Below are 113,681 nucleotides of genomic sequence, written 5' to 3'. Positions count from 1 at the left end.
GATGCTTCGGCCTTTCGTCTGTTCACCAGCGGCAAAGTCAATGGCGATGCCGATATGGTGTTCTACGGTCAGCCGGATAACGATGACCGCACCATCAGCCTGAAAAGCGAAGGGCACAACTCTGCCTTTTCTGTCGATCTCACCCGCCTGCGTCCTGACGTGCAGAAAGTGGCCTTTACCGTTACCTGTGACGGCGGCCGCAACGTGTCGGGTTTGCAACGTCTGGCGATTCAGGTGGAGCAGAGCGGTGAAGTGTTGCTGAATGGCAGCGTGGAGCTGGTAGGACGTCAGGAAGCAGCGTTGATCCTCGGCGAACTTTACCGCCGCAATAATGAGTGGAAATTCCGCTTTATTGCGCAGGGTTTCAACGGCGGCTTAAAGCCGCTGGCGGAACATTTCGGTGTGGATGTGGCTGAACCCGCGCCTGCCCCAACGCCTGCGCCTGCACCGCAGGCGGCACCGGCTCCAGCACCGACACCCGCGCCGGCAAAAATCAATCTGAGCAAAGTGTCTCTTACCAAAGAGAAGCCAGCTATCAGCCTGACCAAGCGCGATAACTTCGGTGAGATCCGCATCAATCTGAACTGGCACCGTGAAACCAGCAGCGGTGGCGGCGGGTTGCGCGGATTGTTCGGCGGCAACAAAGGCGTGGATCTCGATCTCGGCGCCTTCGTTGAGCTGCAAGACGGCTCGCGCGGTGTGATCCAGGCGCTGGGCGGCAATTTTGGCGCCATGCATGCCAAACCTTTCGTACACTTGCAGGGCGACGATCGCACCGGCGAAGTGACCGACGGCGAATGGCTGCACATCAACGGTCGCGAATGGAGTCAGATTCGCGAGGTATTAATTTTCGCCTTCATCTATCAAGGTGCGGCGAGCTGGGACAAAACGGATGGCGTAGTCACGCTGCACATTCCAGACCAGCCTCCGATTGAAACGCGTATGACTGAAGGGGAGAACCGCCGCAACATGTGTGCGATTGCTCGCCTGGTCAATGAGAACGGCAGTATCCGCGTCGAGCGTATCAATCAGTTCTTTAACGGGCATTCCGATATGGACAAAGCTTTCGGTTGGGGATTCAACTGGCGAGCTGGCTCCAAATAATAACAGACAGAGGATTCACTATGAGCTTTTTCAACAAGGTCAAAGGGGCATTTAATTCCGGCCGCGATGAATTAACCAAACAGGTTAGCCGCTTTAAGAACAAGAAATTTATGCAAGGCACCGTCGCGGTGTGCGCACGCATTGCGGTGGCAGACGGCGGCGTGAGCGCGGAAGAGAAGCAGAAGATGATCGGTTTTCTGCGCGCCTCCGAAGAGTTGAAAGTCTTTGATACCAATGAAGTGATTGAGTTCTTCAACAAACTGGTGAGCAGCTTTGATTTCGATCTGGAAATCGGCAAGGGCGAAACCATGAAGTACATCATGGCGTTGAAAGATCAGCCGGAAGCCGCACAGTTGGCGATCCGCGTAGGTATTGCTGTCGGTAAGAGTGATGGTGATTTTGATGCTGACGAGCAGAAAGCGGTGCGCGAAATCGCCGTCGCTTTGGGCTTTGATCCAGCAATATTTGGTCTGTAATTTTTATCTTTTAAGGGTTCATCATGGTGTCTACGCACATTGGCTTCCCAACTGAAACAGTCGCGGTTTTCATCGCGCTGTCGGTGGGCGCTATTTTTATCGACCTGTTCATGCACCGCGGCGACAAGCCGATTTCGCTGAAAAGCGCGGCGCTGTGGTCAGTGTTCTGGGTGGCGGTGGCGATGGGTTTCGCCGGCTTCCTCTATATCCATCACGGCGCTGAAGTTGCCAGCCTGTTCGTGACCGGTTATGCGCTGGAGAAAGTACTCTCCGTCGATAACCTGTTCGTGATGATGGCGATCTTCTCGTGGTTTGCCGTTCCGGACCGCTATCGTCACCGCGTGCTTTACTGGGGCATCATCGGTGCCATCGTTTTCCGTGGCATCTTCGTGGCGATCGGTACCGGCTTGCTGAGCCTTGGTCCGTATGTCGAAATCGTGTTTGCGCTGATCGTCGCGTGGACGGCGGTAATGATGCTGAAAAGCGGCGATGACAGCGACGAGATCGAAGATTACTCGCAGCACCTTGCTTATCGCATGGTGAAGCGCTTCTTCCCAATCTGGCCAAAAATGCGTGGTAACGCCTTCCTGCTGAATCAGAAGGAAGTTGATGAAGAGCTGCAGAAGCCAGAAAACAAAGACGTAGCGATTGGTCGCGGCAAGAAAGCGGCACTGTATGCCACGCCGTTGATGCTGTGTGTGGCGGTGGTTGAACTCTCTGACGTGATGTTCGCCTTTGACTCCGTGCCGGCGATTATCGCAGTAAGCCGTGAACCGCTGATCGTTTATAGCGCCATGATGTTCGCCATCCTCGGCTTGCGTACACTGTACTTCGTACTTGAAGCATTGAAGCAGTATCTGGTTCACCTCGAGAAAGCCGTCATCGTGCTGCTGTTCTTCATCGCGGTGAAACTGGGTCTGAATGCTACCGATCATATCTGGCATCACGGCTACAGCATCTCTGCTAGCGCCAGCTTGTTTGTGGTACTCGGCGTGTTAGCGGTCGGTATCGTACTCAGCGTGATGTTCCCCGGTAAGCCCGAGGAAAAAGAAGAGAGCTGATCTTCTGCCAGCAATGAGTCTGAAAAATCATTAACCAAGAGGTAATTACAATGAGCGTTTCTCTTTCTAAAGGCGGTAACGTTTCGCTGAGCAAAGCGGCACCAACCATGAAAAACGTCCTCGTTGGCCTTGGCTGGGATGCACGTTCCACCGATGGTCAGGACTTTGACCTTGATGCGTCAGCGTTCTTGCTGTCCGCCAGCGGCAAAGTCCGCGGCGATGCTGACTTTATTTTCTACAACAATCTGGTCTCTTCCGACGGTTCCGTTTCTCACACCGGTGACAACCGTACTGGTGCAGGCGATGGCGATGATGAATCGCTGAAAATCAAACTGGATTTGATCCCGGCTGACGTCGACAAGATTGTGTTTGTGGTCACCATCCACGATGCGCAGACCCGTCGTCAGAGCTTTGGCCAGGTTTCCGGCGCGTTTATCCGCCTGGTGAACGATGACGATCGCAGTGAAGTGGCGCGTTACGATTTGACCGAAGATGCCTCAACTGAAACCGCGATGCTGTTTGGTGAGCTGTACCGTAACGGCGCCGAGTGGAAATTCCGCGCGGTAGGCCAGGGTTATGCCGGCGGCCTCGCTTCGGTATGTGCTCAGTACGGTATCAACGCGTCTTAATTATCACGGGCAGCTTCGCGCTGCCCGCATCATCCAATTAAAAGCAGGAGCTTTAAAATGGCAGTTTCTCTGGTAAAAGGCGGTAACGTTTCCCTGACTAAAGAAGCACCCACCATGAATGTTGCCATGGCGGGTCTGGGTTGGGATGCACGTGTAACAGATGGTCAGGATTTCGACCTCGACGCGTCAGTATTTATGGTCGGTGACGACGGTAAAGTGCTGAGCGATGCCAGCTTCATCTTCTTCAACAACAAGCAGAGCGCTTGTGGTTCCGTTGAGCATCAGGGCGATAACCGCACCGGTGCCGGCGATGGCGATGACGAGCAGGTTAAAATTACCCTGTCTAAAGTACCGGCTGAGGTGAAGAAGCTGGTCTTCGCGGTGACCATTTATGATGCCGAAGCGCGTAAGCAGAACTTCGGCATGGTGAGCAACAGCTTCATGCGTATCTTCAATAATGACAGCGGTGCTGAAATCGCCCGTTTCGACCTGTCTGAAGATGCGTCTACCGAAACCGCGATGGTGTTCGGTGAGCTGTATCGCAATGGTGCCGAGTGGAAATTCAAAGCCGTTGGTCAGGGCTTCGCAGGCGGCCTGTCAGCGCTGGCTTCCCAGCACGGCGTGAGCGTCTGATTCAAAGCATTTTATCAAAGCCCCGGCTGGTCCGGGGCTTTTTATTATCCAAAGGACGCATCCTTAACAGGAGGTTAAAACTATGATGTTACAACCGGGCCAGAACCTGCCGCTGAACACCACCGAACTGACGTTGCGCCTGCACTATGCTGCTTCATCCACGTTGCGCGGCGATGTGGATACCAGTGTTTTCCTGCTCGATGCCGCTGGCAAAGTGAGTGGCGATGCCGATTTCATCTTCTTCAATCAGCCCACAACCGCCAATCGCAGTGTGGTCATGCAGAGCACGCCGCAAGGCTGCACCATTAATCTGGATCTGATGAAGATTGCCGCCAGCGTCAGTAAAATCGCCGTCGCCTTAGTGATTGACGGCGACGAGGCGATCAATGCGCTCAACAGCCTGAGCTTAACCGCTGAAGATATTGCCCAATTCAGCCCGGAAACGCACGGGCGCGGGGAGAAGGCGCTGATTCTGGCCGAAGTTTATCGTCACAATGGCGGCTGGAAGCTGCGCGCTCTGGGGCAGGGATTCAACGGCGGGCTCGAACCACTGGCGCGTCATTATGGCGTGGATATCGCCCAGCCCGATCCTCAGCCAGCCGCGCCAACGGTGGTGAGCCTGGAGAAAAAGCTGCAACAGAAAGCGCCACGATTAGTGAGCCTGGCGAAAAACGCCAGCGTTAGCCTGAGCAAATACCAGCTACAAACGGTGAAAGCGAAGGTGGCATTTGTACTGGACGCCTCGGGTTCGATGAAAGGGCAGTTTAGTAAGGGCAACGTGCAGGCCGTATTAGATCGCATTGCGGTGCTGGCGGCGCAGTTTGATGATGACGGTTCGATGGATGTCTGGGGCTTCGGTCAGCAGCACGCGAAATATCCCGATGTAACCCTGGATAATCTTGATGGCTACATCGCCACCATCCAGCGTGGCGGCAAGACATCGGCGTGGGAGATTTTACCAGGACTGGGCGGCACTAATAATGAACCGCCGGTCATGGAAGAGCTGATTGATACCTTTAGGCACAGCGATCTGCCAGTGTACGTGGTTTTCATTACCGACGGCGGCATCAGCAAAACCCGCGCCATCAAAGAGGCGATTCGCCGCTCGGCTAACTATCCCATCTTCTGGAAATTTGTCGGCCTCGGCGGCAGTAATTATGGCATTTTGCAGGATTTGGATAACTTCAACGATCGCCGCATCGACAACACCCATTTCTTCGCCATCGACAACTTTGCCAGCCTGGCGGAAGACCGGTTATACGATTTGCTGCTGGAGGAGTTTAAGCCGTGGCTGGATGCAGCAAAGGCTGACCGGATTTATTGATCAGCCCGAATTGTGCGCCTAAGGATCCAGACGCAGCATGCGCAGTTTTTCCATTGGCACGCGGCGTTTTTTCCACGTTGGATGGAAATGACGCCAGTGTGGATCCTGCGCGGCGGCCAGTAACTCAAAATCACCTCGCGTATCGCCCCAGGCGCGCAGGTGATAGTTATGCAGCGGGCCGTAAACGCTTTCCAGTCGCTTGACCTTTTGCCCGCAGCGGCAGTTATGGCCGGTAATTTTACCAGTAAGAATGCCGTCAACGACTTCTAATTGGGTACCGATCAGATTGATGCCCAGACGCTCGGCGAACGGTTCTAATACCATCGCCGGCGAGGCGGAACAGATGGTCACTTCGGCGCTGGAGTTCACTTCGGCGGCAACCGCTAACAGCCCGGCTGGGCGCATTAGCTTATTCCAGTTTGCCGCGCAGAAAAGTTGCGCCTGCTGACGGATCCATTGCTCCTCAACGCCGGTTAAAAAGGTGTGAATCAACACTTCTTTTAACTCATCACGCGTTAGCTTTTTCCGCATGCAGCGCAGCGTTGGGAATGCCAGTTTTGCAATTTTGCGAGCGAACGCGCGTTTGCCAAAGCTGAAACGAAGAAAGGGGATGAAGCTGTCGTGAATGGTCAGCGTGCCGTCAAAATCGAAGACTGACAGAACCTGATTTTCACGCGCTAAGGAGGATTCCATGGACATGTTGTTCTCTTTTGTCGCAAGCCGTAATCAATGCCACGATGATAGCAAATGGCTGGCCGATATTCTCATGCGTGAATGCGGCTACCGATAAACGGTAGCCGTTTGAAACGCTTACTCGCGGATTTTGCCCTCCTCCTCGCGGGTTTTACCCTCTTCGATAAACTCTTCGTCAATCTCTTCGGAGTTCTCACGATTATCGCGACCGGAGAGCAGATTCCAGCAGGCAATAAACAGCGCGGCGATCAGTGGACCAATCACAAAGCCGTTGATGCCGTACACTTCCATGCCGCCCAGCGTGGAGATCAGGATCAGATAGTCCGGCATTTTGGTGTCTTTACCGACCAGCAGCGGACGCAGAATATTATCCACCAGGCCAACCACCACCACGAAGAAGCCAATCAGGAACAGCGCTTTCCAGATGGCGCTGGTGGCGAAGAAGAAGATGGTTGCCGGTACCCAGACAATGGCGGAACCGACCGCCGGAATCAGTGACAGGAATGCCATCAAGGTGCCCCACAGCAAGCTGCCATCAATGCCGGTGATCCAGAAGGCGATGCCGCCCAGCACACCTTGTACCACCGCAACCACCACCGTGCCTTTGACCGTGGCACGCGATACCGCTGCGAACTTCATCAGCAAATGATGTTTCACGTAGGTTGAAAGCGGCAGCGCTTCCAGAATTAAATTCACCAGCCAGGCGCCATCTTTCAACAGGAAGAACAGCAGATAGAGCATCACGCCAAAGCCAACGGTAAAGGTGAACGTCCCTTTACCGATCAGGAACACGCTGCCCGCCATGTACTGGCCGCCTTTCAGCGCAAAGCCAGAGAGCTTCTGCTGAATCTCCTGCGCGTTGTTCAGGTTGTTATCGGCGAGATAGTTGCGTGCCCAGGAAGGCAGATGCTGCAGCAGATCGGCAAACACCGCAGGGAACTGCGCGGAGTTGTTCTGCAGCTTGGTGTAGACGGTGTTAACTTCAACCACCATTGAAGAGGTGATCAGCGCCAGCGGCGTGAACACCATCAGGCAGATAATCAGTAACGTAGCGAACGAAGCCAGACCGTTGCGATCGCCCATTTTACGGCGCAGCAGCGACTTCAGTGGATGGAAGATCACCGCCAGAATCGCGGCCCAGAAAATGGCAGAAAAATAGGGTGTCAGCACATCAAAAAAGGCGAAGGTGACGATCGCCAAAATAACGATAAAGAAGCCTAAATTAAGTCCTTTAATACGCATTACATAGTCTCGTCAGTAGATAGGGCGAATGAACTATAGAACGCTTAACGGGGAAAGTAATGTTTTTAGGATCGATGGTTCGCTCAAGCTCGTGAAGAGAGCAGACACAGGATGTCCCGATTTGTCCGCCTGATGTCTGTTCACTGGCTGGCGCGGCAGCACTATTACGGTGATGATGGTGGCTGAAACTCACCGGAGGAAATCATGCTGGAACTACGTCCTAACTGCGAATGCTGCGATAAAGATCTGCCGCCGGAGTCGCTTGAGGCGCGCATCTGTTCATTTGAATGCACGTTCTGTGTGGCGTGCGCGGAAGGTATCCTGGCGCAGCGCTGCCCGAATTGCAGCGGTGAACTGGTGCGTCGACCGATTCGTCCTGCTGCAGCGTTAGCACGTCATCCGGCGTCCTCAACGCGCCATTTATCTTCTTCATGAGATAGTGAGCGTGCAAACGAATATTCTGCTCATGTAAACGTTTACCCTAAATAGTTTATCAGGCTGCCTCGTGATATTTAAACGTTACGCAAGCAGGGTAATTTTGAGCACGATAGTAATCACCGCTGTGTATTAATGTTGGTGATAAACAATCCGGGCCTAATAAGGAGCAGTAATTGTTAAATACTCATCAGGTTGCGCGTGTGGCGTGCTGGAATTAAAAGGCTTAAGACGTTAATGGTGTTGTTTTTAAAGGGATATTTACCATTTCTGATAGCGTGGATTAGCTGCTTGAAAGCCTTGTTAATGTGTCTTTGCTGAATCTGGTCAGAGCACAGACCTTATTTATCCTGAAACAACGTTCCTAAAATAATATTTGTTTCTGACATTTAATTTTGCGTATTTTTCTGAAAAATAGCCCTTTTCAAAAGAAGTTTTCAATTTTAAATGGTATTGTTTGCTGGCAATGCTAGTGATGTGGCGTTGTGTGCTTCAGTTTTACCCTCACTTTTGCAGGGTTTACCCCTTTATGCAATTTATGGAAATTGAATTATCCTCCCGATCCTTGCGATCGGGTTTTTCTTTATATTTCCCGCTCTCGCCGCAATAAACGCTGATGCGTCTCTTCGATCCTGTTAATGTCAGAAAGTACACAATCGTTAAGAAAGTGATAAGTTGACGTAATTTCCTGTAAGTATGCGGTTTTTAAGAGTTTTGGAAATGCTTTTCTGTCTCCAGTTAATCAATAGTAATGCTTAACGGCACAGCAACCGCCGTTATCATTGGAGGCAACACCATGAAAAAAACAACATTAACTCTTATTGCGTCATTTATTGCATGCAGCACACTGTTTTCTAGCGTCTCGTGGGCAGACGGCCCAGGTGACCAGCGCTGGCAGCCGCACGGCAGCGACCAGCATCAGGACCACGGACGTGGCCCGGATCGTGGCGGCGACCGCGGACCGGATCGCGGCAATCATCATGACCGTGGCCACGATCGCGGCCCCGGCCCGGATCGTCATGACCGTTATGCTGACCATCGTATGCCGGAAGGGCATCGTGACGGCGACCGCTTCGCCTGGGGCGGACATGACTTCCGTCGCGGCTATCCGGCACCGCCGGAGTTTCGTGGTCCGCATTATCGCGTAGATGACTGGCGTGACCGTGGTCTGTATGAACCACCGCGCGGTGAGCATTGGGCTTACATCGACGGTAATTACGTGCTGGTGGCCGCAGCAACCGGCATCATCACCGCGATTCTGCTCAACGGCGCGTTTAACTAATCCCCCCGCGGATGGCTGCGGCCATCCGTGTTTCTCTGCGCTTTATCCGCTCACCAGGTTATTCTCTCTACGACCCGTTTTTCCTTTCGATACGTTAAGGAGTGATGATGACCGTGGTAAAAATGGTGGCGGTGGATAAAGACGGCACCTTTCTCGACGACAAGAAACAGTACAATCGCGCGCGTTTTAACGCCTGCTATCAGGAAATGAAGCAGCGCGGCATCAAGTTTGTGGTAGCCAGCGGCAACCAGTATTACCAACTCAAATCCTTCTTCCCTGAGATCGCCCACGAAATTGCCTTCGTGGCGGAGAACGGCGCGTGGATTATCGATTGTGATGAAGAGTTATTCTGCGGCGAGTTTTCTCGTCCGGATATTGATGCGGTGCTGGATACGTTACACAACGGTAACTATCCCGAACTGCGTTACATCCTGTGCGGACGCGACAGCGCGTACTACTTCGAAGGCCTTGATGAAAAGTGGCTGGTGAAAATGCGTCACTATTGCCACCGCCTGAAGGCGATTCGCAGCCTCGATGACGTGGCGGGCGATAAGCTGTTCAAGTTTGCGCTGAATCTGTCTGATGATTACGTGGAACCGCTGATGGCGGACATTGAGCGTCTGCATCAGGGGGCGGCTGCCGCCACGTCCAGCGGTCATGGATCGGTGGATTTGATCGTGCCGGGCAACCATAAAGGTCACGGCCTCGATCTGTTGGGCAAACGCTGGGGCATCGAACGCAGTGAAATTCTGGTGTTTGGCGACGGCGGTAACGATCTCGAAATGCTGCAGCAGTCGGGCTTCAGCTTTGCCATGGCGAACGCACCGCAGAAGGTCAAAGATGCGGCCCGCTTTGAAGCGCCGGGTAATAACGACGAGGGCGTTTTACAGGTGATTGAGCAGATGCTGGCCGGCAAACCGCCGTTTGTCATCTGATCGTCATTTATAGCTGAATTTATTCTTTGCTTTGCCGATATTCGATTGTGACGGAACGCACAATTCGCCGCTGAGCGGCACTTCTTATCTCAATCGTTAATGCAGTCGGTTAGAAAGGATAAATTATGTTGCCAACCCGTTTGGCTGCCCGCATGACGCTGGGTGGCCTGCTATTACTGTGCGTCACCACCGCAGTCGTATTTTCCGTTCTGTTGTTGCGCGGTCAGCCGCGCGTCATCGAAGCCAGCCATACGCTGATTGAGCAGGCCGGTAGCAATCTGGTCAGCCAATTAAATCAGCAGCTGGTGCGCATTGAAGGCGAGGCCGTCAGCATGGCGCGCCTTGCTGAAGTGTTGCCGCACGATGCCACGCTGTGGCAGCAAAGCTTCCCACAAATCATCAACAGCAGCGGCAATAAAACCATTGCCGGCGGCGGCGTGTGGCCGGAACCCGATGCGTTTAGCGCCGGAGTGCAGCGTCGTAGCTTCTTCTGGGCGCGTCAGGGTGATGGCGCGCTGGCCTATTCCGATGACTACAACCTGCCTGCGGGCAACGGCTATCAACAGGAAAGCTGGTACAGCGCGGTGCGTAACGGACCGCGCGATCGTTGCGGTTGGTCGGAGGTGTATCAGGATCCGGTCTCCGGTGTGAAAATGGTCACCTGCAGCGTGCCGTATGCGGCGGGCGATCGGTTTGCCGGTGTCGCAACGCTGGATGTGCAGCTGGATAATCTTGCGGGCTTTATGCAGCAGAAAGGGCAGGTGACGGGCGGTTACGCCTTTGCCCTCGATAGCGCGGGCAATCTGCTCTATTACCCAGGCCAGGATATGAAATCGCTCACCACCTTGAGCAGCCTGGCGGAAAAATCCAGCTGGCTGGCGCCGCTGGCCGCCCGTATCGCCCAGCTGAAGGGCGATGGCGATGTATTACAACTGTCGGATTTTGCAGACGGCTACTTGCACAACAGCGCGCAGGTGACGCTGTTCCGCATGCCCGGCACCGGTTGGGTGATTGGTCTGGTAACGCCGGAAAGTGCCGTCAGCGGCCTGGCGCGTACCATGATGCGCGACATCTTCACTTTCCTGATTCCGGCGATGATCGTGCTGCTGCTGTTAACCTGGGCGTTTACCCAACGCATTGGCCAACGTCTGAAGGCCACGCACGCGGCGCTGGATGAGATTGCCAATGGCGATGGCGATTTAACCCGCCGTCTGACTAAAAGTGGGCGCGATGAGCTGGCGGATATTGCCGGTGCGTTCAACAGCTTTGTCGATAAGATCGCTGGCGTGATTACCCGCGTGCAGGGCAGCGGCGAAACGGTGGCGGCCAACGCATCGGGATTAGCGCACAGCAACACCGCGCTGTCGGAGAAAATCGCTGAGCAGGCTGCGGCGCTTGAGCAGAGTGCGGCGGCGATGGAGCAGCTTAACGCCACCGTGCAGCAAAACGCTGAAAATACCCGACTGGCCGATGCTGCCGCCGAACAGACCGCGCAGATTGCCCGCAGCAGCAGCGAAGTGATGGGCGAAGTGGTGAGCACCATGGGCGCTATTCAATCCTCGTCGCGCCGCGTGGCGGAGATTCTGACGGTGATTGACAGCATCGCGTTTCAAACCAACATCCTTGCCCTGAATGCGGCGGTGGAAGCGGCACGCGCCGGTGAGCAAGGGCGTGGTTTTGCGGTGGTGGCATCTGAAGTGCGCGCCTTAGCCCAGCGCAGCGCCACGGCGGCGCAGGAGATCAAAGCGCTGATTGCCGATTCCGACAGCAACGTGCTGGCCGGCAGTAAACTGGTGGAAGGCGCGGGGCAGCAGCTTTCGCAACTGGTTTCCGACGTGCATAAAGTGAAGCAGGTAGTCAGCGAGATGCGCGTGGCCGGTGATGAGCAGAGCAAAGGTATTGCGGAAGTGACGCTGGCCGTATCACAGATGGAGCGCGGTATTCAGCAAAACCTGATGCTGGTGACGCAAACCGCCGAAAATACCCAGGCGCTGCGTGATGAAGCGGCGCAGCTGGCGCAAGAGATGGCGATGTTTAAAGTGGCTGAGCAGTAAAAAATCGGGCAGCGTCGGCTGCCCGTTATCATTTAGACGATGCGCCAGGCGGCGGCAATCATCTCGGTTAACGTCGGTGCATCGTAGCTGACCCAGCCGTTTTTGCTGTTGGCGCGCGACACAATCCAGTCAACGTCGGTGGCTGACAGCGTTGGGCCCTCTAACCAGAACGGCACGATCGCCTGCTGCTGGATCCAGGCTTTCAACGCCAGCGCGGGCGGCGCGGGATCGTCCGGCAGCAGCTGTTGGCCGAACTGCGCCATCAAACGTTGCTGTTCAGCATGCTCGGTTTCTGCCAGCACCTCGAGGAACGGGAACAGTAAACGTCCGCACACTTCGCCGTGATGGAACGGCTTGATCGCCCCCAACTCACCGGCAATGCCGTGGATCACGCCCAATCCGGCGCTGCTCAGACACACGCCACCCAACCATGACGCCATCATCATCGCTTCGCGCGCGGCATCTCCACGCTCGTCGTCACGGTTCAAATCTGGCCAGGCCTGGAAGAACAGTCGCAGCCCATTAAGCGCAGTTTGCTGGGTGAACAAATTGCCTTTGCGCGACAGATAGGCTTCGAAAAGATGGGTGAAGGCATCGATGGCGCAGGTTGCCAGCACGCTGTCGGGCGCGCCTTTTAGCAGATCAGGATCGAGAATTGCGACCTGTGGCACAAACACCGGATGGCGCAGCGACGCTTTGACCTGAATATGCTGCTGATCGGTCACCACTGCGTTCTGCGTGGCTTCGCTGCCGGTGCCGGCCGTGGTGGGAATGGCGATCAGCGGCAAGGTCACCGCTTGCACTGGCGTATCACCGACTTTCTCCAGATAGCGCGCGGTATTCAGAGGGTGCTGCATCATCGCGCTAAAGGCTTTAGCCGCATCCAGCACGCTGCCGCCGCCAATCGCCACCACGCGATCAACATGGCCGCGCCAGCGTCGCACCCAGCCATCAATCTCATCTGGCGAGGCTTCATGGCTGACAATCTCGTAACCGATGATGTGATCGTTGAGCGCGGCACCTAAGCGCGTCCAGGCCGGACCATTCAGGAATGAGCGGCCGCAAAACAGCAGCGTCGGCTGGGTATTGGCCGCCAGCAGCGGAATCAGTTGGTCAATGCTGCCGCGCCCAAACAGGGTTTGTTGATTACTGTACAACTCGATCAGATTCTCACTCACCTGCACGTCCTTCTTGTTTGGCTCAAAGACCTAAGTGTAACCAAAAGCCGTGACACTCCCGCTGCAAACATTCTGATAACCCGCTGGCAAAAAGTTGATCACCTTCGCAAAACAGAAATTCCGCTGCGACGCCAGGTGCTTTGTACGCAATGTTACCCTTAACATGATACCCGTAACATTGCTCAGCAGGATGTTTACTGTGGTGCACGTTGTTGATTCTCATGTCCTCTGGGATAACCAAAATAAACCGCTGCCGGTAGCTTACCGTGCGCAAAAGTGGAGAAAAATTATGCCATTACTCTATGTGGCGATTGGCGTAGCGTTACTGCTGTTGCTGATGATTCGTTTCAAACTGAACGGATTTATTGCGCTGATTCTGGTGGCGCTGGCCGTTGGCATAATGCAGGGCATGCCGGTCAACAAAGTTATCGTTTCGATTAAAACCGGCGTCGGCGGCACATTGGGCAGCCTCGCGCTGATCATGGGCTTCGGCGCAATGCTGGGTAAACTGCTGGCGGATTGCGGCGGGGCGCAGCGAATCGCCACCACGTTAATCGCTAAATTTGGTGAGAAGCATATTCAGTGGGCGCTGGTGCTGACCGGCTTCACCGTCGGCTTTGCGCTGTTCTACGAAGTGGGCTTTGTGCTGATGCTGCCGTTGGTGTTCAGCATCGCCGCCTCCGCGCGCGTGCCGCTGCTCTACGTGGGTGTGCCGATGGCGGCCGCGCTCTCGGTCACACACGGTTTCCTGCCACCGCATCCGGGCCCAACTGCGATCGCCACGCTGTTCAACGCCGATATGGGGAAAACGCTGCTGTACGGAACGCTGCTGGGGATTCCAACCGTTATTCTTGCCGGTCCGGTTTATGCGCGCTTCCTGAAAGGCATTGATAAGCCGATCCCGGAAGGCTTGTGGAACCCGAAAACCTTTACCGAAGCGGAGATGCCTGGCTTTGGCGTCAGCGTCTGGACGGCATTGGTGCCGGTGGTGCTGATGGCGTTGCGCGCGGTGGCGGAGATGCTGCTGCCGAAAGGTCACGTGTTGTTGCCGTATGCCGAGTTCTTTGGTGACCCCATTATGGCAACCTTGATTGCCGTGCTGATCGCCATCTTCACCTTTGGTCTCAACCGTGGCCGCAGCATGGATGACGTGATGGGCACCATCACCGATTCGATCAAGATCATCGCCATGATGCTGTTAGTGATTGGTGGTGGCGGGGCGTTCAAACAGGTGCTGGTGGACAGCGGCGTCGATAAATATATCGCCAGCATGATGCATGAAACCAATCTGTCGCCGATCTTCATGGCGTGGTCGATTGCTGCGGTGCTGCGTATTGCCCTGGGTTCCGCAACCGTGGCGGCGATTACGGCAGGCGGGATTGTCGCACCGTTGATCATCACCAGCGGCGCCAGTCCGGAACTGATGGTGATTGCGGTTGGCTCCGGCAGCGTGATTTTCTCTCACGTTAACGATCCGGGCTTCTGGCTGTTTAAGGAGTATTTCAACCTGACCATCGGCGAAACTTTCCGCTCATGGTCGGCGCTGGAAACCATTATTTCGGTGTGCGGTTTGCTGGGTTGCTTACTGCTCGCCAACGTCATCTAAGTATCAAGGCTGAGGCACTGCGCCTCAGCCGCTTGCGGTTTAATGCGTTAAGGCGCGGAATGCCGCGAGTTCCTCTTGCGGCATTCCCGCTTGTAACGCCGCGTCACAGATTTGCTCCCAGCTGTTGCTGTCGAGAGGAATGCCATCGCGTTCACGTGCCACGCGGTTTTGCTCCTCCCACTCGCCGGGCACCTGAATCGGTGCTTCGCCACTTTGCGGCGACTGTTTCACCCAATCCAGGAATGATTCCGCCTCTTCCTGCATCGCAGGCGCATCAAACGCATCCGGATTCACGATGATGGTGGTCATGCAGTTGAAAATGGCATCGTGGCTGGTGACCAGCGTCTCATCATGCGTGGTGCGTCCGCCGGACAGCGCGCCGCCGAGAATTTCACACATGGTTGCCAGCGCATAGCCTTTGTGCAGACCAAACGGCATCAGTGAACCATACGGCGCCTGATGCATCACGCCCGGTTCGGTGGTCGGCTGGCCTTGATGATCAATCAGATAACCTGGCGCGACCTGCTGCTCTTTATTCCACGCCACTCGCGTTTTACCAAAGGCGATGCCGCTGGTGGCGAAATCGAGCAGCAGCGGTTTGGCATTGCGGCGCGGGAAAATGGCGCAGAAAGGATTGGTGCCAAAACGACGATCGCTACCGTTAAACGGCGCGACCATCGGATCGCCCATCACGTTAACAAAATGGAACGAGACAAAACCGGCGGCCGCACACTGTTCTGCCCAATGGCCGATGCGACCAATGTGGTGCGAATGGTGTAAACCAACCGCCGCAATACCTAACCTGGCTGCGCGCTCAATACCGAGTTGCATCGCCTCAAAGGCCGCCACCTGACCAAAACCGTTGTGCCCGTGTAGCGTCAGCACCGCGCCGGCGTCTTTTGCAATGCTGGCATGTTGGTTGAGTTGCAAAAAGCCCTGTGCCAGCGATTTCATGTAGCTCGGAATCATGCCAACGCCGTGTGAATCGTGACCCGCCAGATTCGCGGCCACCAAATGGTCGGCGACCAGGCGCGCTTCTTCGGCGCTGCTGCCAGCATGTAACCAAATGGCTTGAACAAACTGATGAAGGCGAGAAGGGGGAATAAGATGCAGAGTACTCATACGGTCAATCTCCTTATCATGAACAATCATGCATCCTGTGCCGAAACCAGTAATAACCGCAAGTCAATGATAAGAAGTAAAGGGCCACAACGTGTGGCCCAAAAACTCAGTGCGGCTGTTCAAAGCCTGCTTTGACCATCTGATCGCGCAGCGCGCGGGTAATTTCACGGTTTCCGCCAGTGATCGGATAAATGACATTGTTGACGACATCGTCAAGATAGTGCTCTTCAAATTCCTGCAGGGTGAGTTGCGTGCCACCTTCATCATTAATCGCAATACTGCCGCTGATGTGGTTGCCGTAATCCTTTGCCTTAAGGCTATAACGCCCCATGCTGGTATTAATCGTGCTCATAAGAATCTCCTTGTTACGTCGGCATTGATAACAATCGAGGCCTCTTCAGGCGCTGTAAGTTTAGACTGCGGACAGGCGCTGAGTGCGGAATCAAGGAGAGGGAAAATCGCAGGCTGCGACCCGCCTCGCAGAATTAAATCGGCATTAAGCGAAACGATAGCCAAGGGTTGTGACCACTCTCGCAGCGCCCAGCGAAAGCAGAATGATCATCTATACTGGTTAGCAGACACGTTATTTTTCATACTTGAAGGAGCGAACAATGAAAATAATTCTGTGGGTCATCGCCATCATCTTCATCGTTGGGTTACTGACACTAACAGGCGTCTTTAAACTGATTTTCTGACAACAACAGGCACCTGCGGGTGCCTGAATTTTTTATTCAGCATAGGATTTTTCGCTGTCATTAAAAGACGCAATCGGCAGGATGAGATCGCCCAGCGTCAACGGTTTCTGACACTGTGCGCAGCAGGCGCCATGATGATTTATTGCATCGACCTGTTTGCAGTCCGTTAAGGTGTAAAAAAATTTAGTGCAACCGCAGCGGCTACAACGAATAGTCATGTCAGTTTTTTCCCCATCTCCGTCCTGGAGTATCGAGATTTATCTTATTCGTCGGGCGAGTTCAATTGATAAATTTTGTTAATTTATTCCATGCGTGAATAGTTGACACTAAGTCACTGAAAGCTATCTTATTGCTTGCCGTCATCATCACAACATGATTGCACTTTGTGTACATCCCTCAGTAATGCCTTTCCGTTTATCCGGCGTTTCAATTTCACATTCCGCATGAGGTAAAATTCGCCGTCAACCGAGAATTAGCCTGGAGATATTAAGCATGTTTTTTAATATCCTTTTGGCGATTACTTAGGAATGCGTCGTACAAGAATCTGAAAACTTTGCCTCAGGGTAGTGCATTTTTTCAGCACGAATTAACAGGAAATTACGTTGTGAATCGGCACTTTTCTGCAGTTTTGTTAGGCTGCCTTTTGACCTCATCGGTCTCATTTTCGGCATCAGCGGTAACAACTTCACAAGCCATCAAATCAGGCTGGAACACCTTTAGCAATAACGTGTCGCAAACCTGGTCGCAACCGCAGAATTATGATTTTTATCTGCCGGCGATTACCTGGCACAATCGTTGGACTTACGACGATGAACACATCGATAAATACAACGAGCGCCCGTGGGGCGCAGGTGCGGGCGTTTCGCGCTGGGATGAGAAAGGTAACTGGCACGGTTTGTACCTGATGGCGTTCAAGGACTCCTTCAACAAATGGGAGCCGATTGGCGGTTACGGTTGGGAAGCGACCTGGCGACCGCTTAGCGATCAGAACTTTCATTTGGGCGCCGGATACACGGCGGGTGTAACGGCGCGGGATAACTGGCGCTACATCCCGGTTCCGCTGATATTGCCTTTGGCATCAATTGGATATGGTCCAGCCACTTTCCAAATGACTTATATTCCCGGCACTTACAATAATGGCAACGTTTACTTTGCTTGGCTGAGATTTGAGTTTTAAGCGCTGGCGGCACGCATAAAGTGTGATCGGCATGCAAAAAATCAATATTTATCACTTTTTCATCAAATCGCACTGGACAAATGTCACCGCAATTGCTGTACTAGACGTCGACACAGTTTAGTGTCCTTTTTTCATGTAAAGGTAATATAGATGTCTAAGATCAAAGGTAACGTAAAGTGGTTTAATGAGTCGAAAGGCTTCGGTTTCATTACTCCAGAAGATGGCAGCAAAGATGTATTCGTACACTTCTCTGCAATCAACAGCAACGGTTTCAAAACTCTGGCTGAAGGTCAACGCGTTGAGTTCGAAATCACTGACGGCGCTAAAGGCCCATCAGCTGCTAACGTTATCGCACTGTAATTAACAGTTCGAATTCTGAAAACCCGCCTTCTGGCGGGTTTTTTTTATTCATTTTAGGCTCGCCACCAAATAATCATCCAGCTCGCTAAGGCAAGCATGCTGATGCTCAGCGCCATTAACTCATCGAAAGTGCGTGGAATAAGGTTTTTCATTTCGCCTGCCTCAGAAAGAGATTTCCCTCAGCATGCCAATGCCAGATTAAGCCAGCCTTAAGCCGTTATGACATTCTCGTGACAAGGCAGATTCTGCGGCACATCTCACAGATAACTTCCGTAACATAGCCACAACAATGCTTACTTGCAGATTTTTGTCCGACAACGCTATATAACTGCTCAGGGAAAATGAGGAGGCAGGATGAACATACGTCAGGCACAGGCAAAAGACAGCTTTGCATTGAGCGCGTTGCTAACCGAATTAGGTTATAGCGCGACGGAAGGATTTATCGATACGCGTTTGACTCAGCTTATTCATCATCCCGATGAAATGTTGTTGGTCGCGGAACACTGCAATCAGGTGCTGGGCTTCCTCTCGTTGCACTTTATTCCGCAGCTGGCATTGGCCGGCGATTTTGCCCGCATCAGCTACTTCTGTATTGCCGAAGGCGAGCGCAGCAAAGGCAGCGGGCAGCAGTTATTGAACCACGCCGAACAGCTGGCGCGGTCACGCGGTTGCGACCGTATGGAAGTGCACTGCCATTCATCGCGCCTCAAAGCCAACCAGTTCTATGCGCGTGAAGGCTATGTGGAATCACCGCGCTATCACATTAAAGCTCTGGGTTAAGATTGAGCTCGCGTCCGCTGGCTATCACGATGGCATCGGCGATGCTGTCGAGTTGTGCAACAGGCAGCAGCGCGGCGCTGACGCGAATGAACTGCCGGCTGCTAATGCTACAGCGTTCCCCGGGCAGCACGGCGATACCGCGCGCGGCTAGCGTGATCATCGCGTACTGCTCCGATTCCACCGGAATCCACACGCTCAATCCATCACGCTCTTCCAGCACCAGACCGCGTTTCGCCAGCGCGGCCAGTAACTGCTGGCGACGCTGCGCATAGGTGGCTTTGGCCTGCTGAATACGCTGCTGAGTCTCTTCATCATTGAGCATCCACGCCACGGCATCCTGCAAAATACGGCTGGTCCAGCTCACGCCAAAGTTGCGCCACGCTTGCAGGCGCTTCACCATTTCTGCGGTGCCTGATAACACTGCCAGCCGCAAATCCGGCCCATAAGCTTTAGAAAACGAGTGCACATGCAGCACGCGTTCGGGATAGTGGAAGCCGAGGCTAAACACTGGGTAGCGCGACAGATCGCCAATGCCGTCATCTTCGACAATGATGGTGCTGCTGTTTGCCAGCACGCGCGCCAGCTCTGCACTGCGACGCTGGCTCACGCTGTTTCCGGTGGCGGAATGGGTGCGCGGTTGATAGATAAACATCGCCGGAGATTTCTGCATCAGCGTGGTCAGCGCCGAGGGAATGGGACCTTGCTCATCGCAGGGCAGCGGCAGAATTTCAGCACCCATGTTGTCTAAAATATCCAGTAATCGCGTGGCAGTAGGATCTTCGATTACCACACGATCGCCCGGTGACAGCAATGTCTGCACGATCAGGTTCATGGCATCGAAGCCGCCATCGGTTGCCAACCAGGCTTCGGCGGGATAGGGCCAACGTGGCGTTACGGCATCCTGCAATTGCGGTGAAATCGCCTCACGCTGATAACTATTCAGTTGCGGCGACGCAATGCCCGCCAGCATCGCCCGACGCAGATCCGGCAATAACGTTGGATCCGGTGAGGCCATCGCCAGTGACGCCTGAATATTCTCGCCGTAATTGCCGATCTTCTCGAAGCGAATCGGACGCGGCATCACGCTGTTACCGCTCACCCACACGCCGCTGCGACCTTTACCCGCCAGCACTTTCTGCTTCTTCAGTTGCGCCCAGGCAGCGGAAACGGTTGCCGGGCTCACGCCCAATCGCTCAGCCAACTCGCGTACCGCCGGCATCTGCATGCCCACCGCAATCTGCCCATCGCGAATTAGCGTGGATGCCGCATGCGTGATGCCTTTCACCGAAGCATCCGTGATCTGCTGGCTGAGCCACTCCAAATCCACACTTTGCGTCATAAGAAAATCCTTTGTTCAGTAACAAATAATAGATTGTTCAGATTAGTATTCGCGATTTAGACTCAAATTCAAGCACTATTTGCTGCATAAATAATCACAGCCGCAGGGCTGGCAGAACAGACGGGGAAGGCAAAACTATGGTAACCATCAGACTGGCGGTACGTGACTGGGATTACTTCACACCGCTGGCACTTGGCGATATCAAGCCGGAAGGTTTCACGCTGGAGATCGATCGCGTTGGCACGCTGGTGGATAACCTCGCCACCAGCGATAAATACGATGCCGGTGAAGTGTCGTTTAGCCGCTTTGCTCAGGCCCGGGCAAAAGGTGACACTTCACTGTTGGGCCTGCCACACTTTCTGATGCGCGGTTTCCGTCAGCGCTGCATCATTACGCGCAGCGACAGCCCGATTACCTCGCCAGCGCAGCTGAAAGGTAAAAAAATCGGCGTCACCGGCTGGCAGGATTCAGGCAACACCTGGACGCGCACCGTGCTGCGTGAAGCGGGCGTGGAGATTGATGATGCGTACTGGTTTGCCGGGCGTTTGACTGAGGATCACCCGATTGTTGATCGTCTGGCCGGTTTTGGTCGTCCGGGGCGTATTGAACCGGCGCCAGGTGAGCGTCCACTGATCGCGTTGCTGAAAGCGGGCGAGCTGGATGCTGTGTTTACCCCTTTTATGCCGGAAGGTTTTTTCCTCGCCGATTCGGGTTTGCGTCAGCTGCAGGTGGATTTTGCCGCTGCCGAGCGCGACTACTTTAATCGCGTCGGTTATGTGCCGGGCATTCACTTACTGGCACTGAAGCCCGCCTTAGCGGAGGCGCATCCGTGGCTGCCTCAGGCGCTGAGCGACATCATCGATCGTTCGTACCAGATGTGGATGAAGAAGCGCGAGAAATACGCCGACACCACGCCGTGGCTGCTGGACGATTTGCGGCGCACCGCGCAGGAATTACCGGCCAACTGGAATCAGAACGGATTTTCCGTTAACAAAAAGATGATTGCCGACTTTGCGAATGAGCTGTTCCAGCAAGGCCTAACCCAAACATTGCTGACGCCGGAAGCGATTTTCCCGGCTGCGGCGCAAGGAGAATAACCATGAAAGTAGCAATGGGACAATTTGCCGTCAGCCGCGAATGGCAGGAAAACACCGATATCTGCATCGGATTGATGAACCAGGCATTGGCAGGCGGTGCTGATCTGCTGGTGCTGCCGGAAGGCGTGCTGGCGCGTGATATCGCCGATCCTGATCTGGTATTGAAAGCGGCGCAGCCACTTGATGGTCCTTTCGTCACGCAGCTGCTGGCGGTTAGCCAAGGCAACAATCTGACCACCATGATGAGCGTGCACGTGCCGACAGAAGGGCAGAAGGCGCTCAATGTGCTGATCGCCATTCGCAACGGCGAAATCATCGCCGAGTACGTGAAACTGCACCTTTACGATGCCTTCGCCATGCAGGAGTCGCAGCGCGTAAATCCGGGGCGCGAAATTCCGCCGCTGGTTGACGTGGCGGGCATGAAAGTCGGGTTGATGACCTGCTACGACGTGCGCTTTCCGGAGCTGGCGCGTCGCTTAGTGCTTGACGGCGCGGATGTGCTGGTGCTGCCGGCAGCGTGGGTGAAAGGCCCGCTGAAAGAGATGCACTGGGAATTGCTGACCACCGCGCGTGCGCTGGAAAACACCTGCTACATGGTGGCGGTGGGCGAATGCGGGCCACGCAATATCGGCAACAGCCTGGTAATCGATCCGTTGGGCGTGGCGATTGCCAAAGCGCCGGAATCGGCCGCGCTGGTGTTTGCCGATCTCGATCCACAGCGCATCGCCTACGCACGCAGCGTACTGCCGGTGCTGGAAAATCGCTGTTTTGCGCGTCCCGAACTTAAACCACTTTGATCGCTGGGGAATCTGACTGATGAAAATTCTTGCTACCGCCATCGCGCTGTCATTGGGCCTCACGGCCTGTTTCGCTCAGGCCGCCGACGTGATTCCTGCGCAAAAAGTGGATCAGGCGCTGCACGATCGTCTGCCAGCAGAGATCAAAAGCAGCGGTAAAATGATCTCGGTGAACAACGGATCTTTTCCTCCGTATGAGATCGTTAACGGTCCGCACTCAATGGACGGCGCTTCCGCCGATCTCACCGAAGCGCTGGCACAATTGCTGGGCGTGAAGATTGAACATGCCACCGTCAGCGGTTTATCGGGCGTGCTCACCGGCATTAATTCCGGCCGCTACCAGATGGCGATTGGCCCGATTGGCGATTATCCGGATCGTCAGCAGAAGGTTGATTTTATCGACTTCGTGCAGGAGTTCGTGGTGTTTGGCGTGCAGAAAGGCAATCCCTCGAAGATTAACGGTCTGGAAGATACCTGCGGTAAACGCATTGCGGTAATGGCGGCCGGTTCAGCAGAGCAGGTGATTCGCAAGCAGTCCGATGCCTGTGTCGCGGCGGGTAAACCGGCGGTGGTGGTGCAATCCTTCACCGACCAGCCATCGTCGATTTTAGCCGTGCGTTCAAAACGTTCCGATGCTTTTTTCTCCTCGCAGGCGCCGCTGACATACTTCATCGAACAGGCCAATGGTCAGCTGGAGCTGTCAGGCAAAGGCAAGAAAAACGGCTTTGGCGACATTTTCCAGGGCACCGTGGTACCCAAGGGTTCTGAACTCGGCAACGTGGTGCTGGATGCGTACAAAGAGCTGTTCAGTAATGGCACTTACGCGGCCATCATGAAGAAGTGGAAATTAGACGGCAACGTGTTGCAGCAACCGGGACGTAACCTGGCGCAAGGGGCAGCAAAATGAGTCCGGTCACCAACAATTCGCGAGCCAGGGATAAGGCCGACGTGCAGCAGCGCGATGTGGCTTTTGCCCGCAGTGCGCCCACTTATGGGCGCTGGATCTCATGGATTTTGGTGCTGGTTATTGCCGCGAACTTCCTCTGGCTGGTGGCGACCAACCCCAATTTCGAGTGGAACGTGGTGCTGCAGTGGTTCACCGAAGGTTCGGTGATGAAAGGCCTGCAGGTCACGCTCGGCTTGACGGTGGTGTCGATGATTCTCGGCACGCTGCTCGGGCTGCTGTTGGGCGTGTGGCGTCTCTCGGAAAACAAATTGCTGAGCGGCTTATCGTCCCTCTACATCTGGTTTTTCCGGGGTACGCCGCTGCTGGTACAGCTGATCTTTTGGTACAACCTGTCGACGCTGTTTCCCACCATCGCAATCACTCTTCCGTGGACGGATATCACTTTTGCCAGCTGGAACACCAACGATCTGATCACGCCACTGACCGCAGCCATTGCCGGACTGGCGCTCAATGAAGCGGCTTATATGGCCGAGATCATTCGCGCCGGCCTGCTGTCAGTGGATAACGGTCAGGTCGAAACCACCCAGGCGTTTGGCATGAGCCGCAGTCGTGCGCTGCGCCGCGTGATCATTCCACAGGCGATGCGTTCAATTATTCCGCCTACCGGCAACCAGTTGATCAGCATGATCAAAGCGACCTCGCTGGTAAGTGTGATCGCTATGGGCGATCTGTTGTACTCGGTGCAGGCCGTTTATAACCGCACCTTTGAAATTATCCCGATGCTGATGGTCGCAGTGATCTGGTATCTGCTTATCACCTCGATTCTTAACGTTGGCCAGTCCGCCATCGAGCGTTACTACGCCCGTGGCACCACCCGCACGGTGGTGAATAAACGTCGCGTTGCTGCTAACGAAGCCGCGCCTGCCGTCGCGCACCGTCTGAAGGAGGATGTATGAGTGAAGTTCAGCCACTGGTGCGTGCGCGTAATGTGCAGAAGAGTTATGGCGATAATGAAGTGCTGAAAGGCATCGATCTCGATGTGTTTCCCGGTGAAGTGGTGGTGATTCTCGGGCCATCAGGTTCGGGTAAATCCACCTTTTTACGCTGCATTAACCATCTGGAAGACATGAATGCCGGTTCGATTGTGGTCGGTGACGATCAGATCGGTTATGAACTGAAGCGCGGTATTCTGCATCGTCTGTCGGCGCGTAAAATTGCTCATCAGCGCCAGAAAATCGGCATGGTGTTTCAGCAGTTCAACCTCTATCCGCACATGACGGTGCTGCAAAACATCATTGAAGCGCCAATAGGCGTGCACAAGTTTGCACGGCAGGATGCACTCAAGCATGCGCGTGAACTGCTGGCGACCGTGGGATTGAGTGACAAAGCCGACGCCTGGCCGCGTCATCTATCCGGTGGTCAGCAGCAGCGCGTGGCGATTGCACGTGCGCTGGCGATTAAACCGGCGCTGATGCTGTTCGATGAACCCACTTCGGCACTCGATCCGGAGTTAGTCGGTGAAGTGCTGGCCACCATGCGCACCTTAGCCGATCAAGGGCTGACCATGATTGTCGTGACCCATGAAATTGGTTTCGCGCGTGAGGCGGCCGATCGCGTGGTGTTTATGGATGGCGGCGTGGTAGTGGAGCAGGGCAGTCCGGAGCAGGTGATTGGTAACCCGCAACATCCGCGCACGCAGGCATTTCTCAGCCGCTTTATCTGAGCAGGCGGTCTCACTCTGTTACAGATTGCAGTTGAGGCCGTTTATAAACTGCGCGTTAATAGTCAGGTCCGTTTTTCACATTGGTTGAAAGGTAAATTATGGAAGGTATCAGTATTGCCAAACTGCTGATCATCGGTGCGCTCATCGTACTGCTTTTTGGCACCAATAAGTTACGTTCACTGGGTGGCGATCTGGGTTCCGCAATCAAAGGCTTCAAAAAAGCCATGAAAGATGATGAATCCGGCGCATCCAAAAGCAGCGCTGAAGAAGTGCCTGCTGAACGTGTCAGCCACAAAGAGTAATCTCTGCGCCGAACGTCAATAAGTGTAAATATTTATTACGTTGATAAAAAACCAGACTGTCGCCAGCCTGGTTTTTGTTTTTTGCGTCTTAGTGCCAATTGGCGTAAATGATTTCCTGCTCATCCACATCAAATATTGTTGAGCCATATAAGCCATCAAAGTCGCTCAACCCATCCTGGGTATGCCAGCCCTGCAACATATCATCAGTTAAAATTAAGGGTATCAGCGATAGTCTTTCTTCTTCCTCGGCTGTAATAACATCAATGAGTGCTATTTCAATTTTGTCTGATTCACTCTCATCAATTGGCATAATGATTTCACCTATTTTAGGCTTAGTCAAAAACGGATAATCAACTTTGCCACCCATTACGCCTTGCGGATTAATGGGGACTGCACTAAAAACATGCTGAGCGACAGAAATATCGGTGGGCAGTTCAAACTGCCAGCGGCCTTGGCTATCAATTTCAGAGCTGCCGACCCACACATCATCAAGATAAAAGTATAACGTCGTACCAACTGGCGCATCACCGCTGAAAGACCCTTCATCCTCATTCAGATCATCAATAATGACCTCATTTTCAGCGATAACCTTTGACTGTACCTGTACTAAAAGTTGAGGTTTGGCACTCTCGCGTTCAGGTAGCGTGGCAATTTCCACACTCTCGTGGTGCATGCCGATAGCCGGTTGCCACAGTTGTGGCAGAGGAGCATTGAATTTCGCTTCCAGCAAATCAAAATTCCATTCAGGTTCAGGCTCTTCATTAATCACAGGGAGTACATTCTCCTGAGAAGTTTGAAAAGCAATATCTTCAGCATAAGGCATGATGTGTCGCACCACTTCGGGCATCACAGCGACAGTTTCATGACCCTTTAGTGGCAACTCTAAATGAATTTCATCGTATCGATGCTCAATACTGATAGCGGTAGCGATAAATGCATTGGCACATGAGGCGTGAGATGAAGTATAGGGATTGGTGTTATCTATGGGCGTGGTGCGCGCTTTAAGCGCATCCAAACTCTCACCGGATGCACTGTTAAGCCGCACATCGGGTATTTGACCTGACAAATCGGGTTCCCGGAGAAAATCGAGCCCCTTTAAGTGAGAGGATGTTTGCATTATCTGACCTTCAAAAATAAACACTGAGAAAAGAGAAATAGGCTCTTATGGCCTCAGCGATTAAAGCGACAGATTTGAGACAGGGATTAAGACTTTTAAGGAGATATTTGCGATTGCGCCCTGGTAAGAGCGCAATCGCGAAGCATATTACTTAACTTCCAGACCTTTGGCCTGCATATCGGCGTGATAAGAAGAGCGCACAAACGGGCCGCAGGCGGCATGGGTGAAGCCCATCGCCATTGCTTCTTCTTTCATTTCGTCAAACTCGGCCGGGCTAACGTAGCGCTGCACCGGCAAGTGGTGACGGCTCGGCTGCAAATACTGTCCCAGCGTCAGCATGGTGACGCCGTGGCGACGCAGATCGCGCATCACTTCAATGATTTCAGCATTGGTTTCGCCCAGACCGACCATCAAACCCGATTTAGTCGGGATATCCGGATGCGCTTCTTTGAAACGCTCCAGCAATTTCAGTGACCAATCGTAGTTGGCGCCAGGACGGACCTGACGGTAAACGCGCGGCACGTTTTCCAGATTGTGGTTAAACACATCCGGTGGCGTCGCGGTGAGGATTTCCAGCGCGCGATCCATACGACCACGGAAGTCCGGTACCAATGTTTCAATTTTGATAATTGGGCTTTTTTCGCGAATCGCGCTGATGCAGTCAGCAAAGTGCTGGGCACCGCCGTCGCGCAGGTCATCACGGTCCACTGAAGTGATGACCACATAACGCAGCGCCATATCGGCGATGGTTTGTGCCAGTTTCAGCGGTTCGTTAGCGTCAGGCATATTCGGACGGCCGTGCGCCACGTCGCAGAATGGGCAGCGACGGGTACAGATCGCGCCGAGGATCATAAAGGTCGCGGTACCGTGGTTGAAACACTCTGCGAGGTTAGGGCAGGAGGCTTCTTCACACACCGAGTGCAGACCGTTTTTACGCATCGCGGCCTTGATGCCCTGAATGCGGCTGGAGTCCGCAGGCAGTTTGATCTTCATCCATTCCGGCTTACGCAGAATTTCTTCACGCTCAACCATCACGGTTTTCACCGGGATCAGCGCCATTTTGTCGGCATCGCGATACTTGACGCCACGTTCCATCTGAATTGGTTTACTCATAAATCTGCAGGTTCCGGTCGGGATTGCGATTTGAAAGCTTCCTCACTCAAACTGAGAACCAGGCTTTCAACTTTTTTTGAAAATATGGCAAAAATTATATCATCTCGTCTGCCCATAAGCAGCCGATTCGCCGGTGCAAAAGTTACAATTTTGTAAATAGGCACGTACAGTCAAGGTCAGACCGCGGCATCACTTTGCCATTCCAGTTGGGTAAATCCGGTTAAACGGGCGAAATGCTGCACCAGACGCGGCTGCACATCTGCCGGTGTGACGCCCGGCTGCAGCTGGCTAAGCTGCGTCATTTGCATCCCGGCATATCCGCACGGATTGATGCGCAGGAACGGCGCTAAATCCATCGCCACATTCAGTGCCAGGCCGTGAAACGAGCAGCCTTTACGAATACGCAGCCCCAGCGAACAAATCTTGTCATCGCCAACGTACACGCCCGGCGCATCCGGTCGCGCCCGCGCGCTGATGTCATAGTCGGCCAGCGTGGCGATCACCGTTTCTTCTAACGCCGTCACTAACTCGCGCACGCCCATCTTGCGACGTTTCACGTCAATCAGCACATACATCACCTGTTGGCCGGGGCCGTGATAGGTTACCTGGCCGCCGCGATCGCTTTGTACCACCGGAATATCGCCCGGCATCAGCAGATGTTCAGCTTTCCCTGCCTGACCCTGGGTAAACACCGGATGATGTTCCACCAGCCAGATTTCATCGGCAGTGCTGCTGTCGCGTTGATCGGTAAAGTGATGCATGGCATCGGAGATGGGTTGCCAATCGCGCTGGCCGAGTTGACGAACAAGAAGCGTATTAGCTGACAAAGCAGAGATCCGGTAAAGAGTGGAAGGCAGAGTATAACGCTGGCAAAGCGGACTTTGCCAGCGCCAGAATTACAGCACCATGCGCACGATTTCGATGTTGCCTAGCTCTTCATACAGGGTTTCAACCTGCTCAATGTGGGTGGCGATGATGGTAATGGAAACAGAGTGATAGTTGCCTTTGCTGCTTGGCTTAACGTCCGGTTTGTAATCGCCTGGCGCGTGGCGCTGCACCACTTCAACCACTTGATCAACCAGCTCCGGTTGCGCCAAACCCATCACTTTGTAAGTGAAAGGCGTAGGGAATTCGAGCAGTTCATTCAATTTGGTTTTCATACATTGACTCCGGTGCTTAAAAAACAGGCTCCCGCCGAGGCGGGAGCAAAGATAGTAACTTAATTGGGGGCAAATTGGCGTTTTTTCAAGCGCGCCTTAGCCGAACCAGTGGTGGAACATCAGTTTGATGTAATCGATGATGCGGCCGAAGAAACCACCTTCTTTCACTTCATTCAGCACCACCAGCGGACGCTGTTCCACAGTTTTGCCGTCGAGCTGGAAGTTGATGCTGCCCACTACCTGATTTTTCTGCAGCGGCGCATGCAGTTCAGTGTTGTTCAGCACATAGCTGGCTTTGAGATCTTTCATGCGGCCACGCGGAATGGTCAGATAGGCATCTTTCTCCACGCCCAGCTGGACACGATCGCTGTCACCGAACCACACAGGCTCAGAGGCAAACTCTTTGCCCGCTTTCAGCGGTGCGACGGTTTCAAAGAAGCGGAAGCCCCACGTCAGCAACTTCTTGCTCTCGGTTTCTCGGCCTTTAAAGGTACGACCGCCCATCACCGCAGAGATCAAACGCATCTGGCCTTCCGTTGCCGAGGCGACCAGGTTGTAACCCGCTGCGTCTGTGTGGCCGGTTTTGATGCCATCGACGTTCAGGCTGGTATCCCACAGCAAACCGTTACGGTTGGTCTGCTTGATATTATTAAAGGTGAAATCTTTTTCACGGTAAACCGCGTACTCATCGGGTACGTCACGGATCAGCGCCTGGCCGATCAACGCCATATCGCGCGGCGAGCTGTATTGGCCTTCGGCATCCAAACCGTGCACGGTCTGGAAGTGGGTGTTTTTCAGACCCAGCGCGCCAACGTAGTTGTTCATCAGGTTGACGAATGCGTCCTGGCTGCCAGCAACGTAATCCGCCATCGCTACACAAGCGTCGTTACCTGATTGCAGCACGATACCGCGCGTCAGCTGAGAAACCGGCACACGATCGCCAGGCTTGAGGAACATCAGTGATGAACCTTTGAATACCGGATTACCGGTTGCCCAGGCATCTTTACCCACGGTCACGATGTCATCGTTATGGATTTTTCCCGCTTTGACCGCCTGACCAATCACGTAGCTGGTCATCATTTTGGTCAGGCTTGCCGGATCGCGGCGTGCATCCGCGTTCTTTTCGGCCAGCACTTTGCCGGAGTTATAGTCGATCAGCACATAAGCTTCAGCATCAATGTCCGGTACACCCGGAATCATAGTCTTAAGATTAACATCGTCCGCAAATGCGGCATGGCTGAGAGAAAGGGCGACCAGTGATCCCACTGTCAGGCGTTTCAGAAAACGAGAAGGTTTCAGCGTATTCATGTTCAGGACTACAACATCCGTGGGTTTAGAGTGAAAAAAGTGCCTAACTATAGCAAACGCCCGATCGGGCGACATCTTGCTTTGCAAATCAGTTTCAGCAGGAAATGTCACTGTCCGTTACATCGATGGACGGGCAGTGGTAATAAATGAGCTCATTTGCGCTTCAGTGTTCAGACGTTGCTGCAAGGCAGCGGCTTCGGCACGGCTTTTATAGCCACCTAACTGAATGCGATAGACGTTGCCATTGGCTTCAACCGCGCCCGGCACGCCAAAGCGTTTACCCAGACTTTCGGCCAGCTGACGTGCACGCGCCGGATCGTTAATCGCGCCGACCTGAACCACATAACCGCTGCCGGCATGGGCATTCTGGCTGGTAGCTGGTGCGGCAGCAGCGCCTGGCGCGGAAGACGTTGCTGGGGCTGGCGCGGCAACCGGCTCGTTCCCTTCCAGCACGCCCGTGGCTAACGGCTGTGGCGCGCCGAGAAAACCGCTGCTCTGGACGGGCGCACCCATGCTGTCACTGCTTTGCAAGGTGCTGTTATCGACAGCGCGCACATCCTGCGGTGCAGGCGCTGGCGCAGCATTGGCGCTGCCGCCCATCATCACCATGCCGCCGCCGAGATCGGGACGCGCAGGCAGGGCGTAACTCTGTTTGGCGACGGTGGTACCGATGGTGCCGGGACCGGAAACGGAACCATCCGGCGCCACTTTAATGTAATCAACACGCACGCGAGTATTGTTAGAGATATTCAGGCGATCGCCCGCCGCACGCGACAAGTCGATAATGCGGCCTGGCGTGTAAGGGCCACGATCGTTGACGCGTACCACAATTTGGCGGCCGTTGGCGAGGTTAGTGACACGCACATAGCTCGGCAGCGGCAGCGTTGGATGCGCGGCGGTCATGCCTTCCGGATCGTAAGATTCACCGATAGCGGTGCGATTCCCCTGCGCTTCGTCACCGTACCAGGTGGCTAAACCCACTTCGCTGTAGTTCGAGGGATCTTTGATCACGCGGTAGTTTTTACCGTTGACGCTGTAATCCTGGCTGGTGGAAGGATTGATCGGTTCATAGCGTGGTTCCACGCCAGGAATTTCCACTACCGGGCCGTTATAGGCCGGTTGCGGTGGCGCAGTATTATTCTGCGGTTCCGGTGTGGAACAGGCAGCCAGTACCAATGATGCCAGTGCAACCCCAAGCCAGTCCTTACGCATGTGCAGCCTCTTAAACGCTTTTAGATAACATTTTTCGATGAGTATGGATCGACATCACGATGCCAAATCCAGCCATTAACACAATCAATGCCGATCCGCCGTAGCTCACCAGCGGCAGCGGTACGCCAACCACCGGTAAGATACCACTTACCATGCCAATGTTAACGAAAACATAAACGAATAAAATCAGCATCAAACCGCCCGCCATCACGCGACCAAAGGTGGTTTGCGCGCGCGCCGCGATAATCAGTCCGCGCATGATCAGCAGCAAATAGAGTACCAGCAGTAATAACACGCCAACCAGACCGAGTTCTTCCGCTAAAACGGCAAAAATAAAGTCGGTATGGCGTTCAGGCAGGAATTCCAGCTGCGATTGGGTGCCGTGCAGCCAGCCCTTGCCGCGCAGGCCACCGGAGCCGATAGCAATCTTCGACTGAATGATGTGATAACCGGCGCCGAGCGGATCGCTTTCCGGGTCCAGCAGCATCATCACGCGGGCGCGCTGGTAGTCATGCATCAGGAAGAACCACAAAATCGGGATAAAGGCGGCGACCAGCAATACCGCGATACCAATCAGCTTCCAGCTCATGCCGGATAAGAACAGTACAAACAGGCCGGAAGCGGCGATCAGAATCGAGGTGCCGAGATCGGGTTGTGCCGCCACCAGCAGCGTCGGCATGAAAATCAGAATCAACGCGATGCCGGTGTTTTTCAGCGTCGGCGGGCAGACATCGCGGTTAATAAAGCGCGCCACCATCAGCGGCACGGCAATCTTGGCAATCTCCGAGGGCTGAAAACGCACAAAACCAAGATCGAGCCAGCGCTGTGCGCCTTTACTGATGTGACCAAATGCGTCCACCGCTATCAGCAATATCACGCAGACAATATAGAGATAGGGCGCCCAGCTTTCATAGACGCGCGGCGGCACCTGCGCCAGCACCAGCATAACGATGATGCCCATGGCAATTTGCCCGAACTTACGCTCGGTCATGCCTGGATCCTGTCCGCTGGCGCTCCAGATGACGATGGCGCTGTAGGTCAGCAAGCTGAGAATGATCAGCATAAACAGGGGGTCGATATGGATGCGCGTCCAGATCGATCTTTTCTGCGGACTATCGTTCATGGACATTGTCATTCACCTTCGTAGCCGGGCGGTGTCGGTGCGGCTTCTGGCAGCACGGTATTGTTGTCGCCTAACATAATGTGGTCGAGAATCTGGCGCATAACGGTGCCGACAGCCGGGCCTGCGCCGCCGTTTTCCAGAATCATGGTGACGGCCACGCGCGGTTTATCGTAAGGCGCATAGGCAGTCATTAATTTATGGTCACGCAGACGTTCGGCAATCTTGTGCGCGTTATAGACTTCATTTTCTTTCAGTCCGTAAACCTGCGCGGTACCGGATTTGGCAGCGATTTTGTAGGGCGCATCGGCAAAGCTCTTGTGCGCGGTACCGTTAGCGCGGTTGGCTACGCCATACATGCCGTCTTTGGCAATTTCCCAGTAACCTGAATGAATATCGCCAATCGGCGCATCCGGAACCTGGCGATAGGGCACCATGACCTGGCCTTCACGCGTGGCGCGCAGTAAGTGCGGCACTTTGATCACACCGTCATTAATCAGGATCATCATCGCTTTGTTCATCTGAATGGGCGTCGCGGTCCAGTAACCCTGGCCGATACCCACCGGAATTGTATCACCTTGATACCACGGCTTCTTAAAGCGCTTCAGCTTCCATTCGCGCGTGGGCATGTTGCCCGCGCTCTCCTGCGGCAGATCAATGCCGGTGCGATGGCCGTAACCAAACTTGGTCATCCACTCTGACAGGCGATCGATGCCCATATCGTAGGCAACCTGATAGAAGAAGGTATCCGCCGATTCTTCCAGCGATTTAGTGACGTTCAGGCGACCGTGGCCCCATTTTTTCCAGTCACGATAGCGCTTTTCCGAGCCGGGCAGTTGCCACCAACCGGGATCGAACAGGCTGGTATTGCGGTTGATCACGCCTGCGCTCAGCGCCGACACGGCAACGTAAGGTTTCACCGTTGACGCTGGGGGATAGGAGGCCTGCAGCGCACGGTTATACAGCGGACGGTTTTCGTCGCTTAACAGCGCTTTATAATCTTTGCTCGAGATACCGTCGACAAACAGGTTCGGGTCGTAGCTGGGGGTAGAAACCAGTGCAAGAATTTCGCCGGTGCGTGGATCGCTCACCACCACTGCCGCGCGGCTGCCGGTCAACAAGGTTTCGATGTACTGCTGCAGTTTGAGGTCAACCGTCAGGTAGATATCGCGTCCGGCCTGCGGAGATTGCTCGTGCAGCTGTCGAATGACGCGGCCACGGTTGTTAACTTCAACCTCTTCATAACCGGTTTTACCGTGCAGCACATCTTCGTAATAGTTTTCGATGCCGAGCTTGCCGATATCATGCGTAGCCGCATAGTTCGGCCATTTGCCTTCCTGATCGAGGCGCGTAACGTCGCGATCGTTGATTTTGGAGACGTAGCCCACTACGTGCGTCAGCGTCTGGCCGTACGGATAGTAGCGGCGCTGATAGCCTTTTACTTCCACGCCAGGAAAACGGTATTGATTAACGGCGAAACGCGCCACCTGCACTTCGTTTAAACCGATTTTGACCGGAATCGAGGTAAAGCGGCGCGAGCGTTTGCGCTCTTTGTCAAACGCATCGAGATCGTCGTCGGTCAGATCCAGTACCGGACGCAGATCCTGCAAGGTCTGCTTCAGGTTTTCGACCTTTTCCGGCATCAGTTCGGCCTGATAAATCGTGCGGTTTACTGCCAGCGGGACGCCGGTGCGATCGAAAATAATGCCGCGGCTCGGTGCCACCGGCACCAGCTTAATGCGGTTTTCATTTGAACGGGTGCTGTAGTCGTCAAAGCGCAGAATTTGCAGGTGGTACATGTTGACCACCAGAATGCTGGAGAGCAGCAGAATGCCAACAAAAGCCACCAATGCTCGGCGGACAAAAAGTTTCTGTTCGGCAGTGTAATCGCGAAAGGCGTTGCTCTGTAATTTCATCCGCTACATTTATTGTCTGGGGTTGTCAGGCGTTTATTCACGATGATAAGGATGATTCGTGGTGATGCTCCACGCACGATACAGGCTTTCCGCTACCAGCACACGCACCAGCGGATGTGGCAACGTGAGCGCTGACAGTGACCAGCTTTGTTCAGCAGCGGCTTTGCACGCGGGCGCCAGTCCTTCCGGACCGCCGATTAACAGGCTGACATCGCGGCCATCCAGTTTCCAGCGTTCAAGCTGCTGCGCCAGCTGTGGGGTTTCCCACGGCTGTCCGGGAATATCCAGCGTGACAATACGATTGCCTTTACCCACGGCGGCCAGCATCGCTTCACCTTCTTTTTCCAGAATGCGTTTGATGTCAGCGTTCTTGCCGCGTTTGCCGGCAGTTACTTCGATCAGTTCAAACGGCATATCTTTCGGGAAGCGGCGCAGATACTCCATGAAACCGGTCTGAACCCAGTCGGGCATTTTGGTGCCGACGGCCACAAGCTGCAGTTTCACGTCTTAGCTCCAGAGTTTTTCCAGCTCGTACAGCTGGCGGCTCTCTGCTTCCATCACGTGCACAATCACGTCACCCAGGTCAACGACCACCCAATCGGAGGCGGTTTTACTGTCTACACCCAGCGGCTTAAGGCCCGCAGTGCGCGATTCCTGCACCACATGATCGGCGATAGAAGCGACGTGACGTGTTGAAGTGCCGGTGCAAATGATCATGCAATCGGTGATGCTGGATTTGCCCTGAACATCAATAGCAATGATGTCCTGGCCTTTGAGATCATCAATCTTATCAATAACGAACTCTTGGAGTGCTTTACCTTGCAAAAGGTTCCCCTTAAAAACAGGTGATTACGGGCGGGCTAACGATGCGAGAAAGGTAGCCGAAAATGAAGCGGCGCAGTATAGCATGCTGCCTTTAGCTGCGATATAAGCCAACGCTATCGATGTAGCCGATCACTGCATCTGGCAGTAAATCCGCGCAGGAGATGCCTGCATGGCGGCGCTGACGGATTTCGGTGGCGGAAATGTCGAACAGCGGCGTATCCGCCAGCCAGATGTGTCCCGCCGGTGCGTGATGGAGTTGCTGCACATCATCGGCGAGATGCTTATCAAGCCACTGCTGCATCTCTGGCGTCTCCATCTGCGTGGCGTAACCTGGACGCTTACACACCAGCAAATGACACAGCGACAATAGATCCTGCCAGCGATGCCATTTGGCTAACGTTAGCAGAGAATCCTGACCAATGATAAACCCGAGGGGCTGTTCTGGGCCGCGTTCCGCACGCAGTGCTTCCAGCGTGGCAACTGTCCAGGACGGCGTTGCACGCGCCAGTTCGCGCGTATCGATATCAAACAGCGGGCGATCGGCAATAGCACAGCGCAGCATCTCAACGCGCTGTTGCGCACTGGCTTCCGGCTGCGGGCGATGCGGCGGCACGTTGTTCGGCAGCAGCGTGACCTTTTTTAATCCCACTTGCTGTGCCAGCGCTTCTACCGGGCGCAAATGGCCGTAGTGAATCGGATCGAAGGTGCCGCCAAACAGAGCGTAGAGTTTAGACATCAGTAAAGCTCAATGGGAAATCGCGGTGACACAGCAGCAGCGACAGTGTTTCCAGCTGCGGCCACAGGTTTTGTCCGTAATCTTGCTTCATGCTGAGTTCCAGCTTTGCCAGCAAATGCACCGCGCGCTGTAAACGCTGAGCATCAAGGCGCTGCAAGGCTTCAGTAAACAGCGCGCGACGGTTTTGCCAGATACGTTGCTGATCCATCAGCGTGCGCAGCGCTTGTTTCGCCTGATTCCGCTGCAGGTGCAGCAGCGTGAGTAAATCGCGTTGCAGCGTGCGCAGCAGAATCACCGCTTCGCTGTCCTCTTTCTCCAGCTGATGCAGGATGTGCAGGGCGCGTTTACTTTTCCCTGCCAGCAATGCATCCACCCAATGGAACGGTGTAAAGTGCGCAGCATCGTTGACGGCGGCTTCCACGCGCGGCAGCGTTAATTTGCCATCTGGCCACAGCAGCGATAAGCGTTCCAGCGCCTGCGACAGCGCCAGCAGATTCCCTTCGTAGCAGTAGCAAAGAAGCTGGATCGCCGCATCATCTACGCTGAGTTTCATCGCTTTGGCGCGACTCGCCACCCAGCGCGGCAGCTGTGCCTGTTCAGGCGTCTGGCACGGAACCATTACCGCCTGCGTACTCAGCGCTTTGAACCAGGCGCTGTTCTCCTGCGCTTTGGTCAGTTTCGCCAGGCGTAGCACCAGCAAAATATCGCTGTGCAGCAGCGTGGAGAGTTTCACTAACTGCTCGGCGATAGCGGCATTGGGGCCGTTTTCGGGTAGTTGCAGCGTCAGGGTTTGGCGTTGGGTAAACAAGCTGAGCGATTGGCAGCTAACGAAGATCGCATCCCAGTCGGTTTGCGCATCAATGGTGACGCTGAAGTGCTCTTCAAATCCCTGTGCGCTGGCGGTAGCACGGATTGCATCCGCGCTTTCCTGAATCAGCAGAGGTTCATTACCGGTGAGAAAATAACAGGCGCGCAGCCCCTCTCGAAGCTGCGCGCTCAGTTGTTCAGGATAAATCCTGATCATTGCAGACTGGTAGCTGACGAAGAGGACACTTCCGGTGAGTTCTGTCCCGGTGCAATCGTCTCAGGCTGCGGCAAAGTATCTTTGTTGCTTTCCTGCGCGGCATGCACGGTCAGCAGTTTACGTACTAACTGCTCGGACGCGCGCTGACGCATCTCCTGCACGATCATATCTTGCTCGGCATCCTTCGCCAGTGCGGCGTTCGGGTTGTCGAAGAAAGAACGATACACGGTGGTGCTGATCGGGTAGATACCTTTACCCGGCAGCAGAACCTGTGCGGTGACCGTCATCACCAGCGAGTATTCCGCGGTGGTACCGCTGATAAACACCGATGCGGTATCACGTCCCTGGCCTTCAGCACCCAGACGCAGCGTTGGGTATTTGGCGCTGGCCGCTTTGCTGTCTTCAATGATGGTGACATTGTTGATGCGCAGCTGCTGGCGCACGGCACGTGCCAGTGGGCCATAGGGATCGCCGCTCTGGACGATAAGGGTTTTCATCTCACTCGGCACCGAGGTGGTGCCGCGCGGGTGGAAACCACAGCCTGCGGTAATCACTACCGCAAGCAGGACAAACAGCCTGATAATCAGTTGTCGCACAGTTCCTCCTGAACTTAACCTACGACCAGGTTAAGCAGTTTGCCAGGGACATAAATCACTTTACGAATGGTGACGCCATCCAGATATTTCGCCACCAAATGCTCCTGCGCAGCACGCGCCTGCACCTGCTCCTGCGTGGCATCCGGCGCAACGGTAATCTTGCCGCGCACTTTGCCATTCACCTGCACCACCACCAGCAGCGAATCTTCCACCATGGCCGCTTCATCGGCTACCGGCCAGCTGGCTTCGTCGATGCTGCCTTCGCCGCCCAGCGCTTGCCACAATACATAGCTGGCGTGCGGGGTGAATGGATAGAGCAGACGCGTCACCGCGACCAGCGCTTCCTGCAGCAGCGCGCGATCTTGCTCGCTCTCCTGCGGGGCACGGATCAGTTTGTTCATCAGCTCCATAATGGCAGCGATAGCGGTGTTGAACGTCTGACGACGACCCACATCATCGGCCACTTTGGCGATGGTTTTGTGCAGATCGCGACGCAGCGCTTTCTGGTCGTCATTCAGGTTATTGACGTCCAGCGCCACGGTCGCGCCTTTCGCAATGTGCTCGTAAGCCAGTTTCCATACGCGCTTCAGGAAACGGTTAGCACCTTCAACGCCCGATTCCTGCCACTCCAGCGTCATCTCTGCTGGCGAAGCAAACATCATGAACAGACGAACGGTATCTGCACCGTAACGCTCAACCATCAGCTGGGGATCGATGCCGTTGTTTTTCGACTTCGACATTTTGCTCATGCCGGCGTAAATCACTTCACGACCTTCGTTGTCGATGGCTTTGATAATGCGGCCTTTCTCGTCGCGTTCTACGGTCACGTCAACCGGAGAAACCCAGTTACGCTCGCCATTCACGCCGAGGTAGTAGAACGCATCAGCCAGCACCATGCCCTGACACAGCAGGCGTTTGGCCGGCTCATCAGAGTTCACCAGGCCAGCATCACGCAGCAGCTTGTGATAGAAGCGGAAATACATCAGGTGCATGATGGCGTGTTCGATACCGCCAACATACTGATCGACCGGTAGCCAGTAGTTCGCCGCCGCCGGATCCAGCATGCCTTCATGATAGTTGGCGCAGGTATAACGCGCGTAATACCAGGATGACTCCATAAAGGTGTCAAAGGTGTCGGTTTCACGCAGCGCAGGCTGGCCATTAACGGTGGTTTTGGCCCACTCAGGATCGGCTTTGATTGGGCTGGTGATACCATCCATCACCACGTCTTCTGGCAGGATGACCGGCAACTGATCTTCTGGCGTTGGCATCACGGTGCCATCTTCCAACGTCACCATTGGAATTGGCGCGCCCCAGTAACGTTGACGGGAAACGCCCCAGTCGCGCAGACGGTAATTGACTTTACGCACGCCCACGCCTTTGGCAGCCAGCGCATCGGCGATGGCGTTAAAGCCCGCCTGATGATCCAGACCGTTGTATTCACCCGAGTTGAACAGCGCGCCTTTTTCGGTCATCGCGGCAGCACTCAGGTCCGGTTCAGAACCGTCGAGATTCAGGATCACCGGCTTGATGTTCAGGTTGTACTTGGTAGCGAACTCCCAGTCACGCTGATCGTGGCCTGGAACAGCCATTACCGCGCCGGTGCCGTATTCCATCAGCACGAAGTTAGCGACCCATACCGGAATCTCTTCACCGGTCAGCGGATGGATAGCGAACAGGCCGGTGGCCACGCCTTTCTTCTCCATCGTTGCCATGTCGGCTTCGGCGACTTTGGTGGTACGGCATTCGTCGATAAATTCAGCCAGCGCAGGATTAGTGGCAGCGGCTTGCTGCGCCAGTGGGTGACCTGCGGCAACCGCCACATAGGTTGCACCCATAAAGGTATCTGGACGGGTGGTGTAAACGGTCAGCTTCTCGGCGCTGTTGGCAACGTCAAAGGTGATTTCCACGCCTTCAGAGCGGCCAATCCAGTTGCGCTGCATGGTTTTGACCTGCTCCGGCCAATCTTCCAGCTTATCGAGATCGTTGAGCAGCTCCTCCGCATAAGCGGTGATTTTGACGAACCACTGTGGGATCTCTTTGCGCTCAACTTTGGTATCACAGCGCCAGCAGCAGCCGTCGATAACCTGTTCGTTGGCCAGCACGGTCTGATCGTTCGGGCACCAGTTCACCGCCGAGGTCTTTTTATAGACCATGTCTTTTTCATACAGCTTAGTGAAGAACCACTGTTCCCAGCGATAGTATTCTGGCTGGCAGGTCGCCAGTTCGCGGCTCCAGTCATAGCCAAAGCCCAGTAATTTCAACTGGTTCTTCATGTAAGCGATGTTGTCGTACGTCCACGGCGCCGGCGCGGTGTTGTTTTTCACCGCAGCACCTTCGGCTGGCAGACCAAACGCATCCCAGCCAATTGGCTGCAAAACGTTTTTGCCGAGCATACGCTGGTAACGCGCAATCACATCGCCAATGGTGTAATTACGTACGTGCCCCATGTGCAGGCGGCCAGAAGGATAGGGCAGCATCGAAAGGCAATAATATTTCTCTTTGCCTTCCTGCTCGGTCACTTTAAAGGTTTCGTTTTCGTCCCAGTGTTGTTGGACGCGGGATTCTATCTCTTCCGGGCGGTATTGCTCTTGCATGGCTGCCTGTGGTCCTTTGTGAAAATCGCTAAGCATACTTTTAGATCCGCATAGCATACCCATAAGGCTGCGCCTCAACAACTTTTCACGCCCTCGCCGGCCGGATTTCTGCCGAATGCGCCGCCGCTTTCACCCTTTTGTGATTTCTTAGGTTGCTGCCGATGCAATTGTGACAAAACCGCTAAACTTAACAGCAGTATCCGCAGCGGAAAGGAGAATAAAATGAATAACGTGGCGCAGGAATACCGTGCAACGATTGAAGCATTATCCCAACGATTGGATCATGGCGAGCGCGATGTTGATGCGCTGGTGGCCGAGGCGCGGCAAAGTTTGCTGGCGAAAAAAACGCTGTCACCCGCCGAGGTCAATGAAGTGATGCGCGCCGTGCGGCGCGATTTACACGAGTTTGCGCTGAGCTATCAGGAGTCTTCTGATGTGGTCGGCGATTCAGTGTTTTTGCGCGTGATTCGTGAAAGCCTGTGGAAAGAGCTGGCGGATATCACCGATAAAAGTCAGCTCGAGTGGCGTGAAGTGTTTCAGGATTTGCGCCATCACGGCGTCTACCAGAGCGGTGAAGTGGTGGGGCTGGGGAATTTAGTCTGTGAGAAGTGCGGCTTCACGCGGGCGATTTATACGCCAGAGAGCTTAACGCGCTGCCCGGAGTGCGGGCACGATCAATTCCAGCGCCAGCCGTTTGAACCCTGATTTTATGAATGTATAACCCCCGCGCGATGAATCGCGCCGCTACGGGTACGAGCACTTATCGTAGCGGCGCAATTTATTGCGCTAATCAGTGCAGGATCTTCGCCAGGAAGTCTTTCGCACGATCGGATTGTGGATTGTTAAAGAAGTCATCCTTATTGGTGTCTTCGATAATTTTCCCTTCATCCATAAAGATCACGCGGTTAGCGACTTTGCGCGCAAAGCCCATTTCATGCGTTACCACCATCATGGTCATGCCTTCATTCGCCAGCTCAACCATCACGTCTAACACTTCGTTGATCATTTCAGGATCAAGCGCTGACGTCGGCTCATCAAACAGCATCGCCACCGGATCCATGCACAACGCACGCGCGATTGCCACGCGCTGCTGCTGGCCGCCGGAAAGCTGGCCGGGAAACTTATCCGCGTGCGCAGAGAGCCCAACGCGTTTTAGCAAGCCCTGCGCTTTCTCACGTGAGGCCGCTTTATCACGCTTCAGCACTTTGACCTGCGCCAGCGTCAGGTTCTCGATGATGCTGAGATGAGGGAACAGCTCGAAATGCTGGAACACCATGCCCACTTTGCTACGCAATTGAGCGAGGTTGGTTTTTTTGTTGTTCACTTCGGTGCCGGTCACCTGAATGCTGCCCTTTTGAATCGGCTCCAGGCCGTTCACGGTTTTAATCAGCGTTGATTTACCTGAGCCAGACGGACCGCAGACCACTACCACTTCACCTTTTTTCACTTCGGTGGAGCAGTCGGTCAGCACCTGAAAGTGCCCATACCACTTTGAAACATTTTTCAGGCTAATCATTTAAACCGTCCTCTTTCTTTTCAGATAGGTAACCAACAGCGAAGCGCTCAGGCTGATCACAAAGTAGACCAGACCAGCAAACAAAATCATTTCAACCTGGGTTCCGTCACGCTCACCTATGGTTGAAGCGGTGCGGAAGAAATCGGCCAGGCTCAGTACATACACCAGCGAGGTATCCTGGAACAGCACGATGCCCTGCGTCAGCAGCAGCGGCACCATGGCGCGGAACGCCTGCGGCAATACGATCAGTTTCATCGATTGCCAGTGCGTCATGCCGAGCGCCAGCGCGGCATTGGACTGCCCGCGTGAGATGCTCTGAATACCGGCGCGGATGATTTCCGAGTAGTACGCGGCCTCAAAGAGCGCAAATGCCACCATGGCAGAAATCAGGCGGATATCTGATTTAGGCGATAAGCCCAGCACCTGTTGCAGGAAGGCGGGCACCACCAAATAGAACCACAGCAGCACCATCACCAAGGGTACGGAGCGGAACAGGTTGACGTACAGCTTGGCAAACCAGCGTATCGGCGCAATCGGCGACAAGCGCATCACCGCCAAAATCGTGCCCCAGATAATGCCAAACACCACGGCAATCGCGGTGATCTTGAAGGTAATGATCAACCCGTTCCACAAGTAAGGCAGGCTGGGAACAATTGAACTCCAGTCAAACTCGTACATTATTTGCCTCCCATATTGCCAGGCAGGCGAATTTTGCGTTCTACCACACTCATAATCAGCATGATGACCAGGTTAATGCCGACGTACGCCAGAGTGATGGCGGTAAAGGATTCATAGGCATGCGCGGAGTAATCCAGCAGCTTGCCGGCCTGCGCCGCCATATCCACCAGTCCGATGGTTGAGGCGATCGCCGAGTTCTTCACCAGATTAAGCATTTCCGACGTCATCGGCGGCACAATCACGCGATAGGCATTCGGCAGCAGCACATAGCGATAGGTTTGCGGCAGCGTCAGGCCCATCGCCAGGCCGGCATTTTTCTGACCGCGTGGCAGCGACTGAATCGCCGCGCGTACCTGTTCACAGACGCGCGCTGCGGTGAACAAACCAAGGCAAATCGTCGAGGAGACGAAGAACTGAATATTGGGATCCAATTCTGACTTAAACCACATGCCCAGCTTTTCGCCCACCAGTTCTGGCGCAACCAGATACCAGAAGAAGAACTGCACAATAAGTGGGATATTACGGAATAGCTCCACGTAGCAGGTGCCAATTGCCGCCAACAGGCGGTTGGGCACGGTACGCAGAATGCCAAATAAGGAACCTACCAGGAAGGCGATAATCCAGGCGCAGCAGGACACCGCAATGGTGACCTGAAAACCGGACCACAGCCAGCCGAGGTAAGTCGTATTGCCGAACGGGGCCTGTTCAAGAAAAATGCCCCAGTTCCAATCGATACCCATAACGAGCTCCGGTAAAAAAAGGGTAGCGAGGCTACCCATAAGATTGTTGAGCGGTGTCTTGCATCCTGCTTCAGGGGAACGGCCTGTTACAGTCTGTCTGTCCGCACCGCATGTTCAGCAATCGAGAGGGCAGCGGGGCTGCCCTTGTTGTCGTTGTTAATTCAGAGTGCTTTGTCGTTCGGTGCTTTGAACAGGGCCTGCATATCGCTTGAGAGTTCGAAGTTCAGGTTCAGATTCTTCGGTGGAATCGGTTTTTTGAACCAGGTTTCAAACCATTTTGAGGCTTCGCCAGAGGTTTGCGCTTTAGCAATGGTTTCATCCATCAGCTGTTTGAACTGTGGATCCTGATTACGCAGCATGCAGCCGTAAGCTTCTTTCGACTGCGGTGTACCCACGATGTCCCAGTTGTCTGGCTTCTTGGCTTTGGCACGTTCACCTGCCAGCAGCGCGTCATCCATCATGAAGGCCACAGCACGACCGGTTTCCAGCGTACGGAAAGAATCGCCATGGTCTTTCGCGCTGATGATACGCATATCCATTTTTTGCTCGTCGTTCAGTTTGTGCAGCAGAACTTCTGAAGTGGTACCGGAGGTCACGACAACGGTTTTACCCTTCAGATCAGGGAAATCTTTGATGTCGCCGCCTTTTTTCACCAGCAGACGCGTACCGATGATGAACACGGTGTCAGAGAATGCCGCTTGCTTCTGACGCTCCAGGTTGTTGGTGGTAGAACCGCACTCAAAATCGTAAGTTCCGTTCTGCAACAGAGGAATACGGTTCTGCGAAGTAATCGGCAGCATTTTGATCTGCAAATCAGGCTTATTCAGTTTGGCTTTAATAGCCGCGATGATGGCGTTTGAATAATCCTGTGAATAGCCAACCACTTTTTGCTGGTTGTCATAGTAAGAAAAGGGAACTGATGATTCACGATGCCCAACGACGATCACGCCGCTATCATTGATTTTTTTCAGGGTACCGGTGAGATCTTCCGCCTGGGCCGCTCCCGCTGCTGCTCCCAACAGCAAAAGAGATAATGCCACTTTGCGTATCTGCATGTTCCAACTCCTTCGTATGGATGTCGCGCAGAACATAAACTGCGCAGATTGTGATGTTGTGTGTATTTCGTGCTGCTTTTTTTGTTATCCCATAGCGCAACCGCACGCAGGATAGTGATTAACATAGCGAATTGTTAACGCAATGAAACAAAAAAGTTTCTTTTTTGCGAGCCGCTCCGCACCAATAAAAGGCAAAAATTCCCCGATGCGCTAATAGAGTGCGCATCATTGCCATAAATTAGTGCGTAAAGGTTGCACTACGCTGACAAAAGCCGATGTTTGCGAAAATCACTGAAATAAATAGCAATGATCGTGCCAGCACGATGAAGAAGTGTAAAAAGCCAGCAGAGAATCGGGGAAAGCACCACGGAAGGAAGAGAAAACAGCGCATAAAAAAGGCGAAGTATTCACTTCGCCTGTTTGCATAGCTGCCTGAACTAGTGGCGACGGCGCAGAATGGCCACCACAATGCTAATCAACGTCACTAGCCACACTGGCCAGATGCCCGCTTTCGCATACGGCGTTTCACCGATGGTTGGCGTGACTTTGGCTTCCAATACATCCCGCGTGAACTGCGGCAGCTCTTTCTCTACTTCACCGTTGGCATTCACTACCGCTGTGACACCGTTATTGGTGGAGCGCAGTAACGGACGTCCCAGCTCCAGCGCACGCATGCGCGCCATCTGGAAATGCTGCCACGGCCCGATGGAGTGACCGAACCAGGCATCGTTGGAGACGGTCAGCAGGAAGTTGGTATCGGGACGGAAGTTGGCGCGCACTTGTTCGCCCAGCACGATCTCATAGCAGATAGCGCTGGTCAGGTTATAACTCGACACTTTCAGCTGCGGCTGGACATAGGCGCCACGGCTGAAGGAGGACATCGGCAAATCGAAGAACGGCGCCAGCGGACGCAGCAACGCTTCCAGCGGCACAAACTCACCAAATGGCACCAGATGATTCTTCTGATAGCGGTTCTGGCTTTGATAGCTGTAAGGCTGCTCACCACCCAGCACAATTACCGAGTTATAGTCGTGATAGCGATTATCGCCTTCCACGCGAGAATCCACGATACCGGTAATCAATGAGCTGCCGCGCGCGCGCAGGTCAGCATCCAGCGCCCGCAGGAACGGCTGCTGGTTGCTTTCCAGATCGGTAATCGCTGATTCGGGCCAGATAATGATCGGTGCTTTGCCGATAAAAGGCTGGCTATAGGAGGTGTAAACGCGCAGCGTGTTCAGCAGTTGCTGCGGATCCCACTTCATCGACTGCGGAATATTGCCTTGCACCATCGCAACATCAACGCTGCGTTCCGGCAGCGGCTGATACCACTGCATCATGCGCAGCGGCCACGGCAGTAACAGCAGGAGCGCGGCGGCTATCAAGCTTTTCACGGTACGATGATGCAGCGCGTGCACCAGCAAGCCGGCGATCACCATCAACAGGAAGGTAATGGTTTCCACACCGGCCAGCGGCGCGAGGCCTTTGAGCGGACCGTCAATCTGGCTGTAGCCAAACTGCAGCCACGGAAAGCCGGTGAGCACCCAACCGCGCAGGAATTCGCTAATCTGCCACAGCGCGGGTGCCGATAAAGCCAAACGCCAGATTGTGGCGCGCGGCCAGAAACGGTTGAGCAGGATGGCAAACAGCATCGGATAAAGCGACAGATAAGCCGCCAGCAGAATCACCAGTAAGATGTTTACCGGGCCGGGCATGCCGCCAAAGGTGGCGATGCTGACGTAAACCCAATTGATGCCGCTGCCAAACAGTCCAAAGCCCCAAGCGAAGCCGATTGCCGCAGCCTGCGCAGTGCGACGTTCCAGCAGCAACAGTTGCAGACCAAACAGCGAAATTATCGCCGCAGGCCAGAAATCGTAGGGGGAAAAGGAAAGGGTGCCAATGGCACCCGTAACTAACGCCAGCAGCAGGCGAACCCGCTGCTGCGAGTAAAGAGAGGCTAAAGCCATAAAGTTATTCGTCTTCCAGTTGCGGTTGTGGTGAGTCTTCCGGAATTTTTACATGCACCTGGATGATACGGCGGCTGTCAGCCATGGCGACTTTGAACTGATAGCCATCAATGACAATACTTTCGCCGCGAGCGGGAAGGTGGCCGAATCCCTGCATGACCAATCCGCCAATGGTATCGACTTCGTCATCGCTGAAATCGGTGCCAAAGACCTCATTAAAATCTTCAATTGGCGTTAAGGCGCGCATGGTATAGGTGTAACGATTGAGCTGGCGGATATCACGATCTTCTTCATCGTCATACTCATCTTCAATTTCGCCAACAATCAGCTCAAGAATATCTTCAATGGTCACCAGACCAGAGACGCCACCAAATTCGTCAATGACAATCGCCATATGATAACGCTGCGAGCGGAACTCCTTCAGCATGCGATCGACGCGCTTGCTTTCAGGAACCACCACGGCGGTGCGCAGCACTTTTTCCATGCTGAACGGCTCAGACGCGCTGGCCATAAACGGCAGCAGGTCTTTGGCCATCAAAATGCCTTCGACGTGGTCTTTGTCTTCGCTGATCACCGGGAAGCGTGAGTGGGCGGATTCAATAATCACCGCAAGGCACTCTTCCAGCGTTTGGTTGCGTTTCAGGGTGATCATTTGCGAGCGAGGGATCATGATGTCGCGCACGCGCTGTTCGGCAATGTCCAGCACCCCTTCGAGCATGTCGCGGGTGTCCTGATCAATCAGCTCTTTTTGCTCAGAATCGCGGATTAACCCCAGCAGTTCATCACGGTTTTTAGGTTCACCGTGAAACAGTTGGTTGATTAACAGGGAGAAAAATCCCTTTTTACTACTGGGTGCGTCGCTGTTTTGAGAATGGTCGTCGCTCATGGCGTTTTTATTTCGTTCTCTCTAATGAGGGATTGGGGCTGCTGGCATCCGCGCCAGCAGCGCAATAACCTGAACCAGCGGCTCAGGCGTCTTCTTTCTCCGAAATGTACGGATCAGGATAACCAAGAGCAAGCATTATCTCGGTCTCCAGCGCCTCCATCTCTTCGGCTTCTTCATCTTCGATATGGTCGTAACCCAGCAGATGCAGCGTACCGTGCACCACCATATGCGCCCAGTGGGCTTCAACGGTTTTGCCCTGTTCAGCAGCCTCTTGCTCGACAACCTGACGGCAAATAATCAGATCGCCGAGCAGTGGAAGTTCAATTCCCGGCGGTGCTTCAAACGGGAATGACAGCACGTTGGTCGGCTTATCTTTGCCGCGATAAGTCAGATTAAGCTCATTACTCTCGGCTTCATCCACCAGACGAATCGTGACTTCGCTTTCCGGTTGAAACGGCGTTACCGCCGCTTCCAGCCAGCGTTGAAAATCATTCTCCGCTGGCAGATGGTTTTCATCGGCGCAGGCCAGTTGTAAATCAAGAATCACCGCGCTCATGAACGCTCCTGCGGGCTTGTTTGGCTGGCAAGCTGAGCCGCGATAGCTTCGCGTTTGCGCTCTTCTGCCTGTTGATCACGGCGTTTCTGGTCGGCGGTTTCCCAGGCTTCATAAGCATTCACGATGCGTGCGACAACCGGATGACGCACCACGTCTTCGCTGTGGAAAAAGTTAAAGCTAATCTCATCGACTTCTGCCAGCACTTCAATGGCGTGGCGCAGGCCGGATTTGGTGCTGCGCGGCAAGTCAATCTGCGTGATATCGCCGGTAATGACCGCTTTCGAATTAAAGCCGATACGCGTCAGGAACATCTTCATCTGTTCGATTGTGGTGTTCTGGCTCTCATCGAGAATCACAAAGGCGTCGTTCAGCGTGCGTCCGCGCATGTAGGCCAGCGGAGCCACTTCAATCACGTTGCGCTCAATCAGTTTCTCTACGCGCTCAAAGCCGAGCATTTCGAACAGCGCGTCGTAAAGCGGGCGCAGGTAGGGATCGACCTTCTGGCTGAGATCGCCAGGCAGGAAGCCGAGTTTCTCACCCGCTTCAACCGCCGGACGCGTCAGCAGAATACGGCGAATCTCCTGACGCTCCAGCGCATCCACTGCGGCAGCGACCGCCAGATAGGTTTTACCGGTACCGGCCGGGCCGATACCAAAGGTAATGTCGTGCGAGAAGATATTGGCGATGTATTGCGCCTGGTTAGGCGTACGCGGTTTGATTACGCCACGCTTGGTTTTGATGTTCACCGCTTTGCCGAATTCCGGCACGCTCTCAGCGCTTTGTTCCAGAACGCCGCTCTCTTTGATTGCCAGGTGAATCTGGTCCGGTTCGATATCTTTGATCTGACCGCGCATTGGGGCGGTATCAACATACAGCGTGCGCAGGATATTGACGGCAGCGTCCACACAGAGCGAGCGGCCGGTAAGCGTGAATTGGTTGTCACGGCGTTTGATTTCAAGGCCCAAACGGCGCTCCAGCTGTTTCACATTGTCATCCATCGGACCGCACAAGCTCATCAGTCGTTGGTTATCTGCCGGTTCAAGGGCGATTTCACGCGTTTCGATATTCAAATGAATCCTTAAGGTCACTCAGGGCCAGTTGAAAAGGTGTGCCGGATGCCGAAGAGCAATCTCTCCACATCTTTATGAAATTATTTATGGCGCTGCGCACTGGCGCAAGCTTCAGAGTCGATATTTGGGCAGCACTTGTGGAAAGCAAGGGCCTGGGGATGAAACAGGCGACAGCGCTTTGTGCGCTATCGCTCAACGTTCGAGGTTTCAAGGCTGGAACAGTCCGACGCCGATGTCGTTCTCTTTGCGGGTACGCGCAATCACTGACGCCGGGCTTTCGGCCACACGGAGCGCCATTTGATCTTCGGTGCGCACCAGCACGCCGCGCAGGGAGCTGGCATAGACATCAACAATTTCGACATCAACAAACTTACCGATCATTTCAACCGGTGCTTCGAAGTTCACCACGCGGTTATTATCGGTGCGGCCGGTCAGTTCCATCACATTCTTACGCGAAATGCCTTCCACCAGCACGCGCTGCGTGGTGCCCAGCATGCGGCGGCTCCACGCCATCACCTGCTGATTGATGCGGTCCTGCAGGATGAAAAGACGCTGCTTTTTCTCCTCTTCTGTCACATCGTCGGGCAGATCGGCCGCCGGCGTGCCTGGGCGCATGGAGTAGATAAAGCTGAAGCTGACATCGAAATTCACTTCACCGACCAGCTTCATGGTCTGCTCAAAATCCTGCTGCGTTTCGCCGGGGAAACCGATGATGAAATCAGAGCTCAGCTGGATATCCGGACGTGCGGCTTTCAGCTTGCGGATAATCGCTTTGTACTCGAGTGCGGTGTGCGCGCGCTTCATCAGCGTCAGGATGCGATCTGATCCGCTCTGAACCGGCAGATGCAGGAAGCTCGCCAGCTCGGGCGTATCGCGGTAAACCTCGATGATGTCATCGGTAAATTCAATAGGATGGCTGGTGGTGAAGCGAATACGGTCAATGCCGTCGATCGCCGCCACTAAGCGCAGCAACTCAGCAAAGGTGCAGATATCGCCATCAAAGGTGGCGCCGCGATAGGCGTTGACGTTCTGGCCCAGCAGGTTGACTTCACGTACGCCCTGAGCGGCAAGCTGGGCGATTTCCAGCAGAATATCGTCGCTCGGACGGCTGACTTCCTCGCCGCGCGTGTAAGGCACCACGCAGAAAGTACAATATTTGTTGCAACCTTCCATGATCGACACAAAGGCGGTTGGGCCATCGGCGCGCGGTTCTGGCAGGCGATCAAACTTCTCAATTTCAGGGAAGCTGATGTCAACAACCGGGCTTTTACTGCCGCGCACGGTGTTAATCATCTCCGGCAGACGATGCAAGGTCTGCGGGCCAAAGACGATATCGACGTAACTGGCGCGCTGGCGCAGACGTTCACCTTCTTGTGAGGCCACGCAGCCACCCACACCGATGATCAGATCGGGATTGCTCGCTTTCAGCTTTTTCCAACGGCCTAACAGAGCAAAAACCTTCTCCTGCGCCTTTTCACGGATGGAGCAGGTGTTGAGCAGCAGAACGTCCGCCTCTTCAGCTTCCTCGGTAAGGGTGTAGCCGTGCGTACTGTTCAGCAGATCGGCCATCTTCGATGAATCGTATTCATTCATCTGACAGCCCCAGGTTTTGATGTGCAGTTTTTTGGTCATCGAACTAGCCATTGATTCAAGCGAAGTGCAGGGCGCGTATTGTAATGCTTCGACGCTGTTGTTACCAGGCTTCACGCATCTGCATCGCATCGCGCTGCTAATTTCCGGTACACTTTAGCTATCAACGTGATGCTGGAAGGTTTCACGGCAAAAAAGAAGGATTAGAGTCGATGCAGGATTCACATTTTGATGTGGTGATCGTGGGCGGTGGCATGGTTGGTGCGGCGCTGGCGTGTGGCCTGGCGCAGCAGCAGTTTCGCGTAGCGGTCATTGAACGGGCGGAACCGGCAAGCTTTGATGCCGGCAGCGAGCCAGATGTGCGTATCTCCGCCATCGGTGCGTCGTCGGTTGCGCTGCTGCAGCAACTGGATGTCTGGCAGCGTGTGCAGGCGATGCGCTGTGCGCCCTATCGCCAGCTGGAAACCTGGGAGTGGCAAAACGCGCATGTGAAGTTTGATGCGGCGTCGCTTGGGTTGCCCGAGCTGGGCTTTATGGTGGAAAACAGCGTGCTGCAGCGTGCGCTGTGGGAAAAAATGCAGCAAGAGGGCATCACACTGATCTGCCCGGCGAGCTTGCAGGGTTTGCAGCCGCACAGCGCTGGCTGGCAGGTGCAACTCGATAACGGCCAAACGCTGGATGCGCGTTTAGTGGTCGGCGCAGATGGTGCTAACTCGCGTGTGCGTCAGTTAGCGGGTATTGGCGTGCGCGGCTGGAACTATGCGCAATCCTGCATGCTGATAAGCGTGGAGTGCGAGCAGGAGGCGGGCGATGCCACCTGGCAGCAGTTTACGCCGCAAGGGCCGCGCGCTTTCCTGCCGCTGTTTGATCGTCGTGCTTCGCTGGTGTGGTACGACGCGCCAGCACGAATTCGTCAGCTGCAAAGTTTGCCGCTCCAGCAACTGGAGAAAGAGATTTATGCTCACTTCCCGGCACGCGTTGGCCGTATTCAGGTCAAAACTGCGGCCTCTTTCCCGCTGGTGCGACGTCATGCTACGCGTTATGTGATGCCGGGATTGGCGCTGGTGGGGGATGCGGCGCACACCATCAATCCGCTGGCCGGGCAGGGCGTTAATTTGGGCTATAGGGATGTGGATGCGTTGATCACGACGCTGGTCGAGGCGCGCAACCAGGCGGAGCTCTGGTCATCGGATGCTGTGCTGCAGCGTTATCATCGTCAGCGTTACAAAGATAATTTACTGATGCAGGGCGGTATGGATCTGTTCTACTTCGCGTTTAGCAATAAACTGCCGCCGCTGCGTTTTGCGCGAAACCTGGCGCTGATTGCGGCGGAGAATGCCGGAGCCTTGAAACGCAAGGTGCTGCGTTACGCATTAGGTTTGTGATTGTAGGGAGCGTATTGATGCGCTCCTGATCGAAAGTTTGCTCGCCATTTTTTGCCAAACGCAGAAAACAATAAAGCCCGTATAAGCGGGCTTTATTGTGCAATTTGGCTGGGGTGCAGGGATTCGAACCCCGGAATGCTGGTATCAGAAACCAGTGCCTTACCGCTTGGCGACACCCCAATAGGTGTTTGATCAAATTGTCTTTTTATGGCTGGGGTGCAGGGATTCGAACCCCGGAATGCTGGTATCAGAAACCAGAGCCTTACCGCTTGGCGACACCCCAATAATTTGGTGGCTACGACGGGATTTGAACCTGTGACCCCATCATTATGAGTGATGTGCTCTAACCAGCTGAGCTACGTAGCCTTTGTACTGCTTACTGCGTCCGACGATGGCTGGGATACCTGGATTCGAACCAGGGAATGCCGGTATCAAAAACCGGTGCCTTACCGCTTGGCGATATCCCATTCGTCGACTTTGTATCCACAACATAATCCGGATTGGCTGGGGTACCAGGATTCGAACCTGGGAATGCTGGTATCAAAAACCAGTGCCTTACCGCTTGGCGATACCCCATCCGGCTGCCGAAGACTGAAATGGTGCGGGAGGCGAGACTTGAACTCGCACACCTTGCGGCGCTAGAACCTAAATCTAGTGCGTCTACCAATTTCGCCACTCCCGCAAAAAGATGGTGGCTACGACGGGATTTGAACCTGTGACCCCATCATTATGAGTGATGTGCTCTAACCAGCTGAGCTACGTAGCCATCTTTTTCGCGTAACCTTCATCGGCGTTGCGGGGCGCATTATGCGTATTGAGTCTTGTAGCGTCAACAATTTTTTTGCCGTTTTTCGCCTTAAAACGCCTGTTTGTCTGGCTTGTAACCAGGCTGGTGATTTATTCGGCTAATTTCTCAGGTTGTACGAGGGATTGCATAAAAAAGGGGCTCGAATGAGCCCCATATCTTGTTGAGTAAAAACCTTATTTATACGCGGACTGATGCACACCTACGGCACGACCAGAAGGGTCATCCATGGATTTAAAGGCTTCATCCCACTCGATCGCTTTAGCCGAAGAACAGGCCACCGACGGACCGCCTGGCACACACTCTGCGGCGCTGGCGATCGGGAACAATTCCTCGAAGATCTCGCGATACAGATACGCTTCTTTCGAGTTCGGCGTGTTGTACGGGAAGCGGAAGTGCGCAGTCGACAGCTGTTGATCGGTGATTTGCTTCGCCGCCACTTCTTTCAGCGTATCTATCCAGCTGTAGCCCACACCATCAGAGAACTGCTCTTTCTGACGCCACGCCACGCTCTCCGGCAGGTAAGAAGAGAAGCATTCGCGCAGGATGTGTTTTTCCATCTTGCCGTTGCTGCCACAGAGTTTGTCTGCCGGGTTGATGCGCATCGCCACGTCGAGGAATTTCTTGTCGAGGAACGGCACACGCGCTTCCACGCCCCAGGCGGACATCGCTTTGTTGGCGCGAGCACAGTCAAACATGTGCAGAGCCAGCAGTTTACGTACGTTCTCTTCGTGGAATTCTTTGGCGTTTGGCGCCTTATGGAAATAGAGGTAGCCGCCAAAGACTTCATCCGCACCTTCACCGGACAACACCATTTTGATGCCCATCGCTTTGATTTTACGCGACATTAAATACATCGGTGTAGAGGCGCGAATGGTGGTCACATCATAGGTTTCGATGTGGTAAATCACGTCACGGATCGCATCCAGGCCTTCCTGCACGGTGAAATGGATTTCGTGGTGCACGGTGCCGAGATGTTCTGCGACTGATTTCGCTGCTTTCAGGTCTGGAGAACCTTCCAGACCAACCGCGAAGGAGTGCAGCTGCGGCCACCATGCATCGCTCTTATCCGCATCTTCAACACGTTTCGCAGCAAAGCGCTTGGTCACGGCAGAGATGATGGATGAGTCCAGGCCGCCTGACAGCAGCACGCCGTAAGGCACGTCAGACATCAGGTGACTTTTTACTGACTCTTCCAGCGCATGTTTCAGCTCGGCGGCATCCGTAGTGTTGTGCTCAACGGCGGAATATTCCATCCAGTCACGCTGCCAGTAACGACGGGTTTCACCATCGGCGCTCGACATGTAGCTTCCCGGCGGGAACTCTTTGATGCTGCGGCACACCGGCACCAGCGCTTTCATCTCGGAAGCGACATACAGGTTGCCGTGCTCATCGTTGCCCATATACAGCGGGATAATGCCGATATGGTCGCGACCAATCAGATATTGTTGCTTCACGCTGTCCCACAGAATGAAAGCGAACATGCCTTGTAGTTCGTCGAGGAAATCGACGCCTTTTTCCTGATACAGCGCGAGGATCACTTCACAGTCAGAACCGGTCTGGAAAGCGTAACGATCGCTCAACTCAGCACGCAGCGCTTGATGGTTGTAAATTTCGCCGTTAACAGCCAGTACGTGGGTGTGGTCAGCGTTATACAGCGGCTGTGCGCCGTTGTTAACGTCAACAATCGACAGACGCTCATGCACCAGAATGGCTTTATCATCCGCATAAACACCTGACCAATCCGGGCCGCGGTGACGCATCAGACGAGAAGATTCCAGCGCTTTCTTGCGCAGCTCAATAGGATCGCTTTTCAGATCCAGCACACCAAAAATTGAACACATAACTGACTCCTGATCTCACCTTGTGGCGAAGTTATTTCTACGTTTGTCCGGCAGCCTTGGCTGCGTGATGTATAAGAAAATGCGCTAAATGGCGGTGTTAGTGCAAGCAAAATTGCGATTCTTTGATAAAAAGAATGTTGATGGGCAAATAATATTGAATATTATTCAATTAATAAGCGTTTATTTTAGATGTCATCTAATAAAACTGCATTATCGTTCGTTTTGTAGGCATAAGGCGAGCGGTAAAGAAAGGCATAACCACAGAAAAAACAAAAGCCCTGCATAAGCAGGGCCATAAGAAGGGGTGATGGCTGGAATCAGAACAGGTCGATATCGGCGACCGATGGATAAATCCAATCCGGGCGGAAAGGCATCGCATCAATATCACTCAGTGTGGAAACGCCAGACAGCACCAGAATGGTTTCCAGACCCGCCTGGAAGCCTGCCAGAATGTCTGTCCGCAGGTTATCGCCCACAATGACCGTCTCTTCCGAATGCGCATGCATTTTGTTTAACGCCGCGCGCATGATGTACGGACTCGGTTTTCCGACGTAAAACGGTTTACGGCCGGAGATGGTTTCGATACCCGCGCAGAGTGCTCCGCAGGCAGGAACAAAGCCGCGTGCATGTGTATCGGGATTAGTGGCGATAAAGCGGGCGCCATTGGCCACGAAGAAAGCGGCTTTATGCATCATTTCCCAATTGAAAGAGCGCGTTTCACCGACGATAACGAAATCTGGATTAACGTCTGTGATGGTGAAGCCAGCTTTATACAGCTCATGAATCAGCGCACCTTCGCCAATAACGTAGGCTTTTTTCCCTTCCTGACGGCGCAGGAAATCGGCGGTGGCCATCGCCGAGGTGTAAAACACCGTATCCGGTACGTCAATGCCGGCGTTGGCAAAGCGGTTCGCCAGATCCAGCGCGGTTTGCGAAGGATAGTTGGTCAACACCACCAACGGCATATCCTTCGCCAGAATGCGCTGCAGAAATTCTTTCGCGCCGGGAACGGCGGTATTGTCATGCATCAACACGCCGTCGATGTCACAGATTACGCTTTTAATCGTCATAGATTGCATCCGGTCGGGCCTGCTTGACAGCAGGCTGGTGATTACTCTTCCAGCAGATGTTGCAACAAAATGCCATTCAGCATTGCGCGTTTTGCTAACGCAAAGGCGCCAATCGCCGAGCGATGATCGAGCTCGGAACGCACCACCGGCAGATTTTTACGGAAGGCAGGCAGCGTCTGCGTATTGATACACCCTTCAATAGCAGGAAACAGTACTTTATCGGCTTCAGTGATTTCACCGGCCAACACCACTTTTTGCGGATTGAACAGGTTGATGGCGATAGCAATCGCCTTGCCTAAATAGCGGCCGACATATTCAATCACTTCGCACGCCAGCGCGTCGCCATGATTAGCGGCGCGACAAATCTGCGGCATCAGGCAATCATTCAAGGTTAATGAACTGGGATAGCCTTGATTCAGTAGATGACGTACGCGGTTTTCAATCGCGCCGTTAGCCGCAATGGTTTCCAGACAGCCAAAGTTACCGCAGTGGCAGCGTTCACCCAGCGGATCAACCTGAATATGGCCAATCTCGCCCACGTTGCCGTTACTGCCGAGGAAAATGTGGCCGTTGGCGATGATTCCGGCACCGGTGCCGCGATGCAAACGCACCAGAATGGAGTCTGCGCAATCGCGACTTGCACCGAAGTAGTGCTCGGCCAGCGCCAGGCTACGGATGTCATGACCAACAAAGCTGGTGACGTTGAAGCGTTTTTTCAGGCTGGAAACCAGCGGCCAATGACTTACCGCGATGTGCGGCATGTAGCGAATGATGCCGTTAATGGGATCGACCAATCCGGGCAGAATCACCGAGATAGCAATCAGTTCATGAATCTTACGCTGATGCGCGGCCATAAAGGCGCTGATGGCATTGAACAGCGCGTTCTCCAGCGTTTCCTGCGTGCGCTCGGGCAGCGGATAATCTTCCTGCGCCAGCGATTTTCCGCTCAGATCAAACAGCGTCAACGTCGCGTCATTACGCCCTAAGCGCACGCCGATAGTATGAAAATGACGGGTTTCAGTAATGATGGAGATCGCGCGACGCCCACCGGTGGAGGCTTGTTGCTCCACCTCTTTGATGAGGCCGCGCTCAATGAGCTGGCGGGTAATTTTGGTGACACTGGCGGGCGCAAGCTGACTGTGTTCGGCAATTTGAATGCGCGAAATTGGCCCCTGCTGATCGATTAGCCGATAAACGGCTGCACTATTGAGTTGTTTAACAAGATCAACATTTCCTATTTGAGACTGGCCGCCAGTGGTCATTCAATGCTTACTCGCTGAGGACGTTGTCTCCGTTGACGAACGTCTTAGTGATTTGATAATCGCGGGTAAAGACAGTCAGGTTGGCGACTTTTCCTGCTTTCACCGTGCCTAACTGCTTCTCCACACCCATCGCCTGCGCTGGATAGAGCGTCGCCATACGCAGCGCTTCATCAAGAGCGATACCGCAATGTTCAACGCTGTTCTGCACCGCTTCAATCATGGTCAAGGCAGAACCGCTGAGCGTACCGTTCTCGTCAACGCACAGGCCATCGCGATAGTATATTGTTTTGCCTGCAAAAATAAATTGATCAATCGATGCGCCCGCCGGTGCTGTGGCATCCGTCACTAACACCAGCTTGTCGCCTTTAATGCGTTTTGCATTGCGCACATTAGCGTAATGGACATGTAAACCATCCGCAATGATGCCGCAGTATACATCAGGCGAATCAAACAGCGCACCGATCAGACCTGGCTCACGTCCAGCGAAGGTTGGCATGGCATTGTAGAGATGCGTAGCAAAGCTGACGCCCGCGCTGAAGCCAATTTTTGCTTCTTCATAGGTCGCGTTGGAGTGACCCGCTGACACGATGATGCCGGCATCACGCAGCTGACGAATCACCTCGCTGCCCGTATTTTCAGGTGCCAGCGTGACTTTAGTGATGACGTCGGCATTGGCGCAGAGGAAATCCACCAGCTCGGCATCCGGCAGGCGAATCAATTCAGGATTGTGCGTACCTTTTTTAGCTTTATTCAGCCACGGACCTTCCAGATGCAGGCCGATTGCCTGATTCTGATGCTTGGCCAGGTAAGCGCGCATGGTTTCGACTGCGCGTCTCATCAGCGCATCGGTGCTGGTAATCAGTGTTGGCAAATAGCTGGTGCAGCCTGATTTCTCGTTGGCGCGCTGCATGATCTCCAGCGTTTCAACGCTTAACGCATTGATGTCATCATTGAACTGCACGCCGCCGCAGCCGTTAAGCTGCAAATCAATAAAACCAGGAGCGATAAACGCACCAGCCACATCCTGCTGTGCAATTGCCGCGTCCAGGGCATCACGCGGACACACGCGCTCAATCAGGCCATCTGCAATCACAACTGCATGATTGTCCAGAATTTCATGACCAGTAAAAATCCGGCCGTTCACTAATGCGTACATCGTTTCTCTCTCCCGGCTAAGCCTGCTGCCTGAAAGCAGCAGGTTTTGTTACAACGTGTTTTCACACACCTTTCATATTTTCCGCTTCCATTTCGCGGAAATATTTCACGGTTTTCACTTTCAGTTCCATGGTGGCTGGCTCGTCACATACCACGACAGATTTGGCATGTAGCTGCAGGCAGCTGATGGTCCACATATGGTTGACGTTACCTTCAACCGCAGCCTGCAGCGCTTGCGCTTTCAGGTGGCCGGTAACCAGAATCATCACTTCTTCAGCATCCAGCAGCGTACCGACACCAACCGTCAGGGCGTATTTCGGCACCTGATCCACATCACCATTAAAGAAGCGTGAGTTTGCAATACGCGTATCGTGCGTCAGGGTTTTGATGCGGGTACGTGAGGAGAGGGAAGAAGCCGGTTCGTTAAAGGCGATGTGACCATCGTTGCCCACGCCGCCCATAAACAGGTTAATTTTGCCGTAAGCGCGGATCTTCTCTTCGTATTGGCGACATTCTGCGTCAATATCTTCGGCATTACCATTCAGAAGATTGATATTTTGCTGTTGAATATCAACATGATCGAAAAAGTTACGGTACATGAAACTGTGGTAACTTTCCGGATGCTCTTTTGGCAGGCCAACGTACTCATCCATGTTGAAGGTGACAACGTGCTTGAAACTAACCTGGCCCGCTTTGTGCATATCGATCAGGTGCTTGTAAGCTTCCAGCGGTGTTCCACCGGTTGGCAGACCCAGCACGAAGGGACGTTCTGCGCTAGGCTTAAACGCATTAATACGGTTAACAATGTGGCGTGCAGCCCATTTACCCACTTGGGTCGGTGTGGCCAAAGGGATCAGTCTCATGTCTTCACCTCAATTAAGATTGGAAATGTGGAGTTGCCGTTTCTCTGACAGTTTTTGCCCTTAAGCGTAATGCGTTTAAGCGTAGCCACCAGGGATAAGTGCGACTCGATATTTTTTATCATAAAATAAGTTTGTGGTGCTGGCTAGCATTTCGCATTATCAAACCACCATTTTGGTGATTAAAGTCACAGTTGTAGTGGTTTTAATTTGCGAGGCGAATTAATTTATCTTTACACTGCGCCTCGTGGTGAAAAGTGTCATCAAGGTACCGGGCGACGGGATAATAAAATCAACCTGCGCCACGGCAAAACGCCAGTCTCATAGGGGGAGAATAAGGTGAGTATTCTAGGATATCTGCAAAAGGTCGGCCGCGCGCTTATGGTGCCGGTAGCGACTCTGCCGGCAGCGGCAATCTTGATGGGCGTTGGATACTGGATCGATCCAGATAGCTGGGGTGCAGGCAATGCGCTGGCAGCACTGTTGATCAAATCCGGTTCGGCAATCATCGACAATATGCCAGTGCTGTTTGCCATTGGTGTGGCATACGGTATGTCAAAAGATAAAGACGGCGCTGCAGCGTTAACCGGTTTTGTCGGCTTTCTTGTTGTGACCACACTCTGTTCTCCGGCAGCGGTGGCAATGATTCAGAAGATGCCGGTGGAGCAAGTTCCTGCTGCCTTTGGTAAAATTAATAACCAGTTTGTTGGCATTCTTGTCGGGATTCTTTCTGCTGAAGTCTATAACCGCTTTAGTCATGTTGAACTGCCAAAAGCGTTGTCCTTCTTTAGCGGTCGCCGTCTGGTGCCGATCCTTGTATCGTTCCTGATGATCCTGGTTGCGTTCATTCTGATGTATATCTGGCCGATCATTTTCGGTGGACTGGTAAGTTTTGGTGAGCATATTCAGAAGCTGGGTTCCGTCGGTGCGGGCATCTACGCCTTCTTTAACCGTCTGCTGATTCCTGTTGGCTTACACCACGCATTGAACTCGGTATTCTGGTTCGATGTTGCCGGTATCAACGATATTCCTAAATTCCTTGGCGGCGCGCAGTCTATCGCTGAAGGTACAGGTATCCCAGGCATCACCGGTCGTTATCAGGCGGGCTTCTTCCCAATCATGATGTTTGGTCTTCCAGGTGCAGCGCTGGCAATTTACCACTGCGCACGCCCGGAAAACCGCGCTAAAGTCGGCGGCATTATGCTGGCGGCGGCCTTTGCCGCCTTCTTTACGGGTATCACTGAACCGCTGGAATTCTCCTTTATGTTCGTGGCGCCGGTGCTGTATGTGATTCACGCGGCACTGACCGGTCTTTCAGTTTTCATCGCCGCGATCATGCAGTGGATTGCCGGTTTCGGCTTCAGTGCGGGTCTGGTGGATATGGTGCTGTCAACGCGTAACCCGCTGGCGGTGCACTGGTGGATGCTGATCCCACAAGGTCTGGTGTTCTTCGTTATCTACTACGTGGTATTCCGCTTCACCATCCAGAAATTCAACCTGATGACGCCGGGCCGCGAACTCTCTGCGGGCGATGAAACCGATGGTTATGACGTCAATGTCGATAACAGCGGCAACGGTGAAAGCCAAACTGAATCTCTGGCGCGTCGTTATATTGCGGCGGTAGGTGGCTCAGAAAACCTGACCAACATCGATGCCTGTATCACACGTCTACGTCTGAACGTTAAAGATTCCGCGCAGGTTAATGAAGGTGTCGCTAAACGTCTCGGCGCTTCAGGTGTGATTCGTCTGAACAAGCAGAGCGTACAGGTTATTGTCGGTACGCAGGCGGAAAGCATTGCAACAGCAATGAAAACCGTACTGAGCAAAGGTCCAGTTGCGGCATCTGCCGCGGCGTCAACGGCTGCTCCTGCTGCTGCAGTAAAACCGCAGGCGGTGCTGAACAGCGAAAAAGCCGTGATTGCTACGCTGCTGGCGCCAGTAACCGGTGACATCGTTGCGCTGGAAAATGTGCCTGACGAAGCATTCGCCAGCAAGGCAGTCGGTGATGGTCTGGCCATCAAGCCAACCGGCAAAACCGTGGTTGCGCCAACCGGCGGAACCGTGGTGAAGATCTTCAATACCAACCATGCGTTCTGCCTTGAGGCGGAAAACGGCGTCGAGATCGTGGTACATATGGGGCTGGATACAGTAGCGCTGGAAGGCAAAGGCTTCACGCGTCTGGTTGAAGAGGGCGCAACGGTCACTGCAGGTCAGCCAATCCTGGAAATGGATCTGGACTTCCTCAATGCCAACGCCCGCTCGATGATCAGTCCGGTTGTTGTCAGCAATAGCGATGATTTCGCTGGTCTGAATTTACTGGCAACCGGTTCAGTGGTTGCAGGCGAAACCCCGCTGTACGAGGTTAAAGGCTAAGTCCTTGTGATTGAGCCAGAAGGCAGGAAGCGATTCCTGCCTTTTTTGTTTTAAAACGACCAACAAACGGTTGTTTCCCTCCTGCGCTTTGTGGATCATACTCCGTTACTTCGTGGTACAAATCACCCGTTATAGTTTTTGAGGATTTTGAGATGAGTGAGGCTGAAGCCCGCCCAACGAACTTTATTCGTCAGATCATCGACGAAGATTTGGCGAGCGGTAAGCACAACAGTGTGCATACCCGTTTCCCGCCTGAGCCCAATGGTTATCTGCATATTGGCCATGCGAAATCTATCTGCCTGAACTTTGGTATCGCGCAAGACTATCAAGGTCAGTGCAATCTGCGTTTCGACGACACTAACCCAGTTAAAGAAGATCTGGAGTTTGTCGAATCCATTAAGCGTGACGTGCAATGGCTGGGCTTTGAGTGGAGCGGCAACATTCGTTACTCCTCAGACTACTTCGACCAACTGTTCAACTATGCGGTTGAGCTGATCAACAAAGGTCTGGCTTACGTTGATGAACTGTCGGCGGATGAGATCCGTGAGTATCGCGGTTCACTGACGGCGCCGGGTAAAAACAGCCCATATCGCGATCGCAGCGTGGAAGAAAACCTGGCGCTGTTCGAGAAGATGCGCGATGGCGGTTTTGAAGAGGGCAAAGCCTGTCTGCGTGCCAAAATCGATATGGCGTCCAGCTTTATCGTGATGCGCGATCCGGTGCTGTACCGCATTAAGTTTGCCGATCACCATCAGACCGGCAGCAAGTGGTGCATCTACCCGATGTACGACTTCACTCATTGCATTTCGGATGCGATCGAAGGCATTACGCACTCTCTCTGCACATTGGAGTTCCAGGATAACCGTCGTCTGTATGATTGGGTGCTGGATAACATCACCATTCCGGTTCATCCGCGTCAGTACGAGTTCTCACGCCTAAATCTGGAATATGCGGTGATGTCAAAGCGTAAACTGACTCAGCTGGTAAGCGAGAAGGTGGTAGAAGGCTGGGACGATCCGCGCATGCTAACCGTTTCGGGTCTGCGTCGTCGTGGTTATAGCGCCGCTTCTATCCGTGAGTTCTGCCGCCGTATTGGTGTGACCAAACAGGACAATATCGTGGAGATGGCTTCACTGGAATCGTGCATTCGTGACGATCTCAATGAAAACGCACCGCGTGCGATGGCGGTAATGGATCCGTTGAAAGTGGTGATCGAGAACCTGCCTGCAGGTCACGATGAGATCATCACTATGCCGAATCATCCGAACAAACCGGAGATGGGCACGCGTGAAGTGCCATTCAGCCGTGAAGTGTGGATCGATCGCGCTGACTTCCGTGAAGAAGCCAACAAGCAGTACAAACGTCTGGTGCTGGGTAAAGAAGTGCGTCTGCGTAATGCTTACGTGATCCGTGCCGAACGTGTGGCGAAGGATGCTGAAGGCAATATTACCTGCATCTATTGTACTTGCGACGTTGATACGCTGAGCAAAGATCCGGCCGATGGCCGTAAAGTGAAAGGCGTTATCCATTGGGTTTCTGCAATCCACGCGCTGCCAGCGGAATTCCGCCTGTACGATCGTCTGTTCAGTGTGCCAAATCCGGGCGCGGCTGAGGATTTCCTCACCACCATCAACCCGAACTCACTGGAAATCAAACAGGGCTTCGTTGAGCCTGGCTTACGTGCAGCCGATCCGATGGCACCGTACCAGTTCGAACGCGAAGGCTATTTCTGTGCTGATAGCGTCTATTCACAGCCCTCCAGGCTGGTGTTTAACCGCACCGTGGGTTTGCGTGACACCTGGGCAAAAATCGGCGATTAATATTTTTAGTCGCGAGCACGATAAGATCATGAAAGGGCGAGCAATCGCCCTTTTTTATTATCTCAATTTGGCCAGATACGACCTTTTATGCTGCACGCCTCAATCCGCCTTTAATTCCCTATTTGCGACTATTCTGACTTTAGAAAAATTAACCCATTTGGCAGTGTGAAAAACTTTTTTTCAGGTAGGCTATGCGCTCTCAGACGTTGCTCTGCGGCTTATCTAAGGAAAAAAAATGACAACTCTCGCCCAGGAAGCCAGGCATAGCGTGGTGGTTTTACATCAGCTTATTGAACGTATTTTCAATCAGGCGGAAGGCAGCGACGACAGCATTGATCTGTTTTTGTCGCACTTTCATCCCGAGTTCAAAATGGTCACGCCGCAAGGCAAACGATTGGACCTCAATGAAATGGAAGTGCTGTTTCGCCAGTTGCAGGGGCAGCGTGAAGGCATGCGAATTGCCACCAGTGAGCACGCCATCATCTCGCAGCAAAGCGAGGAAGTGACGATTCAGTATCGTGAATTACAGATGATGAACGGCATCAATCAGAGCCGCATTTCACTGGCGGTATTGGATTGCAGCACCGCCATTCCGCGCTGGCGCTACCTGCAGGAAACGCTTGTCGCCTGATTACAGGCATAAAAAAACCGGCTCAAGCGCCGGTTTTTTTTATACTGCATAGCACACTCAATTACTTATCGTGGAGCGTATCGTCTTCGCGGCAGTCTCCCAGAGCACAATGACCGTACAGGTACAGGCTGTGGTTGCTGAGCTTAATGCCGTGGCGAGTGGCAATTTCACGCTGACGCGTTTCGATTGATTCATCGCTGAATTCTATAACTTTGCCACAATCCAGGCAGATCAAGTGATCGTGGTGATGCTGCTGAGTCAGTTCGAAGACAGATTTGCCGCCTTCAAAGTTGTGACGGGTTACGATGCCCGCGTCGTCAAACTGGTTAAGAACGCGATACACCGTTGCCAGACCAATCTCTTCGCCCATATCAATCAGGCGCTTATACAAATCTTCCGCACTGACGTGATGGGACTCTGGGCCGGGTCCCTGAAGCACTTCCAGAATTTTCAGTCTGGGTAGCGTGACTTTCAGGCCAGCCTTCTTCAATGCGGAGTTGTTGTCAGTCATGCGGATATTGTCCTGTTACTTTGCTAGTCACTTGCGGCGCAGGGGCCTTGAATGTTTAGGTCAACGCGCATTCTCATTTGCGTCTCATTATAGAACTCAAGCAGTGAAATGAAAACCAAGGCAACGTCCTTAATCACCAAAGGTTGTAAGGATGTCGTCACTAACGTCTTCAAGACGCTTGGGTTTTGGATTCCATTTCACTCAGCCTCATTCTACTGCCAGAGGAATAAGCGGATGACCATTGCGGGTATTCTACAGATTTGCGGGGAAAAGTTAAAAAACCGTAGCTATTATTTTTATAGGAAATTCCGTTACCCGATGTGAGGCAGTGCTCACATCGGGCAGAGCAGGGAATTAAGCTTCAATAATCTCTTTCAGCTGCAGCTCATCAAAGATCTGCTTCACCCACTTCTCAACGCGTTCGTTGGTCAATTCCGGCTGACGGTCTTCGTCAATGGCCAAACCAAGGAAGTTTTTGTCATCGGCCAGGCCTTTAGAGGCTTCGAAGTGATAGCCTTCGGTTGGCCAGTGACCGACGATCACCGCACCATTCGGCTCAATGATGTCACGAATAGTGCCCATCGCATCACAGAAGTACTCGGCGTAATCTTCCTGATCGCCACAACCAAACAGCGCTACCAGCTTGCCATTGAAATCAATCTCTTCCAGCGTCGGGAAGAAATCATCCCAGTCACACTGCGCTTCGCCGTAATACCAGGTTGGGATACCCAGCAGCAGGATGTCGAACGCTTCGAGATCTTCTTTGGTGCTCTTAGCAATGTCATGCACTTCGGCGACATCTTTACCCAGTTGTTTCTGGATCATCTTTGCAATGTTTTCAGTGTTGCCGGTATCGCTGCCGAAGAAAATGCCTACGATTGCCATGGGTTAGGTAACCTCTTAAATCCTGATTGTGAAAGTAAGTCAGTTGACTGCACAGTTATGCGAATAATAGCAGACCGGTAAAAAGTGCGGAACGTATAAAGCCGTGACTTTGTGTTCCAGCGTGCGGTCTTCGCGCGTTACGACAGTTTGAGCTGTGCCAGCAGCATTTGTTCAATCAATTCGCTGCGACTGATGTTTTGCTGATCGGCCAGCGTGCTGAGCGCGTCAACCGCCTCGCTCGACATCTTCAGCTCAACACGACGCAGCCCACGCACTTTATCGCGCTTGAGCTGATTGCGTTTGTTGATGCGTAACTGTTCATCACGCGTCAGCGGGCTGGTTTTCGGGCGACCAGGACGCCGCTCGTCTGCGAAGAGATCAAGCGTAGTGCGGTCTGTCTGTTCTTTTGCCATGGTTTGTAAAACTGAGTGGGCGCGAACGGCGGAAAGGCGCTGCGCGATTAAAACATTATCGGCCCGACCACGGCGAAAAAATATCCGTGGCAAATTTTTAGCGCGACATCATACTCCAGCGCCTTCCCTGACGCCAACCCTAAAGCGCAAGCGGCAAGCTTTTGCTTTTACAGGTTAAAAAAACGCCGAACGGCGCGTAACACCGCATCGGGTTTCTCGGCGTGCACCCAGTGTCCAGCACCGCTGATCACATGTGCATGCGCCTGCGGGAACTGACGCAGCAGCGCATCGCGATGCTGATTATCCAGATAAGGCGACTCGCCGCCGCGGATAAACAGTGCCGGATGCGGCCACGCAGGAATCTCTTCCCAGCCGGAAATGGTGCTGTAGTTATCCCACAGTACCGGCACATTAAAGCGCCATTCGCCCTCTGCGAAAGATTTGAGGATGAACTGGATCACGCCTTCTTCATCAATATGCTGACGCATTACTTCAGCGGCTTCGCTGCGGCGCGTGACGCCCGCGGCGCTCACGGCCCGAATAGCGGCAAAAATTTCGTCATGGCGGCGCGTTTGGTAATCAACGGGCGCGATATCGATCATCACCATTTTATCGATACGTTCCGGCGCGATGGCACTCAGTGCCATGGCGATTTTGCCGCCCATTGAGTGGCCAATCACACCCGCGCGATCGATATGGTGCGCATCCAGCGTTTCGACAATGTCCTGCGCCATCACGTGATAATTCATCTCATCACTACGCACCGACAAGCCGTGATTGCGCACGTCAACTTGCAGCGTCGGACGTGCATCACGCACCCCACGCGCCAGCACGCCAAGGTTATCAAGGCTGCCAAAAAGACCATGGATCAACAGAATCGGCGTGGCATTGGGGGCAGATTGTTCAGTTTGCAGACGGGCGTTCAAAATCATGGCTAAAGTTCTTACGGTTGTGACCTTGGCTTAGGTTATCATGGATTCACCTGTCCAGCAGTCAGGCCGGTGGGCATTAGGGCATATTCCGACTTTTGCCCGTAAACGTTGCCAACGCTATCGGCTGCCACGGATTTAACTTTATAATCCTTATGTTAGAACCCGCTCACGTTTTGCACGACTGGATTTTGCTAAGGACGTTGCAAGAATGCGTGGTTCTGTCATTTGCCAGAATCGTACGGAAAAAGATGAAAACGATTGAAGTTGACGAAGAACTCTACCGTTATATTGCCAGCCACACGCAGCACATTGGTGAAAGCGCCTCAGATATTTTGCGCCGCATGTTGAAGTTCACCGCCGGACAGAGCGCACCCGCTGCGCCCGCCGCTGGTGCATCAATGAAAGAAGCGCAACCTGCCAGCCGTGAAGCGCGTCCTCAGGATCGCGTCCGTGCGGTACGTGAGCTGCTACTTTCCGATGAATATGCCGAGCAGAATAAGGCGGTTAACCGCTTCATGTTGGTACTGTCAACGCTCTATCGTCTTGATCCGGCTGCGTTTGCTGAAGCTACTGCCTCGCTGCAGGGCCGTACCCGCGTCTACTTTGCGGGCGACGAGCACACGCTGCTGCAAAATGGCACCCATACCAAGCCGAAGCACGTTCCCGGCACGCCGTACTGGGTGATTACGAATACCAATACAGGTCGCAAATGCAGCATGGTGGAACACATCATGCTGGCTATGCAGTTCCCGCAGGAACTGACAGAGAAAGTTCGCGGCACCATTTAACTGAAGCGTCAGGGAGAAGCGCCAATGGCCAATCACCCCCGTGCCGGGCAGCCTGCCCAGCAGAGCGATTTGATTAACGTTGCACAATTAACCTCGCAGTATTACGTCCTGAAGCCCGATGTGGCGAATCCGGATCATGCGGTGAAATTTGGCACTTCAGGCCACCGCGGCAGCGCGGGACGCCAAAGCTTCAATGAACAGCACATTTTGGCGATCGCGCAGGCGATTGCTGAAGAGCGTAAAAAGAATGGCATCACCGGTCCGTGCTACGTCGGTAAAGACACGCATGCGCTGTCTGAGCCAGCGATTCTGTCGGTGCTGGAAGTGCTGGCCGCTAATGGCGTGGACGTAATTGTTCAGCAGGACAATGGCTACACGCCAACGCCTGCAATCTCGAACGCGATTCTTGAGCACAACAAACGCGGCGGCGCGCAGGCGGACGGCATCGTTATCACGCCTTCGCATAATCCACCGGAAGATGGTGGTATCAAATACAATCCGCCAAACGGTGGCCCGGCTGATACCAACGTTACCAAAGTGGTGGAAGATCGCGCTAACCAGCTGATCAAAGGCGAGCTGAAAGACGTGAAACGTCTGCCGCTGGATCAGGCATGGGCGAGCGGCCACATCGTTGAGCAGGATCTGATCCAGCCATACGTTGAAGGTCTGGCGCAGGTGATTGACTTCGCCGCCATCCAGAAAGCCGGCCTGAAAATTGGCGTCGATCCGTTAGGCGGTTCCGGCATTGCTTACTGGCAGCGCATTGCTGAGCACTACAAACTGGATCTGACCATCGTGAACGATGCGATCGATCAGACTTTCCGCTTCATGCATCTGGATAAAGATGGCGTGGTGCGTATGGACTGCTCATCCGAGTGCGCGATGGCCGGTTTGCTGGCGTACAAAGACAAATTCGATCTGGCCTTTGGTAACGATCCTGATTACGACCGTCACGGCATCGTCACGCCTGCGGGTCTGATGAATCCGAATCACTATCTGGCGGTGGCGATCAACTACCTGTTCCAGCATCGCCCGCAGTGGGGCAAAGACGTTGCTGTAGGGAAAACCCTGGTTTCCAGCGCGATGATCGACCGTGTGGTCAACGACATTGGACGTAAGCTGGTGGAAGTGCCGGTTGGTTTCAAATGGTTCGTTGATGGTCTGTTCGATGGCAGCTTCGGTTTCGGCGGTGAAGAGAGCGCGGGCGCATCCTTCCTGCGTTTCGATGGCTCAGCCTGGTCAACCGATAAAGACGGCATCATTCTGTGCCTGCTGGCTGCTGAAATCACGGCGGTAACTGGCAAGAACCCGCAGCAGCACTATGACGAGCTGGCCGAACGCTTTGGTGCGCCAAGCTATAACCGTCTGCAGGCTCCGGCGACTTCTGCACAGAAAGCCGCGTTGTCTAAGCTGTCACCCGAAATGGTGAGCGCAGATACGCTGGCGGGGGATCCGATCACCGCACGCCTGACTGCCGCGCCGGGTAACGGTGCGTCAATCGGCGGTCTGAAAGTGATGACGGAAAACGGCTGGTTCGCCGCGCGTCCATCAGGTACAGAAGACGCGTACAAAATCTACTGCGAAAGCTTCCTGGGTGCTGAACATCGTCAGCAAATCGAGAAAGAAGCGGTTGAGATTGTTAGCGAAGTACTGAAAAACGCCTGATTGGGCAGTGAAGAAAAAAGGCCGCTTAGCGGCCTTTTTTTATGGCATAAATCGATAGCCGATACCGGTTTCGGTCAGCAAATGGCTGGGCTGCGTGGGATTCGCTTCCAGCTTCTGCCGCAAGTGCCCCATATAGATGCGCAAATAATGGCTGTGTTCTACCGCATTGGGCCCCCAAACCTGATTCAGTAATTGACGCTGGGTCAGCACTTTTCCGGCGTTGTTCACCAGCAAACTCAGCAGACGGAATTCAGTCGGTGTCAGATGCACTTCCTGTTGGTTGCGCAGTACGCGGCGCGCCGCCAAATCGACGCTGACTTCGCCAAATTTCACAATCGGTTCAGGCTGGTTGCTTTGATGGCGACGCAGCGCTACGCGCACACGCGCCAGCAGCTCACCTATGCCAAACGGCTTAGTGAGATAATCATCCGCACCCGCGTCCAGCGCTTCAATCTTATCCTGCTCATCGCTCCGTGCCGACAGCACAATCACCGGCATGCTGCTCCACTGACGTACTTCACGGATAAAGTCATTGCCATCACCATCCGGCAAGCCGAGATCGAGGATCACCAGATCCGGCTTACGCGTCGCCGCTTCAATCAGGCCGCGCTGCAGTTGCTCCGCTTCCACAATCTTCAGGCCTTCGCTCTCCAGCGCCAGGCGCACGAAACGGCGAATCTCTTTTTCATCTTCCACTATCAAGATGGTCGTCACGCTGCCTCCAGCGGCAAAAAAGTTAACGCATCACTTTAGCAATAAAGCGGCCCGGCGTCCGTCACGAAGTTTTTAACTTGAATGGATCGTTTAATTCACAATCTTGTAACTAACTTTCACCACCACACAAATTGCTGAAAAAAAGCGCAAATATAGTGGTCGGATGAGTAGTAAAATTACACAATAACGGGTAATATCTGAACCAGATCACATTTCAACGCAATGTTTACCACAAGGGGGCCAAAGATGGATCGCGCATATCCACTGTATAAAATCGTACTGCGCCGCGTGCTGGTGGTAGCAATCGGTTTGCTGGCGCTGCCAGTGATGTTATTCCGCTCAGATCGCGCACGTTTGTACAGTTACCTGCATCGTATGTGGTGCAAAACCAGCACGAAACCCGTCTGGCTGGCGCAGTCTGAAGCAGCTGCCGGCATTCACTGGTAAGCGATTTTAGCGCAGTATTAACCCGGCGACTTCACGTGAAGCGCCGGGTTTTTTTATCGATAATTTTCACCCCCACCGCGCGTTCCCGCTGTTATCTCCGCGCATTTCAGCTACACTTAAAACCTCTACAAGATTTATGAGGTTGTACAAGTATGAGCGAGAAAATTCCTGTTGGTATCAGCGCTTGCCTGCTCGGGGATAACGTCCGATTTGATGGTGGCCATAAACGTTTTGCTTTCGCCACGGACGAACTCGTGCCATTTGTGCGCTTTGAACCTGTATGTCCCGAAATGGCGATTGGCTTACCGACGCCACGTCCCGCTTTGCGCCTGGTAAAAGAGAGCGATGAAAACATCCATCTCTGTTTCAGCAAAGATGGCGGCGAAGAGGTGACGGAAAAGATGCAGCGCTGGTCCGCCGAGCGCGTGAAGTCGCTACATCATCTGTGCGGCTACATCCTCTGTGCCAAATCCCCTAGCTGTGGGCTGGAACGTGTCCGCGTTTACGAGCCTGAAACCAACAACAATCGTAAAGCGGGCACCGGCATGTTTACCGCATTTTTACAGAAAGAGATGCCGTGGCTGCCGCTGGAAGAGGATGGTCGTCTGCATGATGACGCTATCCGCGAAAACTTTATCGGCCGCGTCTATGCGCTACACGAATTCAACGAAATGTGGCGCAGCGGATTATCGCGCCACAAGCTGATGGCCTTCCATAGTCGCTACAAATTATTGCTGCTATCTCATGCGCAGGACGAATACCGCGAGATGGGCCGCTTTGTCGCGGCGATGGACCAATGGGATTCGCTGGAGGATTACGCCTTTGAGTACCGCAGTCGTCTGATGCACCTGATGTCACATCTGGCATCACGACGCAATCACACTAACGTGCTGATGCATGTACAAGGCTACTTCCGTCCGCAGTTGAGTTCGCCGCAGCGTCAGGAGCTGGCGCAACTGATTGATCGTTATCGTCAGGGCGTACAGCCGCTGTTAGCACCGATCACCATGCTGAAACATTACATGGCGGAATACCCGCATCCGTGGCTGGCACAGCAGCGCTATTTTGATCCTTATCCGGAAGCGCTGCGTTTGCGCTACGGCCAATAATTTCGGGGCTTTATGACCACCCATTTAGTTTGGCTGCGCAACGATCTGCGCATCAATGACAACATGGCGCTGGCCGCTGCCTGCCGCGATAGCCAGGCCAAAGTGATTGCGCTGTTTATCGCCACACCGCAGCAGTGGCAGCAACACCATATGGCGCCAAAGCAGGCGGCGTTCATCCAGCAAAATCTCAGCTTGTTGCAGAAGTCACTGGCTGAACGCGGCATTCCTCTGCATTTTCATCAATGTGATGACTTTGCCGCTTCGATTGAATATCTGGCGAAATTTTGCCAGCAGCAACGGGTTGATGCGCTGTTCTACAACTACCAGTACGAAATTAACGAGCGTGAACGCGATGCGCAGGCGGAGAAACGTCTGGATGCGCAGGGCGTAATATGTCAGGGATTCGATGACAGCTTGCTGTTGCCGCCGGGCAGCGTGCAAACCGGCAGCAACACCATGTTCAAAGTGTTCACGCCGTTCAGCAAAGCCTTTGTTCGTCGTTTACATCAGGGCTTACCGGAGTGCCATCAGGCACCGAAAGCGCGTGATGGTGCGCCCATCAGTATCAAAAAGAAGATTCCCGCTTTTGATTATCCTTGTGAAGCCTTTGATGAAAGCCTGTTCCCGACGGGAGAAGAGGCGGCGTTAAAACAGCTGCGCCACTTCGCTAAACAGGCGGTGCAGCATTATCCGGATCAGCGTGATTTACCGGCCATTGACGGCACCAGCCGCTTATCGGTTTATTTGACCACTGGCGTGCTGTCGCCGCGCCAATGTCTTCATCGCGTGCTCAAAGAGCATCCCGATGCGCTCAACGAGGGCAAGGCCTTTACCTGGCTGAACGAACTGATCTGGCGCGAATTCTATCGTCATCTGATGGTGGCGTTTCCGGCGCTATGTAAGCATCAGCCGTTTGTTGACTGGACGCGCAACGTGGATTGGCAGCGAAACGACGCACATTTCACAGCCTGGCAACAGGGCAAAACCGGTTATCCGATTGTTGATGCGGCGATGCGCCAGCTCAACACGCTCGGCTGGATGCATAATCGCTTGCGCATGATTACCGCCAGTTTCCTGGTGAAGGATCTGCTGATCGACTGGCGTGAAGGTGAGCGTTATTTCATGCAGCAGCTGATCGATGGCGATCTGGCCGCCAACAATGGCGGCTGGCAGTGGGCCGCGTCAACTGGCACCGATGCCGCGCCCTATTTTCGTATCTTCAATCCCACCACGCAGGGCGAGCGCTTTGATAAACAGGGCGACTTTATCCGTCAGTGGCTGCCGGAACTCAGCGACGTGCCCGACAGCGATATTCATCAGCCGCAGGTGTGGGCACAGAAAAATAACAAGAAACTCGATTATCCCGCGCCAATCGTGGAACATAAGGACGCACGTAAAAAGACACTAGACGCCTTTGAGCGCGCCCGCAGCGCGGCTTGAGGCGGTCAGGGAGCCGTAATGAATAATGTCGAGTTAGAACAGATCGTTAACCAGCAGCTGAATAACAGCGCCTTCAGCGATTACGCGCCGAACGGTTTGCAGGTGGAAGGGCGCGCCGAGGTGAAAACCATCATCACTGGCGTAACCGCGTGTCAGGCGCTGCTGGACGAGGCGGTGAAGCGCAACGCCGATGCGGTGCTGGTGCATCACGGTTACTTCTGGAAAAGCGAAGCGACGGTGATTAAAGGCATGAAGCGCCAGCGTCTGCGCACGCTGCTGGCCAATGATATCAATTTGTATGGCTGGCATCTGCCGCTGGATGCGCATCCCGAGTTGGGTAATAACGCGCAGCTGGCGCGTCTGTTTGATATTGCAGTGAAAGGCGAGATTCAGCCGCTGGTGCCGTGGGGCGAGCTGGCACAACCACTGAGTGGCGCGGCGCTGGCGGAAAAAATTGCCCAACGTTTAGGTCGCACACCGCTGCACTGTGGTGATAACGCGCCGGCATTGATCAAGCGCGTTGCCTGGTGCAGCGGCGGCGGTCAGGGCTTTATCGATAGCGCGGCAGCCTTTGGCGTCGATGCCTTTATTACCGGCGAAGTCTCCGAGCAAACCATCCACAGCGCGCGCGAACAAGGTTTGCACTTCTATGCCGCCGGACACCACGCGACCGAACGCGGCGGCATCAAGGCGCTGGGCGAATGGTTAGCTGCCCATCATGGCCTTGATGTCACCTTTATCGACATCGACAATCCTGCCTGATTTCTTCCCTCTCACGCCCTTAACCTGCGTTAAGGGCGCAAATCTGTTGACACATCTCTGTCACTTTCGCATAACTTATGGCTTTTACGCATAAACGAGAAGTTCGTTCGCTATGAATGGCGATCCTGCAACATTCGTTCTGCGACATGTAAGACTTTTACCAGGAGGTTGTTTTTGCAACGAGCACGTTGTTATCTGCTAGGTGAGCGCGCGGTGGTGCTGGAACTAGAGCCACCGGTTTCGTTGACCAGCCAGCAGCGCATCTGGGGATTGTGTCAGCGACTGCAGCAAAACGAGCAGGTTGAGGAAGTGATTCCTGGCATGAACAACCTGACGTTGCTGCTGCGCGATCCACAACGCAATGCATTGGACGCGATTGAGCGTTTGCAGCGTTGGTGGGAAGAGAGCGAAGCGCAGCTGCCGGAATCGCGCTGCGTCGAGATTCCAGTTGTGTACGGCGGCGCAGGTGGGCCGGATCTGCAGGAGGTGGCGGAGCGCGCCAACATGACGCCCAGGCAAGCGGTAGAACTGCACAGCAGCATCGATTACGTGGTCTATTTCATCGGCTTCCAGCCTGGTTTCCCTTATCTCGGCGGCCTGGATGAGCGTTTACACACGCCACGCCGCGCTGAACCGCGCGTGCTGGTGCCGAGCGGCTCGGTGGGCATCGGCGGCAGCCAAACCGGCATCTATCCCTTAGCCGCGCCCGGCGGCTGGCAACTGATTGGTCATACGCCGCTCAGCCTGTTCGACCCGCTTCAGCATCCGCCGACACTGTTACGCCCCGGCGATAGCGTGCGTTTTGTGCCGCAGCAGGAGGGCGTATGTTGAAAATTCTCCGCGCGGGCATGATGAGTTCGCTGCAAGATCACGGCCGCACCGGCTTCCGCCAATATGGCATCAGCGTGGGCGGCGCGCTCGATCAACCGGCAATGCGCACCGCCAATATGCTAGTGGGCAACCCCGAGCAGAGCGCGGTGCTGGAAATCGTGCTGGGACAATTTAAAACGCAGTTTAAGCGCGATGGCTGGTTTGCATTGACGGGCGCGGGCTGCAATGCCGATCTGGATGGCAAACCGGTCTGGACCGGCTGGCGTCTGCCGGTGAAAAAAGGGCAGGTGCTGACGCTGGCAACGCCAACGCGCGGCATGCGCAGTTATCTGGCGGTCAACGGTGGTTTTGCCGTGCCGGACATGCTCGGTTCGGTCAGTACCGATCTCAAGGCGGCATTCGGCGGCTGGCAGGGACGTAAACTGCAGGATGGCGATGAGCTGCCGTTGGGTAAACCGACGCGCGACTTCAAAGACAAAGCCGGCGTGCGTCAACTGCTGTGGGGCAACCGCATCCGCGCCTTAGCGGGCCCGGAATATAACGAGTTCTCGCGTGAGGCGCAGCAGGGTTTCTGGCGCAGCCCGTGGAAGCTCAGTCCGCAAAGTAATCGCATGGGTTATCGCCTGCAGGGACGGCAACTGCATCGCGATGCGACGCGCGATTTGCTGTCGCACGGTTTAGTGCCCGGCGTGGTACAGGTGCCGCCCAATGGTCAACCGATTGTGTTGATGGCGGATGCACAAACCACCGGCGGCTATCCGCGCATTGCCTGCATCATCGAAGCCGATCTCTATCATCTGGCGCAAATTCGTCTCGGCGAACCGATTCACTTTATCCACTGCACGCTGGAAGACGCGATACACGCCAAACAGCATCAACAGCGTTCCTTCGACCAAATAGCCTGGGGATTGGCCCATGAAGATTGATCTTAACGCCGATCTCGGCGAAGGCAGCACCAGCGATCGGGAGCTGCTGACGCTGGTGAGTTCAGCCAATATCGCCTGCGGCTTCCACGCCGGTGATGCGCAAACCATGCTGCAATCGGTGCGCTGGGCGAAAGCGTCGGGCGTGGCGATTGGCGCACATCCGAGTTTCCCCGATCGGGAAAACTTTGGCCGCACCGCCATGCAGCTGCCGCCGGAAACGGTGTATGCGCAGATGATCTACCAGATTGGTGCGCTGAAGAGCATTGCCGAGAGCGAAGGCGAACGGCTGGTACACGTCAAGCCGCACGGCATGCTGTACAACCAGGCGGCGGGCGATCCGCAACTGGCGGATGCCATCGCGCGCGCGGTAAAAGCCGTGGATAGCGGATTGATTCTGGTCGGATTGGCGGGCAGCGCGTCGATTGCGGCGGCGGCGCATCATGGTCTGCGCACCCGCGAAGAGGTGTTTGCGGATCGCGGCTATCTGGCGAGCGGGGCGTTAGTGCCACGCAGCCAGCCGCAAGCGATGATTGAAGATGCCGATCAGGCGCTGGCGCAAACGCTGGCGATGGTGCAGCAGCGTCAGGTGCAGAGCATCAGCGGAGAATGGGTCAAGGTTAACGCCGAAACCGTCTGTTTACACGGTGATGGCGCACATGCGCTGCAGTTCGCCCGCACGCTGCGCGCGGCATTTGCGACCAGTCAGATTGCGGTCACCAGCGCATAACGTTTTTACTCATTGCCCGGCATCACGCCGGGCTTCTTTTCACATAAGGGAACAACATGGATAACGTGGTAAACCTCTGGCCGCTGCTGGGCATTGCCGCCATCATTCTGGGTTTTGTGCTGCGCTTTAACCCGGTGCTGGTGGTGATTGTGGCGGGCTTCGTCACCGGGCTGGCAGCGCATCTGCCGCTGGCAGACATTCTGGAAAAGCTCGGCTCTGGCTTCCTCAATACGCGTAATCTGCCGCTGATTCTGCTGCTGCCGCTGGCTGTTATCGGTTTGCTGGAGCGTCATGGCCTGAAAGAGCGGGCGCAAAGCTGGATTGCGCAGATCAAAACCGCCACCGCCGGCCGCTTGCTGATCGTCTACCTGTTTGTGCGTGAAGCCACCGCCGCGCTGGGCTTAACCAGCCTGGGCGGGCATCCGCAGATGGTGCGTCCGCTGCTGGCGCCGATGGCCGAAGGTGCCACAGAAAACCGCTACGGTGATGTCCCGCCAGACGTGCGCCATCGTCTGCGCGCCATGTCTGCAGCGACCGATAACGTCGGTCTGTTCTTTGGCGAGGATATCTTCGTTGCCTTTGGCGCGATTATCTTCATGCATAACTTTATGCAGGAATCTGCCGGTATCAGCACCGAACCGTTGCATATCGCGCTGTGGGGCATTCCTACCGCGCTCTGTGCTTTCCTCATTCATTCAGCTCGTTTGGTGCGTCTCGATCGCCAGCTGTCGCGTGAATTGGGCGCGTTAAACCAGCAGGCGCTGAACGCCAAAGGAGCGAAGTAATGTTCCAGCAACAATATTTGATGTGGCTGGCAGGGGTAATCCTGCTGGTGGTTGCCGTGCTTTCATGGCGTGACAGCGCTAACCCGCGCCGTTTTACCACCGGTCTGTTCTGGGCACTGTATGGCCTGATTTTTCTGATTGGCGACGGTGCTTATCAGCTGATGGGACAATGGGCGGGCGATGCGGAACTGGGCCGCCGCTGGTTGCATATCGGCGTGGGCGTGGCCGTGGTGTTGATGGCGCTGATTGCCGGTTTCGGCGGCGTGCGTCTGGGGCGTTATCATCAGCGCAGCGATGAGCAGAAACAGGAAAGTGCTAAACGTCTGCACAACAAACTGTTCCTGCCAGCGCTGGCGATTCCACTGGTGACGGTGATTGGCGTGCTGGCGTTTAACCATATTCCCGGTTTGCAGGATACGGTGTTTGGTCCCGGCAATCACGCCACACTGGTGACGCTGTTCTCCATGATGATTGGCTGCCTGCTGGGCTGGCTGATTGCATTGAAAATCACCCATGAAAAGCCGCTGCAGTCGATGCAGGAAACCCGTCGCCTGCTGGATGCGGTCGGTTGGGCGTTTATTCTGCCGCAGATTCTGGCCACGCTTGGCCTGCTGTTCACCAGCGCCGGTGTCGGCACGGCAATTTCGCATCTCACCGAACAATATCTGGCGGTAGATAATCGCCTGATTGCCGTCGCGGTATATGCGGGTGGCATGGCATTGCTGACCATGGTGATGGGCAATGCGTTTGCTGCCTTCCCGATTGTGACCGCCGGCATTGGTATTCCGATTCTGGTGCTGCAGCACGGCGGCAATCCAGCGGTAATGGCGGCGATTGGGATGTTCTCCGGCTATTGCGGCACGTTGATGACGCCGATGGCGGCCAACTTCAACATCGTGCCGGCGCGCCTGCTGGAGCTGCCGGACCGCAACGCGGTGATCAAGGCTCAGGTGCCAACCGGTGTGCTACTGTTGGTAGTGAATATTTTCCTGCTCTACTTCCTGATGTTCTTGTGAGGTTGCGATGAAAACGGTGTTAATGACGGCGTTTGAGCCTTTTGGTGGCGAAAACATCAACCCTTCGTGGGAAGCGGTGCGCACCTTCGACGGCAAAGAGATCGCCGGTGCACGCATTGTGGTACGCCAGCTGCCGGTGGTATTTGCCACTTGCGGTGAAGTGCTGACGCGCGCGCTGGAGGAGATTCAACCCGACCGCGTGTTGTGCGTCGGGCAAGCCGGCGGCCGCGCCGATATTACCGTTGAACGCGTTGCGATCAACGTGGATGACGCGCGCATACCGGATAACAACCAGCAGCAACCGATCGATCAGCCCATCGAGGCGGATGGCCCGGCGGCTTATTTCTCCACGCTGCCGATCAAAGCGATGGTTGCCGCGCTGCGTGAAGTGGGTGTGCCGGCCTCGGTATCGCAAACCGCCGGCACCTTCACCTGTAACCACGTGATGTACAGCCTGCTGCACTGGATCCACACCACCAACAGCAAGGCGCGCGGCGGTTTTGTTCATATTCCGTATATGCCGGAACAAGCGGTGCACCATCCCGGCGTGGCCAGCATGGCGACTGCAAGCGTGATTCAGGCGCTGGAAACCTCGCTGCAGGTGATCCTGAGTACCGAAAATGATATCCGCGTCGTCGGTGGCGCTACGCATTAAAAGGAGTTGTTATGCCTGAGGGACCGGAGATCCGCCGCGCGGCGGATCAGCTGGCAGAGGCAATGGTCGGCAAACCCCTTACCGATGTGTGGTTTGCCTTTCCACAGCTGAAAACCTACGAACCGGCGCTGATGGATGCCACCATCAACGCCTTCGAAACGCGCGGTAAAGCGCTGCTCACCCACTTCTCCAACGGTTTGACGCTCTACAGCCACAATCAGCTGTACGGCGTGTGGCGCGTGGTGCCAACCGGTACGCAGCCGAATACCACGCGCCAGCTGCGCGTGCGGCTCGCAACGGCGGATAAAACCATTTTGCTGTATAGCGCCTCGGATATTGAGCTGCTTAACGCTGATACCTTAGCTGCGCATCCGTTTTTGCAGCGCGTGGGCCCGGATGTGCTGGATGCCAGCTTAACGGTGGAAGAGGTGCGCGAGCGTTTACTGTCGCCGCGTTTTCGTCGTCGCCAGTTCAGCGGCTTGCTGCTTGATCAGGCCTTTTTAGCCGGCCTCGGCAATTATCTGCGCGTGGAGATATTGTGGCATGCCGGATTGCTGGCGTCGCATCGGGCGCAGGACCTCAGCGAACAGCAGCTGACGGCGTTAAGTGAGGCGATGCTGGCGGTGCCGCGTTTGTCATACGAGATGCGTGGCAGCATGAAGAAGTATCATGAAGAAGCAGCGTTTCGCTTCGAGGTGTTTCATCGGCAGGGGAAAAAGTGTCGGCGGTGCGGCGCGGTGATTGAGAAGGGCGTGCTGTCATCGCGGCCGTTTTACTGGTGCCCGGGATGCCAGTTGTAGCGCTATAAAAAAGGCGGCCAGATGGCCGCCTTTCTCTTATTTATCCAGCGCCGAGGTGAATGGACGCTCGGTGTAACCGGTATACAGCTGACGCGGACGGGCGATTTTCATGCCTTCGTCGTGCATCTCTTTCCAATGTGCAATCCAGCCCACGGTGCGCGCCATGGCGAAGATAACGGTAAACATGGAAGACGGAATGCCCATCGCTTTCAGGATGATGCCTGAATAGAAATCGACGTTTGGATAGAGTTTACGCTCGATGAAGTACGGGTCGTTCAGCGCGATGTGTTCCAGCTCCATCGCCACTTCCAGCAGATCATCTTTCATGCCCAGTTCGTTCAGCACTTCGTGACAGGTATCGCGCATCACGGTGGCACGTGGATCGTAGTTTTTGTACACGCGGTGGCCGAAGCCCATCAGACGGAACGAATCGTTCTTATCTTTCGCACGTTTAACAAACTCAGGGATGTGATCAACGGTGCTGATCTCTTCCAGCATGCGCAGTGTCGCTTCGTTGGCACCGCCGTGTGCCGGTCCCCACAGTGAAGCGATACCGGCGGCGATACAGGCAAACGGGTTCGCGCCTGAAGAGCCTGCGGTACGGACGGTAGAGGTAGAAGCGTTCTGCTCATGGTCGGCGTGCAGAATCAGAATACGGTCCATCGCGCGTTCCAGCACTGGATTCACTTTGTACTCTTCGCACGGCGTGGCGAACATCATGTGCAGGAAGTTACCGGCATAAGAGAGGTCGTTGCGCGGATAGACAAACGGCTGGCCAATCGAGTACTTGTAGCACATCGCTGCCATGGTCGGCATTTTCGACAGCAGGCGGAACGCAGCGATTTCACGGTGACGCTCAATGTTGACGTCTAAAGAGTCGTGATAAAACGCTGCCAGCGCACCGGTCACACCACACATTACTGCCATTGGATGCGAATCGCGGCGGAAGCCGTGGAATAGTCGGGTGATTTGCTCGTGAATCATGGTGTGGCGGGTAACGGTGGTGCGGAACTCTTCAAACTGGGCTTGGGTCGGGGCTTCGCCATTTAACAGGATGTAACACACTTCAAGATAGTTAGAGTGGGTTGCCAGCTGATCAATCGGGAAACCGCGGTGTAACAGAATACCTTCGTCACCATCAATAAAGGTGATTTTAGATTCGCAGGACGCCGTAGAGGTGAATCCGGGATCGAAGGTGAACAGGCCTTGTGAGCCAAGGGCGCGGACATCAACTACATCTTGTCCCAGCGTGCCTTGCATCACGTCCAGTTCAACAGAAGTATTATCTTGTAGGGTTAGCGTCACTTTTTTATCTGTCATTATTTCGTCTCCATAGCGCCTTTAAGGTAAGGATCTTAGACACCAGAATAGCCATGTTGTTACGTAAAACCACAATCTTCACAGCATCACTCTGCGGTAACGTTGGTCGTGCAGGGTTACAGAGTAAATGCTGAACTGGGCCATTCGGTGGCGTCGGGGCATGACATGCTGCACATCGAGGATGTTAAAGTTCCTGTCACGACATAACTTCTTGGTAACCAATAACCTGATGCTTTGTGTTACTTGTATTGGCAATGTTACATAACTTGAGCTTAGGGGAAAGTGTATCCCCATAACTTTTGTGCATCATAGGACTTTAATGCGATTGTTTGTAACTGAAATGTTGATTCTTTGTCAAATCAGATAATTAAAAATGTATAAATTGTGAAAATCGTGAAGGTGATCACTGTTCAGCCTAAATGTGACCAAAGAGATTGTAGGGGAATTGTAATCAGAATGTGATCCTCCTATACTGCGGCCAGGTCTCCGGAACACCCTGACACCAGGAGCCACCCAGCGTTTTACCCGCTTTATTTAACACTGGATGTTGCTATTTTGGTGGCGGTTGCAGTCTGAACACACGCTGTGTCTCTGATGCAACTCAGGACCGGAGGAAGCAAAATAAAAAAGAGCTGTGTGGGCAAAACCGTGAAAAAACAAAGACCTGTTAACTTGGATCTCTCGACGATCCGGTTTCCCGTTACTGCAATATCGTCCATTCTCCACCGCGTCTCCGGCGTGATCACCTTTGTCGCTCTCGGAATTCTGCTCTGGTTACTGGGTCTCTCTCTCTCCTCTCCAGAAGGTTTCCAGCAAGCGGCATCCATCATGGATAGCTTCTTCGCCAAATTCATCATGTGGGGCATTTTAACTGCGCTGGCGTATCACGCTGTGAGCGGTATTCGCCATATGTTGGCTGATTTTGGTGTAACAGCAGAAACCCTGCAGGTGGGAACCCGTTCCGCGCAAGCGGCTTTTGTTATCACTGTCGTGCTCTCAATTTTGGCTGGAGTCCTCGTATGGTAAGCAATGCTTCTGCATTAGGACGCAACGGTATCCATGACTGGCTGTTACTGCGTGCTGCTGCAATCTTAATTACGCTCTATATTCTCTACATCCTCGGTTTTGTCGTGATGACAGGCACGCTGACGTATGACGTCTGGCATGGCTTCTTCTCGTCCGCCTTCACGAAAGTGTTCACCATGTTGACGCTGTTCTCGATTCTGATCCACGGCTGGATTGGAATGTGGCAGGTGCTGACTGACTACGTGAAACCTGTTGCAACCCGTTTGTTGCTGCAGTTTGTGATTGTGGTTGCGCTGTTGTCATATGCGATTTATGGAACTGTTGTTGTGTGGGGTGTGTAAATGAGTTTGCCAGTCAGAGAATTTGATGCCGTGGTGATCGGCGCGGGTGGCGCGGGAATGCGCGCCGCTCTGCAAATCTCCCAATCGGGCCAGACTTGTGCCCTGTTATCCAAAGTATTCCCAACCCGTTCCCATACCGTATCGGCGCAGGGCGGTATTACCGTTGCGCTGGGTAACACCCATGACGATAACTGGGAATGGCACATGTACGACACCGTCAAAGGTTCCGACTTTATCGGCGACCAGGACGCGATCGAATATATGTGTCATGTCGGTCCGGAAGCGATTCTGGAACTGGAACACATGGGATTGCCGTTCTCCCGTCTGGATGACGGCCGGGTGTATCAGCGTCCGTTTGGTGGTCAGTCGAAGAATTTCGGCGGTGAGCAGGCGGCGCGTACCGCAGCTGCGGCCGACCGTACCGGCCACGCCTTGCTGCATACGCTGTATCAGCAGAACCTGAAAAACAAAACCACCATCTTCTCCGAATGGTATGCGCTGGATCTGGTGAAAAACGAAGACGGCGCGATTGTCGGCTGTACGGCTATCTGCATGGAAACCGGCGAAACCGTCTATTTCAAAGCCAAGGCCACTATTCTGGCGACCGGCGGCGCGGGCCGTATTTACCAATCCACCACTAACGCCCACATCAACACCGGTGACGGCGTTGGCATGGCGCTGCGCGCCGGCGTGCCGGTGCAGGATATGGAAATGTGGCAGTTCCACCCAACCGGTATTGCCGGTGCGGGCGTGCTGGTCACCGAAGGTTGCCGTGGTGAAGGCGGTTACCTGCTGAATAAGCACGGTGAACGCTTCATGGAACGTTATGCGCCGAACGCCAAAGATCTGGCGGGGCGTGATGTGGTTGCGCGTTCGATGATGGTGGAAATCCGTGAAGGTCGCGGTTGCGATGGCCCCTGGGGTCCGCACATCAAACTGAAACTCGACCATCTCGGTGCCGAAGTGCTGGAGTCGCGTCTGCCTGGCATCCTTGAGCTGTCGCGTACCTTTGCCCACGTTGACCCAATTAAAGAACCGATTCCGGTGATCCCAACCTGTCACTACATGATGGGCGGCGTGCCGACCAAAGTGACCGGCCAGGCGCTGCGCGTGAATGAGCAGGGCCAGGATGAGGTGATTCCGGGTCTGTTCGCCGTCGGTGAAATCGCCTGCGTATCGGTTCATGGCGCTAACCGCCTCGGCGGCAACTCGCTGCTCGATCTGGTGGTGTTCGGTCGCGCAGCTGGTGTGCATCTGCTGGAGTGTATTGAAGAGCAGGGCGAACTGCGTGAAGCCACGCCGGAAAATATCGATGCAGCGATGGCGCGCTTCAACCGCTGGGAAAATAACACCACCGGTGAAGATCCTGTCGAAATCCGTAAAGCGCTGCAGCGCTGCATGCAGAACAACTTCTCGGTGTTCCGCGATGGCGATGCGATGCGTGAAGGTCTGGAAGAGCTGAAATTGATTCGTGAGCGTCTGAAATCAGCGCGTCTTGATGACCGTTCGCCAGACTTCAACACCCAGCGTATCGAATGCCTTGAGCTGGATAACCTGATGGAAACCGCTTACGCCACCGCTGTTGCCGCCAACTTCCGTACCGAAAGCCGTGGTGCACATAGCCGCTTCGACTTCCCGGACCGCGATGATGAAAACTGGCTGTGCCACAGTCTCTATGTTCCGCAGACGGAAAGCATGACGCGCCGTGAGGTGAACATGCAACCGAAACTGCGTGCGGCCTTCCCGCCGAAAGCGCGTACCTACTAATTGCGGAGATCATCATGAGACTCGAATTTTCAATCTATCGTTACAACCCGGAAGTCGATGCCAAGCCGCGCATGCAGGAGTACACCCTGGAGTCGGAAGATGGTCGCGACATGATGCTGTTGGATGCGCTGATCCGTCTGAAAGAGAAAGACCCTACGCTGGCTTTCCGTCGCTCTTGCCGTGAAGGCGTGTGCGGTTCAGATGGTCTGAACATGAACGGTAAAAATGGTCTGGCGTGTATCACGCCGATCTCTGCGCTGGGCAACGGTTCGAAGAAAATTGTTATCCGTCCACTGCCAGGTTTGCCGGTGATCCGCGACCTCGTGGTAGACATGGGACAATTCTATGCACAGTATGAGAAGATTAAGCCTTTCCTGTTGAATAATGGGGAAAATCCACCGGCGCGCGAGCATTTACAGAGCCCAGCCGAGCGTGAGCATCTGGACGGTTTGTATGAGTGTATTCTCTGCGCCTGTTGCTCAACGTCGTGCCCGTCGTTCTGGTGGAATCCGGATAAGTTTGTCGGTCCGGCTGGCCTGCTGGCCGCTTACCGTTTCCTGATCGACAGCCGCGACACGGAAACCAATGCGCGTCTCGACAATCTCAACGATGCTTTCAGTGTTTTCCGCTGTCACAGCATCATGAACTGTGTGAGCGTGTGCCCGAAAGGCCTAAACCCAACGCGCGCCATCGGCCATATTAAGTCGATGCTGCTGCAACGCGGGGCGTAACAGAAAAAGTCACTCTCCGGGAACCTGAGTTCCCGGATGTTTACGGAAGCCTCTATAAGCGCGGTGCTGACCACGCTTATAAAGGTTCCCTTACGAGCCAGGCGCCGGTAGCGCACAGGTTCGTATCGCTGAACTCACTACGGCAAGCCGCGTAAGCGGTAAAAAATGAAACCTCATAAAAAGCAGATTAATGCTTAAGGGATCACAATGCAGAACAGCGCGATGAAACCCTGGCTGGACTCCTCCTGGCTGGCCGGCGCGAACCAATCTTACATAGAGCAGCTCTATGAGGATTTCCTGACCGATCCTGACTCAGTTGATGACATGTGGCGCGAGCTGTTCCAACAGCTGCCGGGCACTGGCGTGAAACCTGAGCAATTTCACTCCACCACGCGTGACTACTTCCGCCGCCTGGCTAAAGACGCTACGCGTTACACATCAACCGTGACCGATCCGGCAACCAACTCCAAACAGGTAAAAGTGCTGCAGCTGATTAATGCGTTCCGCTTCCGCGGCCATCAGCATGCAAACCTCGATCCGCTTGGCCTGTGGAAACAGGACACGGTAGCCGACCTCGATCCGGCTTATCACGATCTGACCGACGCCGATTTTCAGGAAAGCTTTAACGTAGGCTCTTTTGCTATCGGCAAAGAGACCATGAAGCTGGCCGATCTGTTTGCGGCGCTGCAGCAGACTTACTGTGGCTCGATTGGTGCTGAGTACATGCACATCAACAACACCGACGAGAAGCGCTGGATTCAGCAGCGTCTGGAATCGGTGGTGGGCCACGCGTCTTTCAGCAGTGACGAGAAAAAAGGTTTCCTGAAAGAGCTGACCGCGGCAGAAGGCCTGGAAAAATATCTGGGCGCGAAATTCCCTGGCGCGAAGCGCTTCTCGCTGGAAGGCGGCGATGCACTGGTGCCCATGCTGCGCGAGATGATTCGTCACGCGGGCAAGAGCGGTACGCGCGAAGTGGTGCTGGGTATGGCGCACCGCGGTCGTCTCAACGTACTGATCAACGTATTAGGTAAGAAGCCGCAGGATCTGTTCGACGAATTCTCCGGCAAGCACAAAGAACACCTCGGCACCGGCGACGTGAAGTACCACATGGGCTTCTCGTCTGACGTGGAAACCGAAGGCGGCTTAGTGCACCTGGCGCTGGCGTTCAACCCGTCGCATCTGGAAATCGTAAGCCCGGTAGTGATGGGTTCGGTGCGTGCGCGTCTGGATCGTCTGGCTGAGCCAAGCAGCAACAAAGTTCTACCTATCACCATTCACGGTGATGCCGCTGTTATTGGTCAGGGCGTGGTGCAGGAAACCCTGAACATGTCGCAGGCGCGTGGCTACGAAGTGGGCGGTACCGTTCGCATCGTGATCAACAACCAGGTTGGTTTCACCACCTCCAACCCGAAAGATGCGCGCTCTACGCCGTACTGTACGGATATCGGCAAGATGGTGCTGGCACCGATTTTCCACGTTAACGCGGACGATCCGGAAGCCGTAGCCTTTGTGACTCGCCTGGCGCTGGATTATCGCAACACCTTTAAACGCGATGTCTTCATCGACCTGGTATGCTATCGCCGTCACGGCCACAACGAAGCCGACGAGCCAAGTGCAACGCAGCCGTTGATGTACCAGAAAATCAAAAAACATCCGACGCCGCGTAAACTCTATGCCGATCAGCTGGAAAGCGAAGGCGTAGCGACCAGCGAAGATGCCACTGAGATGGTCAATCTGTATCGCGATGCGCTGGATGAAGGCGAATGCGTGGTGCCAGAGTGGCGTCCGATGAGCCTGCACTCATTCACCTGGTCGCCGTATCTGAACCACGAGTGGGACGAAAGCTACCCGGCAACAGTGGAACTGAAACGCCTGCAGGAACTGGCGCGCCGCATCAGCAGCGTACCGGAATCGGTAGAAGTGCAGTCTCGCGTTGCCAAGATCTACAACGATCGCAAAGAGATGGCCGAAGGCAACAAAGCGTTCGACTGGGGCGGTGCAGAAAACCTCGCCTACGCCACGCTGGTTGACGAGGGAATTCCGGTGCGTCTTTCCGGTGAAGATACCGGTCGCGGAACCTTCTTCCACCGTCATGCGGTGATCCACAATCAGACCAACGGCTCAACCTACACGCCGCTGCACCATGTCCATAACGGCCAGGGTCAGTTCAAAGTGTGGGATTCCGTGCTGTCTGAAGAAGCGGTACTGGCTTTCGAATACGGTTATGCCACCGCAGAACCGCGCGTGCTGACCATCTGGGAAGCGCAGTTCGGCGACTTCGCCAACGGCGCGCAGGTCGTGATCGACCAGTTCATCAGCTCCGGCGAACAGAAATGGGGCCGTATGTGTGGCCTGGTCATGTTGCTACCGCACGGTTATGAAGGTCAGGGTCCTGAGCACTCCTCAGCGCGTCTGGAGCGTTATCTGCAACTCTGTGCTGAACAGAACATGCAGGTGTGCGTGCCTTCTACGCCAGCGCAGGTTTACCACATGCTGCGTCGTCAGGCGCTGCGCGGTATGCGCCGTCCGCTGATCGTGATGTCACCGAAATCACTGCTGCGCCATCCGCTGGCGATTTCCAGCCTGGAAGAGTTGGCCACAGGCAGCTTCCAGCCAGCGATTGGTGAGATCGACGATCTCGATCCACAACAGGTAAAACGCGTGGTGCTGTGTTCGGGCAAGGTTTATTACGATCTGCTGGAGCAGCGTCGTAAAAACGAGCAGACCGACGTGGCCATCGTGCGTATCGAACAACTCTATCCGTTCCCGCACAAAGTCGTGCAGGACGTATTGAAAAACTATGCTCATGTGCAGGATTTCGTGTGGTGTCAGGAAGAGCCGCTGAATCAGGGCGCATGGTATTGCAGTCAGCATCATTTCCGCGAAGTGGTTCCATTTGGTGCGTCACTGCGTTATGCAGGCCGTCCGGCTTCTGCTTCACCGGCCGTGGGCTACATGTCCGTACATCAAAAACAGCAGCAAGACCTGGTTAATGACGCGCTGAACCTTGGTTAATAAAAAGGAAAGAAAATGAGTAGCGTAGAAATTCTCGTTCCCGATTTGCCTGAATCCGTAGCGGACGCAACGGTTGCAACCTGGCACAAAAAACCTGGCGACTCTGTGAGCCGCGATGAAGTACTGGTAGAGATTGAAACTGACAAAGTGGTTCTGGAAGTGCCTGCTTCAGCGGATGGCATCCTGGAAGCCGTGCTGGAAGAGGAAGGCGCTACCGTCACTTCTCGTCAGATTCTGGGCCGTCTGAAAGAGGGCAACAGCGGCGGGAAAGAGACTGCGGCCAAAGCGGAAAGCAACGAATCTACACCGGCACAGCGCCAGACCGCTTCGCTGGAAGAAGAGAGCAACGATGCGCTCAGCCCAGCGGTACGCCGCCTGATTGCTGAAAACAACCTCGATGCCAGCCAGATCAAAGGCACCGGCGTTGGTGGCCGTCTGACGCGTGAAGATGTGGAAAAACATCTGGCGAAGAAAGCTGACGGTGGCAAAGCTGCACCGGCTGCCGCGCCAGCCGCTGCTGCACCGCAGGCCGCTGTGGCTAACCGCAGCGAAAAACGCGTACCGATGACGCGTCTGCGTAAGCGTGTTGCCGAGCGTCTGCTGGAAGCGAAAAACAGTACCGCGATGTTGACCACGTTTAACGAAATCAACATGAAGCCAATCATGGATCTGCGCAAGCAGTACGGCGATGCGTTCGAGAAACGTCACGGCGTGCGTCTGGGCTTCATGTCCTTCTACATCAAAGCGGTAGTGGAAGCGCTGAAACGCTTCCCGGAAGTGAACGCGTCTATTGATGGCGAAGATGTGGTTTACCACAACTATTTCGATGTGAGCATTGCGGTTTCTACCCCGCGTGGTCTGGTTACGCCGGTGCTGAAAGATGTTGATGCACTGAGCATGGCCGACATTGAGAAGAAAATTAAAGAGCTGGCGGTGAAAGGCCGTGACGGCAAGTTGACGGTTGAAGAGCTGACCGGCGGTAACTTCACCATCACCAACGGTGGTGTGTTTGGTTCGCTGATGTCTACGCCAATCATCAACCCGCCGCAGAGCGCGATTCTCGGCATGCACGCCATCAAAGATCGCCCAATGGCGGTTAATGGTCAGGTTGTGATTCTGCCAATGATGTATCTGGCGCTCTCTTACGATCACCGTTTGATTGATGGTCGTGAATCCGTTGGCTATCTGGTCGCGGTGAAAGAGATGCTGGAAGATCCAGCTCGCCTGCTGCTGGACGTCTAATTTCGCCGGGCGCGCGGTGTGAAGGCGCGCCCAAACTCATACCTGAATGGATAGAACATCATGAATTTACATGAATACCAGGCGAAGCAGCTGTTTGCACGCTATGGCATGCCAGCACCGACAGGCTACGCCTGCACCACGCCACGTGAAGCTGAAGAAGCCGCGTCTAAAATTGGCGCAGGTCCGTGGGTAGTGAAATGTCAGGTTCATGCCGGTGGCCGCGGTAAAGCGGGCGGCGTGAAAGTGGTTAACAGCAAAGAAGACATTCGTGCTTTTGCTGAACACTGGCTGGGCAAACGTCTGGTGACCTATCAAACTGATGCGCACGGTCAGCCGGTAAACCAGATTCTGGTTGAAGCCGCGACGGATATCGATCAGGAGCTGTATCTGGGTGCGGTTGTTGACCGTGCTACCCGTCGTGTCATCTTCATGGCTTCGACAGAAGGCGGTGTTGAGATTGAGAAAGTGGCAGAAGAAACGCCACACTTGATCCACAAGATGGCGCTCGATCCATTAGCGGGTCCACAGCCGTATCAGGGCCGCGAGTTGGCGTTCAAACTCGGCCTGACCGGCAAGCAAGTTAGCCAGTTCACCAAAATCTTCATGGGCCTGGCGACCATGTTCCTTGAGCGCGATCTGGCGATGGTTGAGATTAACCCGCTGGTGATCACCAAGCAGGGCGATCTGATCTGCCTCGATGGCAAACTGGGCGCGGACGGTAACGCACTGTTCCGTCAGCCGGAACTGCGTGAAATGCGCGATCCGAGCCAGGAAGATCCACGTGAAGCCCACGCAACGCAGTGGGAACTGAACTACGTTGCGCTGGATGGCAACATCGGCTGTATGGTGAACGGCGCCGGTCTGGCGATGGGCACCATGGACATCGTGAAACACCACGGTGGTGAGCCAGCAAACTTCCTGGACGTTGGCGGCGGCGCAACCAAAGAGCGCGTCACCGAAGCCTTCAAAATCATTCTGTCTGACGATGCAGTGAAAGCCGTGTTCGTTAACATCTTCGGCGGCATTGTGCGTTGCGACCTGATCGCAGACGGCATCATCGGTGCCGTGGCAGAAGTGGGTGTCAACGTGCCGGTTGTGGTACGTCTGGAAGGTAACAACGCCGAGCTGGGCGCTAAGAAATTGGCGGACAGCGGTCTGAACATCATTGCAGCAACCAGCCTGACAGACGCTGCACAGCGTGTTGTAGCTGCAGCGGAGGGTAAATAATGTCCATTTTGATCGACAAAAACACCAAAGTCATTTGCCAGGGTTTCACCGGTGGTCAAGGGACGTTCCACTCTGAGCAGGCGCTGGCTTACGGTACGCAGCTGGTTGGCGGTGTAACGCCAGGCAAAGGCGGCACCACGCATCTCGGCCTGCCGGTGTTCAACACCGTACGTGAAGCAGTAGAAGCCACCGGCGCAACCGCCACCGTGATCTACGTTCCAGCACCGTTCTGCAAAGACGGTATCCTGGAAGCGATCGATGCGGGCATTAAACTGATCATCACCATCACCGAAGGTATCCCAACGCTGGATATGCTGACCGTGAAAGTGAAGCTGGATGAAGCTGGCGTGCGCATGATCGGCCCGAACTGCCCAGGCGTGATCACGCCAGGCGAATGTAAGATCGGTATCATGCCAGGCCACATTCACCAGCCAGGCCGCGTAGGTATCGTATCGCGTTCAGGTACGCTGACTTATGAAGCCGTTAAGCAGACCACTGACATCGGCTACGGCCAGTCAACCTGCGTAGGTATCGGTGGTGACCCGATCCCTGGCTCTAACTTCATCGATATCCTGAAATTATTCCAGGAAGATCCACAGACCGAAGCGATCGTGATGATCGGTGAGATCGGTGGTAGCGCGGAAGAAGAAGCAGCAGCTTACATCAAAGCCCACGTGACCAAGCCGGTTGTCGGCTATATCGCCGGTGTGACTGCACCGAAAGGCAAACGTATGGGCCACGCAGGCGCCATCATTGCCGGTGGTAAAGGTACCGCTGATGAGAAATTTGCTGCGCTGGAAGCGGCCGGTGTGAAAACCGTACGCAGCCTGGCAGACATTGGTGACGCGGTTAAAGCGGTTTTACCAATCAAATAAGCCAATACAGACTGACAATGAAAAGCCACCTTCGGGTGGCTTTTTTTTGGTAATAACCCGCCTGAAAGAGAGGGAAAAAAGCGCAACGGCTTCAAAAAATTGCGGCTATGCTTACTCTGTCATCAAGGTAAAGAAGGGAAAAGGCGCTGGATTTTTGTCAAGCAAATGGCGTGCGACTTTCCAAAATGAGGTTAAATAATTGCGGAAAAGGTAATTATATTCTTAATAATATGATGATGTTGTGACATCTAATTAACAACCACTTTAACACTACATACCCGGAAATTTATTGTCTTAATCTAGATCAATAATTGGCGACTTATAGGAAACTTTACCGCTAGCAAAAGGCCGACTAACCGGTATAAATTGCGCTGCATCAATTCAGTCTTCGTCATAATTTATCAGGAGTTTGTGCCAGGCGTTGTTATATCAATTCTGCCGCCTCCTCGTGTTACTCCTGCTTTAAATTGACTGAAAAGATCGGTTTTTAAGGGAATTTTATCACTGTTACTCGCTCTCTTCGGGCAACAGCTTTCTCTGTTCTATCAGTAACAAAACTGGAATCAATAATCAGTCGTTCCTGAATCTTGTTCTGCGCGTCAATGTCTGTTGTTTGCCGTTGTCATCCGCAGGGGAAGTTCATGCGAGGAGCAAGGAGTCATCATGTTAGATATTGTCGAGCTGTCGCGTTTACAGTTTGCCCTGACGGCGATGTACCATTTCCTGTTCGTGCCATTAACGCTGGGTATGGCGTTTTTATTGGCGATCATGGAAACGGTATATGTCCTGACGGGGAAACAAATTTATAAAGATATGACCAAGTTCTGGGGCAAGTTGTTTGGTATTAACTTTGCACTCGGCGTGGCTACCGGCCTGACCATGGAATTCCAGTTCGGTACCAACTGGTCATATTATTCACACTATGTCGGCGATATCTTCGGTGCGCCGCTCGCCATCGAAGGTTTAATGGCGTTCTTCCTCGAATCCACCTTTGTTGGCCTGTTCTTCTTCGGCTGGGATCGCCTCGGTAAGGTGCAACACCTTGCGGTGACCTGGCTGGTGGCGCTCGGTTCGAACATGTCCGCGCTGTGGATTCTGGTGGCGAACGGCTGGATGCAAAACCCCATTGCATCGGAATTCAATTTCGAAACCATGCGTATGGAGATGTTGAGTTTCTCCGAGCTGGTGCTGAACCCGGTTGCGCAGGTGAAGTTTGTCCATACCGTGGCCGCCGGTTACACCACGGGCGCGATGTTCATCCTTGGTATCAGCGCATGGTATCTGCTGAAAGGGCGCGACATTGCTTTCGCTAAACGCTCTTTCGCCATCGCAGCCAGTTTCGGTATGGCGGCGATTCTGTCAGTGATCGTACTGGGTGACGAATCCGGTTATGAAATCGGTGACGTGCAGAAAACCAAACTGGCGGCAATTGAAGCGGAATGGGAAACCCAACCGGCTCCGGCTGCATTTACGCTGTTTGGTATTCCGGATCAGGAGACGCAGGAGAACAAATATGCGATTCAGATTCCGTATCTGCTCGGCCTGATCGCCACGCGTTCAGTGGATACGCCGGTCACCGGTTTGAAAGAGCTGCTGGCACAACATGAAGTGCGTATTCGTAATGGCATGAAAGCCTACGCGCTGCTGAACGAACTGCGTGGTGGCAGCAAAGATCCTGAGGTGCGCAGCCAGTTTGAAGCCAGCAAACAGGATCTCGGTTATGGCCTGCTGCTGAAGCGCTATACGCCGGATGTGGCTAACGCCAGCGAAGAGCAGATTCAGAAAGCGACACAGGATTCGATCCCACGCGTTGCGCCACTGTACTTCGCCTTCCGCATCATGGTGCTGGGCGGTGTGCTGATGCTGGGCATTATTGCGCTCTCCTTCTGGAGCGTGATTCGTAACCGCATCGGTAAGTCTCGCTGGTTACTGAAAGCCGCGTTGTACGGCATTCCGTTACCGTGGATTGCGATTGAAGCGGGTTGGTTCGTTGCTGAGTATGGTCGCCAGCCGTGGGCAATTGGTGAGGTGCTGCCAACCGCGGTCGCTAACTCCTCATTGACCGTTGGCGATCTGCTGTTCTCAATGACGCTGATTTGCGGTCTCTACACCTTGTTCCTTGTGGCGGAAATGTACCTGATGTTCAAGTTCGCGCGCCTCGGTCCAAGCAGCCTGAAAACCGGCCGCTATCATCATGAAACGCTGAAGACATCATCTCAGCCGGCGCGTGGATAAGGAGAGCGACCATGTTTGATTACGAAGTATTGCGCTTTGTCTGGTGGCTGCTGATTGGCGTGTTGCTGATCGGTTTCGCAGTCACCGATGGCTTTGATATGGGCGTTGGTATGCTGACGCGCATTCTGGGTCGTACTGATACCGAACGTCGCATCATGATCAATACCATTGCGCCGCACTGGGACGGAAACCAGGTTTGGCTGATCACTGCCGGTGGCGCGCTGTTTGCCGCCTGGCCAATGGTATATGCCGCCGCGTTCTCCGGCTTCTACGTGGCGATGATTCTGGTGCTGGCTTCACTGTTCTTCCGTCCGGTTGGATTTGATTACCGTTCAAAGATTGAAGATATGCGCTGGCGCGGCATGTGGGATTGGGGCATTTTCATCGGCAGCTTTGTTCCGCCGCTGGTGATTGGTGTGGCGTTCGGCAACCTGCTGCAAGGGGTGCCGTTCCATGCTGACGAATATCTGCGCCTCTTCTATACCGGCAATTTCTTCCAGTTGCTGAACCCGTTTGGCTTGCTGGCGGGCGTGGTGAGTGTGGCGATGATCCTGACGCAGGGCGCAACCTATCTGCAGATGCGTACTGCCGGTGAACTGCACGTCCGCAGCCGCAGCACCGCGCAAATCTCGGCGCTGGTAATGATGGTGTGCTTCATTCTCGCGGGTGTGTGGGTGAAATACGGCATCGACGGTTATGTGCTGAAAAGCGTTATCGATCATCACGCGGCATCCAACCCGTTGGGTAAAGATGTGGTGCGTGAAGCCGGTGCGTGGATGGTGAACTTCGATCAGATGCCAGTACTGTGGCTGTTCCCGCTGTTGGGCGTGGTGTTGCCGCTGCTGACCATTCTCTGCTCGCGTATCGAGAAGGGCGCTCTGGCGTTTATCTCGTCTTCATTGACTTTGGCTTGCGTGATTATGACGGCCGGGATTGCGATGTTCCCCTTCATCATGCCATCCAGCACCGTGCCGGGCATCAGCCTGACCATGTGGGATGCCACGTCTAGCCTGCTGACGCTGAAAGTGATGACCATTGCCGCCATCATCTTTGTACCGATTATCCTGGCGTACACCGCCTGGTGTTATTACAAGATGTTTGGCCGTATCACCAAAGAACACATTGAGAGCAATACGCACTCCCTGTACTGATTAAGGAGATTGAGCATGTGGTATTTTGCCTGGATTCTTGGCACCTTGCTGGCCTGTGCGTTCGGTGTGATTACGGCGCTGGCGCTGGAGCACGTTGAAGAGAGCAGCGCGAAGGACGAGCAAGTCTGATGCGCACACTGATTCAGACTCTTTATCGTCTGATGGACAAGGGCCCGCTTCGGGCCCTTTCGCTAATCCTCGCGCTGTGGCTGGCGGGCTGTGTCATTTGGCAGCCTTCACGCTTTGCCGCGCGTACCAGTGATTTAGCGATATGGCATGGAATGCTGCTGATTTGGGCCGTTTGTACCGGCGTGATTCACGGCACCGGATTTCGCCCTCAGCGCCTGCGCTGGCAAGCGCTCTTCTCGCCGTTGCCCGCGATGATACTTTTAGTGGCAGGAATTTTCTGGTTCTACTATTAAGTCCAGGCTCAGGACTTAAAAACGCCGCAATTTCAAACGCTGACGTGAGGTTTTGTCAGCGTCCGGTCAAGAAACATCCTATAAATCCTTCCAGTTGTTAACCTGTGATAATTATTTTCTCGCGGCGTCAGCGGACCATTCCCAAGCCGATCTCTCTTGCGTATAGTAGCAACGTTTAAAATGAGACCGGGATGTAGAGTGAGTACAACGCTGTTTCGCTGGCCGGTTCGTGTCTATTACGAAGACACCGATGCCGGTGGTGTGGTTTACCACGCCAGTTATCTTGCTTTCTATGAACGAGCACGTACCGAAATGTTGCGCCAGCACCATTTCAATCAGCAGGTCCTGTTGGAAGAGCAGGTGGCTTTTGTGGTACGACGCATGACGATCGATTTTGTTGCGGCTGCACGTCTGGACGATCTTTTGGAAATTCAAACAGAAGTGACCTCAATGACGCGTGCAACGATGACGTTCTCGCAGCGTATCGTGAATGCAGAAGGCAAAGTGCTAAATGAAGCAGAAGTCCTGATTGCCTGCATCAACCCACATCTAATGAAGCCAATTGCGCTTCCCAAGTCTATTGTCGCGGAGTTCAAGCAGTGACTGACATGAATGTTCTTGATTTGTTCCTGAAGGCGAGCCTTCTGGTCAAACTTATCATGTTGATTTTGATCGGCTTTTCTATTGCCTCATGGGCGATCATTATTCAGCGTACGCGCATTTTGAATGCGGCGGGGCGCGAAGCCGAAGCGTTTGAAGATAAGTTCTGGTCGGGTATCGAGCTGTCACGCCTGTATCAGGAAAGCCAGGGACGCCGCGATGAACTGAGCGGATCTGAGCAAATTTTCTATTCGGGTTTCAAAGAGTTTGCGCGTTTGCATCGTGCTAACAACCATGCGCCAGAAGCGGTCGTTGAGGGCGCGAGCCGTGCGATGCGTATCTCCTTCAATCGTGAACTGGAAACGCTGGAAACTCACATTCCTTTCCTTGGCACCGTTGGCTCCATCAGTCCGTATATCGGTCTGTTTGGTACGGTGTGGGGGATCATGCACGCCTTTATCGCCCTCGGTGCGGTAAAACAGGCCACGCTGCAGATGGTTGCACCGGGTATTGCCGAAGCGTTGATCGCGACCGCAATCGGTCTGTTTGCGGCCATTCCTGCCGTTATGGCGTATAACCGTCTGAACCAGCGCGTTAACAAGCTGGAACAGGGCTACGACAACTTCATGGAAGAGTTCACGGCTATCCTGCATCGTCAGGCTTTCTCCACCGACAACACGAAGTAAGTCGAGGTTTACGATGGCCAGAACCCGTGGTCGCGGTAAACGCGACCTTAAGTCGGAAATCAACATTGTTCCACTGCTGGACGTGCTGTTGGTGTTGCTGCTCATCTTTATGGCAACCGCGCCGATTATTACCCAGAGCGTGGAAGTGGATCTGCCGGATGCGACAGATTCAAAAACCGTCTCAACTGATGATAATCCACCGGTGATTGTTGAAGTGTCTGGTGTTGGCCAGTACAGCCTGGTGGTGGATCACGATCGTATGACGCAGTTACCGCCGGAGCAGGTGGTGAGCGAAGCGCAGCGCCGGATTGAAGCCAATCCGAAAACGGTCTTCCTGATCGGCGGTGCGAAAGACGTCCCTTACGACGAAATCATCAAGGCGCTGAACCTGTTACATCAGGCAGGCGTGAAATCTGTCGGTTTGATGACGCAGCCGATTTAAAGCGAACCGTTTTTTGGGAACCGAGTGTGTCGAAGGCAACCGAGCAGAACGACAAGTTAAAGCGCGCGATAATCGTTTCGGTGATTCTGCACATCGTGCTGATCGCCTTACTGATTTGGAGCTCGTTTAACGAAAAAATCGAATCCAGCGGCGGTGGCGGTGGCAGTGATATTGACGCAGTGATGGTCGATTCCGGCGCCGTGGTTGAGCAGTATAACCGCCAGCAGAATCAGCAACGAGACAGTCAGCGCGCCGAGCAGCAGCGTCAGAAGCAGTCGCAGCAGCAGGCCGAAGAGTTACAGCAGAAACAAGCTGCTGAGCAGCAGCGCCTGAAAGAGATGGAAAAAGAGCGCTTGCAGGCCCAGCAGGAAGCCAAAGAGCAGGCGAAGCAGCAGGCCGAGCAGCAGAAAGCCGCTGAAGCCGCCGCTAAGCAAGCCCAGGAACAGCAGAAAACTGCCGAAGCCGCCGCAGCGAAAGCCAAGGCTGATGCCAAAGCGGAAGCTGATGCGCAGGCAAAAGCAGCGGCTGACGCCAAAGCCAAAGCGGTAGAAGAAGCCAAGCAAGCCGCAGCTGACGCGAAGAAGAAAGCAGAAGAGCAGGCGAAAGCCGCTGCCGCTGAAGCAGCGAAAGAGAAAGCGGCGCAGCAGGCAAAAGCGGCCGCAGAATCGAAAGCCAAAGCGGACGCTGAAGCCAAAGCGCAGGCTGCTGCCGATGCCAAGGCGAAAGCGGCTCAGGAAGCCAAAGAGGCTAAAGAGCAAGCGGCTGCTGAGGCGAAGGAAAAAGCCGCAGCAGAAGCCAAAGAGAAGGCTGCTGCCGAGGCGAAAGCCAAGGCCGATGCGGCTGCTAAGGCCAAAGCGGATGCAAAAGCGAAAGCGGCTGCGGATGCCAAAAAAGCCGCCGCTGAAGCTGCGAAGAACGAAAATGCGGTTGATGACCTGTTAGGGGGTTTATCTTCTGGTAAGAATGCACCGAAAAGCGGCACCGCATCGGGTGGCGCTGCAGGGCAGGGCAATCAGAAGAAATCCGGGGCTTCTGGTGCGGATATTAGTAATTATGCTGGTCAGATTCAGGCTGCAATCAAAAGTAAATTTTATGATTGGGAAAGCTTCAAAGGCCGAACTTGTACTTTGCGTCTCCAGCTAATGCCGGATGGTACATTGGCAGGGATTAAGTCTGAAGGTGGAGATCCTGCATTGTGCCAAGCTGCGGTAGCGGCTGCTAAACAGGCTCGTATTCCTAAGCCTCCAAGCCAGGATGTCTATCAGGTGTTTAAGAATGCACCTCTGGATTTCAAGCCTCAGTAAATGCAGTAACGTACGGCAGGTTGAACTAAGGTTAGCTTGCCATACTCTATGAGTACTCGTGTTTTTCAGGAACTGTGCGAATTATCATGAACCTCTGGTTCAGGTAAGGGAGAAAAAATGAAGCAGGCACTTCGTGTAACCTTAGGTTTTTTTGTACTGCTGTGGGCAGCAATGCTTCATGCAGAAGTCCGTATTGAAATTACGCAGGGCGTTAACACCGCACGTCCTATTGGTGTGGTCCCGTTCCAATGGGCTGGCCCAGGTGCGGCACCAGAAGACATCGGCGGGATCGTTTCTGCTGACTTACGTAACAGCGGTAAATTCAATCCGCTCGATCGTTCTCGTCTGCCACAACAGCCAGCCAGCGCGCAGGAAGTTCAACCTGCCGCATGGAGCGCATTGGGTATTGATGCGGTTGTGGTTGGTCAGGTAACGCCTAACGCTGACGGCAGCTATCAAGTTGCCTATCAGCTGGTGGACACCGGCGGCGCGCCAGGCACCGTGCTGGCGCAGAACTCTTATAAAGTGACTAAGCAGTGGCTGCGTTACGCAGCGCACACCGCCAGTGACGAAGTGTTCGAAAAGCTGACCGGCATCAAAGGCGCATTCCGTACCCGCATTGCCTATGTGGTGCAGACCAATGGCGGTCAGTTCCCGTATGAGTTGCGCGTGTCGGATTACGATGGCTACAACCAGTTTGTGGTTCACCGTTCACCGCAGCCATTGATGTCTCCGGCCTGGTCGCCAGATGGCAGCAAAGTGGCTTACGTGACCTTCGAAAGTGGCAAATCTGCGCTGGTGGTTCAGACGTTGTCTAACGGTGCAATCCGTCAGGTGGCTTCTTATCCGCGTCATAACGGTGCGCCAGCCTTCTCACCAGACGGTTCTAAACTCGCCTTCGCGCTGTCGAAAACCGGTAGCCTGAACCTGTATGTGATGGATCTGGCTTCTGGTCAGACGCGTCAGGTGACTGATGGTCGCTACAACAGCACTGAACCAACGTGGTTCCCGGACAGCCAGACACTGGCTTACACCTCGGATCAGGCCGGTGCGCCCCAGATTTATAAAGTTGGTATCAACGGCGGTGCGCCACAACGTATTACCTGGGAAGGTGCGCAAAACCAGGACGCGGATGTGTCAACCGACGGCAAAACTATGGTGATGATCAGCAGCGCCGGTGGCGCTCAGCACGTCGCCAAACAGGATCTGGTAACGGGAGCCGTTCAAACAATAACGGACACGTTCCTGGATGAAACGCCAAGTCTGGCGCCAAACGGCACAATGGTAATCTATAGCTCTACTCAGGGGATGGGTTCCGTGTTGCAATTGGTTTCAACCGACGGGCGTTTCAAAGCGCGTCTTCCGGCAACTGATGGACAGGTCAAATTCCCTGCCTGGTCGCCGTATCTGTGATGCATAGGTCCCCTGCACGGCGGGGGATTAAAATGTATGGCAAACAAAATAATAGGATAAAGAAATGCAACTGAACAAAGTGCTGAAGGGTTTGATGCTGGCTCTGCCGGTTATCGCAGTAGCTGCATGTAGCTCACACAAAAACAACAACAACGATCAGACTGGCATGGGCGCTAACGACGGTGCTTACGGTGCTGGTCAGAACGGCGGTAACATGTCTTCTGATGAGCAAGCGCGCCTGCAGATGCAGCAGCTGCAGCAGAACAACATCGTTTACTTCGGTCTGGACAAGTATGACGTGGCTTCTGACTACGCTCAGATGCTGGATCAGCACGCTGCATTCCTGCGTGGCAACCCGTCATACAAAGTGACCATCGAAGGTCACGCGGATGAGCGCGGTACCCCAGAATACAACATCGCCCTGGGCGAGCGTCGTGCAAGCGCCGTTAAGATGTATCTGCAAGGCAAAGGCGTTTCTGCTGACCAGATGTCTATCGTTTCTTACGGTAAAGAAAAACCAGCTGTACTGGGTCATGACGAAGCGGCTTACGCTAAAAACCGTCGTGCCGTACTGGTTTACTAAGAAAATATCATGATGAGTAACTTCAGACTTCATCTGTTGAGTCTGTCGTTACTGGTTGGTTTAGCGGCTCCTTTGGGGGCCGCTAATGCCCAGGCGTCAATCAGTAGCGTTGGCTCAGGCTCGGTCGAAGACCGTGTCACCACTCTTGAACGTATCTCTAATGCCCAGGCTCAGCTTTTGCAGCAATTGCAGCAGCAGATGAGCGACAACCAAAGCGATATCGATTCGCTGCGCGGGCAAATCCAGCAAAACAGCTATCAGCTTAATCAGGTGATTGAGCGCCAGAAGCAGCTCTATCAGCAAATCGACAGCCTTAGCTCCGGCAGTAATGGTGCGCAGGCGAGCGGTGGTGCTGATGCCGCTGCAGCGGGCGCTGCGGCTTCTGCGGATAGCGGTAGCAGCGCCAGTTCGGCTGCGCCAGCGCAAACCGGCGATGCCAACACTGATTACAATGCTGCGGTTGCGCTGATTCTGGAGAAGAAGCAGTACGATCAGGCGATTACTGCCCTGCAGGCTTGGGTGAAGAAATATCCTGATTCTACCTATCAGCCGAATGCCAATTACTGGCTGGGTCAGCTGTTTTACAACAAGGGCAAAAAAGACGATTCGGCCTATTATTTTGCCACTGTGGTAAAAAATTACGCGAAATCGCCAAAAGCCCCGGAAGCGCTGTTTAAGGTTGGTGTGATCATGCAAGAGAAGAACGACACGGCGAAAGCCAAGGCTGTCTTCCAGCAAGTGATCAAACAATTCCCAAATAGTGATTCCGCTAAGCAGGCGCAAAAACGCCTTGCCGGGTTGTAATTTGTGCTTAAAAGACCGGATTTCGTGTGATTTCTGGTCTTACAGCATGAAAGGTAAGCAATTGAGACATTTAGTGGAAAATAAGGGTTGCGCCCTCCCGCTAAATCAGTAATATATGCCGCCGTTGCCGGGACATATCTTAACAAGTATCGGCAGCACTGAAGATGGGTCGTTAGCTCAGTTGGTAGAGCAGTTGACTTTTAATCAATTGGTCGCAGGTTCGAATCCTGCACGACCCACCATCTCAACCCGTTGTAAGTGAGATGATTTCTTCAGTAAGCTTCACAACCTTGATGGGTCGTTAGCTCAGTTGGTAGAGCAGTTGACTTTTAATCAATTGGTCGCAGGTTCGAATCCTGCACGACCCACCATCAAGTAAAGGTTGTAAGCCCCACAGCGGGTCGTTAGCTCAGTTGGTAGAGCAGTTGACTTTTAATCAATTGGTCGCAGGTTCGAATCCTGCACGACCCACCAGTTATGTAGAAAGGCGCCCTAAAGGCGCCTTTTTGCTTTTCTACGCTAGGTGGATTTGCTTTGAGATGGTGCACCGGCCAGATAAGGCGGGGCGGATCGCGAAGAAACCTCACATCCCTGTGGATCGGCCTCGCCATCCATGGCTCGGACGCTTCGCTCCTCCGCTCCCGCCTTTTCTGGCCCTTATGCTTTGTCGTTGCTTGAAATAATCGCACGCATGCTGGACGAAGACGGAAGGGCCGGGCGGTGGAGTAAAGCTTCCGGCGCATGGATGCGCCGGCAGAGCCTACAGGGATGTATCCACGGCGACTTTACGGAACCGCCCGGTCCTTCCGGCTGGTTGGCAAGCTTTTAAGCCCAATCTATTTTTTAACCTTAACCGGCGTCAGACTTTTCCAGATATGCAGCACCGCATAGCTGCGCCACGGCCGCCAAACCTGCGATAACTGCTCCGCCACTTTGGCACTCACGCCGCCGAGATTATTACGAATCGCAATATCCTCTTTGGGAAACGCATCAGGCCAACGCAGTGCGCGCATGGCGATATAACTTGCCGTCCACGGCCCTATGCCTTTCAGCGCCAGTAACTGCTGCTGAACCACGTCCGGATTCACCGCACCGTTAAAGCGTAATGCGCCAGAAGCGCAGGCCTGCGCCAACGCCTGAATGGCATGTGAACGCGCACTGACGATTCCCAGGCTGGCAATATCATCGATGCTCGCCGCCGCTAGCGACTCCGCATTTGGCGGCAAACGCGAAAGTTCTGACCACGGCGTCACCAGCGGCTCACCAAAGCGCTGTGCCATTCGGCTGCTTAGCGTGGTTGCGGCTTTGACGGTAACCTGCTGCCCGAGTATCGCGCGCACACCCAACTCAAAGCCGTCAAACGCACCAGGAACGCGTAAGCCGGGAAAGCGCGATAAGCTCTCGGCTAAAAGCGGATCGTGGCTTAAATGCTCTGCTATGCGCTGTGGCTGCGCATCCAAATCAAATAGATCGCGCAGACGACGCAGCAAAGCGGGCAGCACTGGCGTCAGCGACGTAGTGAATTGCACCTTCAGCGACTGTTTCTCCGCAACATGGCTCACGCGCACCCAGCCGCGACAGTTGCCCAGCGCCACGGTGCGGTGATACATACCCTCGTTCACCCATTCCACTTCCTTCATCACGCGCTGTTGCAGGAAATCGAGCATCGCATCCCAATCGTAAGGCGGCCGATAACTCAGGCGCAGTTCGGCGCTCTCCTGCGTGGTTTTCACGGCGTCGGGTTGATTCTGCTTACGCAGGCGGGAGGGCGTCATGCGATAGCGCGCCTGAAACACATCGTTAAAGCGCCTCAAACTGCGGAAGCCGCTGGCGTAGGCAATTTCCGTGACTGGCAGAGAGGTTTCTGTCAAAAGTTGCTTGGCTAGCAGCATACGACGTGTCTGACGCAGCTCTAAAGGCGATACGCCGAGCTCCTGCTGCACCACGCGACGCAATTGACGTTCACTGAGGTCAAACTCGCCAGCGATGTCTGCCAGCGTCTCCTGCTCTTCCAGCAAGCCCTCTTCGATGCGGCGAATCAAACGATCGGCAATGCGGTGATGGCTATCCACCGGCGCAGAGCCGGGCGCCAGTTCCGGACGGCAGCGTAAACACGGACGGAAGTGCGCTTTCTCGGCGGCCTCTGCGCTGCTAAAAAACAGGCAGTTCTTCTGCATCGGCGCTTTCACTGGACAAATGGGGCGGCAATAAATGCCGGTAGATGTCACGCCAACAAAAAACAGCCCGTCGAAGCGGCTATCGCGCGACGTCAGCGCCTGGTAAGCAATTTCAGTATCAAACATCATCGTCTCCGGCAAATAAACGGCATGGTCGCGCAAGCTGAACAGGAAAACTCGCTGCTTTCGGACAGCTAACCAGTTTATGCTGATGACCGAAAACAGCCAGTTTCCTGCGGCGGAAATGCGATAATCGCCAGCAGAGAATATGCCGGAGGTGCACCATGTATCATGCCAAAATCATCGCGACGCCCGTTGGTGAGCTCACGCTTGTTGCCACCGATAAAGGATTGTCGGCGATTCTGTGGGAAAACGAAGGGGCGCAGCGCGTGCCGTTGAAGCCGATTAACCGTAACGATCAGCATCCGATTCTGTGTGAGGCCGAACGCCAGCTGCGCGAATATTTCGCCGGTGAGCGTCAGCAGTTTGATATGCCGTACGACACCGTCGGCACCGAGTTCCAGAAAAAAGTGTGGCAGGCGCTGCTCACCATCCCGTTTGGAGAAACGCGCAGCTACCAGCAAATCGCCGAGCAGATCGGCAATCCGAAAGCGGTGCGCGCCGTGGGAGCAGCGAACGGTAAAAATCCGCTGTCGATTATGGCGCCGTGCCATCGCGTGATTGGCAGCAACGGCAAACTCACCGGTTTTGCAGGCGGACTCACCGTTAAAGCCTTCCTGCTGGAGCTGGAAAGTCCGCAGAAAACGTTGAGCAGCGCATTGTTGCTGTAGAGCGCGCAAAAAAGAGACGACACTCTCGCGCAATTCCGCTATCGTGTTTAGCATATAAAACACGATAGCGGTTTTGATGCCGCATCATTGCCGTAACCGGCAATTTTGTTAAATTGAGAAAACGAGAGCCGTGTCATGAGCCTGATGTTCGATCCTGAAAGCGCGATCTATCCTTTCCCGCCGAAACCGGCACGTCTCAGCGACGATGAAAAAGCCCACTACAAAAACAAAATCAAACGCTTGCTGAAAGAACGCGATGCGGTGATGGTGGCGCATTACTACACCGATCCCGAAATTCAGGCGCTGGCGGAAGAGACCGGCGGCTGCGTATCGGACTCACTGGAAATGGCGCGTTTCGGCAGCACCCATCCCGCTAAAATCTTGCTGGTGGCGGGCGTGCGTTTTATGGGTGAAACCGCAAAAATCCTTAGCCCGGAAAAAACCGTGCTGATGCCCACCTTGCAGGCGGAATGCTCGCTCGATCTCGGTTGCCCAATTGAAGAATTTAACCGCTTCTGCGATCAGCATCCCGATCGCACTGTGGTGGTGTATGCCAACACCTCGGCGGCGGTTAAAGCGCGTGCGGATTGGGTCGTCACCTCGAGCATCGCGGTTGAGCTGATTGAGCATCTTGACAGCCTCGGCGAGAAAATCATCTGGGCACCGGATCGCCATCTCGGCCGCTACGTCACCCAAAAATCCGGCGCGGATGTGCTGTGCTGGCAGGGCGCCTGTATTGTGCATGACGAATTCAAAACACAGGCTTTGCAACGCATGAAGGCGCTCTATCCGCATGCGGCGGTGCTGGTGCATCCTGAATCACCGCAGGCGATTGTCGATCTGGCTGATGCGGTGGGATCCACCAGTCAGCTGATTCAGGCGGCGCAAAGTTTGCCGCATCCGCAGATGATCGTCGCCACCGATCGCGGCATCTTCTACAAAATGCAGCAGGCGGTGCCGAACAAAGAGTTGCTGGAAGCGCCCACCGCAGGCGAGGGCGCCACCTGCCGCAGCTGTGCGCACTGTCCTTGGATGGCGATGAACGGCCTGAAAGCGATTGCCGAAGGACTGGAGCGTGGCGGCAGCGCGCATGAGATCCATGTGGATAGCGCGTTGCGTGAGGCCGCGTTGCTACCGCTCAACCGCATGCTATCCTTTGCTGCAGATCTTAAACTTAAAATCAAAGGGAATGCATGACGGGCTCCCGTTACACAGGCACCTAATATGGACTTCTTTAGCACGCAAAATATTCTGGTTCACATTCCGCTCGGCGTTGGCGGTTACGATCTCTCATGGATCGAAGCCGTTGGCACCCTTGCGGGCCTGCTGTGCATCTGGCTCGCCAGCCATGAGAAAATCATCAACTACTTTTTCGGGCTGATTAACGTCACGCTGTTCGCGGTGATTTTCTTCCAGATTCAGCTTTACGCCAGCTTGTTGCTGCAACTGTTCTTCTTTGTCGCCAACGTTTACGGCTGGTACGCGTGGAGTCGGCAAACCTCTAACAACGAAACGGAGCTGAGAATTCGCTGGCTGCCGCTGCCGAAAGCATTGGGCTGGGGCGCGGCGTGCGTGGTGGCGATTGCGCTGATGACGGTGTACATCGATCCGGTCTTTGCTTTCCTGACCAAAACAGCGGTCGGCATTATGCAGAGTCTGGGGCTTAACGTGGCGATGCCGCAACTGCAGCCTGACGCGTTCCCGTTCTGGGATTCGTGCATGATGGTGCTGTCGATTGTGGCGATGATTTTGATGACGCGAAAATATGTTGAGAACTGGCTGCTTTGGGTGGTGATCAACGTTATCAGCGTGATGATCTTTGCGCGTCAGGGCGTATATGCCATGTCACTGGAGTACGCGATTCTGACGCTGATTGCGCTTAACGGTTCGCGCCTGTGGATGCAAAGCGCACGCGAACATGGCTCGCGCGCGCTGTCCCATCAGTGATGATGAGCGTGACCTTCCAGCGCAGCATGATCGTGGTGATCGTGCTGCGCGGCGCTATTATCTAAACACAACTCGCAGTCCGGCCCGCTGCACGGCTGATATTCCATCTGCACCGTGGCGTGGGCAATCTGATAGTGCTCATGCAAATAGTGGTGAATGCGCTTAAGCAGGCCGTCATGATCGTATGGCGGAATCACCTGCACATGCAGCGTCAGCACCGGTTTTTCACCCACTTGCCACAAATGAACGTGATGCACGTTACGTACTTCATCGATATTGCGCGTCAGCTCGCGTGACAGTTTATCCGCGTTGATATGGCCCGGCGCACCTTCCAGCAACTCATGCAGGCTCTCGCGCAGCAGCGACCAGGCGCTACGTACCACCAGCAATGACACCAGCAGCGACAAAATCGGGTCGATTGGCGTCCAGCCGGTCAGCATGATGATCACCGCCGCGACAATCGCACCGACCGAACCCAGCAAATCGCCCAGCACATGCAATGCCGCCGCACGTACGTTGAGATTCTTCTCTTCGCTGCCGCGATGCAGCAGCCAGAACGACAGCAGATTGGCCAGCAAACCGGCAATGGCGATGCCGAGCATCAATCCGCCGGCAATCGGCTGGGGTTCATAGAAGCGACGCAGCGCTTCCCAGACAATCAGCACCGTAATCACCAATAGCGCAATGGCGTTGACGAACGCCGCTAAGGTGGTGAGACGCAGCAAGCCGAAGGTATGGCGCGCGTTAGGCTTGCGCTGAGCAAACTGCACCGCGAGTAACGCCATCAGCAGCGCGGCGGCATCGGTCAACATATGTCCGGCATCGGCCAGCAGCGCCAGCGAGCCAGAAACCAGCCCGCCGATCACTTCGGCCACCATAAACAGCGCCGTTACGCCAAACGCCGCGGCCAGTCGTTTGCGGTTGCCGTTAGCGGTCCCGTGAGAATGCGTGTGTGCCATAATTATCCAGTTGTTTAAGTAACCTGTTTGTTAATGATATCAGTAAATTGAGATCATCAAGCGGCAACTGCTGCTGTTTAACCTGCTCAATCAACTGCTGACAGCGCTCGGCTACCTCATCAATGCCCAGCATCAACCAGCTGCCCTTCATGCGGTGTGCAGCCTGTTCCAGCGCCGTCCAATTTTGTGTATCGCGCGCGTTCAACAGCAAATCCCGATCCTGTTGCAGCGTGCGCTGCAAGGTTTGACAGATGCGCGGAATAAATGCCTGATTATCCTGCGCCAGAATCAGTAAGCTGTTTGGCAAGACATCCAATGGATCTTTTACTGCGCGCGCCAGCAGCGGTGCCAGATGATCGAGCTCAATGGGTTTGAGCAGCAGAGCTTCGTCATCCAGCAAGGCGATTTTCAGCAACTGAACATCTGCAGAGCAGAGCACGCGCAGCGAGGTGCTGCCGCGCTGGCGCTGACGACGGCGCAGAATACGCAGCAGCGTTAAACCATCCGGGCGCGGCATCATCTGGTCGATAAACAGAATATCGAAGGCGCGCTGAGCATCGGCGCGCAGCAGCGCTCGGCCCTCTTCAAATACCTGCGCCTCAACGCCAAACATCGCCAGCTGCTGCTGCATCACCAAAAGATTGGTCGGGTGATCGTCCACAATCGCCACGCGCAGCTGCGGGTAAATAGGCCAGCTGGCTGTGCGCTCGGTTAACGGCTCTTGGCTCACGACTAATGGCAACTGCACGCTGACTGTGGTGCCGCTGCCCGGTGCTGAAGTGAGCGTTAGCGTACCGCCCATTCGTTGCACAATCTCGCGACAGATAAACAAACCTAAGCCGCTGCCTTGCACCGCATGGCTTTTGCCGGACGGCGCCTGATACCACGGCTCAAACAGTTTTGCCTGCTCGTTAAGCGGGATGCCGCTGCCGGTGTCGGTGACCGTAAGCTGGATGTGCTCACTGACCGCCAGCGACAGGCGCACTTCGCCTTCGCGGGTAAACTTAAGGGCGTTGGCCACCAGATTATTCACCACCTGCTGCAGGCGATCGCCATCCAGCAACACGCTGGCAGGCAGCGGCGTCAGGGCTTCGGCAATCAGGTTCGGCCCGGCATCGCGCATTAAGGGATGATAAAACTGCTGCTGTTGCTGCAGCCAGAGCGTCAGATTGAGCGGACGCGGCGCCAGACGGAAGCTCTGGCTCTCAATACGCGCGTGATCCTGCAAGTCGTTCAATAGCGCCATCAGCGACCGCGCGCTGCTGTGCATCAGCGCCAGCCGTTCACTCGGATGCTGCTGCTGTTCCAGCTCCAGCAAACCGAGTATCGCCTGCATCGGCGTGCGCAGTTCGTGGCTGGCAGTGGCAAGAAACTGGCTTTTGGCGGCATTGGCGCGTTCGGCCTGCTCACGCTGCAATCGGTCACGGCGCTGCTGCCAGTAACGACGCGCCAGCAAGCCCAACAGCAACAGAATAATTACGCCTGCCGCAAGCAAAATCATCAGCGGAATATTGCGCATCGCCATCGTCGTGCCGGGCTGCGGCGGCTGTGACCAGCTGACGCGCATCTGGTTGAGCGTATCAGGCGGGATTTGCTGCAATGCATGGTCGAGCAGGGCGCGCAGCTCAGGCTGTTCAGCACTGACCTGCGGCGCCAGCGGCCAGGCGATATCGCTGGCAGCAAACGCCAGATGCACACGATTATCTTCGTGACTCGCCATACGCCAGCGGGCAGAGAGCACGTTATCTACCAGCGCATCGATCTGACCGTTATTCAGCGCTTGCCACAGCTGCGTCCGATCGTCGAACGGCTGCGGCGTAATACCTGACGGCAGCAAACGTATGGCGAGATCGTCGCGTAATACGCCCACGCGCTGGCCTTGTAACGATTGCCAGTTCATTGGCTGATGCGTGGCAAGCGTGTAAATGCCCCAAATGGCGCGCCATACCGGCAAAGTATTGCTGCCGGGATCGTCGCCATACAGCGGCTGCAACAGGTTGAGCATCACCTGCTGTTGCTGCAGTAGCGTGGCGGCCTGCTGCGGATTGTTGACCCAGCGCGGGGTAAAACGCAGGCCGGTACTTTGGCTCAGCGCGTTCAGCATGTCGATGCCGAAGCCGCGCGCGTTGCCGCTGCTGTCGCGATAACTCCAGGGCGCGTTATCCGCCTCAACCGCATACGGAATCTCAGTATGTTGCGCCAGCCACTGCTTTTCGCTGGCCGACAGCATCAGAGTTTGTGTGTCCTGATAACGCAGCAGCGGCGGGCTCCAGCGCTGCTGGACCCGACTGCTGAACTCGGCGGGCAGCAGGCGCAGCTGGCTGTTAAGCCAGTGGATCAGCGCGGCATTGCGCGTCATTGCGCGTAGCGTTAATTCGCCCGCGCCAGGATCGGCAGTGATTTGGTAAATTTGTCCTTGCTGCAGCTGGCCCAGCAAGAAACCGGCGCTGGCTTCATCGGCGACCAGATAATCGCTTTGCTGATTGAGCAGCGCATACAGCGCCTGCAGATCGCCCGGCAAGGTGTGCCAGCGATGCTGCTGCACAAATTCAGTGGGCAACTGCGCCAGCGTCGCTTCGGCAATGGTGAGCTGCGCGGTTTCGCTATTGAACATCACCGCGCGCTGATTATCCCTGTTACGATAGATGCGAATCGGGCTGCTGTACCAGCTGTCGCTGAGCAGCACACCGGATGGGAGCTGGGCATGTTGATTACTCAACACCAAATCCACCTCGCCGCGCTGCAAGGCTGCCAGTTGCTGCGCGCGATCGGCATAGCTTTGCAGCGTGAAATGCGTACCGGTCAACTGGCTTAGGGCGCTGAGATAGTCGGCGTCGATGCCCCAGAGGTGATCGCCAATACGCATCGCCCAGGGTGCGCTGTTTTGTGCCGGCACCGCGACGCGCAACGTTGCGCCAGGCCACGGCTCGGCGTGTGGGGCTGGCATCATCGCGGGTAACATCACGCTGCTGGCGGGTTGCAGATCGGCTTTCGCCATCACACTCAGCAGCAGCGTACACAGCAGCAAACAGATCCTCACTGCTGCGCTTTCCACAGCTCAGCCAGCTCAACCACCGACTGTACGCCGGTTTTCTCCAGGATATTTTTCTTGTGGGTGCTAACGGTTTTATTGCTGATATGCAGCTGTTCGCCAATCTGCAGATTCGAGAGGCCGCGCACCAGCAGCGCTACAATCTGCTGCTCTTTCTCGGTTAACGGCAGTTCGATACGTTCCGGCAGCGGCGGAAAAGCCTGCTGGCCGCCGAGCACCGCCAGAATCGCGCTCAGCAGTTGCGCCATGCTTTGGCTTTTCACCACGTAACCGGCAGCGCCAAGCGACACGGCGCTGAGCAGCGTGTGGCGGCTCTGCTGCGCGGAATAGATCAACACCGGGCAGTGCTGATTACGCATGCGCAACCGGCGCAGCAGTTCGAGTCCGTCGCAATCGGGTAAACCGATATCCAGCACAATTAAATCGATGGGATGTTGTTGAAGCAGTTGGCGCGCCTGCGCTTCGTCGCCAGCGGCGTGAATGTTCAACGTGATAGGAGCGTTAACGCAAGCCGCTTCCAGTGCGACGGCAACTAACGGGTGATCATCAATAAGCAGCAATGAAGCCATGAAACAGTTCCTGTGAATTTCATTGCTTCAGCATAGCGGAAAAGGGCGGGGGGCAAAATAAAAGGGAGAGCCGAAGCTCTCCCTTGATCAAACAGAAGGAAACTTATTGCGAAGTACCGTCTGTTTTATGTTTCACGTGGCCGCCACCCTCTTTAGTGTCGACTTTTTTATTCATGTCCGGGCATTTGCCGTCTTTGCACATGCTGTTTTTGTGCACCTGGCTGGCTGACATATTGCTTGAGTCAGTGCCTGACGTTGCTGCGCTGTTGGTATTGGTGCTACCGCTGTTAATTTTGCTGTTATCAACATTATTAGGTGGCAGATTTTGTTTTGCACCGCCAGCTGCTGCACCGGCTTCAGCTGAAGCGTTGGCCGCACCATTGTTGTTATCCGCAGCCATTACAGCACCGCTACCCATGGTCATCGCTGCTGTCAGAAAGATCATTGCAAACTTATTCATCATTATGCTCCAGTAATTAATGGATAGTTGCCGTCTAACACCCGCTGGTGTTGAGTGACGAAAATAGCGTGCCGCGATGGAATAAAATCCACCTTATACGCTTCACTTAAAAATTTAATTTTGCAAACACATCATTCCTTAGTGCTTACATTTAAAAAGCTTAGTGCATGGATATATAAATGCAAATTTGAGATGTACATTTTAAGCGCGGTGCGTAATTTACACCCACCGCGCGAAGGGCTAAAGTGGGCGGGTTGCGCCCGACGGACGTTGGGCCAGAAATTTGAATGGAATTGTGTATGGATTACCAGAACGATGATTTACGCATCAGAGAGATCAAAGAGTTACTGCCTCCTGTTGCTTTGCTTGAAAAATTCCCCGCCACCGATAAAGCGGCTGCAACCGTAGCGCAGTCACGTCAGGCGATTCACCGCATTCTGCATGGCGAAGACGATCGTCTGCTGGTGGTGATCGGTCCGTGCTCAATTCACGATACCCAGGCTGCGCAAGAGTATGCGACGCGCCTGCTGGCACTGCGTGATGAGCTGAAAGACGATCTCGAAGTGGTGATGCGCGTTTACTTTGAAAAACCGCGCACCACGGTGGGCTGGAAAGGGCTGATCAACGACCCGTTTATGGATGGCAGCTTCCAGATCAATGACGGCCTGCGCCTGGCGCGCAAGCTGCTGGTGGATATCAACGATATCGGGTTGCCAGCCGCCGGTGAGTTCCTCGATATGATCACGCCACAATATATGGCCGACCTGATGAGCTGGGGCGCGATTGGCGCACGTACCACCGAATCGCAGGTGCATCGCGAACTCTCTTCCGGCCTCTCTTGCCCGGTGGGCTTCAAAAACGGTACCGACGGCACCATCAAAGTGGCGATTGACGCCATCGGTGCGGCCAGCGCGCCACACTGCTTCCTGTCAGTCACCAAATATGGTCACTCGGCGATTGTCGAAACCAGCGGTAATGAAGACTGCCACATCATCCTGCGCGGCGGCAAAGAGCCGAACTACAGCGCCGAACACGTGGCGGCCGTGAAAACCGGTCTGGAGAAAGCAGGCTTGCGTCCGCAAGTGATGATCGACTTCAGCCATGCTAATAGCAGCAAGCAGTTCCAACGTCAGATGGTGGTTGCCGACGACGTGGCACAGCAAATTGCCGGTGGTGAGCAGGCGATTACTGGCGTGATGATCGAGAGTCATCTGGTGGAAGGTAATCAGAGCCTCGAAAGCGGCAAACCGCTGGTGTACGGCCAGAGCGTGACAGATGCCTGTATCGGCTGGGAAGACACTGAGAAGGCGTTGCGTCAGCTGGCTCAGGCGGTCAAACAGCGCCGCAGCTAAGCCAATGCGGCAATAAAAAAGGCCAGACTTGCGTCTGGCCTTTTTGCGTTTCAGCGTTCGCTTACTTCGCTTTACCCTGGTTTGCTACGGCTGCGGCTTTCGCAGCAATCTCATCAGCATCACCCAGATAGTAACGTTTGAGCGGCTTGAAGTTCTCGTCGAACTCATACACCAACGGCACGCCAGTTGGGATGTTCAGTTCGAGGATCTCGTCTTCGCTCAGGTTGTCGAGGTATTTAACCAGCGCACGCAGTGAGTTGCCGTGTGCAGCAACGATCACTTTCTCACCGCTCTTAATGCGCGGCAGAATGCTTTCGTTCCAGTAAGGAATCACGCGTTCGATGGTCAGCGCCAGGCTTTCGGTGGTTGGCAGCTGCGCGTCAGTCAGTGAAGCGTAACGCGGATCGTGGCCTGGGAAACGCTCATCAGCGCGATCCAGTTCTGGTGGCGTGATAGCAAAGCCACGACGCCACTGTTTCACTTGCTCGTCACCGTATTTAGCGGCGGTTTCTGCTTTATCCAGACCTTGCAGCGCACCGTAGTGACGCTCGTTCAGACGCCAGGTTTTTTCAACCGGCAGCCAAGCCTGATCCAACTCATCCAGCACATTCCACAGGGTGTGAATAGCGCGCTTCAGCACTGAGGTGTAAGCGAAATCAAACACGAAACCTTCTTTCTTCAGCAGCTGACCGGCTGCTTTGGCTTCAGTGCGACCTTTGTCAGACAGGTCAACGTCGTACCATCCGGTGAAGCGGTTTTCCTGGTTCCACTGGCTTTCGCCGTGTCGCACCAGTACCAGCTTAGTTACGGCCATAGCTTTACTCCTTAATGCTCGATTTACGATTAGTATTGAAACCGGCTGCGGCCACTGAGAAGCGGCTCACTAATAGCGCCATACCATAGCGGAAAACAACGCACGGCGTAAGCCTGTCGGCAGCGCAGTGCGCGTTTTTCATCCGGTGGCTCAGTGCGGCGTGAAGCGATAACGCGTCACGGACTGCCAGCTGTCGCCGGGTTGCAGCCAGCAATCGGGCTGCGGCCACTCTGCATGGTTAGGCGAATCCGGTAAAAATTCGCTCTCCAGAGCGATGCCCTGGAAAGCAGTATAGCTGTCCTGCTCACGGGCGCGTGTTCCCGCCAGATAGTTGCCGGTGTAGAACTGCAGCGCCGGAGCGGCAGTAAACACGCTCAGCTCCAGCTTGCCATCGGCAGACCATAAATGGGCGGCGGGCTGGCTGCTGTCGCCAGCGGTGTTGAGCAAAAAGGCGTGGTCATAGCCTTTCACCGCTTTTTGATCGTCATCGGCGAGGAACTCATCGGCGACGCGCTTCGGCTGGCGGAAATCAAAACTGTTTCCCGCCACCTCTTTCAGCGGCGCGTTAGGAATGCCTTCGCTGTCCACCGGCAGGTAACGATCGGCGTGCAGTTGTAAGCGATGCTGGCGCGCATCACCATGATGCGCATCAAGATTAAAGTAAGCATGGTTGGTGAGATTGACCGGGCAAGGCTTGTCGGTTTGCGCTTCATAGCGAATCGACAAGCAATTATCGTCATCAAGTTGATAGATGACATTGGCGATCACATTGCCGGGATAACCCTGATCGCCATCAGGCGAATCGAGGCGATAGTGCACCTCGCTTTCGCTCTGACTGAGAATCTGCCAGCGACGTTTATCGAAACCTTGCGGCCCGCCGTGCAGCTGATGTGCGCCCTGATTAGCCGCCAGCTGTAGATTGAGTTGCTTAAGTTCGGCCGAGGCGATGCGGTTCGCGTAGCGGCCAATCGTCGCGCCAAGATAAGCATCCTGATGCAGATAATCGGACGGTGTGGCGCAGCCGAGCAGCGCTTCACGCACGCTGTGATCCAACATTGGCACGCGCGCTGACAGCCAGGTCGCGCCCCAATCCATAAAAGTAGCCACCATGCCGTTGCGATTGCGCAGCACAGTGATGCGCCACGGTTGCCCGTCTGGCGCGTGTGAATTCACATCACTTACCATTGGCCTGCTCCTGCGGACGCTTTGCACACGTAGAAGGTCTCTTTGATGCCGGTTTGCGCTTCATACTTCTCAGCGACCACCGCTTTCACCGCATCGACCAGATCGGTTGGCATCAGCGCCACGATGCAGCCACCGAAACCGCCGCCGGTCATACGCACGCCGCCGCGCGGGCCGATTTCTGCTTTCACAATCTCAACCAGCTGATCGATTTGCGGCACGGTGATTTCGAAATCGTCACGCATCGAGGCGTGCGATTCGGCCATCAGTTCGCCCATGCGTTTCAGATCGCCCGCGCTTAACGCATCGGCTGCTTCCAGCGTGCGCGCATTTTCGCTAATCACGTGACGCACGCGTTTTGCCACCAACGCATCCAGCTCACCAGCAGAGGCTTCAAACTCTTCCAGCGTCACATCGCGCAGCGCCGGTTTATTGAAGAAGCGTGCGCCAGTTTCACACTGTTCACGACGCGTATTGTATTCGCTGCCCACCAGGCTACGACGGAAGTTGGAGTTGATGATCACCACCGCAACATCTTCCGGCATTGATACTGCGCGCGTGCCGAGCGTACGGCAATCCAGCAGCATGGCGTGATCCGGCTGACCGAGCGCGGAGATCAGCTGATCCATGATGCCGCAGTTGCAGCCGACAAACTGGTTTTCCGCTTCCTGACCGTTCACCGCAATCGCTGCGCCATCGAGGTTTAATGCATACAGCTGCTGGAATACGGTACCGACCGCCACTTCCAGCGACGCCGAAGAACTCAGGCCCGCGCCTTGTGGCACGTTGCCGCTGATCACCATATCGACGCCGCCAAAGCTGGCATCGCGTTTTTCCAGATGTTTCACCACGC

The 113,681-nt window shown here is 54.4% G+C and carries 110 protein-coding genes and 10 tRNA genes (2 of these 120 only partly in view); 65 read left to right on the top strand and 55 right to left on the bottom strand.

What is annotated here, in order from left to right; all coding sequences use genetic code 11:
- The 6 genes from MWH02_RS05980 to MWH02_RS05955 form a co-directional block, all read left to right on the top strand.
- Window positions 1–1,104, top strand: partial view of a TerD family protein gene (locus tag MWH02_RS05980; protein WP_271460067.1) — the 3' portion only. The gene continues 78 nt to the left of window position 1, outside the view; 1,104 of the gene's 1,182 nt are visible here — the last part of the coding sequence; the start codon falls outside the window, past its left edge; it ends in the stop codon at window positions 1,102–1,104.
- Window positions 1,105–1,124: 20 nt separating this feature from the next.
- Window positions 1,125–1,580, top strand: coding sequence for a tellurite resistance TerB family protein (locus MWH02_RS05975; protein WP_101763276.1), 456 nt, complete (start codon window positions 1,125–1,127; stop codon window positions 1,578–1,580).
- 23 nt (window positions 1,581–1,603) lie between these two features.
- Window positions 1,604–2,641, top strand: a complete 1,038-nt coding sequence (locus tag MWH02_RS05970) for a TerC/Alx family metal homeostasis membrane protein (RefSeq protein WP_008103746.1) — start codon at window positions 1,604–1,606, stop codon at window positions 2,639–2,641.
- Window positions 2,642–2,691: 50 nt separating this feature from the next.
- A complete protein-coding gene (locus tag MWH02_RS05965; RefSeq protein WP_008103744.1) occupies window positions 2,692–3,270 on the top strand; it encodes a TerD family protein in 579 nt (192 codons plus the stop codon).
- Between the two features lie 57 nt (window positions 3,271–3,327).
- Window positions 3,328–3,903, top strand: coding sequence for a TerD family protein (locus MWH02_RS05960; protein WP_101763275.1), 576 nt, complete (start codon window positions 3,328–3,330; stop codon window positions 3,901–3,903).
- 82 nt (window positions 3,904–3,985) lie between these two features.
- Complete coding sequence (locus tag MWH02_RS05955) at window positions 3,986–5,227, top strand: vWA domain-containing protein (protein WP_101763274.1); 1,242 nt, start codon at window positions 3,986–3,988, stop codon at window positions 5,225–5,227.
- Window positions 5,228–5,245: 18 nt separating this feature from the next.
- On the opposite strand, the gene MWH02_RS05950 is transcribed toward MWH02_RS05955, so the two are convergent.
- Window positions 5,246–5,926 carry an HAD family hydrolase gene (locus MWH02_RS05950; RefSeq protein ID WP_101763273.1) on the bottom strand — a complete coding sequence of 227 codons (681 nt, stop codon included), beginning with the start codon at window positions 5,924–5,926 and terminating at the stop codon, window positions 5,246–5,248.
- A gap of 111 nt (window positions 5,927–6,037) precedes the next feature.
- Window positions 6,038–7,162: an AI-2E family transporter gene (locus MWH02_RS05945; RefSeq protein ID WP_101763272.1), complete on the bottom strand. Its 1,125-nt coding sequence runs from the start codon at window positions 7,160–7,162 to the stop codon at window positions 6,038–6,040.
- A 204-nt stretch (window positions 7,163–7,366) separates the two neighbouring features.
- Here MWH02_RS05945 and MWH02_RS05940 point away from each other — a divergent pair, with 204 nt between their 5' ends.
- The 4 genes from MWH02_RS05940 to MWH02_RS05925 all read left to right on the top strand — a co-directional run bounded on the left by MWH02_RS05940 (window position 7,367) and on the right by MWH02_RS05925 (window position 11,868).
- A complete protein-coding gene (locus MWH02_RS05940; protein WP_222233121.1) occupies window positions 7,367–7,597 on the top strand; it encodes a DUF1272 domain-containing protein in 231 nt (76 codons plus the stop codon).
- Window positions 7,598–8,393: 796 nt separating this feature from the next.
- A complete protein-coding gene (locus MWH02_RS05935) occupies window positions 8,394–8,879 on the top strand; it encodes an RcnB family protein (protein ID WP_210081527.1) in 486 nt (161 codons plus the stop codon).
- A 107-nt stretch (window positions 8,880–8,986) separates the two neighbouring features.
- Complete coding sequence (locus MWH02_RS05930) at window positions 8,987–9,814, top strand: Cof-type HAD-IIB family hydrolase (RefSeq protein WP_110865702.1); 828 nt, start codon at window positions 8,987–8,989, stop codon at window positions 9,812–9,814.
- A gap of 125 nt (window positions 9,815–9,939) precedes the next feature.
- Window positions 9,940–11,868, top strand: coding sequence for a methyl-accepting chemotaxis protein (locus tag MWH02_RS05925; protein WP_101763269.1), 1,929 nt, complete (start codon window positions 9,940–9,942; stop codon window positions 11,866–11,868).
- A gap of 32 nt (window positions 11,869–11,900) precedes the next feature.
- Here MWH02_RS05925 and MWH02_RS05920 read toward each other — a convergent pair whose 3' ends face one another.
- On the bottom strand, window positions 11,901–13,052 hold the full coding sequence (locus MWH02_RS05920; RefSeq protein WP_233501651.1) for an iron-containing alcohol dehydrogenase: 1,152 nt from the start codon (window positions 13,050–13,052) through the stop codon (window positions 11,901–11,903).
- 283 nt (window positions 13,053–13,335) lie between these two features.
- On the opposite strand from MWH02_RS05920, the gene gntT reads away from it, so the two are divergent.
- Window positions 13,336–14,652: a gluconate transporter gene (gene gntT / locus MWH02_RS05915; protein WP_271460066.1), complete on the top strand. Its 1,317-nt coding sequence runs from the start codon at window positions 13,336–13,338 to the stop codon at window positions 14,650–14,652.
- 39 nt (window positions 14,653–14,691) lie between these two features.
- Here gntT and MWH02_RS05910 read toward each other — a convergent pair whose 3' ends face one another.
- On the bottom strand, window positions 14,692–15,774 hold the full coding sequence (locus MWH02_RS05910) for a malate/lactate/ureidoglycolate dehydrogenase (protein ID WP_271460065.1): 1,083 nt from the start codon (window positions 15,772–15,774) through the stop codon (window positions 14,692–14,694).
- A 106-nt stretch (window positions 15,775–15,880) separates the two neighbouring features.
- Complete coding sequence (locus tag MWH02_RS05905) at window positions 15,881–16,126, bottom strand: hypothetical protein (RefSeq protein ID WP_101763266.1); 246 nt, start codon at window positions 16,124–16,126, stop codon at window positions 15,881–15,883.
- A 259-nt stretch (window positions 16,127–16,385) separates the two neighbouring features.
- Between MWH02_RS05905 and MWH02_RS23140 the strand changes: the two genes are divergently transcribed.
- From MWH02_RS23140 to MWH02_RS05890, 4 genes are all read left to right on the top strand, one after another.
- Complete coding sequence (locus MWH02_RS23140) at window positions 16,386–16,469, top strand: small membrane protein YohP (protein ID WP_085982494.1); 84 nt, start codon at window positions 16,386–16,388, stop codon at window positions 16,467–16,469.
- A gap of 604 nt (window positions 16,470–17,073) precedes the next feature.
- The gene (pagP, locus tag MWH02_RS05900; RefSeq protein ID WP_192236648.1) at window positions 17,074–17,646 is read left to right on the top strand and encodes a lipid IV(A) palmitoyltransferase PagP; all 573 of its coding nucleotides are present in this window, start codon (window positions 17,074–17,076) and stop codon (window positions 17,644–17,646) included.
- 150 nt (window positions 17,647–17,796) lie between these two features.
- Entirely contained in the window at window positions 17,797–18,006 is a 210-nt protein-coding gene (gene cspE / locus MWH02_RS05895; RefSeq protein WP_007890714.1) for a transcription antiterminator/RNA stability regulator CspE, read from the top strand.
- Between the two features lie 354 nt (window positions 18,007–18,360).
- Window positions 18,361–18,786 (top strand): GNAT family N-acetyltransferase, encoded by a 426-nt coding sequence (locus tag MWH02_RS05890; protein WP_271460064.1) that lies wholly within the window; start codon window positions 18,361–18,363, stop codon window positions 18,784–18,786.
- Here MWH02_RS05890 and MWH02_RS05885 read toward each other — a convergent pair.
- Window positions 18,770–20,125: an aminotransferase-like domain-containing protein gene (locus tag MWH02_RS05885; protein ID WP_271460063.1), complete on the bottom strand. Its 1,356-nt coding sequence runs from the start codon at window positions 20,123–20,125 to the stop codon at window positions 18,770–18,772. The two genes, MWH02_RS05890 and MWH02_RS05885, sit on opposite strands and share 17 nt — an antisense overlap.
- 137 nt (window positions 20,126–20,262) lie before the next feature.
- Here MWH02_RS05885 and MWH02_RS05880 point away from each other — a divergent pair, with 137 nt between their 5' ends.
- The 6 genes from MWH02_RS05880 to tatE all read left to right on the top strand — a co-directional run bounded on the left by MWH02_RS05880 (window position 20,263) and on the right by tatE (window position 24,951).
- A complete protein-coding gene (locus tag MWH02_RS05880) occupies window positions 20,263–21,222 on the top strand; it encodes an ABC transporter substrate-binding protein (RefSeq protein WP_101763261.1) in 960 nt (319 codons plus the stop codon).
- A gap of 2 nt (window positions 21,223–21,224) precedes the next feature.
- A complete protein-coding gene (locus MWH02_RS05875; RefSeq protein WP_101763260.1) occupies window positions 21,225–22,019 on the top strand; it encodes a deaminated glutathione amidase in 795 nt (264 codons plus the stop codon).
- Window positions 22,020–22,038: 19 nt separating this feature from the next.
- Window positions 22,039–22,926, top strand: coding sequence for an ABC transporter substrate-binding protein (locus tag MWH02_RS05870; RefSeq protein ID WP_101763259.1), 888 nt, complete (start codon window positions 22,039–22,041; stop codon window positions 22,924–22,926).
- Complete coding sequence (locus MWH02_RS05865; RefSeq protein WP_271460062.1) at window positions 22,923–23,882, top strand: amino acid ABC transporter permease; 960 nt, start codon at window positions 22,923–22,925, stop codon at window positions 23,880–23,882. Before MWH02_RS05870 ends, MWH02_RS05865 begins: the two co-directional genes overlap by 4 nt.
- Window positions 23,879–24,649 carry an amino acid ABC transporter ATP-binding protein gene (locus MWH02_RS05860; protein WP_110865712.1) on the top strand — a complete coding sequence of 257 codons (771 nt, stop codon included), beginning with the start codon at window positions 23,879–23,881 and terminating at the stop codon, window positions 24,647–24,649. Before MWH02_RS05865 ends, MWH02_RS05860 begins: the two co-directional genes overlap by 4 nt.
- A 98-nt stretch (window positions 24,650–24,747) precedes the next feature.
- The gene (tatE, locus tag MWH02_RS05855) at window positions 24,748–24,951 is read left to right on the top strand and encodes a twin-arginine translocase subunit TatE (RefSeq protein WP_064740541.1); all 204 of its coding nucleotides are present in this window, start codon (window positions 24,748–24,750) and stop codon (window positions 24,949–24,951) included.
- An 88-nt stretch (window positions 24,952–25,039) separates the two neighbouring features.
- On the opposite strand, the gene MWH02_RS05850 is transcribed toward tatE, so the two are convergent.
- The 14 genes from MWH02_RS05850 to leuS form a co-directional block, all read right to left on the bottom strand.
- The gene (locus MWH02_RS05850; protein ID WP_271460061.1) at window positions 25,040–26,068 is read right to left on the bottom strand and encodes a hypothetical protein; all 1,029 of its coding nucleotides are present in this window, start codon (window positions 26,066–26,068) and stop codon (window positions 25,040–25,042) included.
- A gap of 147 nt (window positions 26,069–26,215) precedes the next feature.
- The gene (gene lipA, locus MWH02_RS05845; protein WP_271460060.1) at window positions 26,216–27,181 is read right to left on the bottom strand and encodes a lipoyl synthase; all 966 of its coding nucleotides are present in this window, start codon (window positions 27,179–27,181) and stop codon (window positions 26,216–26,218) included.
- Window positions 27,182–27,357: 176 nt separating this feature from the next.
- Window positions 27,358–28,008, bottom strand: coding sequence for a lipoyl(octanoyl) transferase LipB (gene lipB, locus MWH02_RS05840; RefSeq protein ID WP_101763254.1), 651 nt, complete (start codon window positions 28,006–28,008; stop codon window positions 27,358–27,360).
- Window positions 28,009–28,077: 69 nt separating this feature from the next.
- The gene (ybeD, locus tag MWH02_RS05835; RefSeq protein ID WP_008103691.1) at window positions 28,078–28,341 is read right to left on the bottom strand and encodes a DUF493 family protein YbeD; all 264 of its coding nucleotides are present in this window, start codon (window positions 28,339–28,341) and stop codon (window positions 28,078–28,080) included.
- Window positions 28,342–28,437: 96 nt separating this feature from the next.
- Complete coding sequence (dacA, locus tag MWH02_RS05830; RefSeq protein ID WP_101763253.1) at window positions 28,438–29,649, bottom strand: D-alanyl-D-alanine carboxypeptidase DacA; 1,212 nt, start codon at window positions 29,647–29,649, stop codon at window positions 28,438–28,440.
- A gap of 117 nt (window positions 29,650–29,766) precedes the next feature.
- Window positions 29,767–30,861, bottom strand: coding sequence for an endolytic peptidoglycan transglycosylase RlpA (rlpA, locus tag MWH02_RS05825; RefSeq protein ID WP_271460059.1), 1,095 nt, complete (start codon window positions 30,859–30,861; stop codon window positions 29,767–29,769).
- A 10-nt stretch (window positions 30,862–30,871) separates the two neighbouring features.
- Window positions 30,872–31,984, bottom strand: coding sequence for a peptidoglycan glycosyltransferase MrdB (gene mrdB / locus MWH02_RS05820; protein WP_101763316.1), 1,113 nt, complete (start codon window positions 31,982–31,984; stop codon window positions 30,872–30,874).
- Window positions 31,985–31,992: 8 nt separating this feature from the next.
- Window positions 31,993–33,897, bottom strand: coding sequence for a peptidoglycan DD-transpeptidase MrdA (mrdA, locus tag MWH02_RS05815; protein ID WP_217547264.1), 1,905 nt, complete (start codon window positions 33,895–33,897; stop codon window positions 31,993–31,995).
- A gap of 33 nt (window positions 33,898–33,930) precedes the next feature.
- On the bottom strand, window positions 33,931–34,401 hold the full coding sequence (gene rlmH, locus MWH02_RS05810) for a 23S rRNA (pseudouridine(1915)-N(3))-methyltransferase RlmH (protein WP_008103678.1): 471 nt from the start codon (window positions 34,399–34,401) through the stop codon (window positions 33,931–33,933).
- 3 nt (window positions 34,402–34,404) lie between these two features.
- A complete protein-coding gene (gene rsfS / locus MWH02_RS05805) occupies window positions 34,405–34,722 on the bottom strand; it encodes a ribosome silencing factor (RefSeq protein ID WP_008103673.1) in 318 nt (105 codons plus the stop codon).
- 91 nt (window positions 34,723–34,813) lie between these two features.
- Complete coding sequence (gene nadD / locus MWH02_RS05800; RefSeq protein WP_192236640.1) at window positions 34,814–35,458, bottom strand: nicotinate-nucleotide adenylyltransferase; 645 nt, start codon at window positions 35,456–35,458, stop codon at window positions 34,814–34,816.
- Entirely contained in the window at window positions 35,451–36,482 is a 1,032-nt protein-coding gene (gene holA, locus MWH02_RS05795; protein WP_271460058.1) for a DNA polymerase III subunit delta, read from the bottom strand. Before holA ends, nadD begins: the two co-directional genes overlap by 8 nt.
- Window positions 36,479–37,078 carry an LPS assembly lipoprotein LptE gene (gene lptE / locus MWH02_RS05790; protein WP_110865718.1) on the bottom strand — a complete coding sequence of 200 codons (600 nt, stop codon included), beginning with the start codon at window positions 37,076–37,078 and terminating at the stop codon, window positions 36,479–36,481. The genes holA and lptE overlap by 4 nt, the downstream gene beginning before the upstream one ends.
- A 14-nt stretch (window positions 37,079–37,092) precedes the next feature.
- Window positions 37,093–39,675, bottom strand: coding sequence for a leucine--tRNA ligase (gene leuS / locus MWH02_RS05785; protein WP_271460057.1), 2,583 nt, complete (start codon window positions 39,673–39,675; stop codon window positions 37,093–37,095).
- 222 nt (window positions 39,676–39,897) lie between these two features.
- Here leuS and MWH02_RS05780 point away from each other — a divergent pair, with 222 nt between their 5' ends.
- Entirely contained in the window at window positions 39,898–40,380 is a 483-nt protein-coding gene (locus MWH02_RS05780) for a zinc ribbon-containing protein (RefSeq protein ID WP_007890691.1), read from the top strand.
- A gap of 85 nt (window positions 40,381–40,465) precedes the next feature.
- On the opposite strand, the gene MWH02_RS05775 is transcribed toward MWH02_RS05780, so the two are convergent.
- The 9 genes from MWH02_RS05775 to miaB form a co-directional block, all read right to left on the bottom strand.
- The gene (locus MWH02_RS05775) at window positions 40,466–41,191 is read right to left on the bottom strand and encodes an amino acid ABC transporter ATP-binding protein (RefSeq protein ID WP_008103661.1); all 726 of its coding nucleotides are present in this window, start codon (window positions 41,189–41,191) and stop codon (window positions 40,466–40,468) included.
- Window positions 41,192–41,869, bottom strand: coding sequence for a glutamate/aspartate ABC transporter permease GltK (gltK, locus tag MWH02_RS05770; RefSeq protein ID WP_101763247.1), 678 nt, complete (start codon window positions 41,867–41,869; stop codon window positions 41,192–41,194).
- Window positions 41,869–42,609: an amino acid ABC transporter permease gene (locus tag MWH02_RS05765; RefSeq protein WP_061717388.1), complete on the bottom strand. Its 741-nt coding sequence runs from the start codon at window positions 42,607–42,609 to the stop codon at window positions 41,869–41,871. Before MWH02_RS05765 ends, gltK begins: the two co-directional genes overlap by 1 nt.
- A gap of 161 nt (window positions 42,610–42,770) precedes the next feature.
- Window positions 42,771–43,664, bottom strand: a complete 894-nt coding sequence (locus MWH02_RS05760; protein ID WP_101763246.1) for a glutamate/aspartate ABC transporter substrate-binding protein — start codon at window positions 43,662–43,664, stop codon at window positions 42,771–42,773.
- Between the two features lie 437 nt (window positions 43,665–44,101).
- Entirely contained in the window at window positions 44,102–45,628 is a 1,527-nt protein-coding gene (lnt, locus tag MWH02_RS05755) for an apolipoprotein N-acyltransferase (protein ID WP_271460056.1), read from the bottom strand.
- A gap of 4 nt (window positions 45,629–45,632) precedes the next feature.
- Complete coding sequence (gene corC / locus MWH02_RS05750) at window positions 45,633–46,514, bottom strand: CNNM family magnesium/cobalt transport protein CorC (protein WP_101763244.1); 882 nt, start codon at window positions 46,512–46,514, stop codon at window positions 45,633–45,635.
- An 82-nt stretch (window positions 46,515–46,596) separates the two neighbouring features.
- Entirely contained in the window at window positions 46,597–47,070 is a 474-nt protein-coding gene (ybeY, locus tag MWH02_RS05745; protein WP_217547259.1) for an rRNA maturation RNase YbeY, read from the bottom strand.
- Complete coding sequence (locus tag MWH02_RS05740) at window positions 47,067–48,140, bottom strand: PhoH family protein (protein ID WP_101763243.1); 1,074 nt, start codon at window positions 48,138–48,140, stop codon at window positions 47,067–47,069. Before MWH02_RS05740 ends, ybeY begins: the two co-directional genes overlap by 4 nt.
- A gap of 207 nt (window positions 48,141–48,347) precedes the next feature.
- The gene (gene miaB / locus MWH02_RS05735; protein ID WP_101763242.1) at window positions 48,348–49,772 is read right to left on the bottom strand and encodes a tRNA (N6-isopentenyl adenosine(37)-C2)-methylthiotransferase MiaB; all 1,425 of its coding nucleotides are present in this window, start codon (window positions 49,770–49,772) and stop codon (window positions 48,348–48,350) included.
- A gap of 170 nt (window positions 49,773–49,942) precedes the next feature.
- On the opposite strand from miaB, the gene ubiF reads away from it, so the two are divergent.
- Entirely contained in the window at window positions 49,943–51,115 is a 1,173-nt protein-coding gene (gene ubiF / locus MWH02_RS05730; RefSeq protein WP_271460055.1) for a 3-demethoxyubiquinol 3-hydroxylase, read from the top strand.
- 105 nt (window positions 51,116–51,220) lie between these two features.
- Here ubiF and MWH02_RS05725 read toward each other — a convergent pair.
- The 12 genes from MWH02_RS05725 to nagB form a co-directional block, all read right to left on the bottom strand.
- Window positions 51,221–51,295 (bottom strand) — tRNA-Gln (locus MWH02_RS05725).
- A gap of 28 nt (window positions 51,296–51,323) precedes the next feature.
- Window positions 51,324–51,398, bottom strand: a tRNA-Gln gene (locus MWH02_RS05720).
- A gap of 6 nt (window positions 51,399–51,404) precedes the next feature.
- Window positions 51,405–51,481 (bottom strand) — tRNA-Met (locus tag MWH02_RS05715).
- A gap of 26 nt (window positions 51,482–51,507) precedes the next feature.
- Window positions 51,508–51,582 (bottom strand) — tRNA-Gln (locus tag MWH02_RS05710).
- Between the two features lie 34 nt (window positions 51,583–51,616).
- A tRNA-Gln gene (locus MWH02_RS05705) sits at window positions 51,617–51,691 on the bottom strand.
- Window positions 51,692–51,712: 21 nt separating this feature from the next.
- Window positions 51,713–51,797: transfer RNA gene (locus MWH02_RS05700), tRNA-Leu, on the bottom strand.
- A gap of 7 nt (window positions 51,798–51,804) precedes the next feature.
- A tRNA-Met gene (locus MWH02_RS05695) sits at window positions 51,805–51,881 on the bottom strand.
- Window positions 51,882–52,096: 215 nt separating this feature from the next.
- Window positions 52,097–53,764 (bottom strand): asparagine synthase B, encoded by a 1,668-nt coding sequence (gene asnB, locus MWH02_RS05690; protein ID WP_222181633.1) that lies wholly within the window; start codon window positions 53,762–53,764, stop codon window positions 52,097–52,099.
- 317 nt (window positions 53,765–54,081) lie between these two features.
- Window positions 54,082–54,834 (bottom strand): HAD-IIA family hydrolase, encoded by a 753-nt coding sequence (locus MWH02_RS05685; RefSeq protein ID WP_222181634.1) that lies wholly within the window; start codon window positions 54,832–54,834, stop codon window positions 54,082–54,084.
- A gap of 41 nt (window positions 54,835–54,875) precedes the next feature.
- The gene (nagC, locus tag MWH02_RS05680) at window positions 54,876–56,096 is read right to left on the bottom strand and encodes a DNA-binding transcriptional regulator NagC (protein WP_137385370.1); all 1,221 of its coding nucleotides are present in this window, start codon (window positions 56,094–56,096) and stop codon (window positions 54,876–54,878) included.
- A 7-nt stretch (window positions 56,097–56,103) separates the two neighbouring features.
- Complete coding sequence (gene nagA / locus MWH02_RS05675) at window positions 56,104–57,252, bottom strand: N-acetylglucosamine-6-phosphate deacetylase (protein WP_271460054.1); 1,149 nt, start codon at window positions 57,250–57,252, stop codon at window positions 56,104–56,106.
- 61 nt (window positions 57,253–57,313) lie between these two features.
- Window positions 57,314–58,114, bottom strand: a complete 801-nt coding sequence (gene nagB, locus MWH02_RS05670; protein ID WP_110865725.1) for a glucosamine-6-phosphate deaminase — start codon at window positions 58,112–58,114, stop codon at window positions 57,314–57,316.
- Between the two features lie 342 nt (window positions 58,115–58,456).
- On the opposite strand from nagB, the gene nagE reads away from it, so the two are divergent.
- The 3 genes from nagE (at window position 58,457) to MWH02_RS05655 (ending at window position 62,935) form a co-directional block, all read left to right on the top strand.
- On the top strand, window positions 58,457–60,484 hold the full coding sequence (gene nagE, locus MWH02_RS05665) for an N-acetylglucosamine-specific PTS transporter subunit IIBC (protein WP_271460180.1): 2,028 nt from the start codon (window positions 58,457–58,459) through the stop codon (window positions 60,482–60,484).
- A gap of 152 nt (window positions 60,485–60,636) precedes the next feature.
- Window positions 60,637–62,304 (top strand): glutamine--tRNA ligase, encoded by a 1,668-nt coding sequence (gene glnS, locus MWH02_RS05660; protein ID WP_271460053.1) that lies wholly within the window; start codon window positions 60,637–60,639, stop codon window positions 62,302–62,304.
- A 235-nt stretch (window positions 62,305–62,539) separates the two neighbouring features.
- On the top strand, window positions 62,540–62,935 hold the full coding sequence (locus MWH02_RS05655) for a hypothetical protein (RefSeq protein WP_101763235.1): 396 nt from the start codon (window positions 62,540–62,542) through the stop codon (window positions 62,933–62,935).
- 61 nt (window positions 62,936–62,996) lie between these two features.
- Here the strand turns inward: MWH02_RS05655 and fur are convergent, their stop codons facing one another.
- From fur to ybfF, 4 genes are all read right to left on the bottom strand, one after another.
- Complete coding sequence (fur, locus tag MWH02_RS05650) at window positions 62,997–63,446, bottom strand: ferric iron uptake transcriptional regulator (RefSeq protein ID WP_007890672.1); 450 nt, start codon at window positions 63,444–63,446, stop codon at window positions 62,997–62,999.
- 354 nt (window positions 63,447–63,800) lie between these two features.
- Window positions 63,801–64,331 carry a flavodoxin FldA gene (gene fldA / locus MWH02_RS05645; protein WP_110865727.1) on the bottom strand — a complete coding sequence of 177 codons (531 nt, stop codon included), beginning with the start codon at window positions 64,329–64,331 and terminating at the stop codon, window positions 63,801–63,803.
- Window positions 64,332–64,468: 137 nt separating this feature from the next.
- Window positions 64,469–64,744: a LexA regulated protein gene (ybfE, locus tag MWH02_RS05640; protein ID WP_007890670.1), complete on the bottom strand. Its 276-nt coding sequence runs from the start codon at window positions 64,742–64,744 to the stop codon at window positions 64,469–64,471.
- Window positions 64,745–64,911: 167 nt separating this feature from the next.
- Window positions 64,912–65,676: an esterase gene (ybfF, locus tag MWH02_RS05635; RefSeq protein ID WP_271460052.1), complete on the bottom strand. Its 765-nt coding sequence runs from the start codon at window positions 65,674–65,676 to the stop codon at window positions 64,912–64,914.
- Window positions 65,677–65,924: 248 nt separating this feature from the next.
- Between ybfF and seqA the strand changes: the two genes are divergently transcribed.
- Both seqA and pgm read left to right on the top strand, forming a co-directional pair.
- The gene (gene seqA / locus MWH02_RS05630; RefSeq protein ID WP_110865729.1) at window positions 65,925–66,464 is read left to right on the top strand and encodes a replication initiation negative regulator SeqA; all 540 of its coding nucleotides are present in this window, start codon (window positions 65,925–65,927) and stop codon (window positions 66,462–66,464) included.
- 24 nt (window positions 66,465–66,488) lie between these two features.
- Entirely contained in the window at window positions 66,489–68,129 is a 1,641-nt protein-coding gene (gene pgm / locus MWH02_RS05625; RefSeq protein ID WP_137385374.1) for a phosphoglucomutase (alpha-D-glucose-1,6-bisphosphate-dependent), read from the top strand.
- A 39-nt stretch (window positions 68,130–68,168) separates the two neighbouring features.
- Here pgm and kdpE read toward each other — a convergent pair whose 3' ends face one another.
- Window positions 68,169–68,843 (bottom strand): two-component system response regulator KdpE, encoded by a 675-nt coding sequence (gene kdpE / locus MWH02_RS05620; protein WP_271460051.1) that lies wholly within the window; start codon window positions 68,841–68,843, stop codon window positions 68,169–68,171.
- Between the two features lie 246 nt (window positions 68,844–69,089).
- Here kdpE and MWH02_RS05615 point away from each other — a divergent pair, with 246 nt between their 5' ends.
- The 11 genes from MWH02_RS05615 (at window position 69,090) to nei (ending at window position 78,341) form a co-directional block, all read left to right on the top strand.
- Complete coding sequence (locus MWH02_RS05615; protein ID WP_008107019.1) at window positions 69,090–69,290, top strand: YbfA family protein; 201 nt, start codon at window positions 69,090–69,092, stop codon at window positions 69,288–69,290.
- 152 nt (window positions 69,291–69,442) lie between these two features.
- Window positions 69,443–70,399 (top strand): YbgA family protein, encoded by a 957-nt coding sequence (locus MWH02_RS05610; RefSeq protein ID WP_271460050.1) that lies wholly within the window; start codon window positions 69,443–69,445, stop codon window positions 70,397–70,399.
- Between the two features lie 12 nt (window positions 70,400–70,411).
- On the top strand, window positions 70,412–71,839 hold the full coding sequence (phrB, locus tag MWH02_RS05605) for a deoxyribodipyrimidine photo-lyase (RefSeq protein WP_271460049.1): 1,428 nt from the start codon (window positions 70,412–70,414) through the stop codon (window positions 71,837–71,839).
- Between the two features lie 18 nt (window positions 71,840–71,857).
- Entirely contained in the window at window positions 71,858–72,601 is a 744-nt protein-coding gene (locus MWH02_RS05600; protein WP_271460048.1) for a type 2 GTP cyclohydrolase I, read from the top strand.
- 174 nt (window positions 72,602–72,775) lie between these two features.
- Window positions 72,776–73,432 (top strand): 5-oxoprolinase subunit PxpB, encoded by a 657-nt coding sequence (gene pxpB, locus MWH02_RS05595; RefSeq protein WP_271460047.1) that lies wholly within the window; start codon window positions 72,776–72,778, stop codon window positions 73,430–73,432.
- A complete protein-coding gene (pxpC, locus tag MWH02_RS05590) occupies window positions 73,426–74,358 on the top strand; it encodes a 5-oxoprolinase subunit PxpC (protein WP_271460046.1) in 933 nt (310 codons plus the stop codon). The genes pxpB and pxpC overlap by 7 nt, the downstream gene beginning before the upstream one ends.
- On the top strand, window positions 74,348–75,085 hold the full coding sequence (gene pxpA, locus MWH02_RS05585; protein ID WP_110865737.1) for a 5-oxoprolinase subunit PxpA: 738 nt from the start codon (window positions 74,348–74,350) through the stop codon (window positions 75,083–75,085). Before pxpC ends, pxpA begins: the two co-directional genes overlap by 11 nt.
- 56 nt (window positions 75,086–75,141) lie before the next feature.
- Window positions 75,142–75,870 carry a DUF969 domain-containing protein gene (locus MWH02_RS05580; protein ID WP_101763222.1) on the top strand — a complete coding sequence of 243 codons (729 nt, stop codon included), beginning with the start codon at window positions 75,142–75,144 and terminating at the stop codon, window positions 75,868–75,870.
- On the top strand, window positions 75,870–76,886 hold the full coding sequence (locus MWH02_RS05575) for a DUF979 domain-containing protein (protein ID WP_110865739.1): 1,017 nt from the start codon (window positions 75,870–75,872) through the stop codon (window positions 76,884–76,886). The genes MWH02_RS05580 and MWH02_RS05575 overlap by 1 nt, the downstream gene beginning before the upstream one ends.
- 7 nt (window positions 76,887–76,893) lie before the next feature.
- Window positions 76,894–77,541: a pyroglutamyl-peptidase I gene (pcp, locus tag MWH02_RS05570; protein WP_101763220.1), complete on the top strand. Its 648-nt coding sequence runs from the start codon at window positions 76,894–76,896 to the stop codon at window positions 77,539–77,541.
- A gap of 11 nt (window positions 77,542–77,552) precedes the next feature.
- A complete protein-coding gene (gene nei, locus MWH02_RS05565) occupies window positions 77,553–78,341 on the top strand; it encodes an endonuclease VIII (RefSeq protein WP_101763219.1) in 789 nt (262 codons plus the stop codon).
- A gap of 36 nt (window positions 78,342–78,377) precedes the next feature.
- Here the strand turns inward: nei and MWH02_RS05560 are convergent, their stop codons facing one another.
- Entirely contained in the window at window positions 78,378–79,661 is a 1,284-nt protein-coding gene (locus MWH02_RS05560; protein ID WP_008107361.1) for a citrate synthase, read from the bottom strand.
- A 636-nt stretch (window positions 79,662–80,297) separates the two neighbouring features.
- Here MWH02_RS05560 and sdhC point away from each other — a divergent pair.
- The 22 genes from sdhC to MWH02_RS05450 all read left to right on the top strand — a co-directional run bounded on the left by sdhC (window position 80,298) and on the right by MWH02_RS05450 (window position 99,999).
- Window positions 80,298–80,687: a succinate dehydrogenase cytochrome b556 subunit gene (gene sdhC / locus MWH02_RS05555; RefSeq protein ID WP_101763218.1), complete on the top strand. Its 390-nt coding sequence runs from the start codon at window positions 80,298–80,300 to the stop codon at window positions 80,685–80,687.
- The gene (gene sdhD, locus MWH02_RS05550) at window positions 80,681–81,028 is read left to right on the top strand and encodes a succinate dehydrogenase membrane anchor subunit (protein ID WP_049850912.1); all 348 of its coding nucleotides are present in this window, start codon (window positions 80,681–80,683) and stop codon (window positions 81,026–81,028) included. The genes sdhC and sdhD overlap by 7 nt, the downstream gene beginning before the upstream one ends.
- Window positions 81,029–82,795, top strand: a complete 1,767-nt coding sequence (sdhA, locus tag MWH02_RS05545; RefSeq protein WP_217547241.1) for a succinate dehydrogenase flavoprotein subunit — start codon at window positions 81,029–81,031, stop codon at window positions 82,793–82,795.
- 14 nt (window positions 82,796–82,809) lie between these two features.
- Window positions 82,810–83,526: a succinate dehydrogenase iron-sulfur subunit gene (locus MWH02_RS05540; RefSeq protein ID WP_007890649.1), complete on the top strand. Its 717-nt coding sequence runs from the start codon at window positions 82,810–82,812 to the stop codon at window positions 83,524–83,526.
- Between the two features lie 207 nt (window positions 83,527–83,733).
- Entirely contained in the window at window positions 83,734–86,541 is a 2,808-nt protein-coding gene (sucA, locus tag MWH02_RS05535) for a 2-oxoglutarate dehydrogenase E1 component (protein WP_110865741.1), read from the top strand.
- Between the two features lie 15 nt (window positions 86,542–86,556).
- Window positions 86,557–87,783 carry a 2-oxoglutarate dehydrogenase complex dihydrolipoyllysine-residue succinyltransferase gene (odhB, locus tag MWH02_RS05530; RefSeq protein ID WP_101763215.1) on the top strand — a complete coding sequence of 409 codons (1,227 nt, stop codon included), beginning with the start codon at window positions 86,557–86,559 and terminating at the stop codon, window positions 87,781–87,783.
- 60 nt (window positions 87,784–87,843) lie between these two features.
- Window positions 87,844–89,010: an ADP-forming succinate--CoA ligase subunit beta gene (sucC, locus tag MWH02_RS05525; protein ID WP_007890646.1), complete on the top strand. Its 1,167-nt coding sequence runs from the start codon at window positions 87,844–87,846 to the stop codon at window positions 89,008–89,010.
- Window positions 89,010–89,885, top strand: coding sequence for a succinate--CoA ligase subunit alpha (gene sucD / locus MWH02_RS05520; protein ID WP_101763214.1), 876 nt, complete (start codon window positions 89,010–89,012; stop codon window positions 89,883–89,885). Before sucC ends, sucD begins: the two co-directional genes overlap by 1 nt.
- Before the next feature lie 663 nt (window positions 89,886–90,548).
- Window positions 90,549–92,120: a cytochrome ubiquinol oxidase subunit I gene (cydA, locus tag MWH02_RS05515; RefSeq protein ID WP_101763213.1), complete on the top strand. Its 1,572-nt coding sequence runs from the start codon at window positions 90,549–90,551 to the stop codon at window positions 92,118–92,120.
- Window positions 92,121–92,131: 11 nt separating this feature from the next.
- The gene (gene cydB / locus MWH02_RS05510) at window positions 92,132–93,271 is read left to right on the top strand and encodes a cytochrome d ubiquinol oxidase subunit II (RefSeq protein ID WP_101763212.1); all 1,140 of its coding nucleotides are present in this window, start codon (window positions 92,132–92,134) and stop codon (window positions 93,269–93,271) included.
- Between the two features lie 15 nt (window positions 93,272–93,286).
- Window positions 93,287–93,400, top strand: coding sequence for a cytochrome bd-I oxidase subunit CydX (cydX, locus tag MWH02_RS05505; protein ID WP_007890642.1), 114 nt, complete (start codon window positions 93,287–93,289; stop codon window positions 93,398–93,400).
- On the top strand, window positions 93,400–93,693 hold the full coding sequence (gene ybgE, locus MWH02_RS05500; protein WP_110865743.1) for a cyd operon protein YbgE: 294 nt from the start codon (window positions 93,400–93,402) through the stop codon (window positions 93,691–93,693). Before cydX ends, ybgE begins: the two co-directional genes overlap by 1 nt.
- Window positions 93,694–93,891: 198 nt before the next feature.
- Window positions 93,892–94,296: a tol-pal system-associated acyl-CoA thioesterase gene (gene ybgC, locus MWH02_RS05495; RefSeq protein ID WP_008107385.1), complete on the top strand. Its 405-nt coding sequence runs from the start codon at window positions 93,892–93,894 to the stop codon at window positions 94,294–94,296.
- Entirely contained in the window at window positions 94,293–94,979 is a 687-nt protein-coding gene (gene tolQ, locus MWH02_RS05490) for a Tol-Pal system protein TolQ (RefSeq protein ID WP_101763210.1), read from the top strand. Before ybgC ends, tolQ begins: the two co-directional genes overlap by 4 nt.
- 13 nt (window positions 94,980–94,992) lie before the next feature.
- A complete protein-coding gene (tolR, locus tag MWH02_RS05485; RefSeq protein WP_008107389.1) occupies window positions 94,993–95,421 on the top strand; it encodes a colicin uptake protein TolR in 429 nt (142 codons plus the stop codon).
- A gap of 26 nt (window positions 95,422–95,447) precedes the next feature.
- Window positions 95,448–96,725: a cell envelope integrity protein TolA gene (gene tolA, locus MWH02_RS05480; protein WP_222233144.1), complete on the top strand. Its 1,278-nt coding sequence runs from the start codon at window positions 95,448–95,450 to the stop codon at window positions 96,723–96,725.
- 117 nt (window positions 96,726–96,842) lie between these two features.
- Window positions 96,843–98,138: a Tol-Pal system beta propeller repeat protein TolB gene (gene tolB / locus MWH02_RS05475; RefSeq protein ID WP_101763208.1), complete on the top strand. Its 1,296-nt coding sequence runs from the start codon at window positions 96,843–96,845 to the stop codon at window positions 98,136–98,138.
- A 64-nt stretch (window positions 98,139–98,202) separates the two neighbouring features.
- A complete protein-coding gene (gene pal, locus MWH02_RS05470; protein WP_101763207.1) occupies window positions 98,203–98,721 on the top strand; it encodes a peptidoglycan-associated lipoprotein Pal in 519 nt (172 codons plus the stop codon).
- A gap of 9 nt (window positions 98,722–98,730) precedes the next feature.
- Window positions 98,731–99,525: a cell division protein CpoB gene (gene cpoB, locus MWH02_RS05465; protein ID WP_110865745.1), complete on the top strand. Its 795-nt coding sequence runs from the start codon at window positions 98,731–98,733 to the stop codon at window positions 99,523–99,525.
- A gap of 166 nt (window positions 99,526–99,691) precedes the next feature.
- Window positions 99,692–99,767 (top strand) — tRNA-Lys (locus MWH02_RS05460).
- A 53-nt stretch (window positions 99,768–99,820) separates the two neighbouring features.
- Window positions 99,821–99,896: transfer RNA gene (locus tag MWH02_RS05455), tRNA-Lys, on the top strand.
- 27 nt (window positions 99,897–99,923) lie between these two features.
- Window positions 99,924–99,999, top strand: a tRNA-Lys gene (locus MWH02_RS05450).
- A 362-nt stretch (window positions 100,000–100,361) separates the two neighbouring features.
- Here MWH02_RS05450 and MWH02_RS05445 read toward each other — a convergent pair.
- Window positions 100,362–101,828 (bottom strand): AlkA N-terminal domain-containing protein, encoded by a 1,467-nt coding sequence (locus MWH02_RS05445; RefSeq protein WP_271460045.1) that lies wholly within the window; start codon window positions 101,826–101,828, stop codon window positions 100,362–100,364.
- A 158-nt stretch (window positions 101,829–101,986) separates the two neighbouring features.
- Here MWH02_RS05445 and MWH02_RS05440 point away from each other — a divergent pair, with 158 nt between their 5' ends.
- The 3 genes from MWH02_RS05440 (at window position 101,987) to pnuC (ending at window position 104,440) form a co-directional block, all read left to right on the top strand.
- Window positions 101,987–102,493 carry a methylated-DNA--[protein]-cysteine S-methyltransferase gene (locus MWH02_RS05440; protein ID WP_192236622.1) on the top strand — a complete coding sequence of 169 codons (507 nt, stop codon included), beginning with the start codon at window positions 101,987–101,989 and terminating at the stop codon, window positions 102,491–102,493.
- A gap of 135 nt (window positions 102,494–102,628) precedes the next feature.
- Complete coding sequence (gene nadA / locus MWH02_RS05435) at window positions 102,629–103,690, top strand: quinolinate synthase NadA (RefSeq protein ID WP_271460044.1); 1,062 nt, start codon at window positions 102,629–102,631, stop codon at window positions 103,688–103,690.
- A gap of 27 nt (window positions 103,691–103,717) precedes the next feature.
- The gene (gene pnuC, locus MWH02_RS05430) at window positions 103,718–104,440 is read left to right on the top strand and encodes a nicotinamide riboside transporter PnuC (RefSeq protein ID WP_271460043.1); all 723 of its coding nucleotides are present in this window, start codon (window positions 103,718–103,720) and stop codon (window positions 104,438–104,440) included.
- Here pnuC and zitB read toward each other — a convergent pair.
- The 4 genes from zitB to MWH02_RS05410 form a co-directional block, all read right to left on the bottom strand.
- Window positions 104,434–105,399 (bottom strand): CDF family zinc transporter ZitB, encoded by a 966-nt coding sequence (gene zitB, locus MWH02_RS05425; RefSeq protein ID WP_101763201.1) that lies wholly within the window; start codon window positions 105,397–105,399, stop codon window positions 104,434–104,436. The two genes, pnuC and zitB, sit on opposite strands and share 7 nt — an antisense overlap.
- On the bottom strand, window positions 105,368–108,454 hold the full coding sequence (locus tag MWH02_RS05420) for an ATP-binding protein (protein ID WP_271460042.1): 3,087 nt from the start codon (window positions 108,452–108,454) through the stop codon (window positions 105,368–105,370). The genes zitB and MWH02_RS05420 overlap by 32 nt, the downstream gene beginning before the upstream one ends.
- Complete coding sequence (locus tag MWH02_RS05415) at window positions 108,436–109,020, bottom strand: response regulator transcription factor (protein WP_110865750.1); 585 nt, start codon at window positions 109,018–109,020, stop codon at window positions 108,436–108,438. Before MWH02_RS05415 ends, MWH02_RS05420 begins: the two co-directional genes overlap by 19 nt.
- Before the next feature lie 103 nt (window positions 109,021–109,123).
- Window positions 109,124–109,480: a YbgS-like family protein gene (locus tag MWH02_RS05410; RefSeq protein WP_192414256.1), complete on the bottom strand. Its 357-nt coding sequence runs from the start codon at window positions 109,478–109,480 to the stop codon at window positions 109,124–109,126.
- 299 nt (window positions 109,481–109,779) lie between these two features.
- Here MWH02_RS05410 and aroG point away from each other — a divergent pair, with 299 nt between their 5' ends.
- Window positions 109,780–110,832, top strand: coding sequence for a 3-deoxy-7-phosphoheptulonate synthase AroG (gene aroG / locus MWH02_RS05405; RefSeq protein ID WP_110865751.1), 1,053 nt, complete (start codon window positions 109,780–109,782; stop codon window positions 110,830–110,832).
- Between the two features lie 61 nt (window positions 110,833–110,893).
- Here aroG and gpmA read toward each other — a convergent pair whose 3' ends face one another.
- The 3 genes from gpmA to galK form a co-directional block, all read right to left on the bottom strand.
- Window positions 110,894–111,646, bottom strand: coding sequence for a 2,3-diphosphoglycerate-dependent phosphoglycerate mutase (gene gpmA / locus MWH02_RS05400; RefSeq protein WP_008109047.1), 753 nt, complete (start codon window positions 111,644–111,646; stop codon window positions 110,894–110,896).
- A gap of 150 nt (window positions 111,647–111,796) precedes the next feature.
- The gene (gene galM, locus MWH02_RS05395; protein ID WP_101763197.1) at window positions 111,797–112,831 is read right to left on the bottom strand and encodes a galactose-1-epimerase; all 1,035 of its coding nucleotides are present in this window, start codon (window positions 112,829–112,831) and stop codon (window positions 111,797–111,799) included.
- Window positions 112,825–113,681, bottom strand: partial view of a galactokinase gene (gene galK / locus MWH02_RS05390; RefSeq protein WP_271460041.1) — the 3' portion only. 292 nt of this gene lie beyond the right edge of the window; 857 of the gene's 1,149 nt are visible here — the last part of the coding sequence; its start codon lies beyond the right edge, outside the window; its stop codon occupies window positions 112,825–112,827. Before galK ends, galM begins: the two co-directional genes overlap by 7 nt.

Source organism: Pantoea leporis (genome assembly GCF_028048155.1).
In the GTDB taxonomy this organism is placed as follows: Bacteria; Pseudomonadota; Gammaproteobacteria; order Enterobacterales; family Enterobacteriaceae; genus Pantoea; species Pantoea leporis.
This window is presented reverse-complemented; position numbering and strand designations above follow the sequence as displayed.

Excerpts from the sequence above, each read along its gene's own strand:
- MWH02_RS05975 (WP_101763276.1), top strand. The coding sequence starts at position 1,125 with ATGAGCTTTTTCAACAAGGTCAAAGGGGCATTTAATTCCGGCCGCGAT.
- MWH02_RS05970 (WP_008103746.1), top strand. The coding sequence starts at position 1,604 with ATGGTGTCTACGCACATTGGCTTCCCAACTGAAACAGTCGCGGTTTTC.
- MWH02_RS05965 (WP_008103744.1), top strand. The coding sequence starts at position 2,692 with ATGAGCGTTTCTCTTTCTAAAGGCGGTAACGTTTCGCTGAGCAAAGCG.
- MWH02_RS05960 (WP_101763275.1), top strand. The coding sequence starts at position 3,328 with ATGGCAGTTTCTCTGGTAAAAGGCGGTAACGTTTCCCTGACTAAAGAA.
- MWH02_RS05955 (WP_101763274.1), top strand. The coding sequence starts at position 3,986 with ATGATGTTACAACCGGGCCAGAACCTGCCGCTGAACACCACCGAACTG.
- MWH02_RS05950 (WP_101763273.1), bottom strand. The coding sequence starts at position 5,926 with ATGTCCATGGAATCCTCCTTAGCGCGTGAAAATCAGGTTCTGTCAGTC.
- MWH02_RS05945 (WP_101763272.1), bottom strand. The coding sequence starts at position 7,162 with ATGCGTATTAAAGGACTTAATTTAGGCTTCTTTATCGTTATTTTGGCG.
- MWH02_RS05940 (WP_222233121.1), top strand. The coding sequence starts at position 7,367 with ATGCTGGAACTACGTCCTAACTGCGAATGCTGCGATAAAGATCTGCCG.
- MWH02_RS05935 (WP_210081527.1), top strand. The coding sequence starts at position 8,394 with ATGAAAAAAACAACATTAACTCTTATTGCGTCATTTATTGCATGCAGC.
- MWH02_RS05930 (WP_110865702.1), top strand. The coding sequence starts at position 8,987 with ATGACCGTGGTAAAAATGGTGGCGGTGGATAAAGACGGCACCTTTCTC.
- MWH02_RS05925 (WP_101763269.1), top strand. The coding sequence starts at position 9,940 with ATGTTGCCAACCCGTTTGGCTGCCCGCATGACGCTGGGTGGCCTGCTA.
- gntT (WP_271460066.1), top strand. The coding sequence starts at position 13,336 with ATGCCATTACTCTATGTGGCGATTGGCGTAGCGTTACTGCTGTTGCTG.
- MWH02_RS05910 (WP_271460065.1), bottom strand. The coding sequence starts at position 15,774 with ATGAGTACTCTGCATCTTATTCCCCCTTCTCGCCTTCATCAGTTTGTT.
- MWH02_RS05905 (WP_101763266.1), bottom strand. The coding sequence starts at position 16,126 with ATGAGCACGATTAATACCAGCATGGGGCGTTATAGCCTTAAGGCAAAG.
- MWH02_RS23140 (WP_085982494.1), top strand. The coding sequence starts at position 16,386 with ATGAAAATAATTCTGTGGGTCATCGCCATCATCTTCATCGTTGGGTTA.
- cspE (WP_007890714.1), top strand. The coding sequence starts at position 17,797 with ATGTCTAAGATCAAAGGTAACGTAAAGTGGTTTAATGAGTCGAAAGGC.
- MWH02_RS05890 (WP_271460064.1), top strand. The coding sequence starts at position 18,361 with ATGAACATACGTCAGGCACAGGCAAAAGACAGCTTTGCATTGAGCGCG.
- MWH02_RS05885 (WP_271460063.1), bottom strand. The coding sequence starts at position 20,125 with ATGACGCAAAGTGTGGATTTGGAGTGGCTCAGCCAGCAGATCACGGAT.
- MWH02_RS05880 (WP_101763261.1), top strand. The coding sequence starts at position 20,263 with ATGGTAACCATCAGACTGGCGGTACGTGACTGGGATTACTTCACACCG.
- MWH02_RS05875 (WP_101763260.1), top strand. The coding sequence starts at position 21,225 with ATGAAAGTAGCAATGGGACAATTTGCCGTCAGCCGCGAATGGCAGGAA.
- MWH02_RS05870 (WP_101763259.1), top strand. The coding sequence starts at position 22,039 with ATGAAAATTCTTGCTACCGCCATCGCGCTGTCATTGGGCCTCACGGCC.
- MWH02_RS05865 (WP_271460062.1), top strand. The coding sequence starts at position 22,923 with ATGAGTCCGGTCACCAACAATTCGCGAGCCAGGGATAAGGCCGACGTG.
- MWH02_RS05860 (WP_110865712.1), top strand. The coding sequence starts at position 23,879 with ATGAGTGAAGTTCAGCCACTGGTGCGTGCGCGTAATGTGCAGAAGAGT.
- tatE (WP_064740541.1), top strand. The coding sequence starts at position 24,748 with ATGGAAGGTATCAGTATTGCCAAACTGCTGATCATCGGTGCGCTCATC.
- MWH02_RS05850 (WP_271460061.1), bottom strand. The coding sequence starts at position 26,068 with ATGCAAACATCCTCTCACTTAAAGGGGCTCGATTTTCTCCGGGAACCC.
- lipA (WP_271460060.1), bottom strand. The coding sequence starts at position 27,181 with ATGAGTAAACCAATTCAGATGGAACGTGGCGTCAAGTATCGCGATGCC.
- ybeD (WP_008103691.1), bottom strand. The coding sequence starts at position 28,341 with ATGAAAACCAAATTGAATGAACTGCTCGAATTCCCTACGCCTTTCACT.
- dacA (WP_101763253.1), bottom strand. The coding sequence starts at position 29,649 with ATGAATACGCTGAAACCTTCTCGTTTTCTGAAACGCCTGACAGTGGGA.
- rlpA (WP_271460059.1), bottom strand. The coding sequence starts at position 30,861 with ATGCGTAAGGACTGGCTTGGGGTTGCACTGGCATCATTGGTACTGGCT.
- mrdB (WP_101763316.1), bottom strand. The coding sequence starts at position 31,984 with ATGAACGATAGTCCGCAGAAAAGATCGATCTGGACGCGCATCCATATC.
- mrdA (WP_217547264.1), bottom strand. The coding sequence starts at position 33,897 with ATGAAATTACAGAGCAACGCCTTTCGCGATTACACTGCCGAACAGAAA.
- nadD (WP_192236640.1), bottom strand. The coding sequence starts at position 35,458 with ATGTCTAAACTCTACGCTCTGTTTGGCGGCACCTTCGATCCGATTCAC.
- holA (WP_271460058.1), bottom strand. The coding sequence starts at position 36,482 with ATGATCAGGATTTATCCTGAACAACTGAGCGCGCAGCTTCGAGAGGGG.
- leuS (WP_271460057.1), bottom strand. The coding sequence starts at position 39,675 with ATGCAAGAGCAATACCGCCCGGAAGAGATAGAATCCCGCGTCCAACAA.
- MWH02_RS05780 (WP_007890691.1), top strand. The coding sequence starts at position 39,898 with ATGAATAACGTGGCGCAGGAATACCGTGCAACGATTGAAGCATTATCC.
- MWH02_RS05775 (WP_008103661.1), bottom strand. The coding sequence starts at position 41,191 with ATGATTAGCCTGAAAAATGTTTCAAAGTGGTATGGGCACTTTCAGGTG.
- gltK (WP_101763247.1), bottom strand. The coding sequence starts at position 41,869 with ATGTACGAGTTTGACTGGAGTTCAATTGTTCCCAGCCTGCCTTACTTG.
- MWH02_RS05765 (WP_061717388.1), bottom strand. The coding sequence starts at position 42,609 with ATGGGTATCGATTGGAACTGGGGCATTTTTCTTGAACAGGCCCCGTTC.
- MWH02_RS05760 (WP_101763246.1), bottom strand. The coding sequence starts at position 43,664 with ATGCAGATACGCAAAGTGGCATTATCTCTTTTGCTGTTGGGAGCAGCA.
- lnt (WP_271460056.1), bottom strand. The coding sequence starts at position 45,628 with ATGGCTTTAGCCTCTCTTTACTCGCAGCAGCGGGTTCGCCTGCTGCTG.
- corC (WP_101763244.1), bottom strand. The coding sequence starts at position 46,514 with ATGAGCGACGACCATTCTCAAAACAGCGACGCACCCAGTAGTAAAAAG.
- ybeY (WP_217547259.1), bottom strand. The coding sequence starts at position 47,070 with ATGAGCGCGGTGATTCTTGATTTACAACTGGCCTGCGCCGATGAAAAC.
- miaB (WP_101763242.1), bottom strand. The coding sequence starts at position 49,772 with ATGACCAAAAAACTGCACATCAAAACCTGGGGCTGTCAGATGAATGAA.
- ubiF (WP_271460055.1), top strand. The coding sequence starts at position 49,943 with ATGCAGGATTCACATTTTGATGTGGTGATCGTGGGCGGTGGCATGGTT.
- asnB (WP_222181633.1), bottom strand. The coding sequence starts at position 53,764 with ATGTGTTCAATTTTTGGTGTGCTGGATCTGAAAAGCGATCCTATTGAG.
- MWH02_RS05685 (WP_222181634.1), bottom strand. The coding sequence starts at position 54,834 with ATGACGATTAAAAGCGTAATCTGTGACATCGACGGCGTGTTGATGCAT.
- nagC (WP_137385370.1), bottom strand. The coding sequence starts at position 56,096 with ATGACCACTGGCGGCCAGTCTCAAATAGGAAATGTTGATCTTGTTAAA.
- nagA (WP_271460054.1), bottom strand. The coding sequence starts at position 57,252 with ATGTACGCATTAGTGAACGGCCGGATTTTTACTGGTCATGAAATTCTG.
- nagB (WP_110865725.1), bottom strand. The coding sequence starts at position 58,114 with ATGAGACTGATCCCTTTGGCCACACCGACCCAAGTGGGTAAATGGGCT.
- glnS (WP_271460053.1), top strand. The coding sequence starts at position 60,637 with ATGAGTGAGGCTGAAGCCCGCCCAACGAACTTTATTCGTCAGATCATC.
- MWH02_RS05655 (WP_101763235.1), top strand. The coding sequence starts at position 62,540 with ATGACAACTCTCGCCCAGGAAGCCAGGCATAGCGTGGTGGTTTTACAT.
- fur (WP_007890672.1), bottom strand. The coding sequence starts at position 63,446 with ATGACTGACAACAACTCCGCATTGAAGAAGGCTGGCCTGAAAGTCACG.
- fldA (WP_110865727.1), bottom strand. The coding sequence starts at position 64,331 with ATGGCAATCGTAGGCATTTTCTTCGGCAGCGATACCGGCAACACTGAA.
- ybfE (WP_007890670.1), bottom strand. The coding sequence starts at position 64,744 with ATGGCAAAAGAACAGACAGACCGCACTACGCTTGATCTCTTCGCAGAC.
- ybfF (WP_271460052.1), bottom strand. The coding sequence starts at position 65,676 with ATGATTTTGAACGCCCGTCTGCAAACTGAACAATCTGCCCCCAATGCC.
- seqA (WP_110865729.1), top strand. The coding sequence starts at position 65,925 with ATGAAAACGATTGAAGTTGACGAAGAACTCTACCGTTATATTGCCAGC.
- pgm (WP_137385374.1), top strand. The coding sequence starts at position 66,489 with ATGGCCAATCACCCCCGTGCCGGGCAGCCTGCCCAGCAGAGCGATTTG.
- MWH02_RS05615 (WP_008107019.1), top strand. The coding sequence starts at position 69,090 with ATGGATCGCGCATATCCACTGTATAAAATCGTACTGCGCCGCGTGCTG.
- MWH02_RS05610 (WP_271460050.1), top strand. The coding sequence starts at position 69,443 with ATGAGCGAGAAAATTCCTGTTGGTATCAGCGCTTGCCTGCTCGGGGAT.
- phrB (WP_271460049.1), top strand. The coding sequence starts at position 70,412 with ATGACCACCCATTTAGTTTGGCTGCGCAACGATCTGCGCATCAATGAC.
- MWH02_RS05600 (WP_271460048.1), top strand. The coding sequence starts at position 71,858 with ATGAATAATGTCGAGTTAGAACAGATCGTTAACCAGCAGCTGAATAAC.
- pxpC (WP_271460046.1), top strand. The coding sequence starts at position 73,426 with ATGTTGAAAATTCTCCGCGCGGGCATGATGAGTTCGCTGCAAGATCAC.
- pxpA (WP_110865737.1), top strand. The coding sequence starts at position 74,348 with ATGAAGATTGATCTTAACGCCGATCTCGGCGAAGGCAGCACCAGCGAT.
- MWH02_RS05580 (WP_101763222.1), top strand. The coding sequence starts at position 75,142 with ATGGATAACGTGGTAAACCTCTGGCCGCTGCTGGGCATTGCCGCCATC.
- MWH02_RS05575 (WP_110865739.1), top strand. The coding sequence starts at position 75,870 with ATGTTCCAGCAACAATATTTGATGTGGCTGGCAGGGGTAATCCTGCTG.
- pcp (WP_101763220.1), top strand. The coding sequence starts at position 76,894 with ATGAAAACGGTGTTAATGACGGCGTTTGAGCCTTTTGGTGGCGAAAAC.
- nei (WP_101763219.1), top strand. The coding sequence starts at position 77,553 with ATGCCTGAGGGACCGGAGATCCGCCGCGCGGCGGATCAGCTGGCAGAG.
- MWH02_RS05560 (WP_008107361.1), bottom strand. The coding sequence starts at position 79,661 with ATGACAGATAAAAAAGTGACGCTAACCCTACAAGATAATACTTCTGTT.
- sdhD (WP_049850912.1), top strand. The coding sequence starts at position 80,681 with ATGGTAAGCAATGCTTCTGCATTAGGACGCAACGGTATCCATGACTGG.
- sdhA (WP_217547241.1), top strand. The coding sequence starts at position 81,029 with ATGAGTTTGCCAGTCAGAGAATTTGATGCCGTGGTGATCGGCGCGGGT.
- MWH02_RS05540 (WP_007890649.1), top strand. The coding sequence starts at position 82,810 with ATGAGACTCGAATTTTCAATCTATCGTTACAACCCGGAAGTCGATGCC.
- sucA (WP_110865741.1), top strand. The coding sequence starts at position 83,734 with ATGCAGAACAGCGCGATGAAACCCTGGCTGGACTCCTCCTGGCTGGCC.
- odhB (WP_101763215.1), top strand. The coding sequence starts at position 86,557 with ATGAGTAGCGTAGAAATTCTCGTTCCCGATTTGCCTGAATCCGTAGCG.
- sucC (WP_007890646.1), top strand. The coding sequence starts at position 87,844 with ATGAATTTACATGAATACCAGGCGAAGCAGCTGTTTGCACGCTATGGC.
- sucD (WP_101763214.1), top strand. The coding sequence starts at position 89,010 with ATGTCCATTTTGATCGACAAAAACACCAAAGTCATTTGCCAGGGTTTC.
- cydA (WP_101763213.1), top strand. The coding sequence starts at position 90,549 with ATGTTAGATATTGTCGAGCTGTCGCGTTTACAGTTTGCCCTGACGGCG.
- cydB (WP_101763212.1), top strand. The coding sequence starts at position 92,132 with ATGTTTGATTACGAAGTATTGCGCTTTGTCTGGTGGCTGCTGATTGGC.
- cydX (WP_007890642.1), top strand. The coding sequence starts at position 93,287 with ATGTGGTATTTTGCCTGGATTCTTGGCACCTTGCTGGCCTGTGCGTTC.
- ybgE (WP_110865743.1), top strand. The coding sequence starts at position 93,400 with ATGCGCACACTGATTCAGACTCTTTATCGTCTGATGGACAAGGGCCCG.
- tolR (WP_008107389.1), top strand. The coding sequence starts at position 94,993 with ATGGCCAGAACCCGTGGTCGCGGTAAACGCGACCTTAAGTCGGAAATC.
- tolB (WP_101763208.1), top strand. The coding sequence starts at position 96,843 with ATGAAGCAGGCACTTCGTGTAACCTTAGGTTTTTTTGTACTGCTGTGG.
- pal (WP_101763207.1), top strand. The coding sequence starts at position 98,203 with ATGCAACTGAACAAAGTGCTGAAGGGTTTGATGCTGGCTCTGCCGGTT.
- cpoB (WP_110865745.1), top strand. The coding sequence starts at position 98,731 with ATGATGAGTAACTTCAGACTTCATCTGTTGAGTCTGTCGTTACTGGTT.
- MWH02_RS05445 (WP_271460045.1), bottom strand. The coding sequence starts at position 101,828 with ATGTTTGATACTGAAATTGCTTACCAGGCGCTGACGTCGCGCGATAGC.
- MWH02_RS05440 (WP_192236622.1), top strand. The coding sequence starts at position 101,987 with ATGTATCATGCCAAAATCATCGCGACGCCCGTTGGTGAGCTCACGCTT.
- nadA (WP_271460044.1), top strand. The coding sequence starts at position 102,629 with ATGAGCCTGATGTTCGATCCTGAAAGCGCGATCTATCCTTTCCCGCCG.
- pnuC (WP_271460043.1), top strand. The coding sequence starts at position 103,718 with ATGGACTTCTTTAGCACGCAAAATATTCTGGTTCACATTCCGCTCGGC.
- zitB (WP_101763201.1), bottom strand. The coding sequence starts at position 105,399 with ATGGCACACACGCATTCTCACGGGACCGCTAACGGCAACCGCAAACGA.
- MWH02_RS05415 (WP_110865750.1), bottom strand. The coding sequence starts at position 109,020 with ATGGCTTCATTGCTGCTTATTGATGATCACCCGTTAGTTGCCGTCGCA.
- MWH02_RS05410 (WP_192414256.1), bottom strand. The coding sequence starts at position 109,480 with ATGAATAAGTTTGCAATGATCTTTCTGACAGCAGCGATGACCATGGGT.
- aroG (WP_110865751.1), top strand. The coding sequence starts at position 109,780 with ATGGATTACCAGAACGATGATTTACGCATCAGAGAGATCAAAGAGTTA.
- gpmA (WP_008109047.1), bottom strand. The coding sequence starts at position 111,646 with ATGGCCGTAACTAAGCTGGTACTGGTGCGACACGGCGAAAGCCAGTGG.
- galM (WP_101763197.1), bottom strand. The coding sequence starts at position 112,831 with ATGGTAAGTGATGTGAATTCACACGCGCCAGACGGGCAACCGTGGCGC.